The sequence below is a fragment of the Pseudomonas bohemica genome (assembly GCF_002934685.1).
Classification (GTDB): Bacteria; Pseudomonadota; Gammaproteobacteria; order Pseudomonadales; family Pseudomonadaceae; genus Aquipseudomonas; species Aquipseudomonas bohemica.
Map to the genome: position 1 here is coordinate 1 of NZ_NKHL01000121.1, position 115,343 is coordinate 115,343.

96 protein-coding genes, 1 tRNA gene and 5 pseudogenes (1 of these 102 running past the window's edge) are annotated in these 115,343 nt (G+C 59.2%); 51 read left to right on the plus strand and 51 right to left on the minus strand.

The annotated features are described in order from the left end of the window. Window positions 1-55: 55 nt before the first annotated feature. The 4 genes from CE491_RS27570 to CE491_RS27585 form a co-directional block, all read right to left on the minus strand. Window positions 56-4,753 (minus strand): Tc toxin subunit A, encoded by a 4,698-nt coding sequence (locus CE491_RS27570; RefSeq protein WP_110951492.1) that lies wholly within the window; start codon window positions 4,751-4,753, stop codon window positions 56-58. Window positions 4,754-5,129: 376 nt separating this feature from the next. Then, the gene (locus CE491_RS27575) at window positions 5,130-5,447 is read right to left on the minus strand and encodes a DUF6124 family protein (RefSeq protein WP_110951493.1); all 318 of its coding nucleotides are present in this window, start codon (window positions 5,445-5,447) and stop codon (window positions 5,130-5,132) included. A 453-nt stretch (window positions 5,448-5,900) separates the two neighbouring features. Next, complete coding sequence (gene metK / locus CE491_RS27580; protein ID WP_110951494.1) at window positions 5,901-7,091, minus strand: methionine adenosyltransferase; 1,191 nt, start codon at window positions 7,089-7,091, stop codon at window positions 5,901-5,903. 20 nt (window positions 7,092-7,111) lie between these two features. Then, entirely contained in the window at window positions 7,112-8,107 is a 996-nt protein-coding gene (locus CE491_RS27585; protein ID WP_110951495.1) for an ArsR/SmtB family transcription factor, read from the minus strand. 257 nt (window positions 8,108-8,364) lie between these two features. Here CE491_RS27585 and tkt point away from each other — a divergent pair, with 257 nt between their 5' ends. The 6 genes from tkt (at window position 8,365) to fba (ending at window position 14,604) form a co-directional block, all read left to right on the plus strand. Beyond that, on the plus strand, window positions 8,365-10,362 hold the full coding sequence (gene tkt / locus CE491_RS27590) for a transketolase (protein ID WP_110951496.1): 1,998 nt from the start codon (window positions 8,365-8,367) through the stop codon (window positions 10,360-10,362). Between the two features lie 143 nt (window positions 10,363-10,505). After that, on the plus strand, window positions 10,506-11,555 hold the full coding sequence (gene epd / locus CE491_RS27595; protein ID WP_110951497.1) for an erythrose-4-phosphate dehydrogenase: 1,050 nt from the start codon (window positions 10,506-10,508) through the stop codon (window positions 11,553-11,555). A 17-nt stretch (window positions 11,556-11,572) separates the two neighbouring features. Beyond that, window positions 11,573-12,736: a phosphoglycerate kinase gene (locus tag CE491_RS27600; protein ID WP_110951498.1), complete on the plus strand. Its 1,164-nt coding sequence runs from the start codon at window positions 11,573-11,575 to the stop codon at window positions 12,734-12,736. Window positions 12,737-12,763: 27 nt separating this feature from the next. Then, window positions 12,764-12,991, plus strand: a complete 228-nt coding sequence (locus CE491_RS27605; protein WP_110951935.1) for a hypothetical protein — start codon at window positions 12,764-12,766, stop codon at window positions 12,989-12,991. Window positions 12,992-13,091: 100 nt separating this feature from the next. Next, on the plus strand, window positions 13,092-13,415 hold the full coding sequence (locus tag CE491_RS27610) for an MliC family protein (protein ID WP_110951499.1): 324 nt from the start codon (window positions 13,092-13,094) through the stop codon (window positions 13,413-13,415). 124 nt (window positions 13,416-13,539) lie between these two features. Further along, entirely contained in the window at window positions 13,540-14,604 is a 1,065-nt protein-coding gene (gene fba, locus CE491_RS27615; protein ID WP_093468420.1) for a class II fructose-bisphosphate aldolase, read from the plus strand. Window positions 14,605-14,694: 90 nt separating this feature from the next. Here fba and CE491_RS27620 read toward each other — a convergent pair whose 3' ends face one another. The 3 genes from CE491_RS27620 to CE491_RS27630 all read right to left on the minus strand — a co-directional run bounded on the left by CE491_RS27620 (window position 14,695) and on the right by CE491_RS27630 (window position 17,338). Continuing rightward, window positions 14,695-15,174 carry a thioesterase family protein gene (locus CE491_RS27620; RefSeq protein WP_110951500.1) on the minus strand — a complete coding sequence of 160 codons (480 nt, stop codon included), beginning with the start codon at window positions 15,172-15,174 and terminating at the stop codon, window positions 14,695-14,697. 171 nt (window positions 15,175-15,345) lie between these two features. Then, entirely contained in the window at window positions 15,346-16,311 is a 966-nt protein-coding gene (locus CE491_RS27625) for an L-carnitine dehydrogenase (protein WP_110951936.1), read from the minus strand. Window positions 16,312-16,450: 139 nt separating this feature from the next. Then, the gene (locus CE491_RS27630) at window positions 16,451-17,338 is read right to left on the minus strand and encodes a BKACE family enzyme (RefSeq protein ID WP_110951501.1); all 888 of its coding nucleotides are present in this window, start codon (window positions 17,336-17,338) and stop codon (window positions 16,451-16,453) included. 292 nt (window positions 17,339-17,630) lie between these two features. Between CE491_RS27630 and CE491_RS27635 the strand changes: the two genes are divergently transcribed. Further along, the gene (locus CE491_RS27635; protein ID WP_110951502.1) at window positions 17,631-18,161 is read left to right on the plus strand and encodes a hypothetical protein; all 531 of its coding nucleotides are present in this window, start codon (window positions 17,631-17,633) and stop codon (window positions 18,159-18,161) included. A gap of 43 nt (window positions 18,162-18,204) precedes the next feature. On the opposite strand, the gene CE491_RS30490 is transcribed toward CE491_RS27635, so the two are convergent. Further along, window positions 18,205-18,582 (minus strand): hypothetical protein, encoded by a 378-nt coding sequence (locus CE491_RS30490; RefSeq protein WP_199885278.1) that lies wholly within the window; start codon window positions 18,580-18,582, stop codon window positions 18,205-18,207. 314 nt (window positions 18,583-18,896) lie between these two features. Here CE491_RS30490 and CE491_RS27640 point away from each other — a divergent pair, with 314 nt between their 5' ends. Further along, on the plus strand, window positions 18,897-19,856 hold the full coding sequence (locus CE491_RS27640) for a GlxA family transcriptional regulator (protein WP_110951503.1): 960 nt from the start codon (window positions 18,897-18,899) through the stop codon (window positions 19,854-19,856). Between the two features lie 12 nt (window positions 19,857-19,868). After that, a pseudogene (locus CE491_RS27645) lies at window positions 19,869-20,134 on the plus strand (hypothetical protein); the annotation flags it as partial. Window positions 20,135-20,307: 173 nt separating this feature from the next. Here the strand turns inward: CE491_RS27645 and CE491_RS27650 are convergent. Further along, the gene (locus tag CE491_RS27650) at window positions 20,308-20,730 is read right to left on the minus strand and encodes a DUF3010 family protein (RefSeq protein WP_110951504.1); all 423 of its coding nucleotides are present in this window, start codon (window positions 20,728-20,730) and stop codon (window positions 20,308-20,310) included. A gap of 48 nt (window positions 20,731-20,778) precedes the next feature. Next, window positions 20,779-21,183, minus strand: coding sequence for a lysozyme inhibitor LprI family protein (locus CE491_RS27655; RefSeq protein WP_110951937.1), 405 nt, complete (start codon window positions 21,181-21,183; stop codon window positions 20,779-20,781). Between the two features lie 228 nt (window positions 21,184-21,411). Here CE491_RS27655 and CE491_RS27660 point away from each other — a divergent pair, with 228 nt between their 5' ends. The 6 genes from CE491_RS27660 to etfB all read left to right on the plus strand — a co-directional run bounded on the left by CE491_RS27660 (window position 21,412) and on the right by etfB (window position 29,202). Next, window positions 21,412-22,389, plus strand: a complete 978-nt coding sequence (locus CE491_RS27660; protein WP_110951505.1) for a dipeptidase — start codon at window positions 21,412-21,414, stop codon at window positions 22,387-22,389. A 77-nt stretch (window positions 22,390-22,466) separates the two neighbouring features. Continuing rightward, on the plus strand, window positions 22,467-22,997 hold the full coding sequence (locus tag CE491_RS27665; RefSeq protein ID WP_110951506.1) for a DUF5943 domain-containing protein: 531 nt from the start codon (window positions 22,467-22,469) through the stop codon (window positions 22,995-22,997). Between the two features lie 15 nt (window positions 22,998-23,012). Then, window positions 23,013-25,073 (plus strand): dimethylglycine demethylation protein DgcA, encoded by a 2,061-nt coding sequence (gene dgcA, locus CE491_RS27670; protein ID WP_110951507.1) that lies wholly within the window; start codon window positions 23,013-23,015, stop codon window positions 25,071-25,073. A gap of 169 nt (window positions 25,074-25,242) precedes the next feature. After that, window positions 25,243-27,189, plus strand: coding sequence for a dimethylglycine demethylation protein DgcB (gene dgcB, locus CE491_RS27680; RefSeq protein WP_110951508.1), 1,947 nt, complete (start codon window positions 25,243-25,245; stop codon window positions 27,187-27,189). Then, on the plus strand, window positions 27,189-28,409 hold the full coding sequence (etfA, locus tag CE491_RS27685; RefSeq protein WP_110951509.1) for an electron transfer flavoprotein subunit alpha: 1,221 nt from the start codon (window positions 27,189-27,191) through the stop codon (window positions 28,407-28,409). Before dgcB ends, etfA begins: the two co-directional genes overlap by 1 nt. Continuing rightward, window positions 28,399-29,202, plus strand: a complete 804-nt coding sequence (etfB, locus tag CE491_RS27690) for an electron transfer flavoprotein subunit beta (RefSeq protein ID WP_110951510.1) — start codon at window positions 28,399-28,401, stop codon at window positions 29,200-29,202. Before etfA ends, etfB begins: the two co-directional genes overlap by 11 nt. Window positions 29,203-30,030: 828 nt before the next feature. On the opposite strand, the gene gbcA is transcribed toward etfB, so the two are convergent. Further along, on the minus strand, window positions 30,031-31,329 hold the full coding sequence (gbcA, locus tag CE491_RS27695; protein WP_110951511.1) for a glycine-betaine demethylase subunit GbcA: 1,299 nt from the start codon (window positions 31,327-31,329) through the stop codon (window positions 30,031-30,033). 331 nt (window positions 31,330-31,660) lie between these two features. Here gbcA and gbcB point away from each other — a divergent pair, with 331 nt between their 5' ends. Further along, window positions 31,661-32,761 carry a glycine-betaine demethylase subunit GbcB gene (gene gbcB, locus CE491_RS27705; protein WP_110951512.1) on the plus strand — a complete coding sequence of 367 codons (1,101 nt, stop codon included), beginning with the start codon at window positions 31,661-31,663 and terminating at the stop codon, window positions 32,759-32,761. A gap of 161 nt (window positions 32,762-32,922) precedes the next feature. Here gbcB and CE491_RS27710 read toward each other — a convergent pair. Then, a pseudogene (locus tag CE491_RS27710) lies at window positions 32,923-34,008 on the minus strand (methyl-accepting chemotaxis protein); the annotation flags it as partial. A 45-nt stretch (window positions 34,009-34,053) separates the two neighbouring features. Continuing rightward, window positions 34,054-34,608, minus strand: a pseudogene (locus CE491_RS31420) (MCP four helix bundle domain-containing protein); the annotation flags it as partial. Between the two features lie 259 nt (window positions 34,609-34,867). On the opposite strand from CE491_RS31420, the gene CE491_RS27715 reads away from it, so the two are divergent. Further along, a complete protein-coding gene (locus tag CE491_RS27715) occupies window positions 34,868-35,101 on the plus strand; it encodes a hypothetical protein (RefSeq protein WP_110951938.1) in 234 nt (77 codons plus the stop codon). Next, on the plus strand, window positions 35,098-35,400 hold the full coding sequence (locus CE491_RS27720) for a cell division protein ZapA (RefSeq protein ID WP_110951514.1): 303 nt from the start codon (window positions 35,098-35,100) through the stop codon (window positions 35,398-35,400). Before CE491_RS27715 ends, CE491_RS27720 begins: the two co-directional genes overlap by 4 nt. A gap of 124 nt (window positions 35,401-35,524) precedes the next feature. Here the strand turns inward: CE491_RS27720 and CE491_RS27725 are convergent, their stop codons facing one another. Then, on the minus strand, window positions 35,525-36,565 hold the full coding sequence (locus tag CE491_RS27725; RefSeq protein ID WP_110951515.1) for a threonine aldolase family protein: 1,041 nt from the start codon (window positions 36,563-36,565) through the stop codon (window positions 35,525-35,527). Window positions 36,566-36,664: 99 nt separating this feature from the next. Here CE491_RS27725 and CE491_RS27730 point away from each other — a divergent pair, with 99 nt between their 5' ends. The 9 genes from CE491_RS27730 to fdhA all read left to right on the plus strand — a co-directional run bounded on the left by CE491_RS27730 (window position 36,665) and on the right by fdhA (window position 48,373). Beyond that, entirely contained in the window at window positions 36,665-37,408 is a 744-nt protein-coding gene (locus CE491_RS27730; RefSeq protein WP_110951516.1) for a TraX family protein, read from the plus strand. Window positions 37,409-37,674: 266 nt separating this feature from the next. After that, complete coding sequence (gene alaC, locus CE491_RS27740) at window positions 37,675-38,892, plus strand: alanine transaminase (protein ID WP_110951518.1); 1,218 nt, start codon at window positions 37,675-37,677, stop codon at window positions 38,890-38,892. Between the two features lie 393 nt (window positions 38,893-39,285). Further along, window positions 39,286-40,539, plus strand: a complete 1,254-nt coding sequence (gene glyA, locus CE491_RS27745) for a serine hydroxymethyltransferase (protein WP_110951519.1) — start codon at window positions 39,286-39,288, stop codon at window positions 40,537-40,539. Window positions 40,540-40,554: 15 nt separating this feature from the next. After that, complete coding sequence (locus tag CE491_RS27750) at window positions 40,555-41,805, plus strand: sarcosine oxidase subunit beta family protein (protein WP_110951520.1); 1,251 nt, start codon at window positions 40,555-40,557, stop codon at window positions 41,803-41,805. A gap of 21 nt (window positions 41,806-41,826) precedes the next feature. Continuing rightward, window positions 41,827-42,141 carry a sarcosine oxidase subunit delta gene (locus CE491_RS27755; RefSeq protein ID WP_110951521.1) on the plus strand — a complete coding sequence of 105 codons (315 nt, stop codon included), beginning with the start codon at window positions 41,827-41,829 and terminating at the stop codon, window positions 42,139-42,141. Continuing rightward, entirely contained in the window at window positions 42,138-45,158 is a 3,021-nt protein-coding gene (locus CE491_RS27760; protein WP_110951522.1) for a sarcosine oxidase subunit alpha, read from the plus strand. Before CE491_RS27755 ends, CE491_RS27760 begins: the two co-directional genes overlap by 4 nt. A 172-nt stretch (window positions 45,159-45,330) precedes the next feature. After that, window positions 45,331-45,963 (plus strand): sarcosine oxidase subunit gamma, encoded by a 633-nt coding sequence (locus CE491_RS27765; RefSeq protein ID WP_110951523.1) that lies wholly within the window; start codon window positions 45,331-45,333, stop codon window positions 45,961-45,963. Window positions 45,964-46,089: 126 nt separating this feature from the next. Then, window positions 46,090-46,947 (plus strand): formyltetrahydrofolate deformylase, encoded by an 858-nt coding sequence (gene purU, locus CE491_RS27770; RefSeq protein ID WP_110951524.1) that lies wholly within the window; start codon window positions 46,090-46,092, stop codon window positions 46,945-46,947. Window positions 46,948-47,173: 226 nt separating this feature from the next. Beyond that, on the plus strand, window positions 47,174-48,373 hold the full coding sequence (gene fdhA / locus CE491_RS27775) for a formaldehyde dehydrogenase, glutathione-independent (protein ID WP_110951525.1): 1,200 nt from the start codon (window positions 47,174-47,176) through the stop codon (window positions 48,371-48,373). 40 nt (window positions 48,374-48,413) lie between these two features. Here fdhA and CE491_RS27780 read toward each other — a convergent pair whose 3' ends face one another. Continuing rightward, a complete protein-coding gene (locus CE491_RS27780) occupies window positions 48,414-48,785 on the minus strand; it encodes a hypothetical protein (RefSeq protein WP_110951526.1) in 372 nt (123 codons plus the stop codon). Between the two features lie 322 nt (window positions 48,786-49,107). Here CE491_RS27780 and CE491_RS27785 point away from each other — a divergent pair, with 322 nt between their 5' ends. Next, window positions 49,108-49,782, plus strand: coding sequence for a DUF1190 domain-containing protein (locus tag CE491_RS27785; protein ID WP_110951527.1), 675 nt, complete (start codon window positions 49,108-49,110; stop codon window positions 49,780-49,782). 317 nt (window positions 49,783-50,099) lie between these two features. Continuing rightward, on the plus strand, window positions 50,100-50,642 hold the full coding sequence (locus CE491_RS27790; RefSeq protein ID WP_110951528.1) for a DUF2780 domain-containing protein: 543 nt from the start codon (window positions 50,100-50,102) through the stop codon (window positions 50,640-50,642). 172 nt (window positions 50,643-50,814) lie between these two features. Here the strand turns inward: CE491_RS27790 and CE491_RS27795 are convergent, their stop codons facing one another. Further along, on the minus strand, window positions 50,815-51,708 hold the full coding sequence (locus CE491_RS27795; protein ID WP_110951529.1) for an acyltransferase: 894 nt from the start codon (window positions 51,706-51,708) through the stop codon (window positions 50,815-50,817). Window positions 51,709-51,903: 195 nt separating this feature from the next. Here CE491_RS27795 and rloA2 point away from each other — a divergent pair, with 195 nt between their 5' ends. From rloA2 to creD, 4 genes are all read left to right on the plus strand, one after another. Continuing rightward, window positions 51,904-52,404: a retropepsin-like aspartic peptidase RloA2 gene (rloA2, locus tag CE491_RS27800; protein ID WP_110951530.1), complete on the plus strand. Its 501-nt coding sequence runs from the start codon at window positions 51,904-51,906 to the stop codon at window positions 52,402-52,404. Window positions 52,405-52,463: 59 nt separating this feature from the next. Next, entirely contained in the window at window positions 52,464-53,147 is a 684-nt protein-coding gene (gene creB / locus CE491_RS27805) for a two-component system response regulator CreB (RefSeq protein WP_110951531.1), read from the plus strand. Then, window positions 53,147-54,565 carry a two-component system sensor histidine kinase CreC gene (gene creC / locus CE491_RS27810; RefSeq protein ID WP_110951532.1) on the plus strand — a complete coding sequence of 473 codons (1,419 nt, stop codon included), beginning with the start codon at window positions 53,147-53,149 and terminating at the stop codon, window positions 54,563-54,565. The genes creB and creC overlap by 1 nt, the downstream gene beginning before the upstream one ends. A gap of 254 nt (window positions 54,566-54,819) precedes the next feature. Continuing rightward, window positions 54,820-56,193: a cell envelope integrity protein CreD gene (gene creD / locus CE491_RS27815; RefSeq protein WP_234407696.1), complete on the plus strand. Its 1,374-nt coding sequence runs from the start codon at window positions 54,820-54,822 to the stop codon at window positions 56,191-56,193. Between the two features lie 537 nt (window positions 56,194-56,730). On the opposite strand, the gene CE491_RS27820 is transcribed toward creD, so the two are convergent. From CE491_RS27820 to CE491_RS27850, 7 genes are all read right to left on the minus strand, one after another. Continuing rightward, a complete protein-coding gene (locus tag CE491_RS27820; RefSeq protein WP_110951534.1) occupies window positions 56,731-56,928 on the minus strand; it encodes a hypothetical protein in 198 nt (65 codons plus the stop codon). Further along, complete coding sequence (locus CE491_RS27825) at window positions 56,925-58,058, minus strand: PepSY-associated TM helix domain-containing protein (protein WP_110951535.1); 1,134 nt, start codon at window positions 58,056-58,058, stop codon at window positions 56,925-56,927. Before CE491_RS27825 ends, CE491_RS27820 begins: the two co-directional genes overlap by 4 nt. Before the next feature lie 83 nt (window positions 58,059-58,141). After that, window positions 58,142-60,577, minus strand: a complete 2,436-nt coding sequence (locus CE491_RS27830) for a TonB-dependent siderophore receptor (RefSeq protein ID WP_110951536.1) — start codon at window positions 60,575-60,577, stop codon at window positions 58,142-58,144. 252 nt (window positions 60,578-60,829) lie between these two features. Continuing rightward, window positions 60,830-61,813 carry a FecR family protein gene (locus tag CE491_RS27835; protein WP_199885293.1) on the minus strand — a complete coding sequence of 328 codons (984 nt, stop codon included), beginning with the start codon at window positions 61,811-61,813 and terminating at the stop codon, window positions 60,830-60,832. 2 nt (window positions 61,814-61,815) lie between these two features. Continuing rightward, window positions 61,816-62,334 carry an RNA polymerase sigma factor gene (locus CE491_RS27840; RefSeq protein WP_110951538.1) on the minus strand — a complete coding sequence of 173 codons (519 nt, stop codon included), beginning with the start codon at window positions 62,332-62,334 and terminating at the stop codon, window positions 61,816-61,818. Between the two features lie 263 nt (window positions 62,335-62,597). Then, window positions 62,598-63,317, minus strand: coding sequence for a 3'-5' exonuclease (locus CE491_RS27845; RefSeq protein ID WP_110951539.1), 720 nt, complete (start codon window positions 63,315-63,317; stop codon window positions 62,598-62,600). A gap of 10 nt (window positions 63,318-63,327) precedes the next feature. Further along, on the minus strand, window positions 63,328-65,262 hold the full coding sequence (locus tag CE491_RS27850) for a putative nucleotidyltransferase substrate binding domain-containing protein (protein ID WP_110951540.1): 1,935 nt from the start codon (window positions 65,260-65,262) through the stop codon (window positions 63,328-63,330). 223 nt (window positions 65,263-65,485) lie between these two features. On the opposite strand from CE491_RS27850, the gene CE491_RS27855 reads away from it, so the two are divergent. Further along, window positions 65,486-65,932 carry a response regulator gene (locus CE491_RS27855; protein WP_110951541.1) on the plus strand — a complete coding sequence of 149 codons (447 nt, stop codon included), beginning with the start codon at window positions 65,486-65,488 and terminating at the stop codon, window positions 65,930-65,932. A 170-nt stretch (window positions 65,933-66,102) separates the two neighbouring features. On the opposite strand, the gene CE491_RS27860 is transcribed toward CE491_RS27855, so the two are convergent. Continuing rightward, entirely contained in the window at window positions 66,103-68,280 is a 2,178-nt protein-coding gene (locus CE491_RS27860) for a malate synthase G (RefSeq protein WP_110951542.1), read from the minus strand. Window positions 68,281-68,755: 475 nt separating this feature from the next. Between CE491_RS27860 and CE491_RS27865 the strand changes: the two genes are divergently transcribed. Beyond that, window positions 68,756-69,274 carry a glycine cleavage system protein R gene (locus CE491_RS27865; protein WP_110951543.1) on the plus strand — a complete coding sequence of 173 codons (519 nt, stop codon included), beginning with the start codon at window positions 68,756-68,758 and terminating at the stop codon, window positions 69,272-69,274. Between the two features lie 223 nt (window positions 69,275-69,497). Here the strand turns inward: CE491_RS27865 and rarD are convergent, their stop codons facing one another. The 5 genes from rarD to CE491_RS27890 all read right to left on the minus strand — a co-directional run bounded on the left by rarD (window position 69,498) and on the right by CE491_RS27890 (window position 75,495). Then, window positions 69,498-70,391, minus strand: coding sequence for an EamA family transporter RarD (rarD, locus tag CE491_RS27870; protein ID WP_110951544.1), 894 nt, complete (start codon window positions 70,389-70,391; stop codon window positions 69,498-69,500). A 169-nt stretch (window positions 70,392-70,560) separates the two neighbouring features. Continuing rightward, window positions 70,561-71,535, minus strand: coding sequence for a serine/threonine protein kinase (locus CE491_RS27875; protein WP_110951545.1), 975 nt, complete (start codon window positions 71,533-71,535; stop codon window positions 70,561-70,563). A 251-nt stretch (window positions 71,536-71,786) separates the two neighbouring features. Further along, complete coding sequence (locus CE491_RS27880; RefSeq protein WP_110951546.1) at window positions 71,787-73,715, minus strand: PhoX family protein; 1,929 nt, start codon at window positions 73,713-73,715, stop codon at window positions 71,787-71,789. Window positions 73,716-73,819: 104 nt separating this feature from the next. Next, window positions 73,820-74,584: a TOBE domain-containing protein gene (locus tag CE491_RS27885; RefSeq protein WP_110951547.1), complete on the minus strand. Its 765-nt coding sequence runs from the start codon at window positions 74,582-74,584 to the stop codon at window positions 73,820-73,822. 176 nt (window positions 74,585-74,760) lie between these two features. Continuing rightward, the gene (locus tag CE491_RS27890; protein WP_110951548.1) at window positions 74,761-75,495 is read right to left on the minus strand and encodes a ComF family protein; all 735 of its coding nucleotides are present in this window, start codon (window positions 75,493-75,495) and stop codon (window positions 74,761-74,763) included. A gap of 108 nt (window positions 75,496-75,603) precedes the next feature. Here CE491_RS27890 and bioB point away from each other — a divergent pair, with 108 nt between their 5' ends. The 5 genes from bioB to bioD all read left to right on the plus strand — a co-directional run bounded on the left by bioB (window position 75,604) and on the right by bioD (window position 80,373). After that, entirely contained in the window at window positions 75,604-76,659 is a 1,056-nt protein-coding gene (gene bioB, locus CE491_RS27895; protein ID WP_110951549.1) for a biotin synthase BioB, read from the plus strand. Window positions 76,660-76,848: 189 nt separating this feature from the next. After that, window positions 76,849-78,039, plus strand: a complete 1,191-nt coding sequence (gene bioF, locus CE491_RS27900) for an 8-amino-7-oxononanoate synthase (protein WP_110951550.1) — start codon at window positions 76,849-76,851, stop codon at window positions 78,037-78,039. Beyond that, window positions 78,032-78,763, plus strand: a complete 732-nt coding sequence (locus CE491_RS27905) for an alpha/beta fold hydrolase (protein ID WP_110951551.1) — start codon at window positions 78,032-78,034, stop codon at window positions 78,761-78,763. Before bioF ends, CE491_RS27905 begins: the two co-directional genes overlap by 8 nt. Beyond that, window positions 78,756-79,604, plus strand: a complete 849-nt coding sequence (gene bioC, locus CE491_RS27910; protein WP_407681378.1) for a malonyl-ACP O-methyltransferase BioC — start codon at window positions 78,756-78,758, stop codon at window positions 79,602-79,604. Before CE491_RS27905 ends, bioC begins: the two co-directional genes overlap by 8 nt. Window positions 79,605-79,692: 88 nt before the next feature. Beyond that, window positions 79,693-80,373 carry a dethiobiotin synthase gene (gene bioD / locus CE491_RS27915; protein WP_110951939.1) on the plus strand — a complete coding sequence of 227 codons (681 nt, stop codon included), beginning with the start codon at window positions 79,693-79,695 and terminating at the stop codon, window positions 80,371-80,373. A 107-nt stretch (window positions 80,374-80,480) separates the two neighbouring features. On the opposite strand, the gene CE491_RS27920 is transcribed toward bioD, so the two are convergent. The 6 genes from CE491_RS27920 to CE491_RS27945 all read right to left on the minus strand — a co-directional run bounded on the left by CE491_RS27920 (window position 80,481) and on the right by CE491_RS27945 (window position 86,983). After that, window positions 80,481-81,953 carry an aldehyde dehydrogenase family protein gene (locus CE491_RS27920; RefSeq protein ID WP_110951553.1) on the minus strand — a complete coding sequence of 491 codons (1,473 nt, stop codon included), beginning with the start codon at window positions 81,951-81,953 and terminating at the stop codon, window positions 80,481-80,483. After that, window positions 81,946-82,764: an ABC transporter permease gene (locus CE491_RS27925; protein ID WP_110951554.1), complete on the minus strand. Its 819-nt coding sequence runs from the start codon at window positions 82,762-82,764 to the stop codon at window positions 81,946-81,948. The genes CE491_RS27920 and CE491_RS27925 overlap by 8 nt, the downstream gene beginning before the upstream one ends. A gap of 1 nt (window position 82,765) precedes the next feature. After that, a complete protein-coding gene (locus CE491_RS27930; protein ID WP_234407697.1) occupies window positions 82,766-83,692 on the minus strand; it encodes an ABC transporter permease in 927 nt (308 codons plus the stop codon). A 43-nt stretch (window positions 83,693-83,735) separates the two neighbouring features. Further along, window positions 83,736-84,887: an ABC transporter substrate-binding protein gene (locus tag CE491_RS27935; protein ID WP_110951555.1), complete on the minus strand. Its 1,152-nt coding sequence runs from the start codon at window positions 84,885-84,887 to the stop codon at window positions 83,736-83,738. Window positions 84,888-84,929: 42 nt separating this feature from the next. Further along, window positions 84,930-86,066: an ABC transporter ATP-binding protein gene (locus CE491_RS27940; RefSeq protein WP_110951556.1), complete on the minus strand. Its 1,137-nt coding sequence runs from the start codon at window positions 86,064-86,066 to the stop codon at window positions 84,930-84,932. Between the two features lie 107 nt (window positions 86,067-86,173). Further along, the gene (locus tag CE491_RS27945; protein WP_110951557.1) at window positions 86,174-86,983 is read right to left on the minus strand and encodes a helix-turn-helix transcriptional regulator; all 810 of its coding nucleotides are present in this window, start codon (window positions 86,981-86,983) and stop codon (window positions 86,174-86,176) included. A gap of 135 nt (window positions 86,984-87,118) precedes the next feature. Between CE491_RS27945 and CE491_RS30495 the strand changes: the two genes are divergently transcribed. The 5 genes and pseudogenes from CE491_RS30495 (at window position 87,119) to CE491_RS27965 (ending at window position 93,387) form a co-directional block, all read left to right on the plus strand. After that, the gene (locus CE491_RS30495) at window positions 87,119-87,307 is read left to right on the plus strand and encodes a hypothetical protein (protein WP_199885279.1); all 189 of its coding nucleotides are present in this window, start codon (window positions 87,119-87,121) and stop codon (window positions 87,305-87,307) included. Next, a pseudogene (locus CE491_RS27950) lies at window positions 87,307-87,603 on the plus strand (pyrroloquinoline quinone biosynthesis protein PqqE). Before CE491_RS30495 ends, CE491_RS27950 begins: the two are co-directional and overlap by 1 nt. A 368-nt stretch (window positions 87,604-87,971) precedes the next feature. Then, complete coding sequence (locus tag CE491_RS27955; protein WP_110951558.1) at window positions 87,972-89,777, plus strand: phenylacyl-CoA dehydrogenase; 1,806 nt, start codon at window positions 87,972-87,974, stop codon at window positions 89,775-89,777. 313 nt (window positions 89,778-90,090) lie between these two features. Beyond that, window positions 90,091-91,386 carry a GGDEF domain-containing protein gene (locus tag CE491_RS27960; RefSeq protein ID WP_110951559.1) on the plus strand — a complete coding sequence of 432 codons (1,296 nt, stop codon included), beginning with the start codon at window positions 90,091-90,093 and terminating at the stop codon, window positions 91,384-91,386. A gap of 222 nt (window positions 91,387-91,608) precedes the next feature. Further along, window positions 91,609-93,387 carry an acyl-CoA dehydrogenase C-terminal domain-containing protein gene (locus tag CE491_RS27965; RefSeq protein ID WP_110951560.1) on the plus strand — a complete coding sequence of 593 codons (1,779 nt, stop codon included), beginning with the start codon at window positions 91,609-91,611 and terminating at the stop codon, window positions 93,385-93,387. A 243-nt stretch (window positions 93,388-93,630) separates the two neighbouring features. Here CE491_RS27965 and CE491_RS27970 read toward each other — a convergent pair whose 3' ends face one another. Next, window positions 93,631-94,539, minus strand: coding sequence for a LysR family transcriptional regulator (locus CE491_RS27970; RefSeq protein WP_110951561.1), 909 nt, complete (start codon window positions 94,537-94,539; stop codon window positions 93,631-93,633). Between the two features lie 102 nt (window positions 94,540-94,641). Between CE491_RS27970 and CE491_RS27975 the strand changes: the two genes are divergently transcribed. The 4 genes from CE491_RS27975 (at window position 94,642) to CE491_RS27990 (ending at window position 97,476) form a co-directional block, all read left to right on the plus strand. Continuing rightward, window positions 94,642-95,340, plus strand: coding sequence for an MOSC domain-containing protein (locus CE491_RS27975; RefSeq protein ID WP_110951562.1), 699 nt, complete (start codon window positions 94,642-94,644; stop codon window positions 95,338-95,340). Further along, on the plus strand, window positions 95,337-96,032 hold the full coding sequence (locus tag CE491_RS27980; RefSeq protein WP_110951563.1) for an aminotransferase class III-fold pyridoxal phosphate-dependent enzyme: 696 nt from the start codon (window positions 95,337-95,339) through the stop codon (window positions 96,030-96,032). The genes CE491_RS27975 and CE491_RS27980 overlap by 4 nt, the downstream gene beginning before the upstream one ends. A gap of 192 nt (window positions 96,033-96,224) precedes the next feature. Then, complete coding sequence (locus CE491_RS27985) at window positions 96,225-96,386, plus strand: YqaE/Pmp3 family membrane protein (RefSeq protein WP_081564967.1); 162 nt, start codon at window positions 96,225-96,227, stop codon at window positions 96,384-96,386. Between the two features lie 220 nt (window positions 96,387-96,606). Continuing rightward, on the plus strand, window positions 96,607-97,476 hold the full coding sequence (locus CE491_RS27990; protein WP_199885280.1) for a DMT family transporter: 870 nt from the start codon (window positions 96,607-96,609) through the stop codon (window positions 97,474-97,476). Window positions 97,477-97,611: 135 nt separating this feature from the next. Here the strand turns inward: CE491_RS27990 and CE491_RS27995 are convergent, their stop codons facing one another. The 12 genes from CE491_RS27995 to CE491_RS28050 all read right to left on the minus strand — a co-directional run bounded on the left by CE491_RS27995 (window position 97,612) and on the right by CE491_RS28050 (window position 110,582). Then, on the minus strand, window positions 97,612-99,438 hold the full coding sequence (locus tag CE491_RS27995; protein WP_110951564.1) for an alpha/beta hydrolase family protein: 1,827 nt from the start codon (window positions 99,436-99,438) through the stop codon (window positions 97,612-97,614). Beyond that, window positions 99,404-100,606: a pyrroloquinoline quinone biosynthesis protein PqqE gene (gene pqqE / locus CE491_RS28000; protein WP_407681379.1), complete on the minus strand. Its 1,203-nt coding sequence runs from the start codon at window positions 100,604-100,606 to the stop codon at window positions 99,404-99,406. The genes CE491_RS27995 and pqqE overlap by 35 nt, the downstream gene beginning before the upstream one ends. After that, window positions 100,563-100,853, minus strand: a complete 291-nt coding sequence (pqqD, locus tag CE491_RS28005) for a pyrroloquinoline quinone biosynthesis peptide chaperone PqqD (RefSeq protein WP_110951566.1) — start codon at window positions 100,851-100,853, stop codon at window positions 100,563-100,565. The genes pqqE and pqqD overlap by 44 nt, the downstream gene beginning before the upstream one ends. Then, on the minus strand, window positions 100,850-101,605 hold the full coding sequence (gene pqqC, locus CE491_RS28010) for a pyrroloquinoline-quinone synthase PqqC (RefSeq protein ID WP_110951567.1): 756 nt from the start codon (window positions 101,603-101,605) through the stop codon (window positions 100,850-100,852). Before pqqC ends, pqqD begins: the two co-directional genes overlap by 4 nt. Window positions 101,606-101,614: 9 nt before the next feature. Then, a complete protein-coding gene (pqqB, locus tag CE491_RS28015) occupies window positions 101,615-102,526 on the minus strand; it encodes a pyrroloquinoline quinone biosynthesis protein PqqB (RefSeq protein WP_110951568.1) in 912 nt (303 codons plus the stop codon). Window positions 102,527-102,645: 119 nt separating this feature from the next. Continuing rightward, entirely contained in the window at window positions 102,646-102,720 is a 75-nt protein-coding gene (pqqA, locus tag CE491_RS28020; RefSeq protein WP_003422658.1) for a pyrroloquinoline quinone precursor peptide PqqA, read from the minus strand. Between the two features lie 156 nt (window positions 102,721-102,876). Continuing rightward, window positions 102,877-105,345 carry a pyrroloquinoline quinone biosynthesis protein PqqF gene (gene pqqF / locus CE491_RS28025; RefSeq protein ID WP_110951569.1) on the minus strand — a complete coding sequence of 823 codons (2,469 nt, stop codon included), beginning with the start codon at window positions 105,343-105,345 and terminating at the stop codon, window positions 102,877-102,879. An 87-nt stretch (window positions 105,346-105,432) separates the two neighbouring features. Further along, on the minus strand, window positions 105,433-106,233 hold the full coding sequence (locus tag CE491_RS28030; RefSeq protein ID WP_110951570.1) for a carbon-nitrogen hydrolase family protein: 801 nt from the start codon (window positions 106,231-106,233) through the stop codon (window positions 105,433-105,435). A gap of 11 nt (window positions 106,234-106,244) precedes the next feature. Further along, window positions 106,245-107,939 carry a flavin monoamine oxidase family protein gene (locus CE491_RS28035; protein ID WP_110951571.1) on the minus strand — a complete coding sequence of 565 codons (1,695 nt, stop codon included), beginning with the start codon at window positions 107,937-107,939 and terminating at the stop codon, window positions 106,245-106,247. Between the two features lie 161 nt (window positions 107,940-108,100). Then, window positions 108,101-108,562, minus strand: a complete 462-nt coding sequence (locus tag CE491_RS28040) for an Lrp/AsnC family transcriptional regulator (protein WP_110951572.1) — start codon at window positions 108,560-108,562, stop codon at window positions 108,101-108,103. A 184-nt stretch (window positions 108,563-108,746) separates the two neighbouring features. Further along, complete coding sequence (locus CE491_RS28045; protein WP_110951573.1) at window positions 108,747-109,514, minus strand: class II aldolase/adducin family protein; 768 nt, start codon at window positions 109,512-109,514, stop codon at window positions 108,747-108,749. Between the two features lie 30 nt (window positions 109,515-109,544). Next, the gene (locus tag CE491_RS28050) at window positions 109,545-110,582 is read right to left on the minus strand and encodes an ABC transporter substrate-binding protein (protein WP_234407698.1); all 1,038 of its coding nucleotides are present in this window, start codon (window positions 110,580-110,582) and stop codon (window positions 109,545-109,547) included. Window positions 110,583-110,975: 393 nt separating this feature from the next. On the opposite strand from CE491_RS28050, the gene CE491_RS28055 reads away from it, so the two are divergent. Next, the gene (locus CE491_RS28055; RefSeq protein WP_110951575.1) at window positions 110,976-111,596 is read left to right on the plus strand and encodes a helix-turn-helix domain-containing protein; all 621 of its coding nucleotides are present in this window, start codon (window positions 110,976-110,978) and stop codon (window positions 111,594-111,596) included. Between the two features lie 140 nt (window positions 111,597-111,736). Continuing rightward, window positions 111,737-112,648 (plus strand): polyphosphate kinase 2, encoded by a 912-nt coding sequence (gene ppk2, locus CE491_RS28060; RefSeq protein ID WP_110951576.1) that lies wholly within the window; start codon window positions 111,737-111,739, stop codon window positions 112,646-112,648. Between the two features lie 101 nt (window positions 112,649-112,749). On the opposite strand, the gene CE491_RS28065 is transcribed toward ppk2, so the two are convergent. The 3 genes and pseudogenes from CE491_RS28065 to CE491_RS28075 form a co-directional block, all read right to left on the minus strand. Beyond that, window positions 112,750-113,796, minus strand: a complete 1,047-nt coding sequence (locus CE491_RS28065; RefSeq protein ID WP_110951577.1) for an FUSC family protein — start codon at window positions 113,794-113,796, stop codon at window positions 112,750-112,752. A 223-nt stretch (window positions 113,797-114,019) separates the two neighbouring features. Continuing rightward, a tRNA-Ile gene (locus tag CE491_RS28070) sits at window positions 114,020-114,096 on the minus strand. Between the two features lie 16 nt (window positions 114,097-114,112). Further along, window positions 114,113-115,343, minus strand: a pseudogene (locus tag CE491_RS28075) (sensor domain-containing protein); its annotated part runs 1,727 nt beyond the window's last position; the annotation flags it as partial.

A 115,343-nucleotide genomic window follows, 5' to 3' on the forward strand; every position in this document is an offset into this window, starting at 1 on the left:
TGCAGCTGTCTCCAGTAGAGTATGAGAAACGCTATTTCCTGAGCTTGGAGAGTGTCTAGAAAATCCGGGGCGATTCATATGTGTACTCCGCGTCAAACCCGTCCATGCGACCGACATCCAGATTTTGTATAACGCCATCAGGAGTTATCACAGATAAGATAAGGTTGTTGATTTCCTGTTCCACATTTACTGTGATTTGCACGGTATCAGCTTTCGTCTTGTTCTGTACCATTTTTAAGTGAATGCGACTTTTGGGACCATCGTCATCCATCTCTTCTCTTTCTGGTATTAGAGGTACTGGCCTGCCATCGTAGATGTGTTGCACCTTTTTAATATCTTTGTAGGATTTAAATGCCGGGTTAGCTAGTCTGTTTATGGCATCCTCAGATAGTCGTTTTTTTTCGACTAGCAGCAAATCTCGCATTTCTACGAAATAATCTTCGTTTAATTTACCTATGCCGTTTTCTTTTGCGGAGTTGTAGAGGATGACGGTCAACCAGGGATCTGCGTAGCGGGGTCCCTCCACATTTACAAATACGATCAGACTCGGCACATAGCTCTCGTCTTTTAGAAATTTGTTATTAGCGTCCGGCAAACGTTTACCCTCTACCGTGCCGTCCAGACACATGAGTTCGTTTGCGGTGCTCCAGAAACCATCGCTTTGCAAATAGGCATAATGAACCGAAATGCGTTTGTATGGGGTAATCGCCTGATTCTTCGCATCGGCACTTGGTAATCCCGTCGTACCCCGTTCAACCCAGAACACGTAGGGGCGTCCCGCAATGATCACGGGGCGCACGGCATCACACTTACTGGTTTCAGTTACTTTTTCAGACACACCTTCTTTCTTGACGACTTCCCCGTTCTCATCTGTTTTGTCCCGCGTTTCGGTAAATACACTCTGCACGATTTGCCCGGTCGGTGTCAGGTCGATCTTCTTCCATTCCGTCCACGCCAGCGGGCTCAGACGTTGCTTGTCATCGCGTAAGCCCATGTCTACGGAGCGCAAATAGTATTCAGAGGGAGATGCGTTGGTTTTACCAATCAGGTAATAGGTGTCGTTTTTAGGGTCGCGGCCATCCAGGTAGCCGCTGACGATCTGCAGGTTACTCAGTCGCTCGAACTTGTTTAGATAACTAAGCACCGCCGTTTCCAGAAGTTCGCTGTCCAGCTTCCCTTGATTGACCTCCACTTCCAGCTCTTCAAACGCAGCCGTTTTGTTTGGGCGGTTGGCGTAGTAAATCAGATTTTCCGGATGATTGATCTGCGTCCGCCATTCTTTCCAGGTCCCGTATTTACTTAGGTACTTTTCCCAGGAGCTATTAGCTGAGGCGGGCAATGGCGATGTTTCATAACCGGGCTCCAGATGTGAGAACAAACGGTACAGGTAATGCTGCAAGCTCGAGATCGCTTGGGTGACTAGGGTGGTTTCTCTTGCTTCGCCACTCACCCAAATATCCGTGAGGAAGTAGCTCGACAAGTCTTCCTCGTCGGTGATGGTCGCCTGTGAATTCGGGTTGGCGGATACCCAGTAACCCATTAGGTAGTCTGCTAAGCCGTCGCGCCACATTGGCTGTAACGCTGCTTCAATCAACGCTCGCTCTTCATCACCGCAAGTACCAATTAACACTTGGCTGGAACTGTTGAATTCTTCGAAAGTCGCCGATTCGTCCAGCAGTGAGAGGTCTAATAGCGATTGGCAGCAAAGCTCGGTGTGTTTTGACAGGGCCTGCAGCCGCAATACGAAGTCGATATCACTAATGTTGTTAGGTACGCAGGGGACGTCCATGAAGGTCGCGGGTTCCGCAATGTACACTTCCATTTCCAGATTAACAGGATTCTGTAGTTCATGGCCTTCCTGCTGGCTACGCCTCTGATAGGAGGCCCAGGCTTTAGGCTGATATGCTGTGTCATATTGCTCTTTAGTGACTTTCAGCGGACCTGGATTTCGTTGAATGAATTTCGTGAATAGTGTGAGCAGGATTTCGTCTCTCTCATCTCGATAGGCTTTCCCTGCTCGCCGCCCGTGATAATTTCGCAGTAGCTGGCTCATACCCCTCTGGTCGTACATCCTTCGCTCATCCAGCGTCAGCGAACTGAGAAAATCATCGAACGTCGCTGATTTGTTACTCTGGTTTTTGGTTGCTGTCATTGATACATAGGGCACCGCCAACAAAGTTTCGTCTTTACCCCAACCAATCAGTTTCCCCAATTGCGTAACAGCTGAATCTATTGCGCCCGGCTCATCGCTCGGGCGCACGTTCGACAGGTAGTCAATGGCGTCGCTCTCTTCAAATCCCTCGGCTCGGCAAATACCGATCCAATCGCGAAAGCGCATGAGTTGATAGAGCAAGTCGAGATTCAGCGAAGCTGGAACGGCCGCTTCAACAGTTGTTTCTTGCGTAGATGTGCTGACGTTTTCATCAGCCTCGCTGTCCTCAAAAACCGCATCCACGAAATCGAACCACTGCGGATGATCCAGCATCGCTTGCAGCCCGGCCGGGCTTAGCTGAGTGACGCGGATGATCTGCGCATGGCGAGTCAAAGGTGCCCAGAGGCTGAACGAGAGCGCTTTGAGCGGCTGATCGTTCTCTTCTGCCATTGTTTCGTCGTTGCCCGCCGCTGCAAGCACGTCTGCCAGCAGGTTGGTGGGTGATGAGTCGATCCAGCGCAGCAATGGCAGAGCGTGGCCTGTCGACAGTCCCCTATTCGCAGCGTCGCCGCCGAATGCTGCGGCGATGAAGTATTTCGCCACGTCTTCCTGTGCCACTCGGGCGTTTACAATCAGCGTCGCAAGGGCCTGTGCTACTTTTTCCTTCTGTCCTTCATTCCCCAGTTTGTCATCCAGGACGCTTTCCAGCTGCGTCAGAAGGCTGTCCGTAACGCCCGCATTGGGTTGTTTGATAACGCCCTGAGCGGTGAGAAAACGGTCCAGCGTGCCGAGCCAATCGCCTTCGTTGAGGTGAACGCTAGACCCGACAACCTCGGCAATTTTGGCCTCAGAGAGTAAGGCCGAGCGCAGCCGAGGCAGCTCATCTTTCAAGGCGATGCGGGCGCTGGCGTCGATCCCGTAGAGCGGCTCAAGATGCTTTGGCACATTTGTGAGTGGCCTGAGCAACGGTAGCAACGTCGTGGCCGACAGATTTTCCCGCTTCAACCACTGCCGAGTGTTAGAGAGGGCAACCAGGACGTCGAGAATGTCCGCAGTTTCGTCCTCGGTGGTGATCCGCGTAGCGCTGGACAAGGCTTTGGGAACCTCGGTGCTACCGAGCGCCAGCAACGCGACCAGACTGGCGCACTCATCCACGGGCAACCGCAACAGGCGATGTAGCCGGCTCTGGCGGTATAGCGCCGACACAACAGCCAGCGACAGGGTCGGTTTGCTCAAGCCAAGCGCGGCGGCGGTCTGTGTCAGATGGAGCCGCACCAGGCGTTCACCCATGCCAAGGGCTCGACATAGACGTGCGATGATTTTCTTATCAACCTCAGCGGCCTGTTCACCAGGATCAAACTCGCGGTCATCGATGACCAACCGGTCATCGACGTCGGCCAGTTGCCCTGCGCCGGGTCCATCCAGCACACGGTCCAGAAATGGCACCTGATCACCCACGGCATACGGCGAAACCTCATGAATCAGCGCGGCGAATTGCTCGGCTGTCACGCCATAGCTTTCGTTGAAATAACGGAACACGCCGAGGGCGCGAAGGGTGTTCTCGGTGATGCGGAAATTCTGCGTCTGGCCTTCGGCGCGCAGGGCTGCCATCAGCAACAGGTCAACCTCGGCAAAGGGTAGGTTCAGCGCGTGTTGCAGGTGGATGATTTTGTGAATGCGGCCAAAATGCGCAGCAGTACCGCCCTTGATGGCGAGGGTGATGCCGGGGCCGCTGCGCGTGTCCTCCAGCGATAGCGCGGGAGCCTGACCGTTGTTGATGAACGCGGCGCCATAGAGATGGCCGCTCAGGGCCGTGCCATCGACGGATGGATAGGCGGCGGAGCGTTTGACGCTGGTAAAGCCTGTGGTGGCATTGTCCGCCACGCCCGAGGTTGCGAGCAGATCATGCACTTGCTCTGGTTTCAGGCCGGTTTTCTGGCAGAACAACGCGACACCGCGCAGCCGGGTCAGCGCGCCGGCATTGCTGCCGTCGACGCCAAACCGGAGCTTGAGGAAGTCTCTGTCGGTCGTCGCGCTGGCGTCCAGCAGTAATGTTTGCAGCGCCGGGCTGAAGCCGGTCGCTGTGCGCATGACTTGCCTGAGCTCCTCGGTGCGCAAGTTGCCGTAGCAAAAATTGGGGTAGGTGTATTCCGAAGTTTGCAGCAGCTCGAACAAGTTGATTTTTTTGTGCCGTAGCACGGCCTGGATCTGCGCAAACGGGTAGTGAAACGGCAGCGCCGCGCGAATCCCTGCCTGACTGATCGTCTCCGGCAGATCTATATTGGCCCCGGCGTTGCTTTGCGCCTGGCGCGTGAGGGCGTTGATCGCCAATGTCAGAGGCCGGATCTGTTTTTTCAGAGCTTCCTGACTCAGCAACAGCTCGCCGATATCGGGGCGGCGTTGGCCCAAGGTGAAGCGCTCGGTTGAGGTGCTTGTAGCCTCCAATGCCAGCGCCTGTTGATACAGCGCATGAAGGTAGGCGATGGGCCCACTGTTGGACTCCAGCGCATCGGGGGAGCATCGGTCGGCCAGTTGCTCGGGGAAGAGGCTGGCGTAGGTGGCGGCGGCAGGTGTAACGGCGGGTTGAGTAGTGCCTGGCATGACGTGTTCTTCCTTGAGTCAGAGATGATGCACATGCGTGCAGGGGCAGCACGGCTGAACAGCGCAGCCTGATGCCTTGCGAGTGAACGCGAACTGTTCGGGTCATCTGAAAAGGCTAGCGCGTCGCTGAAAAGCGTGAGGCCAAGTGCTAGACAGGTTCGCGATAGGGGGAATCGCGAATCGCTATATTTAGGGAGGGAATTGATGGAGCACCGGCTGACCGCCCACATGAATAACCCCTGCCGAGGCTTCTCGTCAGGGGCTTATTTGCGCCGCTCGGTGACGGCTTATGACGGACCGCCGCAGCGCTGCTGTTCGTCGGCTCGGGTCTTTTTTTGGCTCAGACTTGAGGGCGTCGTCGTGGGCGGGACATTCCTTACAGAGGGTGCACGGGCCGCTGGCTCTTAGGCAAGACATCAACCAGACCCGCAATCGAAGCCTCCAACAGCGCCTTTGCCGCTTCGATCTGGTGCACCACGGCTCTGGCCAACGGGCGAAATTCTGCCGGGCTGTTATCGGCTGATTCGTAAGCGGTGGCGGCGGCGCAGTTCAGGTATTCGGATAGCAGGGCGAGGGCGTCTTCGACGTGGATGCCGGGTTGCACGGTGAATAGATTTTGATTGCCGATATTCGCCCCGAAGGGGATGGATTTCGTGACGGGTATTTGTGGGGGATGTGGCGTAGATAGAATCATTGAAACTCCTGTTAGTGGAGCTGACACCGCCCGCTGTCAAACAGGTTGGGTGGCAGCCGTACGCGGGTTGACAGACCAGTCAGGAGCAACCTGGCGCACACGAGTGTGCCCCACGTACAGCCGCCATAAAACGACCAACGGATCAGTGATCTGTTGAAGTCTGGCCAGCAGCGCGTTGCGCCTGAACGGTCTGTCAAAACCGGCCGCTGGATTCAGCGGCGCGAAAGAGGGTATGCCGTGATCCAAAGAGCCGCAACGCGCGGGGGAGAATAGCGGCAAATTTCAGACGCGTCCTACAAGATTGTGTCGGCTTTTGTAATGCATCTGTTACTACTCGGCCGCTGCCGTTTTGGAAACTTTGTATGTGGATCAGTTCGCGCACATAGAAGCTTGCCAACAAAAAAGCCCCCGACGATCTGCATCGCCAGGGGCTTGTTCGGTTACCGCAAAAGGTTACAAACCGGCAGCAGCGCGCAAGGCCTCGGCGCGGTCGGTTTTTTCCCAGGTGAACGTGGTGAAGGTGTCGTCGCCCACGGTCTTGGTTTGCGGCGTGCGACCGAAGTGGCCGTAGGCTGCGGTTTCCTGGTACATCGGGTGCAGCAGGTCGAGCATTTTGGTGATTGCGTATGGACGCAGGTCGAAATGCTCGCGGACCAGCTGGACGATCTTGTCGTCGCTGATCTTGCCGGTGCCGAAGGTGTTCAGCGAGATCGACGTAGGCTGCGCGACGCCGATGGCGTAGGACACCTGAATCTCGCAGCGCTCGGCCAGGCCCGCAGCGACGATGTTCTTGGCAACGTAACGACCAGCGTAGGCGGCCGAACGGTCAACCTTGGACGGATCCTTGCCGGAGAACGCGCCGCCGCCGTGACGGGCCATGCCGCCGTAGCTGTCGACGATGATCTTGCGACCGGTCAGGCCGCAGTCGCCCACTGGGCCGCCGATGATGAACTGGCCAGTGGGGTTGATGTGGAACTGGGTGTCCTTGTGCAGCAATTCGGCGGGCAGCACGTGCTTGACGATCAGCTCCATCACGCCCTCACGCAGGTCTGCGTAGGAGACTTCCGGGTTGTGCTGAGTCGACAGAACCACGGCGTCGATACCGACCACGATGCCGTTCTCATAGCGGCAGGTGACCTGGGATTTGGCGTCCGGGCGCAACCAGGGCAGCAGACCGGATTTACGCGCCTCGGCCTGGCGGTGCACCAGTTGGTGCGAGAACGCGATCGGCGCAGGCATCAGCGCAGGGGTTTCGTTGCTGGCATAGCCGAACATCAGGCCCTGGTCGCCGGCGCCCTGATCTTCAGGCTTGGCGCGGTCCACCCCTTGGTTGATGTCGGGGGACTGCTTGCCGATGATGTTCATCACGCTGCAGGTTGCACCGTCGAAACCGACGTTGGAGCTGGTGTAACCGATGCCGCTGATCACGTCACGAACGATCTGTTCCAGGTCAACCCACGCGCTGGTGGTGACTTCGCCGGCGACAATGGCAACGCCGGTCTTGACCAGGGTTTCCACGGCTACGCGAGCGTGTTTGTCCTGAGCAATGATGGCGTCCAGCACCGCATCGGAGATCTGGTCGGCGATTTTGTCCGGATGCCCTTCGGACACGGACTCGGAGGTGAAAAGGGAGTATTCGCTCATCTCGACGGTTTTCCTGAGTGTTACCGATGGTGAGTGTCGCCAGCCGGTCGCTGAAAATGGCGGACCTGGATCTGGAAACCATTACGTAAGCCTACATACAGACTTTCCCCGGGGACCAGCCCCGCAGCGATGGCCCAACGGGCCAGATCTTCCTGTTCGAACCCTAACCAGAGATCGCCACAGGCCTCCCTGGCCCAGCTCTGGTCATGGCTGCACAACTCTGTCACCAACAGGCTTGCGCCCGGTTTCAGCAGGTTGGCCAGCTGTTTGAGTGCTTCGGCCGGCGCCGCAAAATGGTGAAGCACCATATTCAAGACGACGCAGTCACCGACAACGTTAGCGTCGGCCAACGCGTCGGCCAGTTTCAGCTCCACGTTGCCCAGCGCCTTTTGCTCACAGATGCCGCGGGCCAGATCGAGCATGGCCGGGCTGTTGTCCAGCCCCGTGACATGCCGAAAGCGCCTCGCCAGGTCAGGCAGAAAACCACCATCGCCGGGCCCGACTTCCACGGCTGTGGCATCGGGATCGAAGCTTAGTTTGTCCAGCAGCGACAACAGACTGTCGCGATACTGGGGCAGTCCTGCGATCAGGTCCTGCTGGGCGCGAAATTTTTCCGCAGTGCGTGCGAAAAAATCCTGACTGGCATTGGCGCGCTGGCGGTGTACCAGGCCGATTCGTACTTGAACATCCTCCGGCATCGAAAGGCCATCGACCTCTTCGAGCAGCGCAACATGGAGTTTGCCGCCGAGCTGTTCGGTGTGGGGCAGGGCGCGACGATAAAAGATCGCGTTGCCTTCGCGGCGAGTCGCTACCAGACCCGCCTGGGCCAGCACTTTGAGGTGATGGCTCATGCCCGACTGACCGATGGCGAAGATCTGCGCCAGTTCGAGCACACCGAACGAATCGTTGGACAGAGCGCGCAGCACATTGAGTCGCAGCGGATCGCCACCGGCCTTGCACAAGGCAGCCAGTTCGTCGCTTTGATCATGCACAAGGACAGGCGCGCGTAGATTCATAGGGTTGGCAGTCTAGTTTCCGACCGTGCTCGCTGCAAGATCAATATCAAAAAGTTTTGATATTGCCTAAGGGCGGCAACCGGCAGGCGCCGTTATTCTGCCGTTTTCACCGGCGGGCGCGAGCCACTGTACGAAAAAGCGTCGATAGCGCAGGAAAAACGCGACGGGACGTGATCTGTCATTGCCCCCAAGCAGTGCCTGAGGGAAAATGGCCGCCTTTTTCAGATCCCACTTATTTCTGCCCCAGGAGATCAGCGATGCCAAGCCGTCGTGAGCGTGCCAATGCCATCCGTGCACTCAGCATGGATGCCGTGCAAAAGGCCAACAGCGGCCACCCAGGTGCCCCGATGGGCATGGCGGATATCGCTGAAGTTCTTTGGCGTGACTATCTGAAGCACAACCCAAGCAACCCGCTGTTCGCCGACCGTGACCGATTCATCCTGTCCAACGGTCACGGCTCGATGTTGATCTACTCGCTGCTGCACCTGACCGGTTACGACCTGTCTATCGACGACCTGAAAAACTTCCGTCAACTGCACAGCCGCACGCCGGGTCACCCTGAATACGGTTACACCCCTGGCGTCGAAACCACCACCGGCCCGCTGGGTCAAGGTTTCGCCAATGCCGTCGGTTTCGCTGTCGCCGAGAAAACGCTGGCTGCACAGTTCAACCGCCCAGGCCACAACATCGTCGACCACCACACCTACGTGTTCATGGGTGATGGCTGCATGATGGAAGGCATTTCCCATGAAGTCGCCTCGCTGGCGGGCACTCTGCAGCTGAACAAGCTGATTGCCTTCTACGACGACAATGGCATTTCCATCGACGGTGAAGTCGAAGGCTGGTTCACAGACGACACACCGAAGCGCTTCGAAGCTTACGGATGGCTGGTGATCCGCAACGTTGACGGCCACGACGCCGAAGAGATCAAGACAGCCATCGAAACCGCTCGCAAGAGCGACAAGCCGACCCTGATCTGCTGCAAGACCACCATCGGTTTCGGCTCGCCGAACAAACAGGGCAAGGAGGAGTGCCACGGCGCGCCGCTGGGTAACGACGAAATCGCCCTGACCCGTGCTGCGCTGAAGTGGACACACGGTCCTTTCGAAATCCCGGCCGATATCTACAAAGAGTGGAACGCCAAGGAAAAAGGTCTGGCGACCGAAGCCGAGTGGGATCAACGTTTCGCTGCCTATTCCGCTGCATTCCCTGAGCTGGCCAACGAGCTGATCCGTCGCATGAGCGGCGAGCTGCCAGCTGATTTCGCCGAGAAATCCGCGGCCTACGTCGCCGAAGTCAACGCCAAGGGCGAGACCATCGCCAGCCGCAAGGCCAGCCAGAATGCACTCAGCGCCTTCGGCCCGCTGCTTCCTGAGTTCCTCGGCGGTTCGGCTGACCTGGCCGGTTCCAACCTGACCATCTGGAAAGGCTGCAAGAGCATCCTCGGCGACGACGCCAGCGGTAACTACCTGCACTACGGTGTGCGTGAGTTCGGCATGGGCGCGATCATGAACGGTATCGCCCTGCACGGCGGTTTCGTGCCTTACGGCGCAACCTTCCTGATCTTCATGGAATACGCCCGCAACGCAGTGCGCATGTCTTCGCTGATGAAGAAGCGCGTCATTTATGTGTTCACCCACGACTCCATCGGTCTGGGCGAAGACGGCCCGACTCACCAGCCGATCGAGCAACTGACCAGCCTGCGCACCACGCCGAACCTGGACACCTGGCGTCCAGCCGACGCCGTGGAATCGGCCGTGGCCTGGAAACACGCCATCGAGCGCAACGATGGTCCGTCCGCGCTGATCTTCTCCCGGCAGAACCTGCAGCATCAGGCTCGCGACGCTCTGCAACTGGAGAACATCAACCGTGGTGGATACGTGCTGCGCGACTGCAATGGCGAGCCGGATCTGATCCTGATCGCCACAGGTTCCGAAGTCGGCCTGGCGGTTCAGGCGTTCGACAAGCTAACCGCTGAAGGCAAAAACGTACGTGTGGTTTCCATGCCATGCACCAGCGTCTTCGAAGCTCAGGATCCGCTGTACAAGCAGTCGGTGTTGCCACTGGAAGTCAGCGCGCGCATCGCCATCGAAGCCGCTCATGCCGACTTCTGGTACAAGTACGTCGGTCTGGAAGGCCGCGTGATCGGCATGACCACCTTCGGCGAGTCGGGCCCTGCGAACCTGCTGTTCGAAGAGTTCGGCTTCACGCTGGAGAACATCATCTCCACGGCTGAGGAGCTGTTGGAAGACTAGGAAACAGCGCGTTCCCCTTATAGGAGCGCGCTTGCCCGCGAATGCAATCTGCCTGTCACCGGATACTTCGCTGACACAACGCAATCGCGGGCAAGCGCGCTCCTACAGGTTCTCGATACCACTCAAATATTTTGAGCACCCCCATGCCCCAGTCCCGCCCTTATAAAGTCGCCCTCAATGGTTACGGTCGCATCGGTCGCTGCGTGCTGCGCGCGCTGTGCGAGCGCGGCGCGAAGGCGGGCTTTGAAGTGGTGGCGATCAACGATCTGGCCGACATGGCCAGTCTCGAATACCTGACGCGCTTTGACTCCACACACGGCCGGTTTCCCGGCGAAGTGCGGGTCGAAGGCGATTTTCTGCACATCGACGATCACGTCATCAAAGTGTTCCGCAGCGCGACGCCCGAAGGCATCGACTGGGGCGCCCTGGATGTCGATCTGGTGCTTGAGTGCTCCGGCGTCTACCACTCTCGCGCCGACGGCGAGCGCTTCCTGTCCGCGCGGGCGCCGCGAGTGCTGTTTTCCCAGCCGATGGCCAGCGAGGCCGCCGTCGACGCCACCATCGTTTATGGTATCAACCAGCAAACGCTGACTGGCGCAGAGCTTCTGGTATCGGCGGCTTCATGCACCACTAACTGCAGCGTGCCATTACTGGACCTGCTGAACCGCAAGCTTGGGCTGGAATACGTCACCATCACCACGATTCACTCGGCGATGAACGACCAACCCGTGATTGACGCCTATCATCACGAAGATTTGCGGCGCACGCGCTCGGCTTTTCAGTCGATCATTCCGGTGTCCACTGGTCTGGCGCGGGGCATCGAACGCCTGCTTCCGGAACTTGCCGGCCGAATTCAGGCCAAAGCAGTTCGAGTGCCGACGGTAAACGTCTCATGCCTGGACATCACGTTGCAGGTAGCGCGAGATACCGACGCGGTAGAGATCAACCGCATCCTGCGCGAGGCTGCCACCAGCGGCCCGCTCAGAGGGTTGCTGGCGTACACCGAATTGCCGCACGCCAGCTGTGATTTCAACCATGATCCTCATTCGGCGATTATCGATGCCAGTCAGACACGGGTGTCCGGGCCACGATTGGTCAACGTGCTGGCGTGGTTCGACAACGAATGGGGTTTTGCGAATCGAATGCTGGACGTTGCCGATCACTATCTGCAAAGCATCCATAAACAGCAGTAATAAACAGGGAACGCCTCATGACCGTGTTGAAGATGACCGACCTCGACCTGCAAGGTAAGCGTGTACTGATCCGCGAAGACCTCAACGTCCCGGTCAAGGACGGTGTCGTCACCAGCGATGCACGCATTCTTGCTTCGCTGCCGACCATCAAGCTGGCGCTGGAAAAAGGCGCAGCCGTCATGGTCTGCTCGCACCTGGGCCGCCCGACCGAGGGCGAGTTTTCTGCCGAGAACAGCCTCAAGCCGGTTGCCGAGTATCTGAGCAAGGCGCTGGGTCGCGACGTGCCGCTGGTTGCCGATTATCTGGACGGCGTGGACGTCAAGGCCGGCGACACCGTGCTGTTCGAGAATGTGCGCTTCAACAAGGGAGAGAAGAAGAACGCTGACGACCTGGCGCACAAATACGCTGCCCTGTGCGACATCTTCGTCATGGATGCTTTCGGCACCGCTCACCGCGCCGAGGGGTCGACCCACGGCGTTGCCAAGTTCGCCAAGGTCGCCGCCGCAGGCCCGTTGCTGGCCGCCGAACTGGATGCGCTGGGCAAGGCGCTGGGTAGCCCGGCCAAGCCAATGGCTGCCATCGTGGCCGGCTCCAAGGTTTCCACCAAACTGGACGTGCTCAATAGCCTGAGCCAGATCTGCGATCAATTGATCGTCGGCGGCGGCATCGCCAACACCTTCCTCGCGGCTGCCGGTCATCCGGTCGGCAAGTCGTTGTATGAGCCGGACTTGCTGGACACCGCCCGCTCTATTGCGGACAAAGTCAGTGTCCCCTTGCCGGTCGATGTGGTCGTCGCCAAGGAGTTTTCCGACAAAGCCGAAGCGACCGTGAAACTGATCGCCGATGTGGCGGACGATGACATGATCCTCGACATTGGCCCGAAGACAGCGGCCCAATTCGCCGATTTGTTGAAATCCTCGAAGACTATTCTGTGGAACGGGCCGGTCGGCGTATTCGAGTTCGATCAATTCGGCGAAGGCACCAAGACCCTGGCCAAGGCGATTGCCGAGAGCTCGGCGTTTTCCATCGCTGGCGGTGGCGATACGCTGGCTGCCATCGACAAGTACGGTGTGAAGGATCAAATTTCCTACATTTCCACCGGTGGTGGCGCATTCCTCGAATTCGTCGAGGGCAAGGTGCTGCCTGCCGTGGAAATTCTGGAACAACGCGCCAAGGCCTGACGTCAGGCCATGGTGAAGGGGAATGAGATGGTCAAGCCATTACCGCTGTTGATCATGGCGGGTTTGCTGGTCGGCTGCGCAAGCAAGCCTGAAGCCGAGGCCGCGCCAGGCAATGCACCGGAACAGCTTCAGGTTAGCTGCTATCAAGCTGGCTGGCAGGCTGAAACCGTACCGATCGTTTACAAGCGCGGCGGTCCTGAAGTCTGGGAAAAATATGAGTTCATGCCCGCTGTCGGGCCGGTAGCCTGTCGCTGAATCTGAACTGACAGCGCACAGAAACATCTGAAACAGAACTGCCCCTGGGTATCGAAACGAACGGCAGATGTCGCGCTTCGCAGGGGATCCAGGAGTGGTGATGAAAGGCTTGGTTGCCCTTGCGACACTGATGCTGCTGGGCGGTTGCGCCAGCATGAAGGCGTCTGAACCGGTTGCGGCGTGGACCCATTGGGTCTGCGACAGCAAGGCCGAGATTTACTGGCGCTACGTCGATGCTGCGAAAAAAGAGGTCGACGTACGCTTGAATCAGAGCGAGCAGGTATTCCGTCTGCAGGCTGCGCCCGGCGCTTCGGGTGCGCTTTACAGCAACGGCGTGTTGGCGTTCGACAACAAGGGTAGCGAAGGCCTGGTGTACTGGGACGCTACCAATGATTTGATCGGTCGCGGCTGCAAGGCGCCTTGACGGGCTGAGCAATCCGATCGATGCGACACCGGGCGGTGACCGAGTAATACGCCCCTATAATTTGAATAGCCGCCGTTACGGCAGGCACACGCGATTAACGACCCTACCGGGAGAGAGACAGACAATGGCACTTATCAGCATGCGCCAGATGTTGGACCACGCCGCCGAATTCGGCTACGGCGTGCCCGCATTCAACGTGAACAACCTGGAACAGATGCGCGCCATTATGGAAGCGGCCGACAAGACCGATTCCCCGGTGATCGTTCAGGCCTCGGCCGGCGCACGTAAATACGCAGGTGCCCCGTTCCTGCGCCACCTGATCCTGGCGGCGATCGAAGAATTTCCGCACATCCCGGTGGTCATGCACCAGGACCACGGTACCAGCCCTGCTATTTGCCAGCGTTCGATCCAGCTGGGCTTCAGCTCGGTGATGATGGACGGCTCGCTGCGCGAAGATGGCAAAAGCCCGGCGGACTACGAGTACAACGTGCGCGTCACCCAGGAAACCGTTGCCATGGCTCATGCCTGCGGCGTTTCCGTTGAAGGTGAGCTGGGTGTTCTGGGCTCGCTGGAAACCGGCATGGCCGGTGAAGAGGATGGCGTTGGCGCTGAAGGTCAACTGGATCACAGCCAGATGCTGACCGATCCGGAAGAAGCGGCCGACTTCGTCAAGAAGACCCAGGTCGATGCCCTGGCGATCGCCATCGGCACCAGCCACGGCGCTTACAAGTTCACCAAGCCGCCTACCGGCGACATCCTGGCGATCGAGCGCATCAAAGAGATCCACAAACGCATTCCTAACACTCACCTGGTGATGCACGGCTCGTCGTCCGTTCCTCAGGAGTGGCTGAAGATCATCAACGAGTTCGGCGGCGACATCAAAGAAACCTACGGCGTGCCGGTCGAAGAAATCGTTGAAGGCATCAAGCACGGCGTGCGCAAGGTCAACATCGACACCGACCTGCGTCTGGCGTCCACCGGTGCCATCCGTGAGTTCATGGCCAAGAACCCGAGCGAGTTCGACCCGCGCAAATACCTGGCGAAAACCGTATCGGCCATGCGCGACGTCTGCATCGCCCGCTACGAAGCCTTCGGCACCGCTGGCAACGCCTCCAAGATCAAACCGATCTCCCTGGAGAAGATGTTCGAGCGTTACGCCAAAGGCGAGCTGAACGCCAAGGTCAACTGATCGTTTTTTGATCATTTGGTCGGCAAGAAGAAGCCCGCAGCGATGCGGGCTTTTTTGTGGGCGGGATGGTGCTCGGAACACCGAAGCGAATCAGGGCTTACCGGGTAAACCTATGACTCGACCGGTGTAGGCGGGGGCAGGCTGGTCATGCTGTGCCTCGACGAGCATGTGCAGGGCTTCCAGCGATTGCTTGCTGAACAACGCCGATTTAGGCCCGGTGGCCAGATCGACGTGCAGCAACATCTGATCGCTGGCAGCCAATTGCTGGTCGCCCCCGGTTTTGTACAAGCTGTGATAGAGCTGCACCCGCTTGCTGTCGTGGGCGACGATCTGGGTGCGCACCTCAACTTCTTCGCCGAGTTTGACCTCGTGCAGGTAGTTGATATGGGCTTCCAGAGTGAACAGCGAATTGCCGCTGGCGTCCCGGTCGTCGCTCGCCAGGCCGATCAGGTCCATGAAGGCGTCGGTGGCGTAGCTGAAGATCAACAGATAAAACGCGTCGCGAAGATGGCCGTTGTAATCGACCCAATCAGCGAGGATCGGAGTTTTGTGTGTGATTAAGGCGGGCATAAGAATTACCGGGCTCGTTCGATTTAGCTGGGTTGATTGAACCGGCCTATTCGTGAGCAAGCTCACTCCTACAGTAGGTCAGGTTGTGCCCACGACCTCTGTCCCCTGCAAAATCTGTGGGAGCGAGCTTGCTCGCGAAGGCGTCGGTCCAAACGATGAAATGCTTGTGGATCAGTCCTCAAACGCCATTCCATGCTTGGCCTTGGTGCTCTTCACCGCCTCCAGTACCGCCAGCAGGCAGTCATCGCGGTAACGTTCCAGTGCCGAAATGCTATGGCTGCCCAACTGGTCGCTGGTGCCGTCGACCACGTCGTCGATCAGCTTGTCAGTCAGCTCTGGCGCAGGCAGGTAAGTCCAGGGCAGTTGCAGCGCCGGGCCGAACTGGGCCATGAAGTGACGCATGCCCGCGTCGCCGCCCGCCAGGGTGTAAGTCAGGAAAGTCCCCATGAACGACCAGCGCAAACCAGCGCCGAAGCGAATCGCATCGTCGATTTCTCCCGTGGTCGCGACCCCGTCATTGACCAGATGCAGCGCCTCACGCCACAGCGCTTCCAGCAAACGGTCGGCGATGAAACCGGGGACTTCCTTGCGCACATGCAACGGGCGCATGCCCAGCGACTCATACACCTGGATTGCAGCCTGAACCGCTTCCGGCGCGGTGCGCTTGCCGCCAACCACCTCGACCAGCGGTAACAGATATACGGGGTTGAACGGGTGGCCGACCACGCAGCGCTCGGGATGCGTTGCGCTTTCATAGAACTCCGAAGGCAACAGGCCCGAGGTGCTGGAACCGATGATCGCGTTGGGTTTGGCCGCCGCGCTGATCTTGCTATGCAGGTCCAGTTTCAGATCCAGACGTTCCGGGGCGCTTTCCTGGATGAAATCGGCATCGCGCACGCAGTCTTCGATAGTGGTGACGAACGTCAGGCGGTCTTGAGAAGCACCAGCAACCAGGCCTTTCTGCTCAAGAGCAGGCCAAGCGTTGGCGACGCGCTTGCGCAAGGCGGCTTCGGCACCCGGCGCCGGGTCCCAAACCACTACGTCCAGCCCATGGGCAAGGGCGCGGGATACCCAACCGCTGCCGATGACACCGCTACCCAGCGCGGCGAAGGTCTTGATTTCAGTGATGAAGGTCATGTTGATCGCTCGGAAGAAGTTCATATAGGAGCTGTAGGAGCGTACTTGCCCGCGAATGCGGCGTGTCAGTCAGCACATCTGACACAGGCAAATAGCAATCGCGGCCAAGCGCGCTCCTACAAATAAGGATCGGGTGGGATCAGAAACGCTTTTTCAGCCCCATCTTCACGCGGCCCTCAGCGGGGGTCATGACCCGCGCGCCCATGCGGCTGAGGATTTCACTGGCACGTTCGACCAGCGCGCCATTGCTCGCCAGTACACCCTTGTCGAGCCAGATGTTGTCTTCCAGGCCGACCCGCACGTTGCCGCCCAACAGCACCGCTTGTGCCGCCATCGGCATTTGCATGCGCCCGATGCCAAAGCCGGCCCAGACCACATCCGCTGGCAAATTGTCGACCATGGCTTTCATGGTCGTGGTGTCCGCCGGTGCGCCCCATGGGATGCCCAGGCACAGCTGGAACAGCGGGTTGTCGAGCAGGCCTTCTTTCATCATTTGCTTGGCGAACCACAGATGACCGGTGTCGAAAATTTCCAGCTCGGCCTTCACACCCAGTTCCTGAATACGCTTGGCGCCAGCGCGCAGCTGCGCCGGAGTAGAGACATAAATGGTGTCGCCGTCGCCGAAGTTAAGGGTGCCGCAGTCCAGTGTGCAGATTTCCGGCAGCAACGCTTCTACGTGCGCCAAACGGGTCAGCGGGCCAACCAAATCAGTTCCCGGCCCGAAATCGGTCGGACGCTCGCCCGGGCCGATTTCCAGATCGCCACCCATGCCGGCCGTCAGGTTGACGATGATGTCGATATCGGCCTCGCGGATGCGGTCCATGGTTTCGCGGTACAGCTCGACGTCACGGCTGAACTTGCCGGTTTGCGGATCACGCACATGGCAATGCACGACAGTGGCGCCCGCCCTGGCAGCCTCGATGGCGGCGGCGGCGATTTGTTTCGGGGTGATCGGGACCAGATGGCTTTTCCCGGTCGTGTCGCCAGCACCGGTCAGTGCGCAGGTGATGATGACGTCGTGATTCATGTGTGAGGTTCCTTTCAGGCCAGGTCGTTTGGTGACGGGTTTTTGCTGCCCGCTTTTGAGGTGCAAAGCTACGCAGCCCGGACGCGCTCAAAACGCACAGCGGCGACAGGCTCTTGCACAGCAGCGACCTGCAACAGGATCGCCAGTCGCTCCAGACTTATCTTCGATTTGCATTTTTGTGAACGCGACCACGTGGATGGCCGAAAAGCGGCGGGCATTGGCCTGTCTGTGCCATCGAGTAATCTTTTATGGCGTCGATAGGTTGTATGGAGACACTTATAGGGAGATTCCAATGGCCGTAAGTAGTAATGGTTCAGTTTTAATTATGTACGCCAGTAGGGCGCATGTTGACAAAATATTAAAGCCGAGCGAGGTAGTGAACCAATATACGATACTTAACAATGAGCAAGCAGAAAGTGCAGTGGCTAACGAAGGCTTAAAAGGCGTCGAAGAGCTGAAAGCTGCCGTGCGAGGAAAGGACATGACGGCGATCAGTACTCGCGAACTGGCGATGCTTGGAAGCATGCTGTACCGGTTGGGACTGGCAGAGGATTTCGCAGCAACTGTATTTGTCGCGGGAAATAGTGACTGCGATAGACAGGGGCGCCCACGAAATACGGATGTTAAATTCAATGCCATTGCGTTATTTAATCAGAAATATCAGGAGCAACGGGAGTACGGCGAAAGTCAACCTAATTACAGTCAGGACAAGCAACTTCAGGCGTTCACTCGTGGGGTAAAGTCTGCCAACCATATATTGGCTGTGCTGTCCTGGTTTGCGAGTTCTCCGGGAGACGATCTGGCCCTCAATGTTAAGGCCTAGCCTTGGACGGGCCGCGATCAGGGATCGCGGTCCATACACCTATTCAACGGGTGATTTTTGTATATCCAGAGTAGCTCGCAAGATTTACGGAGATATTGCGGTAGACGACTCTGTAAACCCCGTCGTGTACAGCTATTCTGGTGCTCGCTCCTTGCACTTTTGCCTTCTCTTTCCATTGGGAGCCAATTCGCTCCTCTAGATATACCTGTGGCTTGGCGCCCTTGCCAGATTGGGAAATGCCCACTTCGATAATACCTCGACAGCCTTTCCCGCTCTGAACGGAAAAGGGGCCATGCACAACAGTGGTTGATGATGCCGCCAGGACGCCCGAAGAGTAACGGTGGTTGGTAGTAAGGCAGGCGGCATGCGCTTGTGCACACAGTGTAAATACAAACAGCGGTACGATAAATAATCTGGTCATGGGAAGTCTCTTGAGGGTAATGGTCACTCATACTTGGCGACGTGGATGTCTCATTTTGACGCTCGTCAGAATCGTTAATCTGGATGTCAGTATATTCACTCAGAACGTGCTCGGTCCCCTCCACTGCTTTATTGATCTATGTGGATCACGTAATTCCAAAGTTTTTACAGCGTCAAATGACAAAAGGGGGACCTCTTTCGAATGATTTTCCGTGCTCTGCCCCACAAACGCTGAGCGCAGTCGCCAGCCCTGCGGCACCCGGTTTACCATGCGCCAATCCGTAAGGCCCACGACCATTCACCGAGCCAGACTTGATGTCCCAGAACTTCTATTTTCTGCTCATGCCCGGCTTCTCGATGATGGGCTTCGTCTCGGCGCTGGAGCCGCTGCGCGTAGCCAATCGTTTCGGGGGCGAGTTGTATCGCTGGCATGTGCTGAGCATCGACGGCGGGCCGGTGATCGCCAGCAACGGCATGTCGGTCAACGCCGACGCCGCGCTGGAGGCGCTGAAAAAGGGCGCGACGCTGTGCGTGATGGCCAGCGTCGATCCGCTAAAGTTTTACACCTCCACACTGGAACACTGGCTGCGCCGCCTCGATCTGGAGGGTGTGACCCTCGGCGCGATCGACACCGGCAGCTTCGTTCTCGCCGAAGCCGGTCTGCTGGAGGGCTATCGCCTGACGCTGCATTGGGAAGCGCTGGACGCATTCAAGGAAACCTACCCCAGCCTGCAGGCGACTCAGGAGCTGTTCGAAATCGACCGCCGGCGCATCAGTTCAGCAGGCGGCACGGCGTCGATCGACCTGATGCTCGACCTGATCGGCCACGCCCATGGCCCCGACCTGGCGATCAAGGTGTCCGAGCAATTCGTGCTCGGCCGCATCCGTCAGCGCAAAGACCACCAACGGATGCAGATCGCCACGCGCTACGGCATCAATAACAAGAAGCTGGTGCAGGTGATTGGCGTCATGGAGCAACACACCGAGCCACCGTTGAGCACCCTGGCCCTGGCCGAAGGTATTCAAGTCACTCGACGCCAACTGGAGCGTCTGTTTCGCCTGCATTTGAACGACACGCCGAGCAACTTCTACCTCGGTATCCGGCTTGAGAAAGCCAGGCAACTGTTGCGCCAGAGCGACATGAGCGTTCTGGAAGTAAGCATCGCGTGCGGATTCGAATCGCCGTCGTATTTCACTCGTAGTTACAAGGCGCGGTATGGAGCGTGCCCACGGGAGGATCGTGGGCGGGTTGCGCGGGAGCAGAAGGTGGTTTGATTTTCGATTATGCTTGAGCGGCTGCACAGTGCTGCGCAGAAAATGATCGTGTTGATCATCGATTAAGCCCATCACGCCCTGACCCGTGAAGCGGGCTCAACGCTATGTTTGTGTTAAAGGCTGCACGCGATGCGCTCAATCAAGGGTTAGAGCGCGGCGACGGCGGATTGCGGCTGGTGCTCACCGGCTCCAATCGAGACAAGCTGGCGCATCTGGTGTTGAACAAAAATCAGCCGTTCTTTGGCCCCGGCATCACGCCTTTCCCATTATTGGGCGAAATCCAGTCGCGGTGCCTATGCGCTGGAGGATAAAGCGTTCGGCGAATGGCTGAGGCAACGTAGCGCTTGAATGGATTCAGCCAAGAGGAGCGCTTGCCCGCGATGAATGATGACGCGGTTTGTCTGACAGAACGCAGCTGCTTGAACGCTGACAATCGCGCTCCTACAGGTTTCTATTTACCGCCCTTCATCAACGCCGAACACGCCGCCTTGTATGCCTCATGCTGATATTTATTCAGCGCGGCAGGCAGTTCGAAACTGTGCTTTTTCATCTGGGCGTTGATGGTCTGTGGCGAAAGCAGGACGACCTCGCAGTTTTCCAGCAGTTGAAAGATGGTTTCGATCTTGAAGGTGGTCGGGCCACCGGCGAACTCGCCTTTTTTGCTGCGTTTCTTGATGGCGATGCGGGCGATGCCGTTTTCGCGGACGAAGTTCGCGATCTGCCGGGCGAAGGCTTTGACGTTGTCGGCTTCGTCATCGTCTTCCAGCGCGATCTTCTTGACCGACAGCGGCAGATGTTCGAGGGCGCCGGATGCGCGAGTGGCGACAGCGAAGATCGCTTCGCTGCCTTTGATTTCTACGCCGCAGATGTTCATGTGCATACCTTGAGCTGATGAAGGGCGTCAGGGTAGCGCATTCGGCCGTTATTCTGGCTGCAGGATGCTGTCCAGGTATTCCGAGCGCTCATCGCTCATTCGCGCCGTGCAGTCGTTCTGGCCAATGTTGAATTCCTTGGTGCCTTTCTTGGCGGGGAACACCTCAACTTCGCAATCGGCGTCGCGGAGTTTTTTCCAGGCGTCTTCGGCCGCTTTCAGTTTGCCGATGAAATCGTTGGCCTCGGTCTTGTTGGCGCCGTACTGAGTGTTCACGCGCTCCAACAGGTTTTCGAAGTTCTCATCCAGCAGCTTCACCGCGGTGTCGCGGCTGTATACGGAGCATTCCAGGGTCTGTTTGTCCTCGTCCACGCCGTCGCACGGGGTGGCGTCGGGGTTTGCCGCTGCGTGTGCGCCTGTCGCGAATAGAGCCAGAGCCAGAAAAATCGTCTTCATTGGGGTTTCCCGATTCAGTGATACGGGGAATTCTCGCCCAAGCGCGCGGCAAAGAACAGTTATCAAACGCAGGCAGCAGACGCATGCGGTCGCCCTTTGTCGTTTCTTGACGCTTTCGGCAATTCCTCTGTCGTTTTTGCACCCGGCTCCTCCGACCCTCAGGCATATGCTGGCCCCAAAGCGCCGGCCGACGTTTCGGCGCGTGATTAACCTAAAGGGGACAGCCTGATGAGCCCAGCCGAATTGCACGCCGACAGCATCGTTATTGACGGGCTGATCATTGCCAAATGGAACCGTGAGCTGTTCGAGGACATGCGCAAGGGTGGCCTGACCATGGCCAACTGCACTGTTTCGGTGTGGGAAGGTTTTCAGCAGACCGTCAATAGCATCGCCTCCAGCCAGAAGCTGATTCGCGAAAACAGCGACCTGGTGATCCAGGTACGTAACACCGCCGACATACGCAAGGCCAAGGAGTTGGGCAAGACCGGCATCCTCTTTGGCTTCCAGAACGCGCACGCATTTGAAGACCAGATCGGCTACGTGGAGATATTCAAGCAACTGGGCGTGGGCATCGTGCAGATGTGCTACAACACCCAGAACCTGGTAGGCACCGGCTGCTACGAGCGTGATGGCGGGCTGTCGGGCTTCGGTCGTGAGATCGTTGCAGAAATGAACCGTGTCGGCGTTATGTGCGACCTGTCTCACGTAGGTTCCAAGACCTCCGAGGAAGTCATCCTCGAATCGAAGAAGCCAGTGACCTATTCCCACTGCCTGCCTTCGGGTCTGAAAGAGCACCCTCGCAACAAATCCGACGCGGAATTGAAATTCATCGCCGATCACGGCGGTTTCGTCGGCGTGACCATGTTCGCGCCGTTCCTGGCCAAGGGCATCGACTCGACCATCGACGACTACGCCGAAGCCATCGAATACGTCATGAACATCGTCGGTGAAGACGCGATCGGTATCGGCACCGACTTCACCCAGGGTCATGGCCAGGAGTTCTTCGAATACCTGACTCACGACAAGGGCTACGCCCGCCGTCTGACCAACTTCGGCAAGATCATCAACCCGCTGGGCATCCGCACCGTCGGCGAGTTCCCGAACCTGACCGAAACCCTGCTCAAGCGCGGCCACCCCGAGCGCGTTGTGCGCAAGATCATGGGCGAGAACTGGGTTCGCGTGCTTGCGGACGTCTGGGGCGAGTAAGGCACTCACCTACTGAATTTTTCCCTCTCCCGTTCGCGGAGAGGGCATCCAAACGAATTTTCTGGAGTTAAGTTTCCATGGCCAAGATCGCCCCGCAATTGCCAATCGAAGTCGACAGCGAGACCGGTGTCTGGACGTCCGATGCCCTGCCGATGCTGTATGTACCTCGTCATTTCTTCGTCAATAACCACATGGGCATCGAGGAAGTTCTGGGCGCCGAAGCGTATGCCGAGATTCTCTACAAGGCTGGCTACAAATCCGCCTGGCACTGGTGCGAGAAAGAGGCCGAATGCCACGGTATCGAAGGCGTGGCGGTGTTCGAGCACTACATGAATCGCTTGTCTCAGCGTGGTTGGGGCCTGTTCAAGATCCAGGAAATCGACCTGGATAAAGGCACCGCCAGCGTCAAGCTGGAGCACTCGGCCTTCGTTTACGTCTACGGCAAGGTCGGCCGCAAGGTCGATTACATGTTCACTGGCTGGTTCGCAGGCGCAATAGACCAGATTCTCGCGGCCAAAGGCAGTTCCGTTCGCACTGTGGCCGAGCAGGTTTACGGTGGCTCGGAAGAAGGCCACGACGACGGCCTGTTCGTCGTCAAGCCGTTGTAAGTCGAGGTTTCCGTCATGGCTTTCGAAGCGATGTTTCAACCGATCCAGATCGGCAAACTCACCATCCGTAACCGCGTCCTCAGTACTGCGCATGCCGAGGTCTACGCCACTGATGGCGGTATGACCACCGACCGTTACGTGAAGTACTACGAGGAGAAAGCCAAGGGCGGCATCGGTCTGGCCATTTGCGGTGGCTCTTCGAGCGTGGCGATCGACAGCCCGCAAGGCTGGTGGAAGTCGGTAAACCTTGCGACCGACAAGATCATCCCGCATTTCCAGAACCTCGCTGACGCCATGCACAAGCACGGCGCCAAGATCATGATCCAGATTACCCACATGGGCCGCCGCTCGCGTTGGGACGGCGATCACTGGCCGACCCTGATGTCGCCCTCGGGCATCCGCGAGCCGGTGCACCGCGCGACCTGCAAGACCATCGAGCCGGAGGAGATCTGGCGCGTGATCGGCAACTACGCCAGCGCAGCGGCGCGGGCGAAGGCCGGTGGTCTGGACGGCGTTGAGCTGTCGGCGGTGCATCAGCACATGATCGACCAATTCTGGAGTCCGCGCGTCAACAAGCGTACCGATGAGTGGGGCGGCAGCTTCGAAAACCGCATGCGTTTCGGTCTGGAAGTGATCAAGGCCGTGCGCAAGGAAGTCGGTCCTGACTTCTGCGTGGGCCTGCGTATCTGCGGTGACGAATTCCACCCGGATGGTCTCAGCCATGAAGACATGAAAGAGATCGCCAAGTATTACGACCAGACCGGCATGATCGACTTCATCGGTGTGGTGGGTTCGGGTTGCGACACCCATAACACCCTGGCAAACGTAATCCCGAACATGAGTTATCCACCGGAGCCGTTCCTGCACTTGGCTGCCGGTATCAAGGAAGTGGTCAAGGCGCCGGTACTGCACGCGCAGAACATCAAGGACCCGAATCAGGCAACGCGGATTCTCGAAGGCGGCTATGTCGACATGGTCGGCATGACCCGCGCGCACATCGCCGATCCGCATTTGATCACCAAGATCAAGATGGGCCAGGTCGATCAAATTCGTCAGTGCGTGGGTGCCAACTACTGCATCGACCGCCAGTATCAAGGTCTGGACGTGCTGTGCATCCAGAACGCCGCGACCTCCCGTGAATACATGGGCCTGCCGCACATCATCGAGAAAACCACCGGCGTGAAACGCAAAGTGGTGATCGTCGGTGCGGGGCCTGCGGGTATGGAAGCCGCGCGGGTGTCGGCCGAGCGTGGTCATGACGTGACATTGTTCGAGAAGAAGGAATTCATCGGCGGGCAGATCGTAACGGCCTCCAAGGCACCGCAACGGGACCAGATCGCCGGTATCACTCGCTGGTATCAGCTGGAGTTGGCGCGTCTGAAAGTCGATCTGCGTCTGGGCACTGCTGCGGATATTCCCACCATCATGGACCTGCGTCCTGATGTGGTGGTGCTGGCCGTCGGCGGTCATCCATTCCTTGAGCAGAACGAACATTGGGGCGCGGCTGAAGGTCTGGTGGTCAGCAGCTGGGATGTGCTCGACGGCAAGGTGGCACCGGGCAAGAACGTGTTGGTTTACGACACCATCTGCGAGTTCACCGGGATGTCGGTTGCCGACTTCATCGCTGACAAAGGCAGCCAGGTCGAGATCGTTACCGACGACATCAAGCCGGGTGTGGCCATTGGCGGTACGTCGTTCCCGACCTACTACCGCAGCATGTACCCGAAAGAAGTGATCATGACTGGCGACATGATGCTGGAAAAAGTCTACCGCGAAGGCGACAAGCTGGTGGCGGTGCTGGAGAACGAGTACACCGGCGCCAAAGAGGAGCGGGTGGTCGATCAGGTGGTGATCGAGAACGGCGTGCGTCCTGATGAAGCGCTGTATTACGGCCTGAAGGAAGATTCGCGCAACAAGGGCCAGATCGATATCGACGCCCTGTTCGCTATCCAGCCTCAGCCGTCGTTGAGCCAGCCGGGCGATGGCTACCTGCTGTTCCGCATCGGCGATTGCGTGGCGCAGCGTAATACCCATGCCGCCATTTATGACGCACTGCGGCTCTGCAAAGATTTTTAGGCGCTTGTGGATAACCCTGTGGGAGCGAGCTTGCTCGCGAATGCAATCTGTCGGGCGACGCTGATGTCGACTGATCCGGCGCTTTCGTGAGCAAGCTTACTCCCACAGGTATCGGGCAAGGCATCCAGATCGTTTGGCCTGCAACACCCCCGGTCTTTGGGAGCTACACATGTTGAACACCCTTCTCCCCATCCTGCTGTTCACTGCGCTGGGTCTTGCAATCCTGGGTGCTTTGCGGCGGGTGGCCATGTGGCGCAACGGGCGTGCGTCCAAGGTCGATCTGCTGGGCGGTCTGCTGGCGATGCCCAAGCGCTATATGGTCGATCTGCACCATGTGGTCGCGCGCGATAAATACATCGCCAACACTCACGTCGCGACGGCGGGCGGTGCGGCCGCGTCTATCGTGCTGGCGATTCTGGTCCACGGTTTGGGCCTGCATAACCGCATCCTGGGATATGCACTGCTGCTGATGTCGGCGGTGATGTTCGTCGGTGCGATCTTCGTTTACATGCGTCGTCGCAGCCCGCCGAGTCGCCTGTCGAAAGGCCCGTGGATGCGCCTGCCGAAAAGCCTGCTGGCGTTCTCTGGTTCGTTCTTTCTGGTGACCCTGCCGGTCGCGGGCATCCTCCCGGAAAACTTCGGCGGCTGGCTATTCGCAATCATCCTGGGGATCGGTGTGTTGTGGGGCGTTTCCGAATTGTTCTTCGGCATGACCTGGGGCGGTCCGATGAAACACGCATTCGCCGGTGCGCTGCACCTGGCGTGGCACCGTCGCGCCGAACGTTTTGGCGGTGGTCGTTCCACTGGCCTCAAGCCGCTGGATCTGGCCGACCCTACTGCGCCGCTGGGTGTGGAAAAACCCAAGGACTTCACCTGGAACCAATTGCTGGGTTTTGACGCCTGCGTGCAATGCGGCAAGTGCGAAGCGGCATGTCCGGCATTTGCTGCAGGTCAACCGCTGAACCCGAAGAAGTTGATTCAGGACATGGTGGTCGGTTTGGCGGGTGGCACCGATGCCAACTTCGCGGGTAGCCCGTATCCGGGTAAGGCAGTAGGCGAACATGGCGGCAACCCTCATCAACCGATCGTCAACGGTTTGGTCGATGCTGAAACCCTTTGGTCCTGCACCACGTGCCGCGCTTGCGTGGAAGAGTGCCCGATGATGATCGAGCACGTAGACGCCATTGTCGATATGCGCCGCCACCTGACCCTGGAAAAGGGCGCGACGCCGAACAAAGGGGCCGAAGTTCTGGAAAACCTCATCGCCACCGATAACCCTGGCGGTTTCGCGCCGGGCGGACGGATGAACTGGGCGGCGGATTTGAACCTCAATCTGATGAGCGAGAAGAAGACGGTCGACGTGCTGTTCTGGGTCGGCGACGGCGCGTTCGACATGCGCAACCAGCGCACCCTTCGCGCCTTCGTCAAAGTGCTGAAAGCGGCGAAGGTCGACTTCGCGGTGCTGGGACTTGAAGAGCGCGACAGCGGTGATGTGGCCCGTCGTCTGGGCGATGAGGCCACTTTCCAGATGCTCGCCAAGCGCAACATTCAGACACTGTCCAAATACAGCTTCAAACGCATCGTCACTTGCGACCCGCACAGCTTCCACGTGCTGAAAAACGAATACGGCGCATTCGATGGCAATTACCTGGTGCAGCACCACAGCACCTACATGGCGGAGCTGATTGGCGATGACGCTCTGAATCTTGGGCAGCACAAAGGCTCGAGCGTGACCTATCACGACCCGTGTTACCTGGGGCGTTACAACGGCGAGTACCAAGCGCCGCGCTATGTGCTCACGACGCTGGGGATCGAGGTCAAGGAAATGCAGCGTTCTGGCTTCCGCTCCCGTTGCTGCGGCGGTGGCGGCGGTGCGCCAATCACCGATATTCCAGGCAAGCAACGTATTCCCGACATGCGCATGGAAGACATCCGCGAAACCGGCGCCGAGCTGGTGGCCGTGGGTTGTCCACAATGCACCGCGATGCTCGAAGGCGTAGTCGAACCGCGCCCGGTGATCAAGGACATCGCCGAACTGGTGGCCGATGCACTGCTTGAAGACGCGGCGCCGGCAAAACCGGTACCCGTCAAACGTGAACCTGCGGAGGCGCATTGATGAGCGACATTATTCGCCGCGACCCTCGTGCCGAGTGGATCGCCCGCAACCGACTGCACCCGCTGCACGCGGCCATGCAACCGGTACAAACCAGCTGGATGGGGCCTAATGGCGTCATGCGCAAGAACGTGCACGGCATCGGTTTCATCGGCCCCAACGGCATCAAGCGTATCGACCGAAGCGGCGTCCAGCAGGGCAGGACGGTCAAGCGCTCGGCGTCTGTCGAAGTGCAACTGCCGCTGCATCGGGTGGCCGCGCCGGCTTTCTATATTGCTGTCGTGCCGGATATGGTCGGCGGACGCCTGAGCAGCCACGACCGCGACCTGTTGGGCTTGGCTCATGGTCTGGCGGGTCAGGATGGCGCAGTGCTGGCGATCGTTTTCGGCGAGCACAAGGAGACTGCGTTCGACACTGCGGGTGTGGATCGACTGCTGGTCATGGAAGGCATCGAATTCGCCGGCTATTGCCCTGAACAACGTGTGCAGGGCTTGCGGGCTGTGGATAACCAGTTCGATCCACGGCATTGGTTGCTGCCTGACAGCCGCAGCGGTGGCGGTGAACTGGGCCGCCGGTTTGCCGCAAGCATCGGCGAACGCCCGGCGACGCGGGTCTGGCAAGTCAAGGATGAGCAAGCCACAGGCCGCGCGGGAGCTGGTCTTGAAGACCTGGCACGCCCCGTTTCACGCCTTATCCTGCCAACGGCGGAATGTGCCGAGCCAGTGAGCGAAACCCGTCATGAAGCGCTGCTGGTCGAGTTGTCCACAGCCATCGCTCGCAGCCTGCCACGGATCGAAGACCTTGGCGCCGTGGCGGTCGATCCGGCACTTATCCCCATGGCTGAAGCGGAGTTTGTTTTCTCCGGCGGAAACGGGGTCAAGGATTGGGCATTGTTCCATCGCACCGCGGCGGCGTTGGGCGCCACAGAAGGCGCATCCCGCGTGGCGGTGGACGATGGTTTCATGACGCGTGATCGCCAGGTTGGGGCATCCGGTACTTGGGTCACCGCGCGGGTATACGTCGCCGTGGGTATTTCTGGCGCAATTCAGCACTTACAAGGCATTGGCGCCTGCGACAAAGTCGTGGCGATCAACCTTGATCCAACCTGCGACATGATCAAACGTGCCGATTTGTCAGTAATTGGCGAAAGCGCAGCAATCCTCGATGCGCTGATCGAAGCCGTCGAGTCCTACCGGAATGGGGCGAAACGCGATGCAGCCTGACAATAAGTTGCCTGTGGATAAAAGCGCCTTGCACGTCATCAGCCTGGTTTCCATTGGCGCGCACCCGACATCCGGTCGTCCACGCCGCGCTGAGCAGGACGCTCGCGCTGTCGAACTAGGTCTGCAAATAGCTGGGGATAACTTGCACGTCCTCCACGCCGGCAGTGCTGAAGAACCTGCGCTCAGGGCCTACTTGGGGATGGGGCTCAAAGAGCTGCATGTGCTCGAGCAACCCAAAGACGCCGACGCGCTGCCGGGGCTGGCCGATTACATACGCGAATCCGGCGTGCAATTGGTCCTCGCGGGCACCCAGGCCGAAACCGGCGAAGGCTCCGGCATGCTGCCGTACCTGTTGGCCGAGAAACTCGGCTGGCCGCTGGTGGTGGGCATGGCGGAAGTGGAATCAATGAACAACGGCACCGCTCAGGTACTCCAGGCATTGCCACGGGGCCAGCGCCGCCGTCTCAAGGTCCGTCTGCCATTCCTCGCCACCGTGGATAACGCCGCGCCCAAACCTCGCCAAAGCGCCTTCGGCCCGGCCCAACGCGGCACGCTTGATGTGGAACAGATCGAAGTGGTCATTGACGAGTTATTCACAGCTGCCGAACTGACGCCTGCGAAACCTCGACCAAAACGCTTGAAAGTCATCAAAGCGAAAAGCGGTGCCGACCGGATGAAAGCGGCGACGGCGAAAGCCAGTGGCGGCGGTGGGCAAGTGCTAAAGGGTGTAACTGCCCAGGAAGGCGCTGCGGCGATATTGAAACTGCTGGTGGAGGAGGGGGTGGTTCGGTGAGGCTCGCTCTCTGGCGGCCAGTTTACTGATCACAAACCCGGCTGACTGTCAGGCGCTTCCGCTTCTGTCGCTATCTTACCCTTCCACATACCCACAATCCCTGTTAGCCCACCTGTGGATAAGCTGTTGGGTCATTGACGAAAGCCCTATGTTCCGCAGCTTACAAGGGGGTGATCAACAAATGATCAATCTATCTATCGGTTTTTAAAGGTTTTTTCCACACGGTTGCTTTGGTCTGGGCCGCGGTTTTGCCCACATTCTCTGTTAGCGATTATGTGGATAAGATGTTTGCGATCCTCTGGAACCCTTATAAATAAAGGCTTTCATGATTATGGTTAAAAACTGATCAATCCGCCGTTTCTCTGACGATTAGCCCTGCCCACCACCTGATTGTCGACCTAGCGATCTGTTTTCCACAGCCAAAAAACGAAACGTGGAAGTTGCCCACAATCCCTGTTGGCGCTTCTGTGGATAAGGTGTATGTGATCCGCTATAAGCCTTCAAATACGCGGCTTATAACAGTTTGATCAAAATATGATCACGCGTGGATGAATCGTGACAGTTGGGGTAAGCCACGGTTTTTCCTGATTTTTTGCGCAAGCCAAATTCAAGTTCCCCACAATTGCTGTGGGTTGTTCTGTGGATAAGTTGTTTGCGGATGCCACGGCGAGGCGGCAGGGTTGTGCGGGGAGGGGCTGGTTATTATTTGACCAGCAGCAGGAGCGTCGCTCCTGTACACGCATTGCGGGCAAGCGCGCTCCTACAGCGGATGCATTCCACCTGTAGGAGCGCGCTTGCCCGCGATATCGTCGGACAAGCGTAGAAAGCTTACTCGTGGTTAACCGCTACACCCTTCAAATAGGGCGCAGGCTCAGCGCCCATGTTCTCCAGCAACTTGGCGCTGTACCAGTCGATGAAGTTGACCACACCGAACTCATAGGTTTTCGAGTACGGGCCTGGCTGATAGGCGACGGAGTTGATGCCGCGCTGGTTTTCCTCGGCCAAGCGACGGTCCTGGTCGTTGGTTGCGTCCCAGACTTCACGCAGGCGCGCGACGTCGTAGTCCACGCCTTCAACGGCGTCCTTGTGCACCAGCCACTTGGTGGTGACCACGGTTTCCTGAGCGCTGATCGGCCACACGGTGAACACGATGACGTGGTCGCCCATGCAGTGGTTCCAGGCGTGCGGCAGGTGCAGGATGCGCATCGAACCCAGGTCCGGGTTCTTGATGCGGCCCATCAGTTTGCTGCTGCCCTGTTTGCCGTCCATGGTCATGGAGACGGTGCCTTTGAGCAGCGGCATGCGCACGATGCGGTTGCGCAGGCCGAAGCTGGCGTGGGCAAACGGGATCTTCTCGGCTTCCCAGGCAGCAGCGGAGGCGGCGACGTGGTCCTTGAACGCCTGGTCGGCGCGTGGGTCGGTGACATCGTCCCATTCCAGCAGGGTATTCAGCAGCTCAGGGTGCGAGCCGTTGCAGTGGTAGCACTCTCGGTTGTTTTCCAGCACCAGCTTCCAGTTGGCTTTTTCCACCAGGGTGGTTTGCACCGCCACCTTGGTGTTCTCCATGTCGTACGGTTCCATGTAGTGATTCAGCGTCTGCAGGAACTCGTCGATCGCTGGAGGATTGGCCGCCAGGCTGATGAAGATGTAGCCGCCAGCCACCTTGCAGTTCACCGGCTTGAGGCTGAATTGCTTCATGTCGAAGTCGGCGCCCATTTCGGTGCCTGCATAGAGCAGGCGGCCGTCAAGCTCGTAGGTCCACTGGTGGTACGGGCAGACCAGTTTGGCGACCTTGCCTTTTTCCTTGGTGCACAGGCGCGAACCACGGTGGCGGCAGACGTTATGGAAGGCGTTGATCGAACCATCCGGGGCGCGTACGACCAGGATCGGGTTCTTGCCGATCTGCAGGGTCAGGAAGTTGCCTTTGGCCGGAATCTCGCAGGTCATGCCCGCGATCAGCCACTCTTTTTGAAAGATTTCCTGCATGTCGATTTCAAACAGCCGCTCATCGCTATAGAAAGGCTGCGGCAGCGAGTAGGTACGCTCGCGGTTCTGCAGCATTTCAGCGGTGGCCTTGCGTGCGGGTTCCAGCGGATCGCCCAGGCTCAGAGTTGCGGTGACGTCCATCTTTCAAGTCCTCAGACCGTGTTCTCGTCGATCTACGAATGTGGCCAATACGGTTGTGTAGAGTGGTTTTGCAGGCAAGGCGACGGTGGATTCTGTCGCTCGTCCTTATGGTTGAGAAATCTGTATTCGATTGACGGCGAGTGTGTAGCCGGGCGCGACGCGAACCTTATCCATGGGCGACATGGCCGAATCCGTTTCCGACTACGTAACCCCTATAGACCGGGGCTGGTCGCCATAAGTATGTGAATGTCGCTGATAGGTAAATAGGCGGCTCGTGCGTTACGCAGAATCGCCACCATAAGAGGCCGACAGTCGGCCGTGGAGAGTAAGCATGTCCCAGAGTTTCCTGAGCCCCGTTAACACGCAGACCTGGGCCAATGGCCGCCACCTGGTGCGGGTCGTCAAAGTGATCCAGGAAACCTGGGACGTGCGCACCTTTTGCTTCATGGCCGACCAGCCGATCCTGTTCTTTTTCAAGCCCGGTCAGTTCGTCACCCTGGAGCTGGAAATCGAAGGTGTACCGGTCATGCGCTCGTACACCATTTCCAGCGCGCCGTCGGTGCCGTACAGCTTTTCGATCACCATCAAGCGCGTACCGGGCGGCAAGGTGTCTAACTGGCTGCACGACACCTTGCATGAAGGTCAGGAGCTGGCGGTGCACGGGCCGGTCGGGCTGTTCAACGCCATCGACTTCCCGAATCCGAAAATCCTCTATCTGAGCGGCGGCGTCGGCATCACGCCGGTTATGTCGATGGCGCGCTGGTACTACGACACCAACGCCAACGTCGACATGGTGTTCGTCCACAGCTCACGGTCCCCCAAAGACATCATCTATCACCGCGAGCTGGAGCAGATGGCGTCGCGCATTAACAACTTCTCGCTGCACATCGTCTGTGAGAAGCACGGCCTGGGCGAGCCTTGGGCCGGATATCGTGGCTATTTGAATCAGAAGATGCTGGAGCTGATGGCGCCGGACTTCATGGAGCGCGAAGTCTTCTGCTGCGGCCCGACGCCGTATATGAACGCCGTCAAACGCCTGCTGGAAGCCAACGGTTTCAATATGGCGCAGTATCACGAAGAGTCGTTCGGTGCGACGCCGCCGGAAGCCAGGGCTGACGCCGTAGAGCAGGCCGAACAGGCGGCAGACGCCCCGCAAGTCGATGCTGCCGAACTGCATCAGGTCGAATTCACCGACACCGGCAAGAGCATCCGTGTGGCGCCGGGCGAAACCGTCCACGCTGCCGCCGCCAAACTCGGCCTGATGATTCCCAAGGCGTGCGGTATGGGTATCTGCGGAACGTGCAAGGTGATGAAGCTAAGTGGCGAAGTGGAGATGGAGCACAACGGCGGGATTACCGATGACGACGTGGAAGAGGGCTACATCCTGTCGTGCTGCAGCGTGCCGAAGGGTGATGTGCGGATCGAGTATTGATCGATCCATCGCTTAATAATTGCTGGCGGATTGAGATGTGAAATCCGCCAACCTTCGTGTTGGAGCGACCTTGCCTGCTATAGCACTGTGTCGGCCACCATCTGAGGCATTTGACACGCCGCCATCGCGGGCAAGCGCGCTCCTACAGTTGATCGTTCAAGTCAGAGCCTGAAACGCCCTACCATCCCATTCAAATCAACCGCCAGACGCGACAGCTCGTTGCTCGCCGCGCTGGTCTGATTGGCCCCGGTTGCCGATTGGGTCGACAGGTCGCGGATATTGACCAGATTGCGATCCACCTCGCGGGCCACTTGAGCCTGTTCTTCGGCAGCACTGGCGATCACCAGGTTGCGCTCGTTGATTTCGACCACCGCGCTGTTAATGGTATCCAGCGCAACGCCGGCGCCTTTGGCGATGTTCAGCGTCGATTCGGCGCGTTCGGTGCTGCTGCGCATGGAGTTGACCGCCTGTTCGGTGCCGCCCTGAATGCTGCCGATCATGCGCTCGATTTCGCTGGTCGATTGTTGCGTGCGATGAGCCAGGGCGCGCACTTCGTCGGCGACCACCGCAAAGCCACGACCGGCTTGACCTGCACGCGCCGCTTCAATGGCCGCGTTCAGGGCAAGCAGGTTGGTCTGGTCGGCCAGGCCGCGAATCACGTCCAGCACCTTGCCAATATCGCGGGACTCGTCGGCCAGATTGCCAATTAACGTGGCAGTGCCTTGCACGTCGTTGCTCATGCGTTCGATGGCGCTGACGGTTTCCTGCACCAGATCGCGGCCGTCGCTGGCCGAGTTTGTCGCGTTCTTCGAGGCTTCGGACGTGCTCACCGCATTGCGCGCCACTTCTTCCACCGCGCTGGTCATCTCGTTGACAGCCGTGGCGGCCTGTTCGATTTCATCGTTCTGCTGCGACAGGCCACGGGCGCTTTCGTCGGTGACCGCATTGAGTTCCTCTGCCGCCGAGGCCAGCTGAGTTGCCGAGCCGGAAATGCGTTGCAGCGTGTCGCGCAGCTTTGACTGCATCTTGAGCATGGCGGCCAGCAGCCGGCCGGCCTCGTCAGTACCGTCAACATGGATGGTGCGCGTCAGGTCGCCCTCGGCGATTTCCTCCGCCGCGTTCAAAGCCGAAGCAATGGGTCGGGTGATGCTGTTGGTCAAGAGCCAGGCGAACAGCAGGGTCAATACCGTGGCGATGATCAGAAGGGTGACTACCATTGTGATGGCAGTCGAATACTGGTCCGATGCCTCTTTTTTGGAGTCGTTGAGCTGTTGAGTGTTGGTCTCCACCAGTTTGGCCAGCACCACGTTCATCTGGTCCGAGTTGGTCTGTAAGTCGTTATTGAGCAGGACAGTCAGCTCGTCCATTTTGTTGGCATTGTTCAAGGACTTCATGCGGTCCTCAAGCTGGCGGTAGTCAGCGAGAAGCTTTACGTATTGGTCGTACGCGGCCTGCTCCTCAGGAGCGGAAATCAGTTTGACGTAGATCGCCCGGGCTTCCTCGATCTGCCGGTTGCGCATGGCCAGCAGCTCAATGGTCTTCTGCTGCGTTTCGGCTTCGCGGTTTAGCATCAGCCGATACGACAGCACGCGCAGGCGAATGCTCGCTTCGGTCAACTTATCCAGCGCCTTGATGCTAGGCATGCTGTTGGTGGCCATGGCCTCTGTCGCGTCGTTGATCTTGCTCATTTGCGTCAGAGCGAAGATACCAAGCGCCAGCATCAGCAAGCCGATGATGGAAAAACCGAGGAAGGCGCGAGGCGCGATATTGATATTGCGTAGGGACATGACGGTTCCTGGGAAAGCCGCGATCCATGCGAGACAAGGGGAGTAATGACAGCGATGCATGACGTATCGGTAGTCTCTGCCAAGACTTGAACGCTCTGGATCATTGCTGTGCGCTTATGTCGCAGGGACCCGATCTGACGAACAGCAGGAACAAGACCGGGAAAACGCAGTCAATCAGGTCCGTTATGCGTTTGCGCAATTGAAGTAGTACAAGTGCTTGTCTGTTCGGTGTAGTGGCGTGAAAGCCCTGATTTCACTGGTAGCTGGAGTGACTTTTCTTTATCGTACGCGCCCTTTGAAATTTGCCTGGAAAATCAAAATGTTGGAAGCATCCCTAAGCCAGTTGGAAAAGCTCGTCGGTGACTTGGTGCAGCACAATCAGGAGCTGCAGAACACGAACGCGAAGCTCGGCGAAGAACTCAAGCAAGCCAGGGATGAGAACGATAGTTTGCAGCTGAGCCTGCTGGAGCAGGAAGAGAAGCAGGGCGCTACCGCTGCGCGGATCCAGGCACTGGTCGATCGTGCCACCAGCGTCAGCGCGGTCGACGCATGACCAGCGACCGCGACACCACAAAGGTCATTTCCATTCTCGGCAACGACTATACGATCAAGGCGCCTGAAGGCCAGGAGCAGACCTTGATGGATGCCGTGGTCATGCTCAAGTCTGCATTGTCCGAGACCAAACGCAGCTACCCGACCCTGATCGGCGACCGCTTGCTGGTCCTGGCGGCACTGAATCTGTGCTCCAGGCAGATCGAACTCAAACAGCAGCACGCCGAAGAGCTGAGCCGTTATGAGGACAAAGTCAGTGCGACGGTCGAGGTGATTGAGAAGGTGATTGCGCAGGGGTGATGCCTGCGTGCGGACGATTGCAGGCACGCGCTTGCCCGCGAAAAACGATGACCGGTGGGCTGTACAACTGTGTCGTTTTTATCGCGGGCAAGCGCGTTGCTACATGGACGCTGTTACGCCTGCCTTAGGCCGTCATCACCAGCCTGATATCCGCCGCAAGCTCGCGCACGCGGGTCTCTTCGGTGTCCCACGAGCACATGAAGCGTGCGCCGCCGCTGCCGATGAAGGTGTAGAAGCGCCAGCCCCTGGCGGTGAGTGCCGCGATGGCGGCTTCCGACAGCTGCAGGAACACGCCGTTGGCCTGTACCGGAAACATCAGTTCTACGCCAGGAATGTCCTTCACCAGTTCGGCCAGCAACTGCGCGCAGCTGTTGGCATGACGGGCGTGTTTGAGCCAGGCGTCATTCTCCAACAGGCCGACCCACGGCGCTGACAGAAAGCGCATTTTCGACGCCAGTTGCCCCGCCTGTTTGCAGCGATAGTCGAAGTCTTCAGCCAGTTTGTGGTTGAAGAACAGAATCGCCTCTCCCACCGCCATGCCGTTCTTGGTGCCGCCAAAGCAGAGCACGTCGATGCCGGCTTTCCAGGTCAGTTGCGCGGGCGTGCAACCCAGATAGGCACAAGCGTTGGCGAAACGCGCGCCGTCCATGTGCAGGTTCAGGCCCAACTCCTTGCAGGTGTCGCTGATGGCTTTCAGCTCTTCAGGCAGGTAAACGCTACCGACTTCGGTGGCCTGGGTCAGGGTGACGACGCGGGGTTTGGGATAGTGGATGTCCGCGCGCTTGAGCGCTACTTCGCGGATCGATTGCGGCGTCAGTTTGCCGTTCTCGCTGCGGGCGGTCAGCAGTTTCGAGCCGTTGGAGAAAAACTCCGGCGCGCCGCATTCGTCGGTTTCGACGTGGGCAGTTTCCGAACAGATGACGCTGTGATAACTCTGGCAAAGCGACGACAGCGCCAATGAGTTGGCTGCGGTGCCGTTGAAGGCGAAAAACACTTCGCAATCAGTTTCGAACAGCAGGCGGAATTGATCGGCCGCGCGCGCTGTCCATTGGTCGTCCCCATAGGCGCGTTGATGCCCGTGGTTGGCTTGTTCCATGGCCGCCCAGGCTTCCGGGCAGATCCCCGAATAGTTGTCGCTGGCAAACTGCTGGCTTTGGTCTGACATGGCCGGTTCCCTGTAATCGAAGGCTGCGACTGTAACCAGATTTCGATGTTTTGGTCATGCATTCTTGCGTCACAAATTTCAGTCAAATAGCGAAGTGAGATGAGCGAAACCCATTCAATCGAACGACGCGTGCGAGATCGCGCGCTGGACCTGCTCAAGTGGCTGGCGATGCTGAGCATGGTGCTCGATCACCTGCGTTACGTCGGCTGGCATGTCGATTGGCTGTACGTGCCGGGGCGGCTGGCGTTCGCCTGGTTTTGCCTGGCGATTGCGGTGAATGTCGGGCGGGAGGCGGCTCGGGGCAGTCAGCCCGGCCTGAATGGGAAATATCTGGCGTGGCTGGCGGTGTTTTCGATTGTGGCGCAGTTTCCCTATCGCCTGTATATGGCCGATGAAGTCACGACACTGAATGTGCTGCCGACGCTGACGTTGGGCTTGCTGGTGGCGCAAGGGGTGCTCATTCGGTCATGGCCGACGCGGATCATGGGCGTGCTGGCACTGGGCGTCGGTGTCGCTTTCGGCCAACAATTGATGTTCGGCGCCTATGGCGTGCTGCTGCCGACCGCTTGCCTGCTGGTGTTGCGCAGATCGCTGTGGCTGGCAGTGCTGCCGGGCGTGGTGTGTCTGTTGAGCAACGAGTGGCCGAAGATCATCGACGGCATGCGGTGGGGCGACCCGGTTTCGATTGGCGCGCTGATCGCGTGTCTGCTCGGGCCATGGCTGGGACTGGTGTTATTGCGCTGTAAGCCGCCATTCGGCGTCTGGCCGATGCGGCGCTGGGCATATTTAATTTATCCGGGACATTTTTTGCTGCTGTTGGGGCTGCGCATTTTGTTGGATTGATTTCTTCGTAAGGCCATCACGGATTACACGGTCAACCGTTGACCTGTGGGAGCGAGCTTGCTCACGAAGAGGCCGGTACAGCCATAATATTTTTAGCGTTTGAGACTCAGCATTCGCGAGCAAGCTCGCTCCCACAGAGGATTCGGGATGAGGCGGAAATCGGTATAGACAAACCGTCATCGCCCCGATTATCTTCCGCACCAGGCCACCGCAGTGGCCAGCGTCGCTCGGACGGTTCCGGGCGCTTACGTCTTCTAGAGGCCACCATGGCAGACCAAGGTTCGCCGCGCCGTTTCGCGCGCATCGATCGACTCCCCCCTTACGTGTTCAACATCACCGCCGAGCTGAAGATGGCCGCTCGTCGTCGTGGTGAAGACATCATCGACCTGAGCATGGGCAACCCTGATGGGGCAACGCCGCCGCATATCGTCGAAAAACTGGTCACCGTCGCCCAACGTGAAGACACTCACGGCTACTCGACGTCGCGTGGCATTCCGCGTCTGCGTCGGGCGATTTCCAGCTGGTACAAAAAACGCTACGAGGTCGACATCGATCCCGAAAGCGAAGCCATCGTCACCATCGGTTCCAAAGAGGGCCTGGCGCACCTGATGCTCGCCACCCTCGATCAGGGCGACACAGTGTTGGTGCCGAACCCCAGCTATCCGATCCACATCTACGGCGCCGTCATCGCTGGCGCGCAGGTGCGCTCCGTGCCGCTGGTGCCGGGCGTGGATTTCTTCGCCGAGCTGGAAAAAGCCATTCGCGGCTCGATCCCCAAGCCGAAGATGATGATCCTGGGCTTCCCGTCCAACCCGACGGCGCAGTGTGTGGAGCTGGACTTTTTCGAGCGCGTGGTCGCGCTGGCCAAACAGTACGACGTGCTGGTGGTTCACGACCTTGCCTACGCCGACATCGTCTACGACGGCTGGAAAGCCCCGTCGATCATGCAGGTCCCTGGTGCCAAGGACATCGCGGTGGAGTTTTTCACCCTGTCCAAGAGCTACAACATGGCAGGCTGGCGGATCGGCTTCATGGTTGGTAACCCGGAACTGGTCAATGCGCTCGCGCGGATCAAGAGCTACCACGACTACGGCACCTTCACCCCGCTGCAAGTGGCGGCCATCGCGGCGCTGGAAGGTGATCAGCAGTGCGTGCTCGACATCGCCGAGCAGTACCGTCAACGCCGCAATGTGTTGGTAAAAGGCCTGCACGAACTGGGCTGGATGGTGGAAAACCCGAAAGCGTCGATGTACGTCTGGGCCAAGATTCCCGAAGCCTACGCACATATGGGCTCGCTGGAGTTCGCCAAGAAGCTGTTGCTCGAGGCCAAGGTCTGCGTCTCGCCGGGTGTCGGTTTTGGTGAATACGGCGACGACCATGTGCGTTTCGCGCTGATCGAGAATCAGGACCGGATCCGTCAGGCGGTGCGCGGTATTCGCGGAATGTTCCGGGCCGACGGGCTGCTGCCTGCCAAATCGGTCTGATTGCGACATCCGCTCCCTGAAAATCCCCCGGCCCACAACTGGGGGATTTTCGTTTTCAGGATCTGCCCCCTGCATCAGGCACTCCGCTGACCTGTAGGGGAGAGCTTGCTCGCGAAAGAGGCGGTACGTCCCGCATATCTCTAGCGCCCCGCCCTCGGCCTTCGCGAGCAAGCTCGCTCCCACAGAGTATGGGTTATGGCCAATATTGTTGGTTGCTGCGGATCGCCAACCTCTCGCCCTGATCTCTCCGCGCCAACCCATGTCGTAAACGCGCCTTTGTGTGGCGTGCGTAGGCATCTGGGCAGTCTGCGTCGGCCATACCATCGCTTCCAAAGGGCAGTCCACAAGCCCTATCGATCATTCAGGCGCCGCGCCGCCGCTGGGAGAACCGCGATGTTCAGCAAGCAAGACCAAATCCAGGGTTATGACGACGCACTGTTGGCAGCGATGAGTGCCGAGGAACAGCGTCAGGAAGATCACATCGAGCTGATCGCCTCGGAGAACTACACCAGCAAGCGCGTGATGCAGGCTCAGGGCAGCGGCCTGACCAATAAATACGCCGAAGGCTATCCGGGCAAGCGCTACTACGGTGGCTGCGAGCACGTGGACAAGGTTGAGCAATTGGCCATCGACCGCGCCAAACAGCTGTTCGGCGCCGATTACGCCAACGTCCAGCCACATTCCGGTTCTTCGGCCAACAGCGCCGTTTACCTGGCCCTGCTGCAAGCGGGCGACACTATTCTGGGCATGAGTCTGGCCCATGGCGGTCACCTGACCCACGGCGCCAAGGTGTCGTCATCGGGCAAGCTGTACAACGCGGTTCAATACGGCATCGACACCACCACCGGCCTGATCGATTACGACGAAGTCGAGCGTCTGGCCGTCGAGCACAAACCGAAAATGATCGTTGCCGGTTTCTCGGCCTACTCCAAGACCCTGGACTTCCCGCGCTTCCGCCAGATCGCTGACAAGGTCGGTGCGCTGCTGTTCGTCGACATGGCCCACGTCGCCGGACTGGTCGCCGCTGGCCTGTACCCGAACCCGCTGCCGTACGCCGATGTGGTCACCACCACCACCCACAAGACCCTGCGCGGCCCGCGTGGCGGCCTGATCCTGGCCAAGTCCAACGAAGAGATCGAGAAAAAACTCAACTCCGCCGTGTTCCCCGGTGCTCAGGGCGGCCCGCTGATGCACGTTATCGCCGGCAAGGCGGTGTGCTTCAAGGAAGCGATGGAGCCAGGCTTCAAAACCTACCAACAGCAAGTGATCGACAACGCGCAGGCCATGGCGCAGGTGTTCATCGATCGCGGTTACGACGTAGTGTCCGGCGGCACGGACAACCACCTGTTCCTCGTCAGCCTGATCCGTCAGGGCCTGACCGGTAAGGACGCCGACGCCGCGCTGGGTCGCTCACACATCACCGTCAACAAGAACGCCGTTCCCAACGATCCACAATCGCCGTTCGTGACTTCGGGCCTGCGCATCGGCACCCCGGCGGTCACCACTCGCGGTTTCAAAGTCACTCAATGCGTCACGCTGGCAGGCTGGATCTGCGACATCCTCGACAACCTCGGCGATGCCGATGTCGAGGCCAATGTCGCCGGTCAGGTCGCCGCGCTGTGCGCCGATTTCCCGGTTTACCGCTGAGTCAGGAGTCGCACCATGCAGCATTACTCAGGCTTCGGCCTCTTCAAACACTCCCTCAGCCACCACGAAAACTGGCAGCGCATGTGGCGCACGCCGACCCCGAAAAAAGTCTACGACGTGGTCATCGTCGGCGGCGGCGGGCATGGCTTGGCAACGGCCTACTACCTGGCCAAGGAACATGGCATCACCAATGTGGCTGTGGTCGAGAAGGGCTGGCTGGGCGGCGGCAACACCGCTCGTAACACGACCATTGTGCGTTCCAACTACCTGTGGGACGAGTCCGCGCATCTGTACGAGCACGCGATGAAGCTGTGGGAAGGTCTGTCTCAGGACCTGAACTACAACGTGATGTTCTCCCAGCGCGGCGTCTACAACCTGTGCCACACCCTGCAGGATATGCGTGACTCCGAGCGCCGTGTCAGCGCCAACCGTTTGAACGGTGTGGACGGCGAACTGCTCAATGGCAAGCAAGTGGCCGAAGAGATTCCGTACCTGGACTGCTCGAAGAACACCCGCTACCCGATCATCGGCGCGACTGTGCAACGTCGCGGTGGTGTTGCGCGTCACGACGCCGTGGCCTGGGGCTTTGCCCGCGCCGCCGACGCCTTGGGCGTGGACCTGATTCAACAGACCGAAGTGACAGGATTCCGCAAGGAAAACGGCGTGTGCATCGGCGTCGAAACCAGCAAGGGCTTCATCGGTGCCAAGCGCGTTGGCGTGGTCACCGCCGGTAACTCCGGCCATATGGCCAAGCTCGCCGGTTTCCGTCTGCCGGTCGAATCCCATCCGCTGCAAGCACTGGTGTCCGAGCCAATCAAACCCATCATCGACAGCGTGATCATGTCCAACGCGGTACACGGTTATATCAGCCAGTCCGACAAGGGCGACCTGGTGATCGGCGCCGGAATCGACGGCTGGGTTGGCTACGGTCAGCGCGGTTCGTACCCGGTGATCGAGCACACCATCCAGGCCATCGTCGAGATGTTCCCGGTGCTGTCTCGCGTGCGCATGAACCGCCAGTGGGGCGGCATCGTCGACACCACGCCGGATGCCTGCCCGATCATTTCCAAAACGCCTGTGCCGAACATGTTCTTCAACTGCGGTTGGGGCACCGGCGGCTTCAAGGCGACTCCAGGCTCGGGCAACGTGTTTGCCGCAAGCCTGGCCAAGGGTGAAATGCACCCGCTGGCCAAACCTTTCTCAATCGACCGTTTTCACAACGGCGCATTGATCGATGAACATGGCGCTGCGGCTGTCGCGCACTAACCGCTCACAGGAGAAACTCCGATGCTGCACATCTTCTGTCCTCACTGTGGCGAACTGCGCTCCGAAGAGGAATTCCACGCGTCCGGCCAGGCACATATCCCGCGTCCGCTGGACCCGGCCGCCTGCACCGACGCCGAATGGGGCGACTACATGTTCTTCCGCGACAACCCGCGCGGCCTGCACCACGAACTGTGGATTCACGCAGCCGGTTGCCGTCAGTACTTCAACGCCACGCGTGACACCATGACTTACGAAATTCTCGAGACCTATCTGATTGGCACCAAACCTCAGTTTGTTAACCAGGTTCCCGCTATCAGAAAGGGAGATCAGGCATGAGCCAGACCAATCGCCTGCCCAACGGCGGCCGCATCGACCGCAGCAAGGTCCTGAACTTCAGCTTCAACGGTCAGACTTACCAAGGCTTTGAAGGCGACACCCTGGCCGCGGCCCTGTTGGCCAACGGCGTCGACATCATCGGCCGCAGCTTCAAATATTCGCGTCCTCGCGGCATTTTCGCAGCGGGCTGCGAAGAGCCCAACGCGGTACTGCAGATCGGTGCCACCGAAGCCACGCAGATCCCGAACGTGCGCGCCACGCAACAGGCCCTGTACGCAGGCCTGGTCGCCACCAGCACCAATGGCTGGCCGAGCGTGAACACCGACATGATGGGGATTCTCGGCAAGGTCGGCGGCAAGCTGATGCCGCCGGGCTTCTACTACAAAACCTTCATGTATCCGCAATCGTTCTGGATGACTTACGAGAAATACATTCGTAAGGCTGCTGGTCTGGGTCGTTCGCCGACTGAAAACGATCCGGATACCTACGACAACATGAACCAGCATTGCGACGTGCTGGTGGTCGGTGCGGGTCCTGCCGGCCTGGCGGCGGCTCTGGCGGCGGCGCGCAGTGGTGCTCGGGTGATCATCGCCGACGAACAGGAAGAATTCGGCGGCAGTCTGCTGGACTCCCGCGAAAGCCTCGACGGCAAGCCAGCGGCGGAGTGGGTTGCCACTGTTGTTGCTGAATTGAAAGGCCTGGCCAACGTGACCCTGCTGCCACGCGCCACGGTCAACGGCTATCACGACCACAACTTCCTGACCATTCACGAGCGCCTGACCGATCACCTCGGCGACCGCGCGCCCATCGGCCAGGTCCGTCAGCGCCTGCACCGCGTTCGCGCCAAGCGCGTGGTGCTGGCGACCGGTACTCATGAACGCCCATTGGTCTACGGCAACAACGACGTGCCCGGCAACATGCTGGCCGGCGCCGTTTCGACGTATGTCCGCCGTTATGGCGTAGCGCCGGGCAAGAAACTGGTGTTGTCGACCAACAACGATTACGCCTACCGCGTTGCGCTGGACTGGCTCGACGCCGGTCTGCAAGTGGTCGCGGTAGCCGATGCGCGCCACAACCCTCGTGGTGCGCTGGTGGAAGAAGCGCGCGCCAAAGGCATTCGTATTCTGACGGGCAGCGCTGTGATCGAAGCCCGTGGCAGCAAGCGTGTCAGCGGTGCTCGCGTCGCAGCCATCGAAGTCAAATCGCACAAGGTCACCAGCCCCGGCGAATGGCTGGACTGCGACTTGGTCGCCAGCTCCGGCGGTTACAGCCCGATCGTTCACCTGGCCTCGCACTTGGGCGGCAAGCCGGTCTGGCGTGAAGACATCCTCGGTTTCGTACCGGGTGAAGCGCCGCAGAAACGCGTGTGCGTGGGTGGCGTGAACGGCGTCTACGCGCTCGCAGATTCGCTGGCTGACGGTTTCGAAGGTGGCGTGCGCGCTGCGAGCGAAGCCGGCTTCCAACCGGTGGAAGCTGTGATGCCCAAAGCGCTGAGCCGCGTTGAAGAGCCGACGCTGGCGCTGTTTCAGGTGCCGCATGAAAAATCCACCACACGTGCGCCGAAGCAGTTCGTCGACCTGCAAAACGACGTCACTGCCGCTGGCATCGAACTGGCAACCCGTGAAGGCTTCGAGTCGGTCGAACACGTCAAGCGCTATACCGCGCTGGGCTTCGGCACCGATCAGGGCAAGCTGGGCAACGTCAACGGTCTGGCCATCGCGGCCCGTTCGCTGAACGTCTCGATCCCGGAAATGGGCACCACCATGTTCCGCCCCAACTACACGCCGGTGACCTTCGGCGCGGTCGCCGGTCGTCACTGTGGCCACATCTTCGAGCCTGTGCGCTTCACCGCGTTGCACGCCTGGCACGTCAAGAACGGCGCCGAATTCGAAGATGTCGGCCAGTGGAAACGTCCGTGGTACTTCCCGAAAGCCGGTGAAGACATCCATGCTGCCGTGCGTCGCGAATGCAAGGCCGTGCGTGACAGCGTCGGCCTGCTGGACGCCTCGACCCTCGGCAAGATCGACATCCAGGGCCCGGATGCGCGCGAGTTCCTGAACCGCATCTATACCAACGCCTGGACCAAGCTCGACGTGGGTAAAGCGCGCTACGGCCTGATGTGCAAGGAAGACGGCATGGTTTTCGACGATGGCGTAACCGCCTGTGTCGCCGACAACCATTTCATCATGACCACCACCACAGGCGGCGCCGCGCGTGTTCTGCAATGGCTGGAAATCTATCAGCAGACCGAATGGCCAGACCTGAAGGTGTATTTCACCTCGGTCACCGACCATTACGCGACCCTGACCCTGTCCGGTCCGAACAGCCGCAAGCTGCTCGGCGAAGTGACTGACATCGACCTGGACCGTGAAGCCTTCCCGTTCATGACCTGGAAAGAAGGTCTGGTCGGCGGCGTTCCGGCTCGCGTGTTCCGGATTTCCTTCACCGGCGAGCTTTCCTACGAGGTGAACATTCAGGCCGACTACGCGATGGGTGTGTTGGAAAAAATCGCCGAGGCCGGCAAGAAGTACAACCTGACCCCGTACGGCACCGAGACCATGCACGTCCTGCGGGCCGAGAAGGGCTTCATCATCGTTGGCCAGGATACCGATGGCTCGATGACCCCGGACGACCTGAACATGGGCTGGTGTGTCGGCCGCACCAAGCCGTTTTCGTGGATCGGCCAGCGTGGCATGAATCGAGAGGACTGCGTGCGTGAAGACCGCAAGCAACTGGTGGGCCTCAAGCCAGTCGATCCGAACAAATGGCTGCCGGAAGGCGCGCAGCTTGTGCTGGATGCGAAACAGTCGATTCCGATGACGATGGTCGGCCACGTGACGTCGAGCTACGCAGCGAACTCGCTGGGTTATTCGTTCGCCATGGGCGTGGTCAAGGGCGGTCTGAAGCGCATGGGCGAGCGAGTGTTCTCCCCGCAGGCGGATGGCTCGGTGATCGAGGCAGAGATTGTGTCTTCGGTGTTCTTCGATCCGAAGGGTGAGCGGCAGAACGTGGAGTGATAGGCGGGCGCGGTGTGTCTGATGCACCGCGTTGCCTTATCGATTCGCGGGCAGGCTCGCTCCCACAGTAAACCGCCTACGCCTGTGGGAGTGAGCTTGCTTACGAAGAGGCCGTCCGAAACGCTGAAAATGTCGCATCGACCGGTACAACAGAATTCAAAACAGGTGCTCTATGACCACAGCCAACGTTTATCAACAGCGGCCAACGACCGACGTCAAAGCCGAGTCGCCACTGTTTCACGCCGACCTGAATAGCCTGGTCGGCAAAGGCTGCACCAACCCGGGTGTGGTGCTGCGCGAGAAAAAACTGCTGGGCCACCTGACCATTCGTGGCAACGGCCATGATCCGGCTTTCGCGGCAGGCGTCCACAACGCGTTGGGCATGGAACTACCCGGCGCGCTGGCGCTGGTGTCCAAGGGTGACAGCTCGATCCAGTGGCTGGGCCCGGATGAGTGGCTGCTGATCGTGCCGACCGGCGAGGAATTCGCCGTCGAGCAGAAATTGCGCGAAGCGCTGGACGGTCAGCACATCGCGATCGTCAACGTCAGCGGCGGCCAGTCGCTGCTGGAACTGACCGGCCCCAACGTACGCGACGTGCTGATGAAATCCACCAGTTACGACGTGCACCCGAGCAACTTCCCGGTGGGCAAGGCCGTTGGCACTGTGTTCGCCAAGTCGCAACTGGTAATCCGCCGTACTGGCGAAGAAACCTGGGAACTGGTCATCCGGCGCAGCTTCGCCGATTACTGGTGGTTGTGGCTGCAGGATGCGAGCGCCGAGTATGGATTGGGTATCGCCGCTTGATCCTGTAGGAGCGCGCTTGCCCGCGATTGCAGTGTGTCAGTCAACATTTTCGTCTCAGACATACCGATTCGCGGGCAAGCGCGCCCCTGCGAAACTTCTTCAGATGCACCCACAGGAGCAACACCCATGAGCCGCGCCCCCGATACCTGGATTCTGACCGCCGACTGCCCCAGCGTACTGGGTACGGTGGACGCGGTGACGCGCTATCTGTTCGAGCAGGGTTGCTATGTCACCGAGCACCATTCGTTCGATGACCGGCTGTCCAGCCGCTTTTTCATTCGCGTCGAATTTCGCCAGCCCGATGGTTTCGACGAAGCGTCGTTCCGCGCAGGTCTCGCCGAGCGCGGCCAAGCCTTTGGCATGGTCTTCGAGCTGACAGCGCCAAACTACAGACCAAAAGTCGTGATCATGGTCTCCAAGGCCGATCATTGCCTGAACGATCTGCTCTACCGTCAGCGCATCAACCAACTGTCGATGGACGTGGTCGCCGTGGTCTCCAACCACCCCGATCTCGAACCCTTGGCGCGCTGGCACGACATTCCCTACTACCATTTCCCTCTCGACCCCAACGACAAGCCTTCCCAGGAAGCCAAGGTCTGGCAGGTGATCGAAGAGTCCGGCGCCGAGCTGGTGGTACTTGCCCGTTACATGCAGGTGCTGTCACCAGAGCTGTGCCGCAAGCTCGATGGCAAGGCGATCAACATTCACCACTCGCTGCTGCCGGGCTTCAAGGGTGCCAAGCCGTATCACCAGGCCTACAACAAGGGCGTCAAGCTGGTCGGCGCTACGGCGCATTACATCAACAACGATCTGGACGAAGGTCCGATCATCGCTCAGGGCGTCGAGGCGGTGGATCATAGCCACTACCCCGAGGACCTGATCGCCAAGGGTCGCGACATCGAAGGGCTGACCCTGGCCCGCGCGGTGGGTTATCACATTGAACGGCGCGTGTTTCTCAACGCCAATCGCACGGTGGTGCTGTGATCTGTAGGCGCGTGGGGGAACGCCCAGTCCTCGCCCGCGATGAGCGATGACGCCATCTGCCTGAACGCCGCGGCATCTGTATCGCGGGCCAGCGCGCTCCTACAGCGGAACGCGCTGAATTTTTAACCGAAACAACCAGGGCAATCAGAGCGTTGCCGCAACACCCAAGCAACGCATAACTCCGCTACACGGCTGTATCCATAACAACAAACAGCGAGGTGAAAGCATGTCTGGTAATCGTGGTGTGGTGTATCTCGGCGCAGGTAAGGTCGAAGTACAGAAGATCGACTATCCCAAAATGCAGGACCCGCGCGGGAAGAAGATCGAGCACGGTGTCATCCTGCGCGTGGTATCCACCAACATATGTGGCTCCGACCAACACATGGTGCGTGGTCGCACCACTGCGCAGGTTGGCCTGGTGCTTGGTCACGAGATCACCGGTGAAGTGATCGAGAAGGGCAGCGACGTCGAAAACCTGCAAATCGGCGATCTGGTGTCGGTGCCTTTTAACGTTGCGTGCGGCCGCTGCCGGTCCTGCAAGGAACAACACACCGGCGTCTGCCTGACCGTCAACCCGGCCCGCGCCGGTGGTGCTTACGGCTACGTCGACATGGGCGACTGGACCGGTGGCCAGGCCGAATACGTGCTGGTGCCGTATGCCGATTTCAACCTGCTCAAGCTGTCTGGTCGCGACAAGGCGATGGAGAAGATTCGCGACCTGACCTGCCTCTCCGACATTCTGCCGACCGGCTACCACGGCGCGGTGACTGCCGGTGTCGGTCCGGGCAGCTCGGTGTACATCGCCGGTGCCGGTCCGGTCGGTCTGGCGGCGGCCGCTTCGGCGCGTCTGCTGGGCGCTGCCGTGGTCATCGTCGGGGACGTCAACCCGGTGCGTCTGGCCCACGCCAAGGCTCAGGGTTTCGAAATCGCCGACCTGTCCAAAGACACCCCGCTACACGAACAGATCGCCGCATTGCTGGGCGAACCTGAAGTGGACTGCGCCGTTGACGCCGTAGGCTTCGAAGCTCGTGGCCATGGTCACGCGGGCGCCAAGGCCGAAGCCCCGGCCACCGTGCTCAACTCCTTGATGGGCGTGGTACGCGTCGCGGGCAAGATCGGTATCCCCGGCCTGTACGTCACCGAAGACCCGGGCGCTGTGGATGCTGCCGCAAAAATCGGTAGCTTAAGCATTCGCTTTGGCCTGGGCTGGGCGAAATCCCACAGCTTCCATACCGGCCAGACCCCGGTCATGAAGTACAACCGCCAACTGATGCAGGCCATCATGTGGGACCGCATCAACATCGCCGAAGTGGTCGGCGTGCAAGTCATCAGCCTCGACGACGCGCCGCGCGGTTACGGTGAATTCGACGCAGGCGTTCCGAAGAAATTCGTGATCGACCCGCACAAGCTGTTCAGCGCGGCCTAGGCTGACGGGCGCCAAAAAAGGGTGACCTCGGTCGCCCTTTTTATTTCTCCTGAATCAGCTTCAGATAAGTTTGCGAGAGGGGATCGCCTGTGCCGCTGATCGCCTTGCCGACGTAGGTGCAAACGATTTTCTCACGCTCATTTTCTATTGTTTCAGGCCTGAGTTCGTATCTGGCCTCCAGATAGCTGTCGTTACTGCCCAACGTCTCGCCGTGCCAATCCTTGCCGGATTCCCCTGGGGCTTTGTACTCATAGCCCCTGTTGTAGGGCGCGGCCAGAAGTGGGTTGGCGGGGTTCAGCTTTAGCGCCTTGATATCGGTCACCTTCGGACAAGCGCAAAGATCTGCAGCCGTACAGGCCTGACTGGCCAGCGAAAGGGCGAGTAGTGCGGCGCAAGCGTGTCCGTTTCGCATGGGTACTCCTTTACCTTGGCCTGCGTAACGAGGCCCCATATTGCACGTGCGCCATACGCCTGCCTACTGTCACAAATGACAGTTTTAGAGCCGATTCGTAATGGCAACAATCGCGATTGGTTATGTCGAGGTTTGAATACGCTGAAAGCGGTGATCCGTTTCGAGACCGCCTTTTTTCGGGGGCCGCGTAGGTGCTTACGCTGGCCGGTGTCAGGGATTTCCGAGAATGGTTATGGAATATTTGATTTCCGTTCCAGCTTGTTTCTAGAGGCGTTTCCACGTGCTATTTGTCCGCCCGGTTTTTTCAGGGCGCGGGTGGTACATGTTTATTGGAGCGATTAAAGCTGGCTTGCTGGCGGGTGTCGGGATCGGTTTGACCGCTATGCCCACGGTATTGGCGCATGGGCAGGCGCAGCCGCAGACGCCACGCTGGATCAGCTCCACGGTTTTCTTCGAAAACGCCAATGCGTGTAAATGGGCTGGCATCCGCGCGCGTGTTTGTGAGTCGGGCTACCGTTCGGCGTATCGACAGCATGTTCGAATCGCGCCGGCCTATCGCGAGCAGGCCGACTGTGAAGCCGATTTCATTCCGGGCGAGTGCTTCGTCAGCGGTGCCTCTCAGTTGTGGACGCCGTGGCTTTCGGGCTTTTCCTTGATCACCCATGCGCGGCTGCCGCCCTGCGCGTTGCACGCTCAACGCGAGCCTCGCACGCCGATGGCAAGTCTGAACAAATCATGGGCGCAGCAACTCCAGGAAGTACGCCATTCACCTGACGCTGCGGCTCAAGTGCGCTTTTTCAGCGAGCCGCTGTATTGGGAGCGTGATCATCAGGGTGGCTTTCACCTGACCACGCTGCGGGAAAAGCTGCGTAATGGTGAACGGTTTGCCAACGCGTTCAGCAAACGGCCGCCGGTCACGCCAGGGTCTCCGCTGTGGACCCGGCAACTGGCAAGAATCTTCGAGCCGCAACGCCTGGTTGACGTCGCCATTCCCTGATCTGGCCTATGGCGACGCTAATTGCCCTTTATAAGATTGGGCGGGCCGGTTTGCCTGATGGCGAGCCACTTTTCGGTTCCAGGTTGATGGCGTAATCGGCGGCGAGCTCACTGTGTGACTCATGGTGCGTGCAGGGGCTACGTCGTGGCGGATCGAGTGGATGCAACGACCCTGCAGATATTTCGCAGCCCTGGCAGGAGCAGCGCGTTTGAACTTCCAATCGGGCAGTGGTCCAACGCGCAGTTTAAAGTTTTACAAGTTCTGCCCCGGCCGAGGCCGGTTCTCTTGCAAGTGAGGTGGGTTCAATGAAGGTTTCAATGAAAAACGCACGCGGTGCTGCATTGGCCGCGCTGATGGCGCTGGCGGCAACCCCGGTCTTCGCTTTCAATCTGAACGATGCGGCGAACGCCGTTTCCAACGCCACCGGTGGCCAGCAGAAAGCCACTGCAGCGCCTGAAGCCGCCGGCCTGCTCAACACACTCGGCACCCAGTTGAACGTCACCCCGCAACAAGCCGTCGGCGGTACCGGCGCGCTGTTGGGCCTGGCGAAGAACAAAATCTCCGGCAACGACTACTCACAATTGAGCAAATCCGTGCCAGGTCTGGATCAGCTGTCCGGCACCTCCGCGCTCGGCAGCCTGGGCGGCGTGCTTGGCAACTCTGGTAGCAACAACTCGGCGGTCAACAACGCCCTGGGCAACGTGCAGAGCATGGGCGACGTGAACAAAGCCTTCAGCGCGCTGGGCATGGACAGCGGCATGGTGGATCAGTTTGTTCCGGTGATCCTGCAATACCTCGGGCAGCAAGGCGCGAGCGGTTCGGCATTGTCGGCGCTGAGTGGGGTTTGGGGAGCGAAGTGATTTCAACCTCACCGCACTCTCTGTAAGAACCGTCGCAGGTTACGACGGCCCCGAAGCCACGGATCTGTGGGAGTGAACTTGCTCGCGAAGACTGACGCTCAGGCGCTTGAGTTGCAGTGGCTATCCTGGCCCTTCGTGAGCAAGCTCCACTTCCACGGCCGCTCCGCCGTCTTCAACTCTTCGGCTCATCCGCCCGCAACACCTCAATGCGCGCATTCTTCTCGACCCACAGCCGATTCACCCAGTCCTGCACATACACCCGAAACACAGGGTCGTTTTCGTAGTCGCCTTGCCACAGTGCGGGATCGAGGTCGCGGGTCTGGATGTCGATGATCACCTTGGGTACCTGGCCTGAAATCAGGTCCCAGAAGCCGGGAATCCGTTCGCTCGGGTAGACCACGGTCACGTCCAGCACAGCGTCCAGTTGCTCGCCCATCGCCGCCAGCACGAATGCGACGCCGCCGGCCTTGGGTTTGAGCAGGTAACGGTAAGGTGATGTTTGCTCGGCGTGTTTGGCAGCGGTGAAACGGGTTCCTTCGAGGTAATTCACCACGGTCACTGGCTGGCGCTTGAACAGTTCGCACGCCTCTTTGGTGATCTCCAGGTCCTTGCCCTTGAGTTCCGGGTTCTTCGCCAGAAACGCCTTGGTGTAGCGCTTCATGAATGGGTAGTCGAGCGCCCACCACGCCAGGCCCAGAAACGGCACCCAGATCAGTTCTTTTTTAAGGAAGAATTTGAAGAACGGCGTGCGGCGATTCAGCGCCTGCACCAGTGCCGGGATATCGACCCAGGATTGATGGTTGCTGATCACCAGATAAGACGTATCGCCACGCAGGCCTTCATGGCCGCTGATTTCCCAGCGTGTCGGGATACACAGCCTGAAGATCAACTTGTTGATCTCGATCCAGGTTTCGGCGATCCACATCACGGCCCACGAGCAGCGATCGCGCATCTCGCTCTGGAACACCAGCTTGAGTAGCGCGAAGACCATCAGCGGCCCGAACAGCACCAGTGTATTGAGCAGAAGCAGCAGCGTGACGGCGATTCCGGTGAACAGGTGACGCATAAATCACTCATGTCGAGGGCCGGGCGGGCAATGATAAGCAGCTCGGTCGAAGTAGCCAAATCCGGCGGTCGCCGACAAATGTTTCACTCGGCGACCTGTAGCGTGACGTTCTTCTTTGGTAAGCGAACGATGCGCAAAGTTGCGGTCTAAAATCGGGCCCATGCGACGCCCCATTCATTGCGAGGAACCTGTTACGTGAAATCCCTTATGGCGCTTCTGTCTTTGCTGGCGTTGCCTGTCATGGCCGCCGAACCGACGTTGTATGGTCGCTACGAGTACATTCAGGTCTCCGAGTTCGGCGAGACCTTCAAGGCCAAAATGGACACCGGCGCGCTCACTGCTTCGCTTTCGGCCAAGGATGTCGAGCTGTTCAAGCGTGATGGCGATGACTGGGTACGCTTCCGTCTGGCGACCAAAGACGCTGATAACAAGGTCTATGAACACAAGGTTTCGCGTATCAGCCGCATCAAGGGCCGCTCCGACGGCGAGGATGAAGACGAGCCAGTAGACCCGACCAAACGGCCGGTCGTGGACCTGGAGCTGTGCCTGGGTGACGTCAAGCGCACTGTCGAGGTCAACCTGGTCGACCGCAGCCACTTCAACTATCCGCTGCTGATAGGCGCCAAAGCCTTGCGCGAATTCGGTGCTGCGGTGAACCCGGCACGTCGTTACACCGCCGACAAACCCGAGTGCTGATTGACGTGCCGGCCTGATATCCGGCACCGTTCCGGCTTTACGCCAAGTGCTCGGATGCCATGCCCCACATTCTGATTGTCGAAGACGAAGCCGCCATTGCCGATACCCTCGTCTATGCCCTGCAAGGCGAGGGTTTCACCACCACCTGGCTGACTCTGGGGCTGGCGGCGGTCGAGCATCAGCGCATCACGCCTGCCGATCTGATCATCCTCGACATCGGCTTGCCTGACATCAGCGGTTTCGAAACCTGCAAGCAACTGCGCCGTTTCAGCGAAGTGCCGGTGATGTTTCTCAGTGCGCGCGATGGCGAGATCGATCGCGTCGTCGGGCTTGAAATCGGGGCGGATGATTACGTGGTCAAGCCGTTCAGCCCGCGTGAAGTCACCGCGCGGGTTCGGGCGATTCTCAAGCGCATGGCGCCGCGCACTGAGTCTTCTTCTGCCGCTTCTGGTCATTTTACGATCGATGCCGAGCGCGTGCTGATCAGCTATCGCGGACACACGTTGAGCCTGACCCGCCATGAATTTCGCCTGCTGCGATGTTTGCTCGAACAGCCGCACCGGGTGTTCAGCCGCGAACAATTACTCGCTGCCGTGGGCGTGCCCAGCGATGCTGGCTATGAGCGCAGCATCGACAGCCATATCAAGAGCGTGCGCGCCAAACTGCGCCTGATCGCCGCCCACGCCGAGCCGATCCAGACCCATCGCGGCCTGGGCTACAGCTATAGCCCGGACCGCAGCTGATGCGCCTGGGTATCCGGATCTTTCTGGTCTACGCGCTGTTCATCGGCCTGACTGGCTATTTCGTCCTCAATACCGTGATGAAGGAGGTGCGTCCCGGCGTGCGCCAATCCACCGAAGAGACCCTGGTGGATACCGCCAATCTGCTGGCCGAAGTCCTGCGCCAGGATGTCAGAAACGGCACCTTGAGCCAGAGCCATTTCCCCGACGTGCTGAAGGCCTACGGCTTGCGGCAGCCCGGCGCGAACATTTGGGGCCTGCCGAAGAATCAGGTGAATAACCGTGTGTATGTGACCGACGCCAAGGGCATCGTGTTGCTCGACTCCAGCGGCGAGGCGGTGGGCCAGGATTACTCGCGCTGGAATGATGTCTACCTGACCCTGCGCGGCGAATATGGCGCGCGCTCGACCCGCAGCGATCCACAGGACGCCAACTCGTCAGTCATGCACGTCGGTGCGCCGATTCGAGACGACGGCCGGATCATCGGCGTAGTGACGATTGCCAAGCCCAATAGCTCGTTGCAGCCGTATGTGGACCGAACCGAGCGGCGTTTGCTCTGGTACGGCGCAGGCCTGGTCGTGCTGGGATTGCTGTTCGCCGCGCTGCTGTCGTTGTGGTTGAGCAAATCACTGCGTCGCCTGACTCACTACGCGCAGGCTGTCAGCGAAGGGCGTCGTGTCGAGCTGCCACACTATCGCGGGGGCGAGCTGGCGCAGTTGTCTGCGGCCGTCGAGCACATGCGCACTCAGCTGGAAGGCAAGGCCTACGTCGAGCGCTACGTGCACACGCTGACCCATGAATTGAAGAGCCCGCTGGCGGCCATTCGCGGTGCGGCGGAGCTGCTGCATGAGGACATGCCGGTTGAGCAGCGGCGGCGCTTTGTCAGCAACATCGACAGCGAAAGCGCCCGGGTGCAGCAGTTGATCGAGCGACTGTTGAGTCTGGCGATGGTCGAGCAGCGTCAGGGTCTGGAAGAGTACGCGACGATTCCCTTGGCCGAACTGATCGACGAAACCCTGGTCGCGCAGCATGCCCGCATCGCTGGCAAGGGATTGCGGGTCGAGCAACGGATTGCGGCTGAGATAAACGTGACCGGCGAGCGATTCCTGCTGCGTCAGGCGTTCGCCAATCTGCTGGAGAACGCGCTGGATTTTACACCGGCCAACGGCACGCTGCGCTTCGATGCCGAGCAGCTTGGCAATGGTCTGAAAGTCACGGTCTTCAATAGCGCCGAGCCAATCCCCGAGTACGCGTTACCTCGTCTGAGTGAGCGCTTTTACTCATTGCCAAGGCCCGACAGCGGACGCAAAAGCACGGGGCTTGGGCTGAATTTCGTGGAGGAAGTGGTGCAGTTGCATGGCGGGGAATTCGGCATCGCGAACGTCGAAGGTGGGGTTCTGGTGAGCCTGCGGTTTGCGTGACGAGCTCCACTCTGTTGTTGGCGCAGAGCCCCTTTAGGAGTGAGCTTGCTCACGAAGGCTGACTTGCGGAACTACATCTTCTGTAGATGTACTGTCCCTTTCGCGAGCGAGCTCACTCCCACAGTAGTCAAGCGTACGACCTGCACACCGGAGGCGCTGGGCGTACAGCATGGCTCCACACAATCTCCACACTTCTCCCACCGTCCCTCCACACAGCGCTTGCAGACTCTGCCCATCAAAACGGAGAGAGCCGCATGAACAAAGGCATGTCGTTGTACAAACTGGGAATGATCGGGCTGTTGATCCTGTTGCTGTTGATCCCGCTGATAATGATCAACGGAATCATTCAGGACCGGCAGAACCGACGCGACGTCGTGATTGGAGACATTGCTCGCAGTTCCAGCTACAGCCAGCAGATCAACGGGCCGATGCTGATCGTGCCGTATCGCAAGAAGGTCCAGGTCTCCAGGCTCAATGCGAGCCAGCAGCGCTATGAGGAAACGGTCGAAGAGCGCGGGCGATTGTATTTTTTGCCCGAGAAGTTCGAGCTCAATGGCGATGTAAAGACCGAAGTCCGCGCCAGGGGGATTTATGAAGCACGGCTGTTTCACGCGGCGAACAACATCAGCGGCCAATTCGTATTGCCTGAACACTTCGGGATCGGCGATGACTTTGCCGATTATCAATTCGACGAGCCATTTCTAGCGGTCGGTATTTCGGACATTCGCGGCATCGAAAACACCCTTGTGCTGGACCTTAATGGCGAGCAACGGGATTTCATTCAGGGCACCGATGTCCCGCTGCTCGGGGAAGGTGTGCGGGCCTTGCTGCCAACCCAGAACGGCACCACCGAGCAAACGCTGAAATTCGCTTTCGAGCTGCACCTGCAAGGCACGGGGCAACTTGCGGTGACGCCGGTAGGCAAATCCAGTTATGTGCATATGGCGGCTGACTGGCCGCATCCCAGTTTTATCGGCAATTACTTGCCTATCGCCCGAACCGTTTCTGCAGACGGCTTCAGCGCAACCTGGCGGACGTCTTTCTTCTCCACCAACCTGCAGGAGACCCTCAATCGTTGTGCGGTAGACAAAATCTGCAACGAGCTCAGAGCGCGCAGCTTCGGCGTGAGCTTCATTTTCCCGGTCGACCAGTACCTGAAGAGCGATCGCTCGATCAAATACGCGCTGCTGTTCATCGCGCTGACGTTCGCCGGTTTTCTGCTGTTCGAAGTGCTCAAGGGGCTGGCAGTGCACCCGGTGCAGTACGCCCTGGTGGGCGCGGCACTGGCGCTGTTCTATCTGCTGCTGTTGTCGCTGTCCGAACACATCGGGTTTGGCCTGGCCTATCTGTTGTCGGCCACGGCCTGTGTTGCGTTGATTGGCTTTTATGTCTGTCATGTGCTGCGCAGCGTGGCTCACGGGCTCGGTTTTGCCGTGGGACTGGGCACACTGTACGCCTTGCTCTACGGACTGCTCAGTGCCGAGGACTATGCGCTGCTCATGGGCTCGCTGCTGCTGTTCGGCCTGCTGGTGGTATTCATGGTGCTCACCCGCAAACTTGACTGGTACGCCATTGCACAGCGCACCGCCAAACCTGTCGCGGCGCCGGTGGGGGTGAGCCATGAGTAATTGGATGGGATTGAGGGAGGATCAGCGGGTGGGGAAGGGTTTGGTGGCCGAAATCGGCAAGTGGCTGGCATCCGATACGGGTGGCAGTTGTCTCACTTTGAAGCCGTCTTACGGTCGAAAATCAAGCGCCGTTTCTTGTGGGCATGAGCTTTTTCACGAAGTGGGTTTTAGGCCGCCAGATCTGTTGAGCCGATAAAGCCGCCCTCGCGAGCCAGCTCGCGCCCATAGAAAAGCAATTCGTTACGTGGGCGACTGCATCTCCACCATCGAGGGCCGCCGACTGACTTCGTAATACCCGCTCGACAATCGCGTATACATGCTGCGCCAGCCGAGGTCTTGAAATTGAGCCTTTCTGTCTGAGGGCGGGGTTTGTCACAGAGCGCTGCAGTTATATGCGCCGCGCTCGTGATTGAAAAAAAACCTGCACCGACTCAAGGTCATGCGATGACGTGTTGCGGCACGGCTTATTGGCGGTAGCGAAATCAACACAGCCACTATCGCGAGCGATGCTGCCAGGTATGTGATGCGGGAAATGGCTCAGCTCGAAGCGCGCCGTCGCACGATCAGCCCCTTGATGCTCAACCATGCCGGAATGCTCATGCCCACCCACGACAGCACGTCCCACGCGCCGTCGCCCAGCAGCGCGGCGAACAGGCCTGCGGCTGTCAGCAGTGCGATCCAGGTGGGTTTGGCGAAGGTTTTCCAGAACGCCGAATGCTTCTTGTGCCGGGTCATGCCGCCTCCACTGCCTGACGAACATTGACTGTTGCGGCCGCACGACGTCTTACCCACCACAGGTACACGCCGCTGCCCAGCACGATGATGGTCAGCACATCCAGCACGCCCCAGAGAATCTTCATCGGCATGCCGCCGTAGTCACCGAAGTGCAGCGGTTGCGACAGCAGCAACGCATCCATGTACCAAGGGCTGCTGACGATGGCTGTGACTTTCAGGTCCTTGGCATCGATCAGCACCGGCGTCAGCAAATGAGACGTCAGGTGTGTGTTGCCTTTCATGAATACCGCGTAATGGTGTTCGCTGGAAAAACGTGAGCCCGGGAAGGCGATGAACGAGGGCTCGGCGCCGGGGACAATGGCCTGGGCAATTTCCAACAGGTGCGTTGCAGGTGCTCGATCAGTCAGCGGCGGGGCATCATGGTAAGGCGCGACCATGGCCGCCAGCGCATCATTGCGCCACTGCGCGATCACAAGGTCGGCGCAGGCATTGAGCACGCCGGTCAAGCCGACCACGAACGCCCAGGTCAGGGTCACCACGCCAATCAGGTTATGCAGGTCGAGCCAGCGCACGCGGGTCGATTTGTTTGGGCGTACGGTGGCGAAATCCAGTCGGCGCATGAACGGCGCATACAGCACCACGCCTGAAATAATCGCTAATACAAAAAGCAGCCCCATGAACGCCAAAAGCAGCTTTCCGGGCAGCCCGGCATACATGTCCACGTGCAAACGCAGCATCACCATCATGAAGCCGCCGTTGGCTGAGGGCGTTTCTACTGCCTCGCCGGTCCGTGCGTCGAGCATGAAAGTGTGAGTGTCATTCGGATCGCCGCCTGCGGTTTTACCCATGTACGCATAGATGCCGTTGGGCTCGTCCTCGTCCCAGCCAAAATACTGCACCACTTCGCCCGGTCGATGAGCTTCGCAGGCCTGCACCAACTGCTGCAAGTCCATGCGCGGCGTATCGGCGGGCATTTCCCTGAGTTCAGGCGCGTCGCCCAGCAGATGCTCGATCTCGTGGTGAAACACCAGCGGCAAGCCGGTGATCGCCAGCATCAGCAAAAACAGCGTGCAGATCAGGCTGCTCCAGGTATGGATGAATGACCAGCGGCGGATGGTTTGGCTCTTCATGGTGCAGGTACCGGATTGAACGAAAGCAAAAAGGGTCGCTGTTTCGAGCGACCCTTGTTTTACAACGTCAGGAGTTTAAACGATTACCATTTGTAGTCCACGCTCGCGAGCACGTTGCGCCGATCACCGAAGTAGCAATAGAAGCCGTCGCAAGTGGAGATGTATTCCTTGTCGAAGACGTTGTTGGCATTGACCGATACGCTTACACCTTTGAGCGCGTTGCTCATGCGACCCAAGTCGTAATGAACGGCTGCGTCATACACGGTGTAAGCGTTGCTGTGACCGTAGTTTTTATCGGCTACATAACCGTAGCTGCCGATGGCAATGTTGTCGGTCTCGCCGATGTAGCGTGCGCCGAAGCCCAGACCGAAGCCGTCGAGCAGACCGGTGTGCCAAGTGTAGTCACCCCAGATCGACGCCTGGTTTTCCGGGGTCAGCGGCAGCGGACGGTTCTTGTCCGCCGGGTCGGTGACCTTGGTCATCTTGCTGTTGGCGTAGGTGTAGGACGCGGTCACTTTCAGGTTGTCGGTGACGTTGCCCACCGCTTCCAGTTCGAAACCACGGACCTTGGCTTCGCCCAGCGGACGTTGCACGCCCAAGGTGTCGCTCAGGACGATGTCGCGACGGGTTAGATCATACGCCGCGGCAGTGAACAGGATATCGGTGCCCGGCGGCTGGTATTTCAGACCGACTTCGTATTGTTTGCCGGTGCCCGGCTTGAAGGCGTTGCCATTGGCGCCGCCCTGTTCGGCCTGGAACGACTCAGCGTAGGACACGTACGGGGTGAAGCCCGAATCGAAGACATAACTCAGCGCCGCGTTGCCGGTGAAAGCGCTGTCGGTGCGATCGTCGCTCTGATTGGTGTTGTAGAACTTGGTGTCGGTCTTGAGCAGATCCTGACGGCCGCCCAGGGTCAAACGCCAGTTATCCAGCGCCATCTGATCCTGGAAATAGGCACCCACGTCGTCGGTTTTCTGGTTGTAATTCTGATAAGCCGTGTAGGTAACGTTGCTGAAGTCCAAGCCGTAGGGATGAGTGATGATGTTGCCATCGGGCGCGTTGCCATACAGCCATTTGTAATTGTGGTTGATGCGCTGATAGTCCAGGCCCAGCAGCAAGGTGTGTTTGAGCGCTCCGGTTTCGAAGTCGGCCTGGAAATTGTTGTCTACGGCGAACTGGCTCATGTCTTCGTTGACGACGTTGGCGCCGCGCGCGAGCGTGCCATCGTCAGCGACGGAGCCGTAGTAACCGCCTGCAGTGATGGTATGGAAGGACAGGTCGCTTTTGGTGTAGCGCAGGTTCTGCTTGAACTGCCAGACGTCGTTCAGGCGATGCTCGAAAGCGTAACCCAGTGCGTAATAGGTCTTGTCGTAGTATTCCCAGTGCGGATCGCCCAGGTTTTCGTGGTATTTCACACGGCCAGCAGCGGACGGGTATTTGGTGCCCTGAATCGGCAGAAACTGACTGGTGCTGCCGGTATCGTCGCGGTTGAACTGGCTGAGGAAGGTCAGCTTGGTGTCTGGATCGATATTCCAGGTCAGGCTGGGTGCGATGTTGTAGCGTTTGTCGTCGATGTGATCCACCGAAGTGCCGCTGTCACGCACCACACCGCTGACGCGGTATTCGAAATTATCGGCGTCGTCGATCTTGCCGGTACTGTCGAAGCTGATCTGCTTGCGGTTATAACTGCCGACCTGGGCCTGGATTTCGTGGCTGGCTTCAGCTTCAGGACGACGGCTGACCATGTCCAGCATCCCGCCCGGTGGGGTCTGACCGTAAACCGAGGAAGCCGGGCCGCGTAATACGGCGACGCGTTCCAGGTCCCAGGTTTCCAGCTTCGGCATCACGTAGGCGCCTTTCGGAAGCGGCAGGCCATCGAGGAACTGGGTGGGCTCGAAACCACGGATTTTCAGCCATTCGGCACGGCTATCGCTACCGTAACTGCTGGCCACCACGCCCGGCATATAGCGCACCGCGTCGTCGATATTCTGCACCGCACGGTCCTGCATCTGCTGACGAGTAGCGACAGAAATGGAGCGCGGCGCTTCGGCCAGCGCGGTGTCGGTCTTGGTCCCGGCTGCGGTGCGAGTGGCTGCGTAGCCTTCAGCCGGGCCCCACGCACTTTCAAGCTGCTCCTGACGGCCCTGAATGCTGGTTTCCGGCAGCGCCATGACGCCTTCCGGTGCCGCAACCAGGCTGTAGGTGCCGGCCGAGGTCTGGCTCAATTGCAGGCCCGTTCCGCGCAGCGCCTGGGCCAACGCGCCCGGTGCGTCGAACTGACCTTGAACCGGTGCCGACGTACGACCGGCAGCCAACGACGGATCCAGCGACAAGGCAAGGCCAGCCTGGCTGGCGATTTGAGTCAGGGTTGTGGACAGCGGCGCGGCAGGCAGGTTGTACGCACGTACGCTGGACGCCTGAGAAGCTGCCATAAGCTGAGTGCTTGCCAGTGGTGCGGCAAGGGCGACAGCTACAGCCAACAGGCTCGGGCGCAGAAGGGTTTGAAGCGTGCGGGACATGGGCGGCTCCTGAGTTGAATTGTTCTCAATGCCTATGTGCCGGACGAGATTGAAAAAGTGATAGGGCCGAATCGAAAATAATTTAGATTCACGATTTGGCCCGCTCAGTTGCGCTTACAGCGGTCAACCTGTGGGAGCGAGCTTTGCTCATCAAGGCTGAGGTACAGACGCCAGAAATGTCGGGATTTCGCACCGTCTTCGTGAGCAAGCTCACTCCCACAGGGATTTGAGTAGGCTAAAGGCGTGCGCTCGTCACAACTTGCGCGTCTGTTTCGCATCACTCGCCACCACCGTGACCCACCAGTGGGTGCGCGCTTCGATCTCCACCGGTAGCGTGGGCGTCAATGCCTTGAGGGCCAGGTCGGTGTCACCGAGCGGGAAGCTGCCGGTGATCCGTAGATCGGCCACCTCCGGCGCGACGCCCAGATGCCCCTGACGGTAACGGCTGATTTCCGCGATCACGTCTTTGAGCCGGGCGTTGTCCACCACCAGCATGCCGCGCATCCAGGCATCCGCCCCAGGCGCGATGGCGACCATCGGCCCCAGGCTGTGGCGCTGTATCAGCATCTGCTGGCCTTCACGCAGGATCATTTCATTGGCAGATGCCTGCGGATGCACCGCGACAGCCGACTGCAGCACGCTTAGCAGTGTCCCGTCATCCCGGCGCTTGACCAGAAACCTGGTACCCAATGCCCGCATCTGCCCTTGATCGGTTTCGACGATGAACGGCCGGGGGTCTTCGTGGCTACCGGTCTCAACGAATATCTCGCCTTCCTGCAGAATGACCCGGCGCTGTTTGGCGTCGAATCGGATGTCTAGCGCGCTGTGGGTATTGAGACGAATCAGGGTGTTGTCCGACAGCCGAATGGTACGTTGCTCACCGGTGGCGGTGCGTTGATCAGCCAGCCAGTAGTCCATCGGCAACAAGCGGTCGCCCAGAAAAAGTGTCAGCCCCAGTGCCAGTGCGAAACCGGCCACTCCGCGCCCCAGCTTGCGCACCTGTCGGCCAAAGCCCTCGCGCGAGCGCATCAATGCCGAGCGCGCGGGGCCAGTGGTATGCACGAATCGCTGATCGACCATCCCCAGTTGCATCCAGGCTCGGGCATGTTCTTCGCTGGCGGCGTACCACTTGGCGAACTCTTCATGCTCGGCCTCGCTGCCCTGGCCGCAATCCAGGCACAGCTGCCAGGCGATAGCGGCGTCCAGCACTTGCGATGAAACCGGGCGGGTGGTGATGCTCATATCGGCTCACCATACAGTGCGATGTAGCACTGACGCATGCCCTGGGCCAGATATTGCCGAACACGGGGAATGGAAACGCCGACCTTCTCGGCGATTTCGGCGTGGCTCAAGCCGTCCAGACGGTTGAACAGGAAAGCCGCCCGGGCCTTGCTCGACAGTTTGGTCAGCATGCGGTCGATGGCTTTGAGATCTTCAAGGATCAGTTGCTGTTCTTCGAGTGAAGGCTGTTCGCCTTCCGGGACCCGCATCAGCTCATTGAGGTAGGCCTGCTCCAGGGCGGCGCGCCGGAAATGATCGAAGAGCAAGCCCTTGGCGACCTGCACGAGAAACGCACGGGGTTCGCGCGGCGCCTCGAGATGCTCGCGGCCCAGCAGACGGATGAAGGTGTCCTGACTCAGGTCCTCGGCGCGGTGCGGGCAGGCGACGTTACGCTTCAGCCAGGTCAGCAACCAGCTGCGATGGTCGCGATAGAGCGTTCCGACAAGCTGATGTTGAGGACGTTGAAGTGACGACACGTACGCACCAAGGAGAACAAAGTAACTAACGAGAATTATTCGCGATTGTGTCAGAGCCGGGGAATGCTGGCAATTGGTGCTTATAAGAAGGAGCCGAACGGCGTTGTAGGATTTGCCCACGGAGTATGTAAGGGCCGCGCGCTGTGGGAGTGGGCTTGCTCCTGAAGAGGCAGTACATCTACAGCAGATGCAGGGTCGGGGAGTTAGCTTTCGTGAGCAAGCTCCCACAGGAGAACCCCGCGGCTGTGGCAGCGCATCAATACCTAAAACGAATGCGACTGCTGCCTGCGTCGCCACTTCGCCAGACACCGTTCCAGCTGCGCCGGGCTGTCCATGCCCTGACGCCGGGCATGGCTGAACAGAATCAGCGCCAACTCCGCTGTCACCAAAGCGTCGGCGCTGGCGTGATGGCGCTCCTCGGCCTGCAGGCCAAAAAAACCGGTCCAGTCATCCAGCCCGGCCTGGCGCAGGCACCCTTGCGGCCACAGCAGCGGTGCGATTTCGGCGACATCCAGAAACGTGTGCTGCAGCTTGTATCCCAGGCTTTCCTTTAATGCACGGCTGAGCATGTGCTGATCGAACGGGGCATGAAACGCCAATATCGGACTGTCACCGACGAATGCCATGAAATCCAGCAGCGCCTCGACCGGCTCGCTGCCCGCCGCGATCGCACTTGGCCCCAGCCCATGAATCAACACGCTGGGGCTGAGCTTGTGATCGGGACGCAGCAAGGTGCGTTCGAATTGCTGACCCAGATCGATCGCGCCGTCCTCGATAATCACCGCGCCAATGGACAGCACCTCATCGCGGTTCATGTTCAGGCCGCTGGTTTCCAGATCCAGTACCACCCAGCGTTGCTGGCGCAGTGGCTTTTCGCTGAGCGCAGTGGCGCGGGGCAGTTCGCTCAAGCGCTGCAATTGTTCGGGTGTCAGGTCAGGCGTCCTGGCGCGTTTGGCTGGCTTGAGCCATTGGAACAGGTTCATGGGCGGTCGCTTAAAGTTGGTAACGCAAGGTCAGGCTGCTCTGCAGTCGCTGCGCCTGACGGAACGATTCGCGCAGGATTCGCCGGTCCAGATGATTGAGCACATCGGGATCGATCCGGTTGGAATACGGCAGATTCTGTCGGCTCTGCTGCTGATGCTGCTGCATGCGGGTCTGCTGGATGAAGTGATAGGCCTCTTCATAGGCCGCCCCGTCCAGCGGGTCGATGACTTCCCTGATCACCAGTTGGCGCAGCCGTTCGAGGGTGTTGTTCGCCCCGATGCCGTTGGCCAGCGCGAGCAAACGCGCGCCATCGACGAAAGGTGTCAGGCCTTGAGTCTTGAGGTCCAGTGTGTCTTTCTCGCTGCCTTTGCGCGCCACCACGAAATCCTTGAAACGCCCCACGGGCGGCCGTTGACGCAAGGCGTTGTCGGCCATCATGCGCTGAAACAGTTTGTTGTCGGCGACTTGCGCCAGGATGCTCTGACGCAATTGCTCGCCGCCAGTTTCATCGCCCCAGACCACGCGCAGGTCGAAATAGATGCTGGACGACAACAAGTTCTCCGGGGTCGCTTCGCGAATGAACGAACCAAAACGTCGCGCCCATTCGATGCGTGAGAGGCACAACTCGGGATTGCTGGCCATGATCCCGCCCTTGCACAGCGCAAAACCGCACAACGCCAGGCCCTGATTGATCCGCTCGGCAATCGGCAGCAGACGCCCGCGAATCTCGGCGGCTTCGGCGGCGTCCCTGGCTTCGAACAGAATGCCATTGTCCTGATCGGTATAAAGCGTCTGCTCGCGACGGCCTTCGCTGCCGAAGCACAACCAACTGAACGGAACACCGGGATCGCCTTTCTCTTCCAGGGTCAGCTCGATGACGCGGCAGACCATGTGGTCGTTGAGCAGGGTAATGATCTGGGTGATCTGCATTGACGAAGCGCCATGAGCCAGCATGCGATCGACCAGTTGCACGATGTCGCCACGCATGTTGCTCAGCGCATCGATGCGCGGGGCGTTGCGGAGGGTTCGCGCCAGATGCACCAGATCCACCCGCTGTAGGGAAAACAGGTCGCGCTCGGACACCACGCCACACAGGCGCTGATCCTTGACCAGACACACATGGGCGATATGCCGTTCGGTCATGGCAATCGCCGCATCGAACGCGCTGGCGTCGGGGCTGAGATAGAAGGGCGCCTGAATCATGTTGTGTTTGATCGGTTCGCCGAAGTCGGCGTTTACATCCGCCACGACTTGTCGCAGGTCGCGCAGGGTGAAAATGCCCAGCGGCGCCCTGGCCTCGTCGACGATCACGATGCTGCCGACCTGCTGCTCATCCATCTGTTTGACGGCCTCGCGCAGCGGTGTGTCTGGCGAGCAGGTTACTGGATGCCGCATGGCCAGCTCGCCCAGACGCGTGTTCAGCGAATACTGAGTGCCGAGTGTTTCCACAGCCTTCTGCTTTACTTGCTGATTGACCTGTTCGAGCAAACTGCTGACGCCGCGCAGCGCAAAATCGCGAAAGGTGTCGGAGAGTGCGAAAAGCTTGATGAACGCTTGTTTATTCAGTTGCAGGCAGAACGTGTCTTCAGCCGCCAGATGCTCGGTGCGCGTGGCGCGCTCGCCCAGAAGCGCAGCAAGAGGAAAGCACTCGCCGGTGGTGATTTCGAATGTGGTTTCAGTGCCGCCTTTCGCGGAATGCGGGCGTTCGCCAACGACGCGGCCCTGTTTGACGATATAAAAGTGCTCTACTGGCCCATCGCTAGGCTTGATGATGCTCTCATCCGTAGCGTAGAAACGCAGCTGGCATTGTTCGACCAGATAGGCGAGATGAGCATTCTCCATCTGATTGAATGGGGGGAATTTCTGCAGGAATTGCATGGTGCCGTGGATGTTCTGCAGCACGGCTGTCTTTCCTGCCTGGGTGAATGCGTCCGCTTTGCTCATGACTGGCACCACTTGTTTTTATGAGTTCATGGTCGACCGCTTATCGGGCAGTGCCCATTGGACGTAAGTCTTAGGTCGCGTAAAAATCATTGGAGTGCAAAGGGCGTGGTGTGCAACTGCATCACGCGCAGGCCGTAATGGCCGGCAGGGAGCCGAAAAAGTGCGCAGCGTATTCAGTCTGTTTGCGCTGTCAGAATGAAGTCGACGGGAAAATGGGACGGGTATGTTCGATCACGACATTTTGAGTGATGAAGAGCGCGAAGCCCTCAATGAGGTGATGCTTGCCCCTCCATCGCAATCGCCACAACGGGTGCTGATCGTCGATGATGATAAGGATGCTCGGGAAATTCTTGCCGAAATCCTCAGTCTCAACGACATCAGCTGTATCACCGCAGCTGGCGGGACCAGCGCCATGCATCTGCTGCAAACCCGTCCGTCCATTGCGCTGCTGATCACTGATCTGCGGATGGCGCCGTGCGATGGCCTGGATTTGATTCGGCAGGTCAGGGATTCGGATCGGGCCGCGCTCCCGATCATCATCGTCTCGGGCGATGCCCATGTTCGCGACGCGATCGATGCGATGCATCTGAGCGTGGTGGACTTTCTACTCAAGCCGATCAACACCAAGCAGTTGTTGCGGTTGGTGAAGCGCGAGTTGGGGATGGAGTAGATTCACCACCGGCCCACTTGTAGAGCGCGCTTGCCCGCGATTGCATCTGTCAGTCGACATGGATGTTGTTATCCATCGTGATCGCGGGCAAGCGCGCTTCTACTGTATTTGCTGGCAATGAAAAAAGCGGCGTGCCATGTAGGAACGCCGCCTTTTTGTTTACTGCTGAATTACAACCCGTTCTTCGCCTTGAACTCCCGACGACGGCGATGCAGCACCGGCTCGGTGTAGCCGTTCGGCTGTTTGGTGCCTTCGATCACCAGCTCAACGGCCGCCTGGAAGGCGATGTTGCTGTCGAAGTCTGGCGCCAGCGGGCGATACAGCACGTCGCTGGCGTTCTGGCGGTCGACCACTGGCGCCATGCGCTTGAGGCTTTCCATCACTTGTTGCTCGTTGACCACGCCGTGACGCAACCAGTTGGCAATGTGCTGGCTGGAGATACGCAACGTCGCACGGTCCTCCATCAGCCCGATGTCATTGATGTCCGGCACTTTCGAGCAACCCACGCCCTGATCGATCCAACGCACCACGTAACCGAGGATGCCCTGGGCGTTATTGTCCAGTTCATTCTGGATCTCTTCGGGTGTCCAGTTGGTGTTCGGCGCCAGCGGGATGGTCAGGATGTCATCGACCGAGGCGGGTGCGCGCTGAGCCAATTGAGCTTGACGCGCGAACACGTCGACCTTGTGATAATGCAACGCGTGCAGTGCCGCCGCGGTCGGCGATGGCACCCACGCCGTATTGGCGCCGGCCAGTGGGTGAGCGATTTTCTGTTCCAGCATCGCTGCCATCAGATCGGGCATTGCCCACATGCCTTTACCGATCTGCGCACGCCCCTGCAGGCCACACTTCAAGCCGATATCGACGTTGGAGTTTTCATACGCAGCGATCCACTTCTCGGCCTTCATCTGCGCCTTGCGTACCACCGGGCCAGCTTCCATCGAGGTGTGAATCTCGTCACCCGTACGGTCCAGGAAGCCGGTGTTGATGAACACCACGCGCTCGCTGGCGGACTTGATACAGGCCTTGAGGTTGACCGTCGTGCGGCGTTCCTCGTCCATGATCCCGACCTTCAGTGTGTTGCGCGGCAGGCTCAGGACTTCTTCGATTCGGCCAAACAGCTCGTTGGTGAACGCCACTTCTTCAGGGCCGTGCATCTTCGGTTTGACGATGTAGACCGAACCGCTGCGGCTGTTGGCGCGCGAGGTGTTGCCCTTGAGGTTGTGGATCGCGGCCAGGCTGGTCAGCAGGCCGTCGAGAATGCCTTCGGGCACTTCGTTGCCTTGATTGTCGAGGATCGCATCGATGGTCATCAGGTGACCGACGTTGCGCACGAACAACAGCGAACGGCCGTGCAGCGTCACCGGCTCGCCCTTGGGCGAGGTGTACACGCGGTCAGGGTTCATGGTGCGGGTGAAGCTCGTGCCGCCTTTGGAAACTTCTTCGGACAGATCGCCCTTCATCAGGCCGAGCCAGTTGCGATAGACCACGACCTTGTCGTCGGCGTCGACTGCGGCGATGGAGTCTTCACAGTCCATGATGGTGGTCAGTGCGGCTTCCATCAGTACGTCTTTGACGCCGGCGGCATCGGTCTGGCCAATGGGGCTTGTGGCATCGATCTGGATTTCGAAGTGCAGGCCGTTGTGCTTGAGCAGCAGCGCGGTTGGAGCGGATGCTTCGCCCTGGAAGCCGATCAACTGTGCGTCGTCACGCAGGCCAGTGTTACTGCCGCCTTTCAAACCGACGATCAGCACACCGTCGCCGATCTTGTAGCTCGTGGAATCAACGTGAGAGCCTGCAGCCAGTGGCGCGGCTTCGTCGAGGAAGGCGCGGGCGAAGGCGATGACTTTATCGCCGCGGACCTTATTGTAACCCTTGCCTTTTTCCGCGCCGCCTTCTTCAGAGATGGCGTCGGTGCCGTACAGCGCGTCGTACAGCGAGCCCCAACGGGCATTCGAGGCGTTCAGCGCGAAGCGGGCGTTCATCACCGGGACCACCAATTGCGGGCCGGCCATGGATGCAATTTCTTCATCGACGTTTTGCGTCGTGACCTGGAAGTCCGCTGCTTCTGGCAGCAGATAACCGATTTCCTGCAGGAAAGCCTTGTATGCCGTGGCGTCGTGGGCCTTGCCGGCATTGGACTGGTGCCAGGCATCGATGCGCGCCTGGAAGTCGTCACGTTTGGCGAGTAGGGCTTTGTTCTTCGGCGCCAGCTCGTGGATGAGCTTGTCGGCACCGGCCCAGAACGCGGCGGCTTCGATACCGGTTCCAGGAAGGGCTTCGTTGTTCACGAAATCCAGAAGGACTTTGGCGACCTGAAGGCCACCGACTTGAACGTGTTCAGTCATTGCTTGCCTCACTCTGCTCAGCTATCTGCGCTTCATTCTCGAGCGCGCTTTTGTTAAAGCCATCGACATCGCTGCTTACCCCCGCCAGAACATGCCATTGCGGGCGGCTGGGCCGGGGCACCTGAACGAAAGCCCGCATGCATTATGCGCAACAGGTTTCATCGAGCGGCGATGCTGGGTCAGGCATCTTCCCAACGTTTATGTAGTGAACGCGGCGGAATACTACATGATGAGTCGCGATGTGAAAATCAGACTAAATATGTCACCGAGCGACCAGATTTTCACCAATGGTCACGTCGAGGTTACGGATGTTCTCAAAAAAACGGTGAATTGTTCCAGAGAATTATGGAAATGGTACACAAATTGTTTCCTCAGGAAGCATCCCGGCGCACTTCGAGGTCTTGCCTATACTTGTCCGACCACCACGCAGGCACGGGAAACCGGGCAGTGGATATGTATATAGAAGGAGTGGACCGTGGATCATCTCATCGTCACCGTATTTGCCCCGGACAAACCGGGGCAGGTCGAACAGATCGCATCATGCATTGCAGATCACGGTGGTAATTGGCTGGAAAGCCGCATGACTCACATGGCTGGGCAGTTCGCGGGGATTCTCAGAGTGGATGTGCCCGCCGAGTCTCAGGCGCAATTGCGTAGCGCGTTGCAGGGACTTTCGTCCTACGGCATCCGCGTGCAGTTCGCTGAAATCGGCGCTGAGCCCGCGTCGCACTCCAAGCCCATCAACATGGAACTGGTGGGTAACGACCGACCCGGAATTGTGCGTGATGTGACGCGACTGCTGACGGAGCAAGGGGTTAATGTCGAACAACTGGTGACGAACGTCGAACCCGCGCCGATGAGCAGCGAGACCCTGTTCCGCGCCAACGCCTTACTGGGCTTGCCGCTGAACTTGTCGCTGGATGATTTGCAGGAGCGGCTGGAAACCTTGGCGGATGAGTTGATGGTTGAGTTGAAGATCAAGGCTGAGGATTGAGCGAGTGAATGAGTTATCCAGTTTTTTCATAAGCCTGCCTGTGGATAACCTGCGGATACAGCCCTGCAGGCTACGTGAACCAATGCCCTGCGGCTATTGATCAAAAAAACAGCAAATTCAACAGCTTGTGCACAAATAGGTTGAACGAGCTTGTGGATAACCTGAGCAAACATCGCTGCAGGCCAGGCGTGGCGTGGCCTGCAGCGTGGTGTCCATTATTTGATCAACGTGCGTTGCGGCGTCGTGTAGCCATCCAGGCGTCGACGCTGTAGATGATCAGGCCGAGCCAGATGAAGCAGAAGGTCACCAGCGTCGCTGAAGGCATGTGTTCGCCGAAGATCAGTACCGCCAGTGACAGCACCAGCGTCGGCGCGATGTACTGCAAAAAGCCCAGCGTGGCATAAGGCAAATGCCGGGCGGCGGCGTTGAAACACACCAGCGGCACCAGCGTTACCGGGCCTGCCGCCGCCAGCCAGATAGCCTGCGACGTGGTCCAGAATTCCGCCTGTGCACTATGCGCCATTGGGTTGAACAGCAACCAGCCAACCGCCAGCGGCACCAGAATCCAGGTTTCCACCACCAACCCCGGCAATGCCGCGACCGGGGCTTTTTTGCGAATCAACCCGTAGAAACCAAAGGTGAGCGCCAGTGCCAGCGAAATCCAGGGCAGGCTGCCGACCTGCCAGACCTGTTGCGCAACGCCGATGAGCGCGAGGATCACCGCCATCCATTGCAACGGTCGCAGCCTTTCGCGCAGCAGTACCATGCCCAGCATCACGTTGATCAGCGGGTTGATGAAGTAACCCAGGCTGGCTTCGACCATGTGGTTGCTATTGACCGCCCAGACATAGATCAGCCAATTGGCTGCAATCAGACAGCCGCTTACCGCTAGAACGGCCAGGCGCCGCGGGTTGTCTCTCAGTTCTTGCCACCAGCCGGGATGTTTCCAGACCAGCAACAGCAGCGAGCCGAAGATTGCCGACCAGATCGCGCGATTGACGATGATTTCCAGAGCAGGCACTGCAGAAAGCAGCTTGAAGTAGATCGGAAACAATCCCCAGATGATGTAGGCGCTAAGGCCAAGAATGTACCCGCGACGCGGGTTGGCAGCTTGCATGGGTGGTCCTTCGGCAAGTTTTTTGTAGTGTGGTGCGGGCGGTATTTTCGGCTCGATCCAAACACGGTGGCCGTCACGTTCACCGTTGTAGCAGTCCCGCTTGCCGGCGATGGCGTCAGTGAAGTCCCTACACCGGCAAGCCGGACTGCTGCGGGGTTTGAGACTCACTTCAAAACAGCTTCAACGGCTCCTCATTCAGCGCGGACAACTGCTCGCGCAGGGCCAACACCTGATCGCCCCAATAGCGTTCGGTGCCGAACCAGGAAAAGCTGTGAGGGAACGCCGGGTCGTCCCAGCGGCGGGCGAGCCAGGCACTGTAATGCAGCAGACGCAGGGCGCGAAGCGGTTCGATCAACGCCAGCTCACGTGGGTCGAAATCGTGGAATTCGTTGTAGCCATCCATCAATTCCGACAACTGACTCAGACAATCCTGACGATCTCCAGCGAGCATCATCCAGATGTCCTGCACGGCCGGCCCCATGCGGCAGTCGTCGAGATCGACGATGTGGAAGATCTCGTCGCGGGTCATCATGTTGCCGGGGTGACAGTCGCCGTGCATGCGGATGTTCTGATGCGGCGTGGCGGCGTAGACGTCTTCCACACGCTTGAGCAGATCCTTGGCCACCGACTCGTACGCAGGCAGCAGGCTGCGCGGGATCACGTTGTTTTCCAGCAGGTAATTAAGCGAGTCGTGACCGAAGTTCTTAACGCCCAGCGCTTCACGATGCTCGAACGGGCGAGTGGCGCCGACCGCGTGAATCCGGCCCAAGAGTTGGCCGAGACGATAGAGCTGGTCCAAGTTACCCGGCTCAGGGGCGCGGCCGCCGCGACGCGGGAATAGAGTGAAACGAAACCCCGCGTGTTCGAACAGGGTCTGGCCATTGTGAACAAGGGGCGCGACCACCGGGATTTCCACGTCGGCCAGCTCAGCAGTGAAGCTGTGCTCTTCGAGGATGGCTTCGCTGGTCCAGCGGTTAGGGCGGTAGAACTTGGCGATAAGCGGCTGGCTTTCATCAATGCCAACCTGATAGACACGATTCTCATAGCTGTTGAGCGCGAGAATCCGTGCGTCGCTGACAAAACCGATGCTTTCAACGGCGTCCAGCACAAGGTCAGGTGTGAGTGTTGCAAACGGGTGGGCCATGCTTACTCCTGCGCGCAGCAGGCTGCCGCGTCGGGCCAGCCATGGTAACTCAGGTGCGCAGTGCCTGACACACCGGTTACGCCCCACGGATAAGAGGCGGGAGCATGTGATTGCGCAGATCCCCGTGGGAGTGAGCTTGCTCACGAAAGGGCCATCACCGACGCAGCGCTTTTGTCGCCTGAAAGTGCGCCTTCGTGAGCAAGCTCACTCCCTCAGTTGTTCTATCGCCCCTGGAATAGGCGGTGGAACCGTTATCCTCCAATCACCCCACCATCTTCCCGCGTGATCACCATCACCGAAGACCTTGGCTTGCCGTTAGGCAAATGCTCGGGAAAGGTCGAGCCGCCTTTTTCGCCAGGGTGCTGAATCCCCACGAACAGCGCCTTCTGGTCCGGAGCGAAGCTGATGCCGGTCACTTCGCAGCCCACCGGCCCGACCATGAACCGGCGAATCTCGCCGCTGGCAGGATCGGCGCAAAGCATCTGGTTATTACCCATACCGGCAAAATCCCCGGCGTTCGAGTAATCCCCGTCCGTCAGAATCCAAAGCCGGCCCGCCTTGTCGAAACCCAGGCCATCCGGGCTGTTGAACATGTTCTGAGGGTTGATATTGCTCGAACCGGCCTGAGGTTTGCCCGCATGTACACCGGGATTGCCTGCTACTACGAACAGATCCCAGGCAAAATCCATCGATGCGGCGTCCGAGCCCGTTTCCTGCCAGCGCAGAATCTGCCCGTACTGATTCTTCTCCCGAGGATTGGGCCCGCCAACCGGCTGACCCTCTTCCCCGCGCTTGGCATTGTTGGTCAGCGTGCAATAGACCTGACCGTCCTGGGGGCTGACCACGATCCATTCCGGCCGGTCCATGCGCGTCGCCTTGACCAGGCTTGCCGCAAGACGCGCGTGAATCAGCACCTCGGCTTGACTGGCAAAACCGCTGGCAGCGTCGAGCCCGTTCCTGCCGTGGGTCAGCTCAATCCACTTGCCCTGGCCCTTTGGATGATCGGCGTTGCTGTCGCCGTTATCGAACTGCGCCACGTACAAGGTGCCGTGGTCGAGGATGTCGCGATTGGCCTTCGGAGTCTTGTGATCGACCTTGTCGCGGCTGATGAACTTGTAAATGAACTCGCCCCGTTCATCGTCGCCCATGTACACCACTACGCGGCCATCCCTGGTTTCGGTGAGCGCCGCGTTCTCATGTTTGAAGCGACCCAGCGCCGTGCGTTTGACCGGGGTGGACTTCGGATCAAACGGGTCGATTTCCACCACCCAGCCGTGGCGATTGAATTCGTTGGGGTTCTTTGCCACATCGAAGCGAGGATCGTGAGGGTGCCAGTTCACTTCCTTACTGCTGGCGACTACGCCGTATCGCTTGGCAGCTGCGTCGAAGGTTTGCGCAGGATCACTGCTGCCAAAGCAGTCGGTGAAGTTCTCTTCGCATGTCAGATAAGTACCCCAGGGCGTCTTGCCATTGGCGCAGTTCTGGAAAGTACCGAGCACATGCTTACCTGTTTGGTCGGCGGCGGTCTTTAGCCATTCATGACCGGCAGCCGGACCGCTCAATTGGATCGGCGTATTGCCATGAATGCGGCGGTTGTATTTCGAGCTTTGAACGAACGTCCAATGACCGCTCTCACGCTTCACTTCGATCACCGAAACGCCTTCGCTGGCCAACGCCTTGTGCACGTCGGCGGCCGATTGCGGATCCTTGCCGTGTCCGAACAGGTAGCGGTAATTGGTGTATTCGTTGTTGATCGCCATCAGTGCGCGCGTGGCGTTGTCGGCATCGTCGCCGGGGAAGGTGAACAGGCTCATGCCGTCGTTGTTGTCGCCGAACTGCAACTCCTGCGCTTTGGCAGTGCCCTTGCCGCTAGGGTCAAAGGCCGGGCCCCCGGTATGCAGTGGCTGACCCCAACTGATCAGGACCGAGGATTTGTAACCCGATGGCAGGCTGATGTTGTCGGCGGTGGAGGAGGGGATACTGTCGAACCCGAGCAATGTGCTGTTCGCGGCGCTGACGCTGGCGGCCATCACGCTGCGGCTAAGCAGATTGCCGCCCAGAAACATCGCGGCGCCGCACAGAGCGCCCGCGCTGATGAAGCCACGGCGGGTGAGCCCCACCCTGTTTTCCATAACCAGCGTTTCGAGGTCGGTGGACTGGTTGTCTTCGAGTAATTTCATCACGGGCTTCCTGCGGTTTTGGCGCAAACCTTATTCAGCCCGGATGACGCTATTGTGTCCGTCCGATGACGACGTTGATCGTGTGGTTAGCCGTTGTGCAGCAATTACAGCGGGGTGCCAATCAGCACATAGGACGGCGCGAACTGCACCTTCACCTCGCTGCCGACCTTCAGTTCCAACGCTTTCAAGAGATCCGGTTCGGCCACCGCGCACAACGTCTGACGGCTGGGAAGGCCGATTCTGACTTCGCTGGGGCCGTCTTCGCCGTCCAGAATCTCGTCGATTTTGCCGCTAAGACAATTGTGTCCAGTTGTAACCGCTTGATCGGGCGCCAGCAACTCCAGCCAACTGGCCTTGATCAGGGCGAACACGTCAGTGCCAATCCCCAGCTCCAGGCGCAGCGTGCTGTCGTGGGTGATCTGCGCATCGAGGGACAGCCCGCCCGCGAGGGTCAGGCGGATCATGTCGTTGCGCCCGAACGGCGTGATGCTCGCGACCTGACCGTGCAACTGATTGCGCGCGCTGGTGCGCAGCATCAGGCGACTGAGCAGGGCCAGGTCGCTGGATTCCTCCGGCGTTTCCAGCAACTGGGTCTGCAGCGCCTGCAAGCGTTGATAAAGCCGCAGCACCCGCTCGCCTTCTGCCGACAACCTCGCGCCGCCGCCGCCGCGCCCACCGACGCTGCGCTCGACGAGCGGTTTCTGCGCCAGATTGTTCAGCTCGTCGATCGCATCCCACGCCGCCTTGTAACTGAGCCCCGCGCTTTTCGCCGCGCGGGTGATCGAGCCCTGCTCGGCAATGTGCTGCAGCAACGCGATGCGGTGCGGGCGGCGGACCATGTGTTGCGTGAGGGAGGGCGGTAGGGACATATCGGCCAGATGTTGTCTTGTGATGATGGGGGCGGAGTGTAAGCCAAATGATCGTCGCTTGGTTCCCGTACGTGGGAGCACGCTAGCCGCCAAAGCGTCAGATCAGGCAATTACTGCATTGGCCGGCACACCGCAATCGTGGTCCTGCAATAACTACGTCGCATCGTGAGATGGCATCAATCCCCAGGCTTCGGCGTCCGCGCCAGGCAATACACATCCACCTTTCTCGCACCTGCCTTGCTCAATAGCCGGGCCAGCGCGTCGGCGGTGGAGCCGGTAGTTAGAACATCATCGATCAGGGCAACATGCTTACCCGTCACCCGAGCAGGGGCTGTCAGAACAAACGCATCACGCAGATTGCGCTTTCTCGCCTTGGCACCCAGCCCTTGTTGCGCAGGGGTTTCTTTCACACGCTTGATCAGCCGTTCATCAACGGGTAAACCCAACTGTGAGCTCAGCCAGTTCGCCAGCATCGCCGCCTGGTTGTAACCGCGCTGGCGCAGTCTTCTGTTGGCCAGCGGCACCGGAATCATCAGGTCGGGCCTCGCAAGGCCCTCATCAAAGCGATGCTGCAAGCTCAGACCGAGCAGCTCGGCGAGCAAGCGTCCCAGCGGCCACTTGCCCTGATGTTTGAAGCGTGTGACCAACGCGTCGATAGGGAAGTCGTAAAGCCACGCAGCGATGACTTCGTCGAACGCGGGAGGTTGGCGTGTGCATTGCGCACAGGTCAGCCCGCAGATCGACAGCGGCAGAGCGCAGCGCTCGCATTGGTCGATCAGCCAAGGCAGATCGCTCTCGCACGCCGTGCAGATTGGAGTGTCGGAATCGGTTTGTTCATCGCAGAGCAGGCAGGTTTGTACGTTTTTTAACCAGATGTAAACCTGATGTCCGTTGTGTGGTTGACAGCGCATGTCTCTTCCTTAAATATGCCGAACATCCGTGTTGCGCCTGTGGACTTTAGGGTTTGCCGATTGAGCCGAACCACCCGGGTACTCGCCAAAAACATCAAGGAGCCGCCCATGAGCGCCAGCATCAATGCCACTTTGCGTCACGACTGGACCTTAGCCGAGGTCAGGGCGCTGTTCACACAGCCCTTCAATGACCTGCTGTTTCAGGCGCAAACCGTGCATCGCGCTCATTTCGACGCCAACCGCGTTCAGGTCTCCACCCTGTTGTCGATCAAGACCGGCGCCTGCCCGGAAGACTGCAAGTACTGCCCGCAGTCCGGTCACTACAACACCGGGCTTGAGAAAGAAAAGCTGATGCAGGTCCAGCAGGTGCTGGAAGAAGCCGCGCGCGCCAAGGCCATCGGTTCGACCCGTTTCTGCATGGGCGCCGCGTGGAAACATCCTTCGGCCAAAGACATGCCGTACGTGCTGGAGATGGTCAAAGGTGTGAAGGCCATGGGCCTGGAAACCTGCATGACCCTGGGCAAGCTCGATCAGGATCAGACCAAAGCACTGGCCGACGCCGGGCTGGACTACTACAACCACAACCTCGACACCTCACCGGATTTTTACACCAGCATCATCACCACCCGCACTTACAGCGAGCGCCTGCAGACCTTGGCTTACGTGCGCGATGCGGGCATGAAAATCTGCTCAGGTGGCATTCTGGGCATGGGCGAATCGCTGGACGACCGCGCCAATCTGCTGATTCAACTGGCCAACCTGCCGGAGCACCCGGAATCGGTGCCGATCAACATGCTGGTAAAAGTGGCCGGTACACCGCTGGCGAACGCTGAAGACGTCGATCCTTTCGACTTTATCCGCATGCTGGCGGTGGCGCGCATCCTGATGCCGCAATCCCATGTGCGCCTGTCCGCGGGCCGCGAAGCCATGAATGATCAGATGCAGGCCCTGGCGTTCTTCGCTGGCGCCAACTCGATTTTCTACGGCGACAAACTGCTGACCACCGCCAACCCGCAGGCTGACAAGGACATGCTGCTGTTCTCGCGTCTGGGCATCCAGCCGGAAGCGCGTGAAGAGCATTCAGACGAAGTGCATCAGGCGGCGATCGAACAGGCTCTGATCGAGCACAAGAGCAGCGAGATGTTTTACGACGCTGCGGTTTGAAGCTGACGCATTGCTTATTGTGTGAACACCGCTTTCTGTGGGAATGAGCGTGCTCACGAATAGGACGTTACATTTGGCATTTGATGTTGGCGGGCCTGACCCCTTCGTGAGCAAGCTCACTCCCACGGGGTTTCAAGCCCTCCGAGTATCATCGGCGTTGATCTCCCCAAGAACACCCACGAGGCCTGCATGTCTTTCGATCTGAGCGCACGTCTCGCTGCCCGTCGTGCCGAACACCTTTACCGTCAACGCCCGCTGCTGCAGAGCCCGCAAGGCCCTGAAGTGGTGGTCGACGGCAAGCCGTTGCTGGCTTTCTGCAACAACGACTACATGGGCCTGGCCAACCACCCCGACGTCGTCGCCGCGTGGAAGGCCGGTGCCGAACGTTGGGGCGTGGGTGGCGGGGCTTCACATCTGGTCATTGGCCACAGCACGCCGCATCACGAACTCGAAGAAGCCCTGGCCGATCTCACCGGCCGCCCTCGGGCCTTGCTGTTTTCCAACGGTTACATGGCCAACCTCGGCGCCGTCACGGCGCTGGTGGGGCAGGGCGATACCGTGCTGGAAGACCGCCTCAACCACGCTTCACTGCTGGACGCCGGTTTGCTCAGCGGCGCGCGTTTCTCCCGCTATCTGCACAACGATCCTGAGAGCCTGAATACCCGACTAGAAAAGGCCGTGGGCGATACCCTGGTGGTCACCGACGGCGTGTTCAGCATGGATGGCGACATAGCCGATTTGCCTGCGCTGGCCAAGGTTGCGAAAGCGAAAAACGCCTGGCTGATGGTCGATGATGCCCACGGCTTCGGGCCGCTTGGCGCGAACGGCGCGGGTATTGTCGAGCACTTCGGCTTGAGCACCGAGGAGGTGCCGGTGCTGATCGGCACCCTCGGTAAATCCTTCGGCACTGCAGGCGCGTTCGTCGCTGGCAGCGAAGAACTGATCGAAACCCTGATCCAGTTCGCCCGTCCGTACATCTACACCACCAGCCAGCCGCCCGCTCTGGCCTGCGCAACCCTGAAAAGCCTCGAATTGCTGCGCAGTGAGCATTGGCGACGGGAGCATTTACAGGCGCTGATCAAGCAGTTCCGCAATGGCGCGCAGGCCCTTGGCCTGGAGTTGATGGACAGCTTCACGCCGATTCAGCCGATCCTGATTGGCGACAGTGGCCGGGCCCTGCGCCTGTCTCAGATGTTGCGTGAACGTGGGCTGATGGTTACGGCGATTCGTCCACCTACCGTGCCAGCAGGGAGCGCGCGTTTGCGCGTCACCCTCTCCGCAGCCCACAGCGAAGCCCAGGTCCAGCTATTGTTGGAAGCACTGGAGCAGTGTTATCCGCTGCTGGGGATGAGTGATACGGTGGAGCCACAACATGCGTGATCGGTTGATCCTGCTGCCGGGCTGGGGGCTTGGCGTTTCGCCTCTGGAGCCGTTGGCGGCGGCGCTGCGCGGGCTGGACGAACATCTGCGGGTCGAGATCGAACCGTTGCCGGATCTGGACAATGACGACCTGAGCGACTGGCTCGACGAACTGGACTCGACCTTGCCGGACAACGTCTGGTTGGGCGGCTGGTCTCTGGGCGGCATGCTCGCAGCCGAGCTGGCGGCGCGGCGCGGTGAGCGTTGCTGCGGCCTGGCAACCTTTGCCAGCAACGTGTGTTTCGTGGCTCGCAGTCAATGGCCGAACGCGATGCCCCAGACCGACTTCGACGCCTTCATCGCCGGCTGCAAAACCGACCCGAGCGCCACCCTAAAGCGTTTCAGTCTGCTGTGCGTGCAGGGCGCCGAAGAACCCCGGGCATTGTCGCGACAACTCAAGGCTGGCGCGCCTCTGGGCTCCAGCAACGGCCTGATCGAAGGCCTGAAGCTGCTCGAACAAATGGACACCCGAGCCGCATTGCAGGCCTATCGCGGTCCGCAACTGCACCTGTTTGGTGGCCTCGATGCGTTGGTGCCTGCCGAAGCGTCGGCCGATCTGCTCAATCTCTTGCCCGACATCGAAGTGGGCGTGATCGAGCAGGCCAGCCACGCATTCATCCTGGAAAACCCCCACGGCGTGGCCGCAGCGGTCCAGGCGTTCCTACATGAGTCCGGTGATGACTGATCTTTCCCACTGCGCGGTAATGAAGGCCGTGAAACAGCAACAGGCGAACAACCAGAGCCATCTGCCGGACAAGCGTCAGGTGGCGGCATCTTTTTCCAGGGCTGCGGCCAGTTACGACAGCGTCGCCGAGTTGCAGCGTGCGGTCGGAACCGAATTGATGGCGCGGCTGCCTGAAATCACGCCTGATCGCTGGCTCGATCTGGGCAGTGGCACCGGTTATTTCAGCCGGATGTTGGCAGCGCGATTCCCCGAGAGTGAAGGTGTCGCGCTGGATATCGCCGAAGGCATGCTCAATCATGCCCGACCGCTTGGCGGCGCCCTGCACTACGTGGCCGGCGACGCGGAAAATCTGCCACTGCGCGATGGCAGCGTCGAGCTGATGTTTTCGAGTCTGGCTGTGCAATGGTGCTCGGATTTTGCCTCTGTGCTCGCAGAGGCCGAGCGGGTATTGCGGCCCGGAGGCGTTTTCGGCTTTGCCAGTCTGTGCGTTGGCACCCTGTATGAACTGCGCGATAGCTGGCAGGCAGTGGACGGCATGGTTCACGTCAACCGTTTCCGCGAGTTGGCACACTACCAGCGATTCTGCGCCGCAAGTGGCCTGCAGGTTCGCAGCCTGGATGTATTGCCCCACGTGCTGCATTACCCGGATGTGCGCAGCCTGACCCACGAACTCAAGGCGCTCGGCGCACACAATATCAATCCGGGCCGCCCGGGAGGTTTGACTGGCCGGGCGCGAATTCAGGCGCTGATTGCCGCCTACGAAGGGTTCCGCCAGGACAAAGGCCTGCCTGCAACTTATCAAGTGGTTTACGGCGTGTTGGAAAAGCCTGCGGCCGTTTAAAAAATGACCGGTTTTGCGAGCGCTGTTCCTCTGAGCGCTATAGTTGAGTGAGCAATAGTTTGAAATATCTGAACGGATGGTCGCCAAGATGAGTGCTGCATATTTCATCACGGGAACCGATACCGATGTCGGTAAAACCACCATTGCCACAGGGTTGCTCTATGCGGCGCGACAATCGGGATTGAGCACGGCGGCAGGCAAACCCGTGGCCTCGGGCTGCGACGTGAAGCCCAAGGGCCTGCGTAATGCCGATGCGGTCGCGTTGCGTGCCGAATGTTCGATCGAGTTGAGCTACGACGAGGTCAACCCGGTTGCCTTCGAACCCGCCATCGCACCGCATCTGGCGGCCCGCGAAGCTGGCGTCGCGTTGACCGTGCAATCGCTGCTTGGCCCGATGCGTCACATTCTCGACAAAAAGGCCGACTTCACTCTTATCGAAGGCGCGGGAGGCTGGCGTGTGCCGCTTGCGGATCAGGCCAATCTATCGGGTCTGGCCATTGCGCTGAAGCTGCCGGTGATTCTGGTGGTGGGTGTGCGTCTGGGCTGCATCAGCCACGCGCTGCTGTCTGCCGAAGCCATTGCCAGCGACGGGCTGCAACTGGCGGGATGGGTAGCGAACATCATCGACCCGAAGACTTCTCGGCTGGAAGAGAACCTCGCCACCCTGGCCGAGCGCTTGCCTGCGCCCTGTCTGGGGCGTGTGCCGTACATGAAAAAAGCCACACCGGAGAGCGTTGCCGAGCATTTGCATCTGGAACTGCTGGATTAGCACCAGTGCAACACGTCGCTCCTGGTCGCAGGGCGTAGGAGCGCAGCTTGCTCCTACGCCCTGCGGCCAGAATCGAAAGCAATTGCGGCGAGGTCGGCATTTGAACCTCATTTGATATACCACCCCCAAGCCTGCTCGCTGATGTACTCGGTTACCTGCTTGACCTCCAGGTAATTATCCAGCCCCCATTGCCCCAATTCTCGGCCAATGCCGCTGTGCTTCATCCCGCCCCAGGGCGCTTCGACGAACGTCGGTTGTGAGCAATTGACCCAGACGATGCCAGCGCGCAGGTGATTGGCCACCCGCGTTGCGCGTTGCGGATCGGCGCTCATTACTGCCGCGGCAAGCCCGAAACGGCTGGCGTTGGCCATTTGTACTGCTTGTTGCTCGTCCTTGAAGCGCTTGACGCATAGCACCGGTCCGAATATTTCCTCACGCCAGACGATGCTGTTGTGTGCGGGTTCTTCGAAGATTGCAGGCTCCATGAAATAACCCTGCGCCAGATGCGGCGGTCGTTTACCGCCGATAAGCAGACGGGCGCCGCTGGCGATGCCCTGATCGACGAAGCCCAGCACTTTCTCGTACTGGCCGCGACTGACCAGCGGTCCAAGCAGCACGCCAGGCTCGAGTCCCTGGCCAATGGTGATCTTGCGGGTTTCCTCGACCAGTCGCTCGATCAAGCGCGGCGCGATGTTTTCCTGCACCAGCAGGCGTGATGTCGCGCTGCACACTTGGCCCTGGTTCCAGAAAATTCCGAAGAGAATCCACTCTACCGCCGCCTCGACGTCAGCGTCGTCGAACACGATGAGGGCTGATTTTCCACCCAGCTCCAGACTGATGTTCTTGATATCGCTGGCCGCCGCCGACATGATTTTCGAGCCGGTGGGCACGCTGCCCGTAAAGGCCAGCTTGTCGACGCCGGGGTGCAGTGTCAGCGCGCTGCCCGCATCGGTGCCCAGCCCGGTCACGATGTTCAGCACCCCGGCCGGCAGGCCGATGCGGTCCGCGGCGCCCGCCAGTTCCAGCGCAGTCAGCGGCGTCAACTCCGAAGGCTTCAGCACCACGGTAGCGCCGGCCGCCAATGCTGGCGCGACCTTCCAGGCGGCCATCAGCAGCGGGTAGTTCCACGGAATGATTTGCCCGGCGACGCCGATGGGTTCCAGCCGGATACGGCAGCGGAAGCGCTCATCGGGCAACGCCAGCGGCTCGTCCTGTCGGTCATCCAGGTTCCGAGCCAGGCCTGCGTAATAGCGAAAGCAGGCAATTGCATCACTGGTGTCCCACTGCGCCTCGGGTAGCGGCTTGCCGTTATCGCGCACTTCCAGAATTGCCAGGGCCTCCTGCGAGCCTTGCAACTCATCGGCCAGCGCTTCCAGCCAGACCGCCCGCTGAGCGCCGGTGGTCTGGCCCCAGTCGCTGTCGAACGCACGCCGCGCGGCCCGCACGGCGTGATCGATGTCCTCCTCAGTGCCGGCTGCCACTCGTTGCAGGGTCTGTTCGGTTGCGGGGTCGATGACGTCCATGTAGCCGCCCAGATCAGGGCTGACCCACTCGCCGTTGATGTACAACTGGTCACGCATGTGAGGCTCCTGAGCGGCGGTTTTGCAGGTAACGGGACGTGAAGAGCAGCGCCAGCGAGGCGCCAATGATCACGGTGGAGACAGCATTGATTTCCGGCGTCACGCCGCGCCGTATCGACGAAAAGATGTAGATCGGCAGGGTGGTTTCTGGTCCTGCGACGAAGAAGGCGATGATGAAATCGTCGAAGCTGAATGTGAACGCCAACAGGAAACCCGCCATGATCGCCGGGGTGATTTGCGGCAGTGTCACGCGCCAGAAGGTCTCCAGGGGCGGGGCATAGAGATCGGCGGACGCTTCTTGCAACGCTTTATCCAGCGATTCGACACGGCTGCGCACAATCACCATGACCAGCGCCATGGTGAACAGCGAGTGTGCCGCCACCACTGTAAAGAAGCCCATGTTCAGTCTTGGGATGCCTGGGATCACTTGCGCCAACAGCGGGTTGATCAAGTCGAACAGGCTGATGAATGCAATCAATGTCGAGATGCCGATGACGATCCCGGGGATGATGATTGCGCAGTAGGTCAGCGCATCGAACAGCATGCGCACCTTGCCCCCGGCGCGTTGCAGACCGAAAACCGCCAGCGTGCCGAACAGCGTCGCCAGCACCGCCGAGCAACTGGCGATCAGCGCACTGTGACCCAGCGCTTCCATGATGAACGGGTTGCTGAAGGCTCGACCAAACCACTGCACCGAGCAGCATTCGAAGGCCAGGCCGCTGCGACCGGCGTTGAAGCTGAACAACATGATCAGCGCGATGGGCAGGTACAGAAACAGGTACAGCGAGGTGGAATAGGTACGCAACCACATGTCAGAGCGCCCCTTCGCCAGGCTTGCCGCCGTAGCGGGCCACCAGTTTGAGATACACGCCGATGATCAACAGCATGATCGTCACCAGCGTCATCGCCAGCGCGCTACCGAATGGCCAGTTGCGCGATTGAAGGAACAGATCCACCAGCGCATTGCCGACGAAAAATACCTTGCCACCACCCAACACAGCAGGGATCAGGAACTCACCCATTAACAGGATGAACACCAGCATCACTCCGGTAATAATCCCCGGCGCCGCCAGCGGCAGGGTGATGCGTCGCAAACTTTCGAATGCGCTGGCGCCGAGATCGGCCGAGGCCTCCAGCAGACGCTTGTCGAGTTTTTCAAGGCTGACGTAGATCGGGAAGACCATCAGTGGCAGGTAGCCGTAAACGATGCCGATCAGCACCGCGTAAGGCGTGTTGATCAGTCGCACGTCGTCGAGTCCGACACTGGCCAGCAGCGCCGGAATGCCCTTGCCGCTGAGGATGAAAATCCACGCGTAGGTGCGGATCAGGAAGCTGGTCCAGAACGGCACAATCACCAGCGTCAGCAGCAGCGAGCGGTTCTTGCCGGTCTTGACCGCGAGAAAGTAGGCCAGCGGATACGCCGCCAGCAAACACACCAGCGTGCCCAGCGGCGCCAGCACCAGCGTGTTGCTGAATGCAGCCGCACGGGAACCGAGGTTCAGGTAGTTGGCCAGCGTCAGGCCGCCGGCATAACCGCCGACGGCGCTACGCTCGCCAAAGCTGAATACCAGAATGATCATCAGCGGCATCACCAAAAGCAGCAGGAACCACAGCGTCGACGGCAACAGCATCAGCAGGGTGATACGCCGCCCCAGGCTGCGCCGTTTCTTTTGCGTACGCTCGATGTTCACGTCCGAAGCATCGGCATGCCGGGCGTTGGGTGAAATGACGGCATCCATGTGAGGTTCCTTGCGGCTCATGGTGGGTTCTGATGGCATTCGATCAGGCGGACTTGAAGCGGGCCATCAGCTCGGCGCGCAACGGGCTGGTCAGCGTGGCGGCAGCGCCGAACTCCAGTGGGCTCAATTGCTCGACGGCCGGGTACATGATCGGGTCGTTGAGCATGGCCGGTGGCAGCAAGGCATCTACGCGTTTGTCGCCGCTGGGGTAGCCATGGGCGAGCACTTCGAGCTTGTTGTGCTGCGGGTCGAGCAGGTAGTTGATGAACGCATAGGCGGCTTCCTTGTGCTCGGCGCTTTTCGGGATGGCAAAGAAGTCGCTCCACAGCTCACCGCCTTCCTTGCCCAGTGCGTAGACGATGGAGGGAGTGTCGCGATGCAGCTGGGAGGCATCACCGGTCCAGGACATGGCCAGAATCGCGTCACCGCTGCGCATGGATGGCTGAATGTCGGAGTTGATCGCGAATAGGTGTGGCTTGACCTCGATTAGCAACTTCTCGGCATCGGCCAGCTCTTTGGCGTCCAGCGAGTTGAAGCTGTAGCCGAATGATTTCAGCGCGTTGCCAATGGCCGTCAGCTGATAGTCGTGAACCATGGTGCGACCATCGGCCTGATCCTTGGCGACCGCCCAGAACTCTTTCCACGACGTTGGCTTGGCCTTGAGTTTGGCGCTGTCGTAGGCCATGCCGGTGGTGCCCCAGTTTTTCGGCACGGCGTACACCTTGCCGTCGACGGTGCCTTGGGCCATGAACTTTTCCTGAAAGGCCGAGGGGTCGAAATTGGGAATGCGCGACAGGTCCAGCGGCTCGATCATCCCCAGTTTCACGTAGGTGCTGATGGTGTAGTTGGTCGGCACCAGGACGTCCCAACCGCTGCCGCCGGCTTGCAGTTTGGCGAGCATCTCTTCGTTGGAGCCGAATACGCTCATCGATACGCGCGCGCCAGTGGTTTTGGCGAAGTTATCGAGGTTTTCCTGGCTGTGGTAATTCGGCCAGGTCGCAAGGCCCAGACGGTCACCGATGTTTTTGTCGGCGCCCAATGCGCTTGTACTGGTACTGCCGCTCAGCAGCCCCGGCATGTTGGTGGCCATGACCGCTGCAGCGATGCCAAGGCCGGTGCGCCCCAGAAAATCGCGGCGGGTGATTGAGCCGTTCTGCCAACTGCGCATCGTCTTGATAAAGGTTTTCTGGTCCATAGCATTCTCCCCGTCTGTTAAGTGGTGTGAATCGCCTACTGGTTACAAGGCCATGGCCAGGCCACTGGCATTGTTCCAGCCAACCTGTACAGCCGCTCCGTGTTCGAAGCCTGCGTTGTCGTAATTACCTTGGCCGCCGGCGCCGTGCTGACGCTGCACGCGCACGCAGACGATGCCGAATGGTTGAGTGCGCACGCGGTATTCGGTGATGTTTCCCAGATATATTCGATCCTCAACGCAGCCATTAAGCGTGACGTCGCGGCCTTGCAGGCTGCCCTGGGCGGCGATGTCGATCAGCTCCGGGCGTACCGCGATGCAGCCCTCATCGCTGGCGCTCAGGGTCGTGCCGTTGGGTGTCATCGGGCTGCGCAGCTCGATGCCTTGTTCGGTGAGCAGCAACGCCGAGTTGCCTTGCACATGGCGCACGGTGCCGGTGAACAGATTGGATTCGCCGATGAAGTCGGCCACGTAGCGTGTCGCCGGCGCTTCATAGAGTTGTTCCGGGGAGGCGGTCTGGATGATCGAACCGCAGTGCATGACACTGATGCTGTCGCTCATGGACAGCGCTTCTTCCTGGTCGTGAGTCACCAGTACGAAGGTGATGCCGACTTCCCGTTGCAGGCGCAGCAGTTCGGATTGCATTTCCTTGCGCAGCTTTCGGTCCAGCGCAGCGAGCGGTTCATCCAGCAGCAGAACGGTAGGCTTGTTGACCAACGCTCTGGCCAGCGCAACACGTTGCTGTTGACCGCCGGACAACTCACTGGGCTTGCGATGGCCGAGGCCGGACAGGCGTACCATTTCCAGCGCTTGATCTGCGCGGCGCTGCTGTTCTTTTTTGTCTGGACGCGGCGCCAGGTAGCGCAGGCCGTAGGCGATGTTTTGCGACACGGTCATGTGCGGGAACAGCGCGTAATGCTGAAACACCATGTTCACAGGACGCTGGAAAGCTGGCACGCCCGCGACGTTCCTGCCCGCCAGACGCACTTCGCCGAGGGTTGGCTGATCGAAGCCTGCGATCATCCGCAGCGTCGTCGTCTTGCCGCAACCCGAGCCGCCGAGAAAAGAATGGAATGTACCGCGCTTGACCTGAAAACTGAGATTGTCGACGGCTTTCAGGTTGCCGTAGTGCTTCTCTACGTTGCAGAACTCGATATCGTATTCGTGGCGATTGTCGCTCATCGTTAGCTCTCGCATTCCAGTGCATGGGTCGCTGCAATGGAGGCCAAACTAACAACCGCGGTTTTGCGCTGTATATATCCCTTGGGGGATAGAGTCGCTTTCGGAGCTCAGGCCGGAACCGCGACATCCGGGCCGGTCAGCTCACGAATGAACAACCCCAGAAGTTCAGCCTGACTGCCGATACCGAGCTTGGCGTAGATGTTCTTGCGATGGATTTTTACAGTGCCAGGGCTGATTGACAGCTGCTCGGCCACGGATGCGCTTGAGTGACCCCGCAGGAGGAGACGTACGATTTCCTGTTCGCGGCCGGTGAGAATGTGATCGCCGAAATGATCGAAAGCGGCGTGCACCTTGAAATCCAGATCCTGGGCTGAGCGTGGCTGTTCAGCGCGATACTGGCGCCAGGCTTCATTGATGACCTGCTCGACAACGGCCAGTGCACATTCCATTAACTGCATCTCGTCCCGGCTGAACGCGGAACTCGCCGTGGCGCGCATCAATGACAGCACCGCCATTGCATCGCCACCCAAGTCGACGAAAAACGCTACTTCTTCTGCCAGGCCGGTCTGCTGGTAATACGCCAGGTAGTACTCGCTGAGATAGAAGTGGTCGGGCGCGAACTGACGCAGACGCCACAGCCCCGGTTGCTGTTTACGGGTACAGGCCAGATAAAACGGATCGAGCAGATAAGGGCCGACCTGATAGTCGTCGACGTAGATCTTGCGCTTGTCCGGTGGGAAGGTGTCGAACATCGCCAGAGGGCGATGATTGCCCTCGTAAACGAACAGCACGAAGTGGTCGACGGGGGCGATCTGCTTGAGCCACTGACTCAATCCGGCAAGACGCGCCGCGCCTCCCGCAAGGTCGAGAAGGTGAGCGATTCCAGTGGTCCAGTGTTTCAGTTCCTTTGGGCGCATGAGGGACGTTCGAGGGCGAATCCGAAATGAGGGCAGTTCAGCACAGGATGCAGGATGTGCGCCACTGCACAGTTCAGGACGTTTACTGCGGCGCATGCGGTGCGATGCGGTTATGGTCACACTTCGAACTGTTTCATGCTGCACCATTTTCAGGCAGCGCGTGTTACCGGTTGCTACGCATTAGCTGGAGTGGCGAGCGATCACCCGCAGTTTGGAAGCGCGTCTATTGGCAGGCTCAGTGCCATTATTGTTTTTGACGGGCGTTTTCAGGCGTCTTCTGTTTCAATGCTGGCAGTTCGTTTTATGAACAAAGGATCGTGGTGATGCAAATTTCGCTGAACAACACGCTTTACCCTGGCCTGAGCGCAATTCAGGTCGGGCAGGATCGTGTCGATTAGGCTGCCACTCAACTGGCCAGCCCAGCCACCGAAGTGTCCGGTCGCAGCCAGTCTTCGGACTTCCAGCTCGAGCGCCTGCGTTCGGTAGACCGTGCTCAGCGTTCCGACCTGGCCAGCAATGTCGTCGAACTCGCCCGGGGCCAAATCCAGGTCCAGGCCGGCGCCAAGGTCGAGAAAGCCGCCGATGAAATGCTTGGTACGCTGATCGACACCTACGCCTGATTTTCCGGAAATCTGCTTCCCTCCCAACGTGCGCTTCGGCGCACGTTTGCATTGCGCGCCCCTCTAAATAATGGCCTACCACCCGATCGAATCGCCGCTGCCTTGCGCCTGCGACGCGGCTCCGCTCAACCAGACTCAGCCCTGACCACACACTCAACGCATGCGCGTTGGGCGTCATCACGCATGACATTTCTCACATCGACGATGAAAGGTGCGTGACGCACCCTTGACAACAAATGGGCGTAAACGTATGTTTCAAACACCTGTTTGACCATCGACCAAACCACAAATCCTGGTGGAAGGGGCAAGTCCCCGTAGTGACCGAACGGTCATCCAATTCCAGGATTCATCAGCAGAGGTTTATCGCTATGCCTGACTACAAGGCCCCCTTGCGTGATATTCGCTTCGTTCGTGACGAGCTGCTCGGCTACGAAGCGCACTATCAGAGTCTGCCAGCATGCCAGGACGCCACGCCTGACATGGTCGACGCCATTCTCGAGGAAGGCGCCAAGTTTTGTGAGCAGGTACTGGCCCCGCTGAACCGTGTCGGTGACACCGAAGGCTGCACCTGGAGCGAGTCTGGCGTTAAGACCCCGACTGGCTTCAAAGAGGCTTACAAGCAATTCGTCGAAGGCGGCTGGCCAAGCCTGGCCCACGACGTCGCCCATGGCGGTCAAGGTCTCCCTGAGTCGCTGGGTCTGGCTGTCAGTGAAATGGTCGGCGAAGCCAACTGGTCGTGGGGCATGTACCCAGGCCTGTCCCATGGCGCGATGAACACCATCTCCGAGCACGGCACCCCTGAGCAACAGGACGCATACCTGACCAAGCTGGTTTCAGGTGAGTGGACCGGCACCATGTGCCTGACCGAACCTCATTGCGGTACTGACCTTGGCATGCTGCGCACCAAGGCCGAGCCTCAGGCTGATGGTTCGTACAAGGTTTCCGGCACCAAGATCTTCATTTCCGCTGGCGAACACGACATGGCCGATAACATCGTCCACATCGTATTGGCCCGCCTGCCCGACGCGCCTGCTGGCACCAAAGGCATTTCGTTGTTCATCGTTCCCAAGTTCCTGCCAGCCGCTGACGGCAGTGTCGGCGAGCGTAACGCGGTGAGCTGCGGTTCGCTGGAACACAAGATGGGCATCCATGGCAATGCCACCTGCGTGATGAACTTCGACAGCGCTACCGGTTTTCTGATCGGCCCGCCGAACAAGGGCCTGAACTGCATGTTCACCTTCATGAACACCGCGCGTCTGGGGACTGCGTTGCAGGGCCTGGCCCACGCTGAAATCGGCTTCCAGGGCGGTCTGAAATACGCTCGCGAGCGTTTGCAGATGCGTTCGCTGACAGGCCCCAAAGCACCGGACAAAGCCGCTGACCCGATCATCGTTCACCCTGACGTACGTCGCATGCTGCTGACCATGAAGGCCTTCGCCGAGGGAACTCGCGCGATGGTGTACTTCACCGCCAAGCAGGTCGACATCGTCAAATACAGCGATGACGCCGACGCCAAGAAGCAGGCCGACGGCCTGTTGGCCTTCATGACCCCGATCGCCAAGGCCTTCATGACCGAAGTCGGTTTCGAATCCGCCAACCATGGCGTGCAGATCTACGGCGGCCACGGCTTCATCGCCGAGTGGGGCATGGAGCAGAACGTTCGCGACAGCCGCATCTCAATGCTGTACGAAGGCACCACCGGCGTTCAGGCTCTGGATTTGCTGGGTCGTAAAGTGCTGATGACTCAGGGCGAAGCGCTTAAAGGCTTCACCAAGATCGTCCACAAGTTCTGTCAGTCGCAGGAAGGCAATCAAGCGGTCAGCGAATTCGTTACGCCGTTGGCTGCGTTGAACAAAGAGTGGGGCGACCTGACCATGAAGGTCGGCATGGCCGCCATGAAGGATCGCGAAGAAGTCGGTGCCGCTTCCGTGGATTACCTGATGTTCTCCGGCTACGTGTGCCTGGCATACTTCTGGGCCGACATGGCTCGTGTTGCGGCCGAAAAACTGGCTGCCGGCACCAGCGAAGAAGCCTTCTACACCGCCAAGCTACAGACGGCGCGCTTTTACTTCCAACGCATCCTGCCGCGTACCCGCACTCACGTCGCGGCGATGCTGTCGGGCGCCAATAACTTGATGGACATGAACGAAGAGCACTTCGGTCTGGCTTACTAAGACGCCCGCCGGTTTTACCTCAAAGCCGCTTGTCCTCCGGGGCGAGCGGCTTTTTTGTGTCGACGCATTGGCTCGAATTGTAGGGGCGCGTCTGTCCGCGATGCATGGGTACATCCTCCGCAGATCTGCCGGATATGAGTGCAATCGCGGGCAAGCGTGCTTCTACAGGATTTGTATCGCGCCGCTCGTCTCGCGAACGGCTGAATAACGGTGACCCATCTCACATTTTTTCTCATCTAACCTGTTATCCGGCCGATACAGGCACAATGCCATTCAGTTTAGATACGCTCTTCACGGGTAGGAGACAGTCCTCTTGCTGCGCGCTTCAGCTGCACGCCTCAGCCATTTTCTACCGTCACTGGCGTTATTGATCGCCGGGCTCGCGGCTACGTACGTGAAGGACCTCAACGTATTCTTCACCTCACTGTTCAACGTGTTGCCAACCCTGGTTCTATTACTCGGCGGTGCGTATTGCGGCGTTTACAAACGTCAGCGCGAACTGTTTCTGATGATTACCGTGTACATCGCTTACTTCCTGCTCGATACGCAGACCGATTACTACCGCGACAATGGAAAAGTCCGAGAAGACGCTGCAGTAGTGTTCCACCTCTGTTGTCTGTTGCTGCCAGTGATGTTCGGCCTGTTCGCGGCATGGGAAGAACGCACGCATCTGTTTCAGGATCTTGTGGCGCGCCTCGCTGTGCTTATTGCCGTCGGAAGCGTCGCGCTGGGGTTGGAGCAGAGCTTCCCGGAAAGTCTGCTCGGCTTGCTGGCCGACATTCGCTGGCCTTCATTGCATTTCGAATGGATGAGCCTGATCCAGCTCTCCTACGCGACCTTCCTCATCGCGTTTACCGTGCTGATCATCCAATACATCCGTAAGCCCAGACCCTTGCATGCCGCGCAGTTGATCGGCTTGCTCGGTCTGTTCTGGGCCTTGCCGAAAACCTTCATCCTGCCGTTTACGCTGAACATCATGTGCAGCCAGGTGATGCTGATGATCGCCTCGGCGGTCGCCCATGAGGCTTATCAAATGGCCTTCCGCGACGAGCTGACCGGATTGCCGGGCCGACGCGCGCTCAACGAACGGATGCAACGCCTGGGTCGCACTTACGTGCTGGCGATGAGTGATGTCGACCATTTCAAGAAATTCAACGACACCCACGGCCACGATGTCGGTGACCAGGTATTGCGGCTGGTGGCGAGCAAGTTGTCGAAGATCAGCAACGGCGGCGGGCGCGCGTATCGTTACGGCGGCGAAGAGTTCGCTATCGTTTTTGCGGGCAAGACCCTGGAAGAATGCATGCCGCATTTGGAGGCCATCCGCGAAACCATCGCCAACTACGCTATCCATTTACGTAATCCGGACAACCGACCACAGGACGATCAGCAAGGTCGTCAGCGTCGCGCCGGTTCCCAGGCTTCGACGGTTTCGGTAACGGTCAGCATGGGGGTCGCCGAACGACAGCCTGAACACCGCAATCCCGAAGAAGTGCTCAAAGCGGCTGACCAAGCGCTTTATGCTGCCAAAGGTGCAGGCCGAAATTGCGTGATCGCCTACGGTCAGATTAACAAACGCGGCGCTGTACGAATGGCTGCGGCTAGCTGACGGTTCCATGTTGTTTTTGTGTCGTCAAAGGCCTTCACGATCAGGTGAGGGCTTTTTGATTTCTGCTTTAGTTTTGTGACCGATTGTGTATTTTTGGTCACTACTTGACCCTATGTGTCGCAAATGGTGTTCCTGTACACTCGGATTCACTGACACATTGATACTGCACGCTGTACGCGGTGTCTCATTTCCGGGTATCTGTTGCTGTTTGCGAGGTTTGCCATGGCTGACTACAAAGCGCCTTTGCGCGATATGCGCTTCGTCCTCAATGAAGTGTTCGAAGTCTCCCGACTCTGGGCTACGTTGCCGGAATTGTCCGAGGCAGTGGATGCCGAAACCGTCGAAGCGATTCTCGAAGAGGCAGGCAAGGTCACCAGCAAATCCGTGGCCCCACTCAGTCGCGCGGCCGATGAAGAAGGTTGCCACTGGAATGACACCGTGGTGACCACGCCGCAAGGCTTCGTCAAGGCGTACCAGACCTACGCCGAGGGTGGCTGGGTTGGCGTTGGCGGCAATCCGGCGTTCGGCGGCATGGGCATGCCCAAGGCGGTTTCCGCTCAGGTCGAAGAAATGGTCAATTCCTCGAGTCTGGCGTTCGGCCTGTACCCGATGTTGACCTCCGGCGCCTGCGTTTCGATCAACACCCATGCCAGTGAAGACCTCAAAGCCACTTACCTGCCCAACCTCTACGCCGGGATCTGGGCCGGTTCCATGTGCCTGACCGAAGCGCACGCTGGCACTGACCTGGGGATCATTCGCACCAAAGCCGAGCCGCAAGCAAACGGTTCCTACAAGATTACGGGCACCAAGATCTTCATCACCGGCGGCGAGCACGATCTCACCGAGAACATCATTCATCTGGTGCTGGCCAAGCTGCCGGATGCACCCGCTGGCCCGAAAGGCATTTCGCTGTTCCTGGTGCCGAAATTCTTCGTGAATGGCGACGGCAGCCTGGGCGCGCGCAATACCGTGTCCTGTGGCTCCATCGAGCACAAAATGGGGATTCAGGCCTCCGCCACGTGCGTGATGAACTTCGATCAGGCCGAGGGTTATCTGGTCGGCGAGCCGAACAAAGGGCTGGCGGCGATGTTCACAATGATGAACTACGAGCGCCTGGGCGTGGGTATTCAAGGTCTGGCCTCCGGCGAGCGCTCTTACCAGAACGCCATCGAATATGCCCGCGATCGCCTGCAGAGCCGTGCTCCGACCGGCGCGCAGTCCAAGGACACCATCGCCGACCCGATCATCGTTCATCCCGACGTGCGTCGCATGTTGCTGACCATGAAAGCGCTGAATGAAGGCGGCCGTGCGTTTTCGACATATGTGGCCTTGCAGCTGGATACCGCCAAATTCAGCGAGGACGCCGATGTGCGCCAGCGCGCCGATGGGTTGGTTGCGCTGCTGACGCCGGTGGCCAAGGCTTTCCTGACCGACATGGGGCTCGATACCACTGTCCTGGGCCAGCAAGTGTTCGGCGGTCACGGCTACATCCGTGAGTGGGGCCAGGAGCAACTGGTTCGTGACGTGCGCATCACCCAGATTTACGAAGGCACGAACGGCATCCAGGCGCTGGACCTGATGGGCCGCAAAATCGTCGGCAGCGGCGGTGCGCATTACCGCTTGTTCTCCGACGAAGTACGCGCATTCGTCGCAGCGTCTGACCCGTCGCTGAACGAATTCACCAGGCCACTGAGCACTGCGCTGACAATACTGGATGAATTGACTGACTGGGTACTGGACCGCGCGCGGAACAATCCCAACGAGATTGGCGCCGCTTCCGTCGAGTACCTGCATGTTTTTGGCTACACGGCCTACGCCTACATGTGGGCAATGTCGGCCAAGGCAGCGATTGGCAAAGAAACTCAAGACGACTTCTACGCCAGCAAACTGGGCACTGCGCGGTTCTATTTCGCACGCCTGCTGCCGCGAATTCAGTCGCTTGCAGCGTCGGTCAAGGCTGGCAGTGAGTCGCTGTATCTGCTGGACGCGTCACAATTCTGACAACTCAGGCGTTGTGTAAGCATTTGCTTACACAACGTGCTGACATTTAGCTATATCGCATTATAGGATCCAAAGTTAATCTACACACATGGACGCCGCGCAGGATGCGCAAACAGACAACATGGACACGTAGGAATGCCTGCCAGGACGGCGGGAGGAAAGGGAAGTCAAAGGGAAACAGTCTGGAAAACCTCGCTTCGGCGGGGTTTTCTTTTATCTGCGGCCTGTAAATTCGTCGCCCCTTCAAAGCCCGTCCAACGATGTTGGCTTGGGGTTCTCCACTTCATCGAGCACAGATTTGAGCAGCTCCAGCGTCGCTTGTTGTCTTTGTGCATCTCGATACACTAGCCCGATCTGCAGCGGCACTCGCGGTTCACTCAACGGTTTCCACAGCAGCTCTTCGTTTTCCTGAATATCCTGAGCGCGCCCCGGCAGCACGGTTGCCAGCTTCATATGCGCCAGACTGTCGAGAATCCCCGCCATATTGTTCAGCTCAGCCTGTACGTGAGGGCGACGGCCCAGATTGCTCAGTTGCGTCTGCCAGATCTGCCGCACCTGAAACTCTTCCCCGAGCAACAACATTGGCAGTTCGGCGGCCTGGCTCATCGAGACCTTTTTGAATTCGCGTAGCGGATGATTCCCCGGGATGACCAGCTTGAGTTCATCTTCGTACAGCACCATGCCGTGCAGACCTGGCTGGCGCGGCGGCAAATAACTGATGCCGATATCCAGCGAGCCGTTGAGCAGCCGCCGCTCGATTTCCATCGCGCTCAACTCGTAGATTTGCACCACCAGATGTGGCTGGGCCTTGCGCACATGTTCGAGCATCTGCGGCACCAGGCTCGAATGCACGGTTTGCATTACGCCGATGGCCAGCGTCCTTTGCGATTGGCCCTTGAAGTTGCGCAGCGCGTCGCGAGCGCGCTGCATGCCTTCGAGCAGCGGCACTGCATGGTTGTACAACGTGTGCGCAGCGAGGGTCGGCAGCAGGCGTTTGCTGCTGCGCTCGAACAGGCTGACGTCCTGGCTGTGTTCGAGCAGGCGAATCTGCTGCGACAGCGCCGGTTGCGACAGGGAAAGGCGCTCGGCGGCGCGTCCCACGTGGCCTTCTTCGTAGACCGCGACGAAATAACGCAGTTGGCGGAAATCCATAAGTGTTGCTTATCGAAATGGCTGGAAAATCGAAATGGTCGTTTAAGCGGTTGGCGCATAGTCTACGCCCAATTCACAGGCGTCACAGGGCCGTAAAGCGCAATGAACAGTGTTCAGGTCGATGGTGTTTACATAGGTAAAGCGAAAAATCTGGGTCAAGGATTGATCAGCGATATCGACAAGCACCGAGTGGACCGACGCTTATGGCTATGGCCGCAAGGACTTGGCAGTGACGAGCACGGCGATCCACGCTTCCACACCGGCCCCGAACGCGCCTTGCATCACTATCCTGCCGAGCATTACGCCTACTGGCTCAAGCACTACCCGGACATCGACTGGTGCGCGCCGGCGTTCGGCGAGAATCTGTCTTCCCACGGGCTGACTGAAGAACATGTGTGCCTGGGCGACATGTTTCGCTGGGGCGGCGCGCTGCTGCAAATCAGCCAACCGCGCTCACCGTGCTATCGGCTGAGCAACCGCTGGGGTATTGAAGAGCTCCCCCAACACGCGCAGGACACCGGCCGTTGCGGCTGGTTTTATCGCGTGCTCAAGCCCGGTTTCGTCAGCCCCGAGGATACTTTCGAGCTGATCCAGCGCAGCTATCCCGGCTTGACCGTGGCGTGGGCGCTGCGCAGTTTTTATCAGGAGCCTCTGGAGCATTCCGGCCTGAAGAAACTGGTCGATTGCCCGGCGCTGTCTTCCCGCTGGCGCGACATCGCCTTGAAACGCCTGCGCACCGGTCGGATAGAGGACTGGAGCGATCGTTTGCTCGGCCTGCCGTTGGAAGGGTTGCGCGCATGAATCTGTTCAAGCTGCTGCGCAATACCGAAACCGAAAATGAAGTCGGCGAGCAGCCCGCTTTGCTGTCTCCTTTGCAGCGCCTGCGCCAACGGACCTGCAGCGACCAGGCCGGCTTGTTCGTCGCCGAGCATGATGCATTCGCCGCAGCCATGACGCTGGCGCGCAAATGGGGCGAGCTTCATCGGCGGGGCGAATGCGGCGTGGTGGTGGCCAGCGGTGGGCGTTTCGAGGGTTTGATCGAGTCGATGGCCAGCCACTTCTGCCGAGTGCCATTCAACGACCTGCTGGCCATGGATGCGGCCGTCGATTCCCGAACCGTGGCGATCATTCTCGAGCCAATCCAGGGTGAGAGCGTCGTGACGCCTGCCTCCCACGCTTACGTACAGGGCGTGGAAAAGCTCTGCCGCGAGTTGAACATGCTGCTGATCTTCAGCGAAGCGCGCGGCACGATCGGCCAGCACGGCGGCCTGTTATGCGAAGACACCTACGGCGCGCGCGCCGATATCGTCGTGCTGGGTGACCACTCCAATCGCAGCCCGCGAAGCTCGGCATTGCTCGCGCGGGGCCATGCCTGCACAGCGCGGATCGAAGAACTGCCAGGCTTCGTTCAGGAGCCGATCTCTCGTCCCACCCGCATCGCTGCGCCCGTCAAAGCGCAGCGACAGTCTGTCCCGAGCGGCCTGATGGCTTGAACCGGACGTGCCGCGACCTCATACCGTCTTGCGTTATTTACGCTTCGCCCCGCACCGGAAACCTGGGTGCGGGGCGTTTTTTTGTCCGCGGGTGATAGCTCGATGATAGGGGCAGTGGAACCCCTGTAATGGCGCAGGGTCGATTAGCTGTGTGGCCCGAATTGGCCATCGTCCCAATCAGGAGCTCCACCCATGGACATCATCCGCATCATCATCGCCATCCTGCTGCCACCCCTGGGCGTGTTCCTGCAAGTCGGCTTCGCCGGTGCCTTCTGGCTCAACATCCTGCTGACCCTGCTGGGGTACTTCCCCGGCATCATCCATGCCGTTTACATCATCGCCAGCCGCAAGTAAGCCGACTCACGCAAGCGCATCAACGTAGGAGCGCGCTTGCCCGCGATCTCGGTCTGTCAGTCACAGCACTTGATTTCGGCAGATCGCTATCGCAGGCGAGCGCGCTTCTATAAGACCTGCTACATGCTCCAGGTCATTACAGTTCGCGCTCAAAAACCTTTCCTGACCCATGCCACGTCCCCTAAAGTCCAGCTTCGGATTTTAGCCAGGGATGTCGGGCATGGATGTTGTACTGGGGCTTTTGGCCGCATTGTTCTGGGGTGGAACAGATTTTCTCGTAGGGCTCAATGCCCGCGCCGTCGGCGTCAAGCGAGCCGTGTATTTTGGTCAGATGCTCGGCTTTGTGATCATGTGCGCGCTACTGCTTTGTTACCCGAATTTCATTCTCCGATCACTCCTGGCATCGCCCGCGATGTGGCTGCTGGGCGTGCTCGCATCTGTATTTACCGTGAGCGGTGCATTGGCGCTATCCAAGGCATTTGCATTGGGCAAAGCCTCTATCGTTGCGCCACTGGTAACCTCATACGGCGTTTTCACTACCTTGATGTCCTGGCTCAGCGGTGAGCAGATATCGGCGCTTCAACTTCTGCTCATCATCGTTTGTGTTTTCGGAGTGGTGCTCTCGAGCGTCACCAGCAATGACGACGCGTCGGCAAAGCACCACAACCGTCAGGCGATTCTTTATGCGTTGGGCGCTGCGTTTCTGTACGGTTCGAGCTTCTGGCTGCAGGGACGATTTACCCTTCCGGCGCTCGGGCCAGTGACGATGCTTTGGCTGGGTTACCTGACCGGCCTGGCTGTGCTATCCGTGATGGTCTATCGGATCAAGGATGGCATGAAATTTCCACCTGTTCGAAGCGGGATGACGTTGATCGCTGCAAGCCTGCTGAATCTGGGTGGATTTTCAGCTTTCTCATACGGCGCGATGATGGGATCGGTTTCCGTGGTGACGGTCATCAGCACGCTGTCTGGAGGGATCGCTGCGGTGCTCGGCTATCTGTTCTTCAAAGAGAGGCTCAGTGCGGTGCAGATTTGTGGCGTGGTGCTGGTTCTGATGGGCGCCGTGGCGTTGCATCTGTATAGCGGTTGACCGGGCCCAATGTGGAGCGAATTCATTCGCGAGATGGCCGTACACCCGATAAACACCTGTCGGATGTGCCGTTGCCCCGCGAATGAATCCGTTCCCACAGTGGTTCAGCGTTTGCCAGGTACGGCAGAGGCGTTTTCAGCCATCAATCACCTTCCGATAAAACGCCCATTCGGTCTCGAGCGCATGAGCCTGGTTGCTGGCCTTGCGGAAGCCGTGGCGTTCGTCGGGGTAGAAGTGGCCTTCGGCGGGGATGCCTTTTTCCACCAGCGCGGCGAGCATGTCGCGGGTTTGGGCGGGAACGACCACGGCGTCGAGTTCGCCCTGGAAGAAGATCACCGGAACCTTGATCTGCTCGGCATGCAACAACGGCGTGCGCTCGCGGTAACGGGCCACGTCGATGTCCGGGTCGCCGATCAGCCAGTCCAGGTAATCGGCCTCGAACTTGTGTGTTGCCTCGGCCAGCGCCAATGGATCGCTGACGCCATACAAGCTCGCGCCGCCACGGAACACGTCCTTGAACGCCAGCGCACACAAGGTCGTGTAGCCCCCCGCGCTGCCGCCGCGGATGAAAGCCTTGCTCGGGTCGATAAGGCCCTGATTGCCCAGGTAATCGACCACCGCGCAGGCGTCTTCGACGTCGACCACGCCCCACTCCAGAAACAGCGCCTGCCGATACGCGCGACCATAACCGGTGCTGCCTCGGTAGTTGAGGTCAGCGACCGCGAAGCCACGTTGTGTCCAGAACTGGATACGCGGGTCGAGCACCGGGTAGCAAGCCGATGTCGGGCCTCCGTGAATGAACACCACCAGCGGCGGCTTTTCGTCGCCGTTCATGGCCGGGTAGAAATAGCCGTGTGCCTCGCCCGAACCGCTGGGATAGCGCAGAGTTTGTGGGCGGCTTATGCGTTCGGCGGGCAAGGGCGCAACGCCCCCGGCCAGCACTTGAACACTTTTGTCCGAGCGATTGATTGCCAACACCGCGGACGGGCGGGTGGCAGAAGCAGCGATGCAATAAATGTACTGATCATCCAGCGCGAGGCTGCGGAAACGGCTGTATTCGCCGCTGAAATCTTCCACCGAGCCGTCGGATCCGCGCACCGCCAATACACCCATGCCGTTTTCCGACCAACTGGCCAGATAAGCGCCGTCATTCAGCGGCAACCAGCTGGAGCCGCCCAGTTGCCATGGCGCGGGAGCGTGATCGGCTTTGGCTGCGGGCAATGCTTCGAAGCCCTCCAGCGTCTCAACCCACGGCTGCCAGAACCCCGCGCGATCGGTCAGGCAATAAAGACGACCCTGCGCATCGAAGCGCGGTTGTTGCAGCGCCTCCAGCCCCAGCCCTCCGGCCAGGCAGTGCGCGCGACCCCAGGTGGCATCGGGCAGGCGCTCGACGCTCAGCAATCGGGTCGATGTCCACGGCTGATGCGGGCGCCACCATTCGACCCATACCAACCGATTGCCGTCGAGGCTCAAAGTAGGGGATGCATAGAAATCGGCGCCCTCGGCCAGCACATTGCGCCGGCTATCCACCAGATCGATCGCGACCAGGCGATGAACGTCTTTGTCCTCCTCGACCGCCAGAATCTGCCCATGCGCATACCGGACATCTCCATAGCGTTTGTCGCCTTGGGTCAGGGCTCGCGGGGCGCTGGCGTCGAAAGGTTGAAGGTGGATCTGTTGATCGGTTTCGTTGACGAACGCTACGGCGTCGTCGGTCAGGCAGAACGAGCCGCCGCCGTATTCGTAGACCCGGCTGCGGACGCTGAAACCGTCCGGGGTCAGGCATGTAGTTGCGCCATTGCTCCAGCGCCAGATGCGCGACGCCGCGTCCTGCGGGCGAAATTCATTCCAGAAAAGCCCAGCAGGACTGACGCTCAATTCTGCGAAATCGACGCCTGCCGCCACAGCCTGGGTGGCAGAGAACAGATCAGGATTTTGCGATGAGGCGAGAGTTTCGTTCATTGCGGAAGGCCAGTTGCTCGATGGTCTGGCTAGCATACTCGGCTTCGTCGCGCGCTTGGGTGATCAGGCTGTGTTGCGGCGACTTGCTGCACACCGGGTCCGCGTTGCTGGCATCACCCGTGAGCATGAAAGCCTGACAGCGGCAGCCGCCGAAGTCCTTTTCCTTCTCGTCGCAGGAACGACAAGGCTCGGGCATCCATTCATACCCTCGAAAGCGATTGAAGCCGAACGATTCGTACCAGATGTGCTGCATGCTGTGATCGCGCACGTTGGGAAACTGAATCGGCATTTGCCGCGCGCCATGGCAGGGCAGGGCGGTGCCATCCGGCGTAACGGTCAGGAACAGATTGCCCCAGCCGTTCATGCAGGCTTTTGGTCGTTCTTCGTAATAATCGGGCGTGACGAAGATCAATTTGACCGGGTGATTTTCGGCCGCCAGCTTGACGCGGTACTCGTTGGTGACGCGCTCGGCACGTACCAGTTGATCCCTGGTCGGTAGCAAACCAACGCGGTTCAAGTGCGCCCAGCCGTAGAACTGGCAGGTGGCCAACTCGACGAAATCCGCTTCCAGCGCCACGCACAGCTCGATGATCTTGTCGATCTTGTCGATGTTGTGCCGGTGAGTCACAAAGTTGAGCACCATCGGATATCCGTGCTTTTTCACCGCACGGGCCATTTCCAGCTTCTGCGCGAAGGCTTTTTTCGAGCCTGCAAGCATGTTGTTCACCTGCTCATCGCTGGCTTGAAAGCTGATCTGGATATGGTCCAGGCCCGCCTCCTTGAAGTCGATGATCTTTTGCTCGGTCAGGCCGATGCCAGAGGTGATCAGATTGGTGTAGAAGCCCAATCGCCGGGCCTCGGCGATCAATTCAGCCAAGTCCTGACGTACCAGAGGTTCGCCACCGGAAAAGCCGATCTGTGCGGCGCCCATCTGCCGCGCTTCGGCCATCACCTTGAACCATTGTTCGGTGGTCAGTTCCTGGCCCTGTTTGGCGAAGTCCAACGGGTTGGAGCAATAGGGGCACTGCAGCGGGCAGCGATAAGTCAGCTCGGCGAGCAGCCACAGTGGCAGGCCGACGGCAGGTGTCGGTGGAATCTGGACCTTGGGCTCGGTCACCGCTGATTCATTGGCCGGAGCTAGCGGCAAGTTCGATCCAGTGTTCAGCACGTGCGACCTCCATGAATTGCTCGACATCGGTGCCGAGCTCGGGAACGCCGGGAAATTTCTCGTCAAGCGCTGTGATGATCTCGCCGACGCTGCGCTGACCGTCGACCAAACCGCCAATCGCGCTTGCGCTTTCGTTGAGCTTGATCATGCCTTCCGGATAGAGCAACACATGGCCATTCTGCGCAGGCTCAAACTGGAAGCGATAACCCCGGCGCCAGCTCGGCACCTGTTCACGATTGAAGCTCATAGGGCGATTCCTTTATGCCAGACGCGTTGGTCGGTGACGCTGTGGTAAGGCGGACGGTTCAGCTCGTAGGCCATGCTCATGGCGTCCAGCATGCTCCACAGAATGTCGAGTTTGAACTGCAGGATTTCCAGCATGCGCTGCTGGCCTTCCCAGGTGGTGTAGTGCTGCAGCGTGATGGCCAGACCGTGCTCGACGTCGCGCCGTGCCTGGCCCAGACGGGTGCGGAAATATTCATAGCCCGCCGCGTCGATCCACGGGTAATGCTGCGGCCAGCTATCCAGACGCGACTGGTGGATCTGCGGCGCGAACAATTCGGTCAGCGAACTGCTGGCAGCTTCCTGCCAGTTGGCGCGCCGAGCGAAATTCACATAAGCATCGACGGCGAATCGTACGCCCGGCAGTACCAATTCCTGCGAACGCAGTTGATCTGGATCCAGTCCCACGGCCTGACCCAGACGCAACCAGGCTTCGATCCCGCCATCTTCTCCGGGTGCGCCGTCATGATCGAGCAGGCGTTGAATCCACTCGCGACGGATTTCACGGTCCGGGCAGTTGGCCAGGATCGCAGCGTCTTTCAGCGGAATATTGACCTGGTAATAGAAGCGATTGGCGACCCACCCCTGAATCTGTTCACGAGTCGCGCGGCCTTCATACATCGCCACATGAAAGGGGTGATAGATGTGGTAATACGCGCCCTTGGCACGCAGCGCCTGTTCGAATTCAGCGGGGGGCAGCGCAGCACGTTCGCTCATGTTGGCTCCTTAAAGTTCGATGCTCATGCCATCAAAGGCCACTTCAACGTCACGGCGGGCCAGCTCGGCGCGCTCGGCGGAGCCTTCATCGAGAATCGGGTTGGTGTTGTTGATGTGGATGAGCACCTTGCGTTGTCTGGGCAGTTTTTCCAGCACTTCCAGCATGCCGCCGGGGCCGTTCTGCGCCAGATGACCCATCTCGGTGCCGGTGCGGGTTCCCACACCTCGGCGCTTCATCTCGTCGTCATCCCACAGGGTGCCGTCCACCAACAGACAGTCGGCGCCGCTCATTTTCTCCATGAGGGTGTCATCGACTTTGCCCAGGCCCGGCGCGTAAAACAGTCTGCCGCCGGTGTGAGTGTCTTCGACCATCAGCCCGATGTTGTCGCCCGGGTGCGGGTCGAATCGGTGCGGCGAGTAGGGCGGTGCCGCGCTGCGCAGTGGAAAAGGCGTAAAGCGCAGATTCGGACAGGCCGGGATCACGAAACTGCCCTCCAATTCGATGCGATTCCAGACCAGGCCGCCGTTCCAGTGCTTGAGCATGTTGAACAGCGGGAAACCGGTGCTCAGGTCTTCATAGACCATGTCTGTGCACCAGACCTGATGCGGGCAGCCTTCGCGCAGGCTCAGCAGGCCCGTGGTGTGGTCGATCTGGCTGTCCATCAGAATGATCGCGCTGATGCCGGTGTCACGCAGGCCGCGATTGGGCTGCATGGGCGCGAAGCCTTGCAGTTGAGCGCGGATGTCCGGGGAGGCATTGCACAAGACCCAGTTCACGCCGTCGTCTGATAAGGCGATGGACGACTGAGTGCGAGCCTGGGCCCTCAAGCTGCCGTCGCGAAAGCCCGCGCAGTTGACGCAGTTGCAGTTCCACTGAGGAAAACCGCCGCCCGCAGCCGAGCCGAGAATCTGGATGTGCATGTGTACTCCGTACTGAATGGGGCAATGATGCCCAACGTCCGCCAGAACGCCGCGCTTCGAAATCTTTGAGCCTTTAACAAAAAAGCCCCGGCGAACCGAGGCTTTTCACCGCGCAGAAATCAACGGCTTGCGAAGTACATGGTGACTTCAAAGCCGATACGCAGATCGGTGTAAGCAGGTTTAGTCCACGACATAGGAGACTCCTTCTGGGTTAGTGCAGCGGTGGGTGAGTACATCTTTAGTACACCTGCGAGAGGAGACGTTCAAATGCTTAGGTGGCTATGTTACTAAAAATATCCTGCGCCCAAAGGTGAAATATCGGATAAAGCTTTTTGCATTTGCGGCAATGATCATTGGCTTGGAGGGGCCGATCCGCCTGGGCTAGAGCGATTGGACAGGCATAGCACCGAGGTTTGGTGTAGCGCTACCCGGGTGGCTGCGTCGCGCAGCCGATCACGATGAAGACGTGCCAAGGAATGTTGCAGATGGGCGGTATAGTCTGTCGAATGGCCTGCTAGGTGAGCCTGCCAGAGCATTTCAGCAGCCTGCTGAGTGTCCATGGTTGCCGGGTCCAGCTGGCTTTGCAGCGCCGATAGCTGCGACGGAATATCGGCTTGTTCGATCAACGTTGGCAGCGTTTCCGTGAATGCTTTGATGTGTTCGACCAACTGCTCTGCAGTAGCGCTGGGCGACTGCACGCCGAAAAGTATCCCTCCATGCCCGGCAATTTGTCGGAAACCGCTGAATACTGCGTAGCCCAACTGCAGATCGACTCGAAGACGTTGATAGAACGGCGCCTGGACCAAGTGTGCAAAGAATCGCCACATCGCCTCGTCCTCGACGCTTTTCGAGGGTGCCAGGTAAAACAGCAGCACAGCACTTTCGGACGATTCTGACGGCTCGATTGCCCAGCGTTGCGCGTCCGTCTGTATGCGAGTCTGAGGCTGTTTTTCGGCAGCTGCGCCGGGCGCGTCGCATAGGGCGTGAGCCAGAGCCGATTGACTGTCGCTCGGGAAGCCGATCGCAAAGCCGACCCAGAGCGCCGTCGCCCAAATCGTTTGCAGATCGTTGGTTTCCGACCTGGCCAAATTGTTCAAGAAATGATCAGGCAGTGTCTGAAGCAGTCGACGGATCGGGATTGGTGCAGGCCCGGTGTCTGGCTGCCCGTAGCGCGCCAGCCTTTGGCTGTCGGGATGGCTAAGCAGTTTTAATGCCTGTTCAACGACGGCGGGAATCGGTTCAGCCAGACCGCTTACCTTCAGCTGCCACTGGTTGCCATAAGCGCTGAATGCCAGCGTTACACCGGCTTGTTGGGCGTCAGCACTCAGCGTCTTTAGGCTGTCGTTGAGCATCAGGTGAAGTTTTGGCTGTGGGGCGTGGAGGGTCCAGCTCAGGTAAAGCGCGGCCTCGCCGGTGGCTGGCAGGCTATCGCTGAATGTCAGCGAGGGCGGCCGTGGCACCTGTATGACGGCGAGTTGAGGTGGGCGTAGAAACGGATTGGCTGGGGGCAGGCGCCAATCACTGTCGGCAAAGTCGCTTTTCGGGGAGTCGAGCAATGGCTGGAGCAGCGATTGTGGCGTGAGGGTGTCGAGCAGGGCATCGAGTGCGCGAATCGCCTGCTCCGACAGGCCCGGCGCGCTTGTCTCTGCGCTGTAGTGGCGAGCCAAGGCCAGGGCGCCGAGGACTGCGAGTCGGCGCTTTTCGAGCAGGACGTATTCGTCGAGCAGTTGACGGTAGTGGGTTTTGAAGAAGGTCAGCCAGTTGAAGATCAGGCTTGAGATCTGTCCTGCCTGATCTGACGTCATCGCGGGCAGGCGCGCTCCTACAGTTAAGTGCGGTTCTTCTGTAGAAGCGCGCTTGCCCGCGATGGCCTGCGTAAGAACAACCTCAATCCCAAACAAAACCTGCCCGGCAAACTCATACAACACTTCAGCCTTGAGCGACTCAATCAACTCGCGATCACGCAACTGCGCGACCAACCCGCCGGCCTGTGTGTTGTTCATCCAGGTGCAGAGGAATACTGCGGCCTGGTCATGCCCGGATGGCAGCCCTTCGCACGGGAAAATCAGATGTATCCGACGCTGACTGGTCTCTGCATCGTATACGCCACACTTATCCACAAGCGCCGGCGGTTTCAGTTGTTCGACCTTACAACCTTTAGCGAAATAGCCGCCAAATACGGTCGCTAATGCCTGCAGCTCATCCAGCGTCTGTGGTCCGGTCAAACTCAAGGTCATCTGACCCGCTTGATAGAAAGTCCGGTAAAAGTCCTGCAACGCCTGCTGAAAAGCCGGACGCAGAACCGGCAGGCTGAACCGATTGCCCGCATGAAACCAGCGCAGAGGATGTAACGCCGATAGCGGCTGAAGGCGTTTCAACTGTTCGCGTGAGGCATCGTCGCGCAACCAGGCAATGAACTCGGCATGCAGCACCTCACGCTCGCGCAATTGATCGGCCTGGGTCATACGCGGATGCGCGAGCATTTCACACAAACGCTCCAGCCCTCCTGCAAATACAGGCGGGGCCAGTTCGAAAAAGAAATCCGTGACGCGCTCGCGAGTGCTGGCGTTGACCTGTCCGCCGTGGCGTTGGACGTAGGTCATCAGGTTCTCGTCTGCAGCAAAGCGCTCAGTGCCGCGAAAGAAAAGGTGTTCAAGGAAGTGCGCCAGTCCTGGCCACCGGGCAGACACATCATGACTCCCCGCCGCCACCCGCAATGCCGCCGCACAGCGCTTGAGCCTTGGCACCGAGCAGAGCACAACGTGCAAGCCATTGGGCAAGGTCAGAGAGCGATGGGTAATTGAATCGGGCGCACACATGACGATTTCCGCGAAGGTGTGGGAAAGTGACTGGTCATGCTATCGGATTACCGGAATTGTGGTGTAGGACCGTGCGCATTTGGCAGATCAGGGGTTGACCAATCCTGAATAAAACCCCGGCCGACGATCCTTGAAATAGGTATTGATCGCCTGTGACTCGCTCATCGCCTGGCGATCCAGATCTGCCACCACCAATGCTTCATCTTGCCCGGCGAGCCCGATCCGCCTGCCATCCGGCGCACAAATGCTGCTCAAACCGCAATATTGAATCTCGCCCTCGCTGCCGCAGTAATTGGCGTAAACCAGGTAGCACTGGTTTTCGAATGCTCTGGCCCGAACGGTCACCTCACAGACGAAATCGTAAGGCGCCATGTTGGCGGTCGGCACCAGAATCAGGTTAGCACCCGCCAAGGCCAGGCGCCGGGTGTTTTCGGGAAACTCCACGTCGTAGCAGATGAGGAATCCCAGCGTCCAGCCATTGAATTCCACCACCGGAAAATGCTCATCGCCTGCGCTGAACATGGATTTGTCCAGCTCGCCATACAGATGCGTCTTACGATAATTGCAGCGTCGTAAACCTTGCGCGTCGATCAGTTGCACAGCGTTGTAGACCTGATCGTCGGTGCTCAGCTCAGGATAGCCATACAGAATCGCGATGCCGTTCGCCTTGGCGATGTCAGCGATTTCCTGCGCTGCCGGCCCGTCGCTGGGTTGCGCCAGTTCCCGTGCGGCTTGCGCGCCTATGTTGTAGCCGCTCAGAAACATCTCCGGGAAGACCAACAGCGCGGCGCCTTGCACCGCGGCTTCAGCCGCCTGAGCTTTGAGGCGCGCGAGATTGCTGCGAATTTCCAGCGGCAGCGGCGGGCATTGATACAGGGCAACGCGCATGGGGGCTTCCTTTATTCGGGCAAAACGATCGGGCCGATCTCATGAAACACATCGCCCGGCCCCGGGTTTTCGGCGTGAGTCTTGCCACCGAAGTGGGTCATGATGCCCCACACCGCGTTGAGCGATGTCTGCACCGCGCCCTCGACCCAGGCCGGGGTCCACGAAACGTCGTCACCGGCAATGAAAATGCCGCGTTGCTCGTCAGGCATGTCCTTCTGCATGAAGTGCGCATACATCCGTTGGTTGTAGCGGTAGTGGCCAGGCAGCGCGCCCTTGAAAGCGCCGAGGAAATGCGGGTCGGATTCCCACGACACTGTGATCGGATCTCCGATGATACGTGCGGCGATATCCACCTTCGGATAGATCTTTTTCAACGAACCGAGCGCCAGGCTGACGCGCTTTTCCACCGGGTGAGGCAGCATTTTCAACGCATCGCTCATCCACGAGTACGACAGACAAATCACCCCCGGCTTCTCTACTCCGTTGGAATAGGTGCCGTTGTCGAACAGATACGTGCCGCGGGTCAGGCGGTCGGTCAGCGTCATGCTCATCAAGTCGCGGCCGGTTTCGGGGTCTTTATCTTTCCAGAACGGACGGTCGACCATAACGAAGGTTTTCGACGACTGCATGTAGCGCGTGCGGTCCAGGGCCATCCACATTTTTTGCGAGAACAGCGATTCCTCGCATTCGATCTGGGTCGTCAGCAACCAACTCTGGCAGGTTGCCAGGACCACGTCGTAATGCCGCGTGTCGCCCAGATTGTCGGTGACAGCGAATTGCCCATCCGCTGCACGAGCAATGCGTTTCACGCCAGTTCGTGGCGCGCCATGATGCAAGCTAGAGAGGGTGGTGCCTTGTGGCCAATGCGCGCAGCGCTCGGGTGCGTGTCGCCAGATACCCAACGGCACCTGGCCCACGCCGCCGACGATCAGGTGTTGATGATCGTCGCAGTTGGTCATGACCACGCGGAAAATTTCCAGCATTGAATTCGGGAAGTCAGAGTCCCAGCCGCCGGTGCCGAAACCCACTTGGCCGAACACTTCGCGGTGGTAGAACGACAGCTTGGCGAAGGCCTTGGAGGTGGCGACGAAATCGTAGAACGTACGGTCATCCCACAATGGCACCAGTCTGTCCCATAGCTCTTTGAGGCGCGGCACGTCACGATCGCGGATCGCCTGCTGAATGTCGGCGAACTGCGCGCCATCTTCCAGCGCGTCGGCCCAGGCGTCAGCCACTTCCTGAAATAGCGCAGGCAAGTCCGACAGCTTCTGTGCGTAATGCGTAGTGCCTTCCAGGTCGATCACCGTGCTGCCGGAGGCGGCGGTCAGCGGGTTGGGGAAAGGTTTGGATTCCAGGCCCAGCTTGTCAACGTAGTGATAGAAAGCGGTGGACGACACCGGAAAACGCATGCCACCCAGTTCGGCGATGATGCCTTCGGCGCCCTCGAACTGCTGCGAACGCAGACGGCCACCCATTTTTGAGGCCTCGTAAACGACCGGCTTCAGGCCGAGCTTCATCAGCTCATAGGCCGCGACCAGACCGGCAATACCTGCGCCGACAATCGCCACTTCCTTGCCCAGGTTGTCACTGGGAATAGTGCCCAGGCCTGCCGGATGCTCGATCCAGTCGTCGAAGGCGAATGGAAAATCCGGGCCATAAATCGTGATCGGTTTTTTGCCGTCGGCGGGGTGACGATTGTTCTTCATGACTGACCTTGTTCGACTGAGGCGCGAAAGGGGAAAGTCTAGATAACAGTTGAGACGTTAATAAGACGCAGAGTGTCGTCGTTATGTAGAGATTTTAGGCAAAGTGACGATAGGGATTGGCATTCCGACGATGGCGCAGCTCAGGCGACAAAAAATTCCGACTAAACCGGCTGCCCACGATCAATCTTGCTGCTCAGAATAATCGACGTCGTGGTCTTTTCGACGCCATCGACGCTGCCGATTAGATCCAGCAACTGATCGAGCTGCTCCGGCGAATCGGTGCGCAACCAGGCCACGTAATCGAATTCCCCACTCACCGCACACAGCTGCTGCACCTGCGCCAGAGCGGTCAGGCGGCGCAACACTTCCTTGCCCGAACGCGGCTGCACGGTAATCCCGACATAGGCTTGCAACCCACCATCGACCACGCGCTGACTCAATCGCACGCCGTATCCGGTGATGATCTTGGCCTTTTCCAGACGCGCCAGACGGGAGGTGACGGTGGTCCGGGCGATGCTCAGTTGACGTGCAAGATTGGCCACCGGCTCACGCGCATTGATTTGCAGCGCGGCGATCAGTTGTCGATCGATGTCATCGAGGGCGGGAGGGCGAGTGTCGGACAAGAGGCGGATCTCCTTCGGCAAGCGGGTGATGTTACCTGCTGGGAGGAAGGTTTGCGTGCTTCTGACCCTCTTTCGTTAAGCATTCTGGCCATCGCGGACAAGCGCGCTCCTACAGAAGAAGGCGGTCGATTGTAGGAGCGCGCTTGTGCGCGACAGACCGCGAAGCGGTCTCTATGCGTAAGGTCTAGTTTTTATAGTCAGGCGCCACTCGATCCAGCATCCGCAGCAATGCCGCCCAGGCAAAATCAATCGCATCCAGGTCGCTCAACTCACCATCGGCAACACCTTGTCCCGGCGCATTGAACTGCCGTTCAGTACGCAAGCGCACATCCTCCGGCGGCAGGTGCAGACCGCCACCCGCCTGAGCCGCGATCTGAATCTCGCAGGCCTTTTCCAGGTAATACATGCGCAGGAACGCCTGTTTTACGCTGTTGCCCACGGTCAGCAGCCCGTGGTTGCGCAGGATCATCACCGAGTTATCGCCAAGGTCCGCGACCAAGCGTTGCTGCTCATCGAAATTCAGGGCGATGCCCTCGTAGTCGTGATAGCCCACGCGACCATAGAACTCCATCGAGATCTGATTCACCGGCAACAGCCCGCCTTCCTGTGCCGCCACCGCGCAACCTGCCCTGGTGTGGGTGTGTAGCACGCACTGAGCATCTTCCCTGGCACGGTGGATTGCGCTATGAATCACGAAGCCTGCCGGGTTGACCGGGTATTGCGAGGCCTCCACCTTATTGCCGTCAAGGTCGATCTTCACCAAATTAGAGGCTGTGATTTCCTCGAACATCAGCCCGTAAGGATTGATCAGGAAATGATGCTCCGGCCCAGGAATGCGCAGGGACAGGTGAGTGAAAATCAGATCGGTCATCCGATAGTGTGCGATCAGGCGATAACAGGCCGCCAACTCCTGCCTCAGTTGCCATTCCTGCGGGCTGTACGCGTGTGTCATTTTTCCTCCGGTTATGTCGGCCTTGGCGGATCAATGCGCCAGCCAGGCGTTCAGACGTTCTTCCAGTTCTTCACCATGATCGACCCAGAACTCGATGTTCAATGGCATCGCCACCGCCATGTTCTGCGGCGAGGTGGGAATCCAAGGGGCCTTGCTCGGGTCCAGTTTGTCGCTCAACGCCTTGTTGGTCACGCCGTACGCGATGGCCTGGGAAAATGCCTGCTGCGGTGCGGTTTGGTTGGCGTAAGCGATGAATTTGTTCGCCGCTTCCTTATGCTGCGAGCCTTTGACGATGGTCCAGTAATCCATGCTGTACAGCGAGCCTTTCCAGATCGGCGCCACTTTAAGGCCCTCGCTGGCAGCCACTGCGCCACGACCGCTGAAGGTGGTGGTCATGACGATGTCACCCGAGGCAAGCCACTGCATTGGTTGCGAGCCCGCTTCCCACCATTGGATGTACGGCTTGAGCTTGTCCAGCTTGGCGAAAGCACGGTCGACGCCGGCTTTGGTGTTCAGCTCTTTATAGACGTCTGCGGCAGGCACTCCGTCCGCCAGCAGCGCGTATTCGAGGGTGTACATCGCACCCTTGCGCAGGCCACGTTTGCCCGGGTACTTCTCGGTGTCCCAGAAGTCGGCCCAACTGGTTGGCGGGTTTTTGACCTTGTCGGTGGCGTACACCAGCGGCATGCCCCAGACCAGCGCCGCCGAGCCACAGTCCTGCTGCGCACCTTCGATCAACTGTTGGCCGCTGGCGAGCTTGGGCCATTCCAGCTTCTCGAACAGGCCCTCCGCGCAACCGCGCTCAAGGTCCGGCGCCTCGACCTGCACCACGTCCCAGTCGGCATGACCGGTTTCGGCCATCACCTTGATCTTGGCCATTTCCCCGTTGTATTCGGTTTGCACCCCGCTGACCCCGGCCTGCTTGGCGAAGGGTTCGAAAATGGTCGTGTTCTGGATTTTCTGGGCGGCGCCACCGAAGCCGACGATGACCAAATTCTCAGCAGCGAATGCTGACAAAGGAGAAAGCATCAGTACCGCACACGCAATTTTCAGGTTCTTACTGTTCATCGACATTTTCCTTGCGGCCGTAGGGCTCTTTTTCGCAGTCGAAGGGGCACAGAGGCACGCCCTGGGCTGCACAGGGGTAATCGGATAGAAACAGGCAATGGTTTGAAAAACAGGGAAGCTGGTGCTGCAAATCCGCGAGTAGCTGCGCGGCCATTCAGCGGTGTGTCTTTATTATTTTCGCCGACGGCATTGAGCGTGAGCGTGGCTAGAGACTAATTCAGCGCAAGTGAAAAAAGAAGATGGGAATGATTGTTTAGTAAAAAAAAAGACTGAATTTTCACTCCTGGTGAAACCTGAGCTTAAATTAGCTCTGCCGGATCGGTTTTTTCACGCAGAGCCGCTTAAACTGCGCCACATTTCGCGCACTCAGCAGACAGGTACCGAGGTTCGACAATGAGCGAAGGAAAAATCAACAAGAGCGCCAGGAAGGCAGAATCGGTAAGCAACGACCTGACTGCTGGCGAAAGCTTTCTTGGGGAGCGCATCCGCGGCCTGCGCAAGCGGCAGGGCCTTACCCTCGCCGAACTCGCGCGGCTCAGCCAGCTGTCGGTGGGTTACATCAGTCAGCTGGAGCGCGACCTGTCGCGGCCTTCCGTGGACACCCTGCTGAGAATCGGCCGTTGCCTCGGCGTGAACATTCAGTGGTTTTTTTCCACCAAGTCCGAGGTGAGCGAAGCCGATGCCGGTTACGTGGTACGCAAGGGTACCCGCCAGAACATCCATTACGACGATGGCATCTACGATCAGCTGCTCACGCCAAGCCCCAGCGGGCAGATCGAGATGGTGCACTCGCGCTTCCCGCCCGGCGCGTACAACCGCACCAGCTATACCCATGAAGGCGAAGAGGTCGGCTATGTGCTGACCGGCACTTTCGAATTGTGGGTGGGCGAGAAGCATTTCCTGCTTGGCGAGGGCGACAGTTTTCGTTTCGCCAGCAGCGAGCCTCACCGATACGGCAATCCGGGCGAGGCCGATGCCGTGGTGTTGTGGGTCATCACGCCGCCGACCTACTGATGGTCAAGTTCCATTCGAGCGATTAATCGGTCTGGCATGTAGGACTTTTCTATGCTGTCGCCCCTTTGTCATTCAGATGTCACCCCCGGCGTGTCTAACTTCTCTCCCTGACCCTCTGAATCCACGCCGGGAGCTCTGTGATGACTCTGGATCTATCCGAAACCGCCCGCTACATCCACGCCGACATCCTCGACAGTTTCGACGAAGAACTGGAGATGGAATACGACGACGCGCGCCTGGATGGCCTGCTCTCGGATCTGGGTGAGGAGGTGCCGAAGGGCATCGATCGTCGAGTGTATTTTCGCGAACTGCTGCGTCTGCAAGGGGAGTTGGTCAAGCTGCAGGACTGGGTCGTGAGCCAGAAACTCAAAGTTGTCGTGCTGTTCGAAGGGCGCGATGCAGCAGGCAAGGGCGGCGCGATCAAACGCATCACGCAGCGCCTGAATCCGCGGGTCTGCCGAGTCGCGGCGTTGACGGCGCCGAGCGAGCGTGAGCGAACCCAGTGGTACTTCCAGCGTTATGTGTCGCATCTGCCGGCGGCTGGCGAAATGGTTTTGTTCGACCGCAGCTGGTACAACCGCGCAGGTGTCGAGCGGGTCATGGGGTTCTGCAGCAACGACGAGTATGAAGAGTTCTTCCGCACCGTTCCCGAGTTCGAAAAGATGCTGGTGCGCTCGGGCATCATCCTTATCAAATATTGGTTTTCCATCACCGATGACGAGCAATATCGCCGCTTTTTGATGCGCATCCACGACCCGCTGAAGCAGTGGAAACTGTCGCCGATGGACCTGGAGTCCCGCCGCCGCTGGGAAGACTACACCCACGCCAAGGAAGAAATGCTCACACGCTCGCATACTGACGTGGCGCCGTGGTGGATCGTCGAGGCCGACGACAAGAAGCGCGCACGCTTGAACTGCATTCACCACCTGCTGAGCCAGATCCCGCGCGGGGATATTGAGTCCTCGTTAGTGGTGCTGCCTGAGCGCGAATACAACGCCGACTACCTGCGTGCGCCAGTGCCGCGTGAGATGGTGGTGCCGTCTGTCTACTGATTGCGTAGTGCACGTTTGTAGCAGCACGGCTTGCCAACGGTGACCGATTCGAAGTCGCTACTGCTGGCAAACTGGGCTGTTACGGACGCTGGCAGCGAACATCAAATCTTCCACTTCTGCGCCGTTTTCGCTAAGCGCCGCTGTAGCCCTTCGATGTTCAGTGCCAACTGCCGGGTCATCAGTTCATAACCCAACACTTCTGCTGAGACGGCTGGCGCTTCCGGACCGACCGCCAACGATTCGGTCGGACGCTCCAGACGCTCAGTGGCGCCACTCTGCAGAGCGCGCGCCATACCGATCAGCATACGCCGAATCCGGCGCTGCTCAGCAGTCATTCCTACGTTGCCATGGTCGGCAGGACGTAAGTTAGAAAGGATCTCCAACGTGCTCAGGCACATGCGGAAATGCCCTTGAATCGCATCCAGCTCCACCAGCGAAATCTTTACTTCCTTCGACACCGAAGGCATCAGCGAGCGCAATTGCAGCATCGTCGCGTTGAGCCTGGCGGTCAGCTTCAAGTGCTCATCAGCGGCAATCGACTGCCCGCTACTGATACGTTCATAAACTTTCGCGCAATCCCGCAAACCGGTGGCCAGGTTGTAGCGCCAGGAGTACACGGCATACAGCGGCAGCGCAAAGGAAAACGCCAACGCCAGCGCGATACCGATCAGAATATCCACCGTTCGCCACAGCCCGTCGGTGATCGGGTTGTCACCATGACCCGCGACAATAAACAGCGTAATCGCCGACAACAGCGCCGTATAACCGCCCTTGCCGATGGCGTGATAAGCGAAGAAACCGCAGATCAACGACATGATGACGTACGTCAGCAGCGGCATGCCCAGATAACTTTCCTGCGCCACCACCGCCAACCCCAACGCCGCCCCGATTAACGTCCCGTAGGCACGCTCCACCGACTTCTTGCCGATATTGCCATGATGCTGCAACCCGCCAATCACGATCAGCATCGTGACCGATGCCCACTCGCCGTGGGGTAGATGGATGCCTGTGGTCAGCAGTATCGAAACCAGCAAACCCACAACGATGCGGCCGGCGTGGATGTAGCGGGCGTGGCGATAACGGCGGTAAGGGTCCAGAAGTGGACGCAGAATGCGACGCAAGAAGAGGGGGAGGGAGGGTGTGTTCATGGGGTTACAGACCATCGAAGTCACGAATATATCCGGCAGTTTGGCAAACGCCGCGAGTTATTACACCTAACCAAACGCCAATTCGGGGACCTGGCGACAGTCGATTAATGGGGACGCTACGAAGATATTGATCGGATGTTCTTTCGTGATTTTAATCGCGGTATTTTGGATAAAAATCATCGACAGAAAGCACAAAAGCCGCGCAATGCGCGGCTTTTGAAGGTGGTGGGCCCACACGGACTCGAACCGTGGACCAAAGGATTATGAGTCCTCTGCTCTAACCAACTGAGCTATAGGCCCTCAGTCAGGCGGCGGATTATAACGACGGTTTCCGCGCTGTGCTATCCGAAAAGTCTGAAACGGCTATACGAAGAAACGTCGAGCAGAATTCTTCGGGGGCCAGGGGGAGGCTGACGATGTAGCCCTGGATCTGTTCGCAGCCTTCTTCGGCGAGGAATTGTTGTTGTTCGAGGGTTTCGACGCCTTCAGCAATCACGGTCAGTTGCATGCTGCTACCCAAGGCGATGATGGCGCGCACGATAGCGGCGTCGTGTTGGTCGTCAGGCAGGCCGCGCACGAATGATTGGTCGATCTTGAGGATGTCCAGTGGCAGGCGTTTGAGATAGCTGAGCGATGAATAGCCGGTGCCGAAGTCGTCGATGGCCAGTTGCACACCGATTTTTTTGAGGCGATGCAGCACTGAAAGCGCTTCTTCGGTCTGGGACATGATGAAGTTTTCGGTGATTTCCAGCTGCAGGCATCCAGGCTGCAGTTGGTACTGGTTGAGCAACTGTTCGATGCGATTGAGCAGGTTGGGCTGGCGCAGTTGCGCGCCCGCCAGGTTCACCGAAAGCGAGCCGAACACATCGTAGGACTGGTTCCATTGGTGGAGCTGTTGGCAGGCTCTGTCGAGTACCCATTCGCCGATCTGCAGGATCATGCCGTTTTCCTCTGCCAGAGGAATGAACCGCTCGGGTGGGACTTCTCCGAAAGTTGGGTGGGTCCAGCGGATAAGGGCTTCGGCTCCGACCAGCCGTTGTGTCAGCAAGCTGATCTTGGGTTGGTAGGAAAGGGTGAATTCGTTGCGTTCGATGGCGCGCCGCAGTTCGTGCTCCAAAGCGACGCGCTCACTGGCCTGGGCGGTAAGGTCGCGGGTATAGCTTTCGACGCGGTTGCGGCCTTTGGCCTTGGAGCGATACATCGCGGCATCGGCGTTTTTGATGAGGGTGGCAACGTCTGCTCCATCGTTAGGAAACAATGCGGTGCCAATGCTGGTGCTGATGAAGAACTCGTGCTCCCCGGCCTGGAAGGGGGCGGAGAAGCTGTTCAGCAGCTTTGTGGCAATGGCTTCGGCGTCACTTCCGGTTTGCAGGCCCGGGAGCAGGATGATGAATTCGTCGCCACCCAATCGGGCGACGGTATCGATGTCGCGCAGGTTTTCTTTCAAGCGTTGGGCGATGCCTTTGAGCAACAGATCACCGACCGGGTGGCCCAGGCTGTCGTTGATGTGCTTGAAGCGGTCCAGATCGAGAAATAGCACCGCGCCG

What these genes read in the sequence shown, in the direction of transcription:
- CE491_RS28030 (WP_110951570.1), bottom strand. Translation starts at nt 106,233, where the DNA reads ATGCGCGTTGCCCTGTATCAATGCCCGCCGCTGCCGCTGGAAATTCGC.
- CE491_RS27880 (WP_110951546.1), bottom strand. Translation starts at nt 73,715, where the DNA reads ATGAAATTACTCGAAGACAACCAGTCCACCGACCTCGAAACGCTGGTT.
- CE491_RS27955 (WP_110951558.1), top strand. Translation starts at nt 87,972, where the DNA reads ATGCCTGACTACAAGGCCCCCTTGCGTGATATTCGCTTCGTTCGTGAC.
- bioD (WP_110951939.1), top strand. Translation starts at nt 79,693, where the DNA reads ATGAGTGCTGCATATTTCATCACGGGAACCGATACCGATGTCGGTAAA.
- CE491_RS28045 (WP_110951573.1), bottom strand. Translation starts at nt 109,514, where the DNA reads ATGACACACGCGTACAGCCCGCAGGAATGGCAACTGAGGCAGGAGTTG.
- CE491_RS27790 (WP_110951528.1), top strand. Translation starts at nt 50,100, where the DNA reads ATGAAAAACGCACGCGGTGCTGCATTGGCCGCGCTGATGGCGCTGGCG.
- CE491_RS27980 (WP_110951563.1), top strand. Translation starts at nt 95,337, where the DNA reads ATGAATCTGTTCAAGCTGCTGCGCAATACCGAAACCGAAAATGAAGTC.
- gbcA (WP_110951511.1), bottom strand. Translation starts at nt 31,329, where the DNA reads ATGGACGTCACCGCAACTCTGAGCCTGGGCGATCCGCTGGAACCCGCA.
- CE491_RS27820 (WP_110951534.1), bottom strand. Translation starts at nt 56,928, where the DNA reads ATGACCCGGCACAAGAAGCATTCGGCGTTCTGGAAAACCTTCGCCAAA.
- CE491_RS27885 (WP_110951547.1), bottom strand. Translation starts at nt 74,584, where the DNA reads ATGTCCCTACCGCCCTCCCTCACGCAACACATGGTCCGCCGCCCGCAC.
- CE491_RS27995 (WP_110951564.1), bottom strand. Translation starts at nt 99,438, where the DNA reads ATGAACGAAACTCTCGCCTCATCGCAAAATCCTGATCTGTTCTCTGCC.
- CE491_RS27830 (WP_110951536.1), bottom strand. Translation starts at nt 60,577, where the DNA reads ATGTCCCGCACGCTTCAAACCCTTCTGCGCCCGAGCCTGTTGGCTGTA.
- alaC (WP_110951518.1), top strand. Translation starts at nt 37,675, where the DNA reads ATGGCAGACCAAGGTTCGCCGCGCCGTTTCGCGCGCATCGATCGACTC.
- CE491_RS27845 (WP_110951539.1), bottom strand. Translation starts at nt 63,317, where the DNA reads ATGAACCTGTTCCAATGGCTCAAGCCAGCCAAACGCGCCAGGACGCCT.
- CE491_RS27970 (WP_110951561.1), bottom strand. Translation starts at nt 94,539, where the DNA reads ATGGATTTCCGCCAACTGCGTTATTTCGTCGCGGTCTACGAAGAAGGC.
- CE491_RS27975 (WP_110951562.1), top strand. Translation starts at nt 94,642, where the DNA reads ATGAACAGTGTTCAGGTCGATGGTGTTTACATAGGTAAAGCGAAAAAT.
- gbcB (WP_110951512.1), top strand. Translation starts at nt 31,661, where the DNA reads ATGTCCCAGAGTTTCCTGAGCCCCGTTAACACGCAGACCTGGGCCAAT.
- CE491_RS27780 (WP_110951526.1), bottom strand. Translation starts at nt 48,785, where the DNA reads ATGCGAAACGGACACGCTTGCGCCGCACTACTCGCCCTTTCGCTGGCC.
- CE491_RS28065 (WP_110951577.1), bottom strand. Translation starts at nt 113,796, where the DNA reads ATGAACACACCCTCCCTCCCCCTCTTCTTGCGTCGCATTCTGCGTCCA.
- CE491_RS27925 (WP_110951554.1), bottom strand. Translation starts at nt 82,764, where the DNA reads ATGTGGTTGCGTACCTATTCCACCTCGCTGTACCTGTTTCTGTACCTG.
- pqqC (WP_110951567.1), bottom strand. Translation starts at nt 101,605, where the DNA reads ATGAGCGAACGTGCTGCGCTGCCCCCCGCTGAATTCGAACAGGCGCTG.
- CE491_RS27570 (WP_110951492.1), bottom strand. Translation starts at nt 4,753, where the DNA reads ATGCCAGGCACTACTCAACCCGCCGTTACACCTGCCGCCGCCACCTAC.
- etfA (WP_110951509.1), top strand. Translation starts at nt 27,189, where the DNA reads ATGAGCGACATTATTCGCCGCGACCCTCGTGCCGAGTGGATCGCCCGC.
- CE491_RS27655 (WP_110951937.1), bottom strand. Translation starts at nt 21,183, where the DNA reads ATGAAGACGATTTTTCTGGCTCTGGCTCTATTCGCGACAGGCGCACAC.
- etfB (WP_110951510.1), top strand. Translation starts at nt 28,399, where the DNA reads ATGCAGCCTGACAATAAGTTGCCTGTGGATAAAAGCGCCTTGCACGTC.
- metK (WP_110951494.1), bottom strand. Translation starts at nt 7,091, where the DNA reads ATGAGCGAATACTCCCTTTTCACCTCCGAGTCCGTGTCCGAAGGGCAT.
- bioC (WP_407681378.1), top strand. Translation starts at nt 78,756, where the DNA reads ATGACTGATCTTTCCCACTGCGCGGTAATGAAGGCCGTGAAACAGCAA.
- fba (WP_093468420.1), top strand. Translation starts at nt 13,540, where the DNA reads ATGGCACTTATCAGCATGCGCCAGATGTTGGACCACGCCGCCGAATTC.
- pqqF (WP_110951569.1), bottom strand. Translation starts at nt 105,345, where the DNA reads ATGTGTGCGCCCGATTCAATTACCCATCGCTCTCTGACCTTGCCCAAT.
- CE491_RS28035 (WP_110951571.1), bottom strand. Translation starts at nt 107,939, where the DNA reads ATGAAGAACAATCGTCACCCCGCCGACGGCAAAAAACCGATCACGATT.
- CE491_RS27945 (WP_110951557.1), bottom strand. Translation starts at nt 86,983, where the DNA reads ATGCGCCCAAAGGAACTGAAACACTGGACCACTGGAATCGCTCACCTT.
- CE491_RS27795 (WP_110951529.1), bottom strand. Translation starts at nt 51,708, where the DNA reads ATGCGTCACCTGTTCACCGGAATCGCCGTCACGCTGCTGCTTCTGCTC.
- CE491_RS27850 (WP_110951540.1), bottom strand. Translation starts at nt 65,262, where the DNA reads ATGAGCAAAGCGGACGCATTCACCCAGGCAGGAAAGACAGCCGTGCTG.
- CE491_RS27860 (WP_110951542.1), bottom strand. Translation starts at nt 68,280, where the DNA reads ATGACTGAACACGTTCAAGTCGGTGGCCTTCAGGTCGCCAAAGTCCTT.
- CE491_RS27600 (WP_110951498.1), top strand. Translation starts at nt 11,573, where the DNA reads ATGACCGTGTTGAAGATGACCGACCTCGACCTGCAAGGTAAGCGTGTA.
- CE491_RS27965 (WP_110951560.1), top strand. Translation starts at nt 91,609, where the DNA reads ATGGCTGACTACAAAGCGCCTTTGCGCGATATGCGCTTCGTCCTCAAT.
- CE491_RS27920 (WP_110951553.1), bottom strand. Translation starts at nt 81,953, where the DNA reads ATGCGTGACCAGTTGTACATCAACGGCGAGTGGGTCAGCCCTGATCTG.
- CE491_RS27855 (WP_110951541.1), top strand. Translation starts at nt 65,486, where the DNA reads ATGTTCGATCACGACATTTTGAGTGATGAAGAGCGCGAAGCCCTCAAT.
- CE491_RS27905 (WP_110951551.1), top strand. Translation starts at nt 78,032, where the DNA reads ATGCGTGATCGGTTGATCCTGCTGCCGGGCTGGGGGCTTGGCGTTTCG.
- CE491_RS30490 (WP_199885278.1), bottom strand. Translation starts at nt 18,582, where the DNA reads ATGACCAGATTATTTATCGTACCGCTGTTTGTATTTACACTGTGTGCA.
- dgcA (WP_110951507.1), top strand. Translation starts at nt 23,013, where the DNA reads ATGGCTTTCGAAGCGATGTTTCAACCGATCCAGATCGGCAAACTCACC.
- tkt (WP_110951496.1), top strand. Translation starts at nt 8,365, where the DNA reads ATGCCAAGCCGTCGTGAGCGTGCCAATGCCATCCGTGCACTCAGCATG.
- CE491_RS27635 (WP_110951502.1), top strand. Translation starts at nt 17,631, where the DNA reads ATGGCCGTAAGTAGTAATGGTTCAGTTTTAATTATGTACGCCAGTAGG.
- glyA (WP_110951519.1), top strand. Translation starts at nt 39,286, where the DNA reads ATGTTCAGCAAGCAAGACCAAATCCAGGGTTATGACGACGCACTGTTG.
- CE491_RS28055 (WP_110951575.1), top strand. Translation starts at nt 110,976, where the DNA reads ATGAGCGAAGGAAAAATCAACAAGAGCGCCAGGAAGGCAGAATCGGTA.
- CE491_RS27650 (WP_110951504.1), bottom strand. Translation starts at nt 20,730, where the DNA reads ATGAACATCTGCGGCGTAGAAATCAAAGGCAGCGAAGCGATCTTCGCT.
- CE491_RS27760 (WP_110951522.1), top strand. Translation starts at nt 42,138, where the DNA reads ATGAGCCAGACCAATCGCCTGCCCAACGGCGGCCGCATCGACCGCAGC.
- CE491_RS27755 (WP_110951521.1), top strand. Translation starts at nt 41,827, where the DNA reads ATGCTGCACATCTTCTGTCCTCACTGTGGCGAACTGCGCTCCGAAGAG.
- CE491_RS27930 (WP_234407697.1), bottom strand. Translation starts at nt 83,692, where the DNA reads ATGGATGCCGTCATTTCACCCAACGCCCGGCATGCCGATGCTTCGGAC.
- ppk2 (WP_110951576.1), top strand. Translation starts at nt 111,737, where the DNA reads ATGACTCTGGATCTATCCGAAACCGCCCGCTACATCCACGCCGACATC.
- fdhA (WP_110951525.1), top strand. Translation starts at nt 47,174, where the DNA reads ATGTCTGGTAATCGTGGTGTGGTGTATCTCGGCGCAGGTAAGGTCGAA.
- CE491_RS27715 (WP_110951938.1), top strand. Translation starts at nt 34,868, where the DNA reads ATGTTGGAAGCATCCCTAAGCCAGTTGGAAAAGCTCGTCGGTGACTTG.
- CE491_RS27785 (WP_110951527.1), top strand. Translation starts at nt 49,108, where the DNA reads ATGTTTATTGGAGCGATTAAAGCTGGCTTGCTGGCGGGTGTCGGGATC.
- CE491_RS27940 (WP_110951556.1), bottom strand. Translation starts at nt 86,066, where the DNA reads ATGAGCGACAATCGCCACGAATACGATATCGAGTTCTGCAACGTAGAG.
- creD (WP_234407696.1), top strand. Translation starts at nt 54,820, where the DNA reads ATGAACAAAGGCATGTCGTTGTACAAACTGGGAATGATCGGGCTGTTG.
- creC (WP_110951532.1), top strand. Translation starts at nt 53,147, where the DNA reads ATGCGCCTGGGTATCCGGATCTTTCTGGTCTACGCGCTGTTCATCGGC.
- purU (WP_110951524.1), top strand. Translation starts at nt 46,090, where the DNA reads ATGAGCCGCGCCCCCGATACCTGGATTCTGACCGCCGACTGCCCCAGC.
- CE491_RS27665 (WP_110951506.1), top strand. Translation starts at nt 22,467, where the DNA reads ATGGCCAAGATCGCCCCGCAATTGCCAATCGAAGTCGACAGCGAGACC.
- CE491_RS27610 (WP_110951499.1), top strand. Translation starts at nt 13,092, where the DNA reads ATGAAAGGCTTGGTTGCCCTTGCGACACTGATGCTGCTGGGCGGTTGC.
- dgcB (WP_110951508.1), top strand. Translation starts at nt 25,243, where the DNA reads ATGTTGAACACCCTTCTCCCCATCCTGCTGTTCACTGCGCTGGGTCTT.
- pqqD (WP_110951566.1), bottom strand. Translation starts at nt 100,853, where the DNA reads ATGAGCTTCAATCGTGAACAGGTGCCGAGCTGGCGCCGGGGTTATCGC.
- CE491_RS27985 (WP_081564967.1), top strand. Translation starts at nt 96,225, where the DNA reads ATGGACATCATCCGCATCATCATCGCCATCCTGCTGCCACCCCTGGGC.
- CE491_RS28050 (WP_234407698.1), bottom strand. Translation starts at nt 110,582, where the DNA reads ATGAACAGTAAGAACCTGAAAATTGCGTGTGCGGTACTGATGCTTTCT.
- creB (WP_110951531.1), top strand. Translation starts at nt 52,464, where the DNA reads ATGCCCCACATTCTGATTGTCGAAGACGAAGCCGCCATTGCCGATACC.
- rarD (WP_110951544.1), bottom strand. Translation starts at nt 70,391, where the DNA reads ATGCAAGCTGCCAACCCGCGTCGCGGGTACATTCTTGGCCTTAGCGCC.
- CE491_RS27750 (WP_110951520.1), top strand. Translation starts at nt 40,555, where the DNA reads ATGCAGCATTACTCAGGCTTCGGCCTCTTCAAACACTCCCTCAGCCAC.
- CE491_RS27625 (WP_110951936.1), bottom strand. Translation starts at nt 16,311, where the DNA reads ATGACCTTCATCACTGAAATCAAGACCTTCGCCGCGCTGGGTAGCGGT.
- CE491_RS27725 (WP_110951515.1), bottom strand. Translation starts at nt 36,565, where the DNA reads ATGTCAGACCAAAGCCAGCAGTTTGCCAGCGACAACTATTCGGGGATC.
- bioB (WP_110951549.1), top strand. Translation starts at nt 75,604, where the DNA reads ATGAGCGCCAGCATCAATGCCACTTTGCGTCACGACTGGACCTTAGCC.
- CE491_RS27605 (WP_110951935.1), top strand. Translation starts at nt 12,764, where the DNA reads ATGGTCAAGCCATTACCGCTGTTGATCATGGCGGGTTTGCTGGTCGGC.
- CE491_RS27875 (WP_110951545.1), bottom strand. Translation starts at nt 71,535, where the DNA reads ATGGCCCACCCGTTTGCAACACTCACACCTGACCTTGTGCTGGACGCC.
- CE491_RS30495 (WP_199885279.1), top strand. Translation starts at nt 87,119, where the DNA reads ATGCTGCACCATTTTCAGGCAGCGCGTGTTACCGGTTGCTACGCATTA.
- CE491_RS27990 (WP_199885280.1), top strand. Translation starts at nt 96,607, where the DNA reads ATGGATGTTGTACTGGGGCTTTTGGCCGCATTGTTCTGGGGTGGAACA.
- CE491_RS27660 (WP_110951505.1), top strand. Translation starts at nt 21,412, where the DNA reads ATGAGCCCAGCCGAATTGCACGCCGACAGCATCGTTATTGACGGGCTG.
- CE491_RS27640 (WP_110951503.1), top strand. Translation starts at nt 18,897, where the DNA reads ATGTCCCAGAACTTCTATTTTCTGCTCATGCCCGGCTTCTCGATGATG.
- CE491_RS27630 (WP_110951501.1), bottom strand. Translation starts at nt 17,338, where the DNA reads ATGAATCACGACGTCATCATCACCTGCGCACTGACCGGTGCTGGCGAC.
- CE491_RS27935 (WP_110951555.1), bottom strand. Translation starts at nt 84,887, where the DNA reads ATGGACCAGAAAACCTTTATCAAGACGATGCGCAGTTGGCAGAACGGC.
- CE491_RS27825 (WP_110951535.1), bottom strand. Translation starts at nt 58,058, where the DNA reads ATGAAGAGCCAAACCATCCGCCGCTGGTCATTCATCCATACCTGGAGC.
- CE491_RS27620 (WP_110951500.1), bottom strand. Translation starts at nt 15,174, where the DNA reads ATGCCCGCCTTAATCACACACAAAACTCCGATCCTCGCTGATTGGGTC.
- CE491_RS27730 (WP_110951516.1), top strand. Translation starts at nt 36,665, where the DNA reads ATGAGCGAAACCCATTCAATCGAACGACGCGTGCGAGATCGCGCGCTG.
- bioF (WP_110951550.1), top strand. Translation starts at nt 76,849, where the DNA reads ATGTCTTTCGATCTGAGCGCACGTCTCGCTGCCCGTCGTGCCGAACAC.
- CE491_RS27720 (WP_110951514.1), top strand. Translation starts at nt 35,098, where the DNA reads ATGACCAGCGACCGCGACACCACAAAGGTCATTTCCATTCTCGGCAAC.
- epd (WP_110951497.1), top strand. Translation starts at nt 10,506, where the DNA reads ATGCCCCAGTCCCGCCCTTATAAAGTCGCCCTCAATGGTTACGGTCGC.
- CE491_RS27575 (WP_110951493.1), bottom strand. Translation starts at nt 5,447, where the DNA reads ATGATTCTATCTACGCCACATCCCCCACAAATACCCGTCACGAAATCC.
- pqqB (WP_110951568.1), bottom strand. Translation starts at nt 102,526, where the DNA reads ATGCACATCCAGATTCTCGGCTCGGCTGCGGGCGGCGGTTTTCCTCAG.
- CE491_RS27765 (WP_110951523.1), top strand. Translation starts at nt 45,331, where the DNA reads ATGACCACAGCCAACGTTTATCAACAGCGGCCAACGACCGACGTCAAA.
- CE491_RS27585 (WP_110951495.1), bottom strand. Translation starts at nt 8,107, where the DNA reads ATGAATCTACGCGCGCCTGTCCTTGTGCATGATCAAAGCGACGAACTG.
- CE491_RS27890 (WP_110951548.1), bottom strand. Translation starts at nt 75,495, where the DNA reads ATGCGCTGTCAACCACACAACGGACATCAGGTTTACATCTGGTTAAAA.